At 64.9% G+C, this 115,343-nt stretch carries 99 protein-coding genes (1 of these 99 running past the window's edge); 60 read left to right on the forward strand and 39 right to left on the reverse strand.

Translation table 11 applies throughout. The features are described 5' to 3' along the window. Positions 1-178: 178 nt before the first annotated feature. Positions 179-2,869, reverse strand: a complete 2,691-nt coding sequence (aceE, locus tag ACS8YF_RS03460) for a pyruvate dehydrogenase (acetyl-transferring), homodimeric type (protein WP_440848827.1) — start codon at positions 2,867-2,869, stop codon at positions 179-181. A 142-nt stretch (positions 2,870-3,011) separates the two neighbouring features. Between aceE and ACS8YF_RS03465 the strand changes: the two genes are divergently transcribed. From ACS8YF_RS03465 to ACS8YF_RS03475, 3 genes are all read left to right on the forward strand, one after another. Then, positions 3,012-4,016 (forward strand): amidoligase family protein, encoded by a 1,005-nt coding sequence (locus ACS8YF_RS03465; protein ID WP_440848828.1) that lies wholly within the window; start codon positions 3,012-3,014, stop codon positions 4,014-4,016. Continuing rightward, positions 4,013-4,684 (forward strand): gamma-glutamyl-gamma-aminobutyrate hydrolase family protein, encoded by a 672-nt coding sequence (locus tag ACS8YF_RS03470; protein WP_440848829.1) that lies wholly within the window; start codon positions 4,013-4,015, stop codon positions 4,682-4,684. The genes ACS8YF_RS03465 and ACS8YF_RS03470 overlap by 4 nt, the downstream gene beginning before the upstream one ends. 492 nt (positions 4,685-5,176) lie before the next feature. Then, complete coding sequence (locus tag ACS8YF_RS03475) at positions 5,177-6,031, forward strand: glutaminyl-peptide cyclotransferase (RefSeq protein ID WP_440848830.1); 855 nt, start codon at positions 5,177-5,179, stop codon at positions 6,029-6,031. On the opposite strand, the gene ACS8YF_RS03480 is transcribed toward ACS8YF_RS03475, so the two are convergent. The 5 genes from ACS8YF_RS03480 to rpmH form a co-directional block, all read right to left on the reverse strand. After that, on the reverse strand, positions 5,989-7,572 hold the full coding sequence (locus ACS8YF_RS03480) for an FMN-binding glutamate synthase family protein (RefSeq protein WP_440848831.1): 1,584 nt from the start codon (positions 7,570-7,572) through the stop codon (positions 5,989-5,991). The genes ACS8YF_RS03475 and ACS8YF_RS03480 overlap by 43 nt on opposite strands. Positions 7,573-7,639: 67 nt before the next feature. Continuing rightward, a complete protein-coding gene (gene mnmE, locus ACS8YF_RS03485; RefSeq protein ID WP_440848832.1) occupies positions 7,640-9,001 on the reverse strand; it encodes a tRNA uridine-5-carboxymethylaminomethyl(34) synthesis GTPase MnmE in 1,362 nt (453 codons plus the stop codon). A gap of 94 nt (positions 9,002-9,095) precedes the next feature. Beyond that, positions 9,096-10,847 (reverse strand): membrane protein insertase YidC, encoded by a 1,752-nt coding sequence (gene yidC / locus ACS8YF_RS03490; RefSeq protein ID WP_440848833.1) that lies wholly within the window; start codon positions 10,845-10,847, stop codon positions 9,096-9,098. Positions 10,848-10,874: 27 nt separating this feature from the next. Further along, a complete protein-coding gene (gene rnpA, locus ACS8YF_RS03495; RefSeq protein WP_440848834.1) occupies positions 10,875-11,234 on the reverse strand; it encodes a ribonuclease P protein component in 360 nt (119 codons plus the stop codon). 3 nt (positions 11,235-11,237) lie between these two features. Beyond that, positions 11,238-11,372 (reverse strand): 50S ribosomal protein L34, encoded by a 135-nt coding sequence (rpmH, locus tag ACS8YF_RS03500; protein ID WP_037337617.1) that lies wholly within the window; start codon positions 11,370-11,372, stop codon positions 11,238-11,240. A gap of 176 nt (positions 11,373-11,548) precedes the next feature. Between rpmH and dnaA the strand changes: the two genes are divergently transcribed. The 4 genes from dnaA (at position 11,549) to gyrB (ending at position 17,790) form a co-directional block, all read left to right on the forward strand. Continuing rightward, on the forward strand, positions 11,549-12,868 hold the full coding sequence (gene dnaA, locus ACS8YF_RS03505) for a chromosomal replication initiator protein DnaA (RefSeq protein ID WP_440848950.1): 1,320 nt from the start codon (positions 11,549-11,551) through the stop codon (positions 12,866-12,868). Between the two features lie 254 nt (positions 12,869-13,122). Next, the gene (gene dnaN / locus ACS8YF_RS03510; RefSeq protein ID WP_440848835.1) at positions 13,123-14,223 is read left to right on the forward strand and encodes a DNA polymerase III subunit beta; all 1,101 of its coding nucleotides are present in this window, start codon (positions 13,123-13,125) and stop codon (positions 14,221-14,223) included. An 18-nt stretch (positions 14,224-14,241) separates the two neighbouring features. Further along, positions 14,242-15,321 (forward strand): DNA replication/repair protein RecF, encoded by a 1,080-nt coding sequence (gene recF, locus ACS8YF_RS03515; RefSeq protein WP_440848836.1) that lies wholly within the window; start codon positions 14,242-14,244, stop codon positions 15,319-15,321. A 48-nt stretch (positions 15,322-15,369) separates the two neighbouring features. Continuing rightward, entirely contained in the window at positions 15,370-17,790 is a 2,421-nt protein-coding gene (gene gyrB, locus ACS8YF_RS03520) for a DNA topoisomerase (ATP-hydrolyzing) subunit B (protein WP_440848837.1), read from the forward strand. Between the two features lie 204 nt (positions 17,791-17,994). Here the strand turns inward: gyrB and gmhB are convergent, their stop codons facing one another. The 3 genes from gmhB to glyQ are packed head-to-tail and all read right to left on the reverse strand — an operon-like array spanning position 17,995 to position 21,514. Further along, a complete protein-coding gene (gene gmhB / locus ACS8YF_RS03525; RefSeq protein ID WP_440848838.1) occupies positions 17,995-18,543 on the reverse strand; it encodes a D-glycero-beta-D-manno-heptose 1,7-bisphosphate 7-phosphatase in 549 nt (182 codons plus the stop codon). After that, on the reverse strand, positions 18,543-20,621 hold the full coding sequence (gene glyS, locus ACS8YF_RS03530; RefSeq protein WP_440848839.1) for a glycine--tRNA ligase subunit beta: 2,079 nt from the start codon (positions 20,619-20,621) through the stop codon (positions 18,543-18,545). The genes gmhB and glyS overlap by 1 nt, the downstream gene beginning before the upstream one ends. Further along, positions 20,618-21,514, reverse strand: a complete 897-nt coding sequence (glyQ, locus tag ACS8YF_RS03535; protein ID WP_440848840.1) for a glycine--tRNA ligase subunit alpha — start codon at positions 21,512-21,514, stop codon at positions 20,618-20,620. The genes glyS and glyQ overlap by 4 nt, the downstream gene beginning before the upstream one ends. Before the next feature lie 255 nt (positions 21,515-21,769). Here glyQ and glnA point away from each other — a divergent pair, with 255 nt between their 5' ends. The 8 genes from glnA (at position 21,770) to ACS8YF_RS03575 (ending at position 35,159) form a co-directional block, all read left to right on the forward strand. Continuing rightward, on the forward strand, positions 21,770-23,179 hold the full coding sequence (gene glnA / locus ACS8YF_RS03540; RefSeq protein ID WP_440848841.1) for a glutamate--ammonia ligase: 1,410 nt from the start codon (positions 21,770-21,772) through the stop codon (positions 23,177-23,179). 94 nt (positions 23,180-23,273) lie between these two features. Beyond that, on the forward strand, positions 23,274-23,858 hold the full coding sequence (locus ACS8YF_RS03545) for a DUF4124 domain-containing protein (protein ID WP_440848842.1): 585 nt from the start codon (positions 23,274-23,276) through the stop codon (positions 23,856-23,858). A gap of 72 nt (positions 23,859-23,930) precedes the next feature. Next, positions 23,931-25,007, forward strand: a complete 1,077-nt coding sequence (glnL, locus tag ACS8YF_RS03550; RefSeq protein WP_440848843.1) for a nitrogen regulation protein NR(II) — start codon at positions 23,931-23,933, stop codon at positions 25,005-25,007. Further along, a complete protein-coding gene (gene ntrC, locus ACS8YF_RS03555) occupies positions 25,000-26,487 on the forward strand; it encodes a nitrogen regulation protein NR(I) (RefSeq protein ID WP_440848844.1) in 1,488 nt (495 codons plus the stop codon). The genes glnL and ntrC overlap by 8 nt, the downstream gene beginning before the upstream one ends. 63 nt (positions 26,488-26,550) lie before the next feature. Further along, a complete protein-coding gene (locus tag ACS8YF_RS03560; protein WP_440848845.1) occupies positions 26,551-27,327 on the forward strand; it encodes an NRDE family protein in 777 nt (258 codons plus the stop codon). Beyond that, positions 27,324-29,258 carry an alpha/beta hydrolase family protein gene (locus ACS8YF_RS03565; protein WP_440848846.1) on the forward strand — a complete coding sequence of 645 codons (1,935 nt, stop codon included), beginning with the start codon at positions 27,324-27,326 and terminating at the stop codon, positions 29,256-29,258. Before ACS8YF_RS03560 ends, ACS8YF_RS03565 begins: the two co-directional genes overlap by 4 nt. Before the next feature lie 244 nt (positions 29,259-29,502). After that, on the forward strand, positions 29,503-31,296 hold the full coding sequence (locus ACS8YF_RS03570; protein WP_440848847.1) for an autotransporter assembly complex protein TamA: 1,794 nt from the start codon (positions 29,503-29,505) through the stop codon (positions 31,294-31,296). Next, entirely contained in the window at positions 31,293-35,159 is a 3,867-nt protein-coding gene (locus tag ACS8YF_RS03575; RefSeq protein ID WP_440848848.1) for a translocation/assembly module TamB domain-containing protein, read from the forward strand. The genes ACS8YF_RS03570 and ACS8YF_RS03575 overlap by 4 nt, the downstream gene beginning before the upstream one ends. Positions 35,160-35,363: 204 nt before the next feature. Here the strand turns inward: ACS8YF_RS03575 and ACS8YF_RS03580 are convergent, their stop codons facing one another. After that, positions 35,364-35,939 (reverse strand): DedA family protein, encoded by a 576-nt coding sequence (locus tag ACS8YF_RS03580; RefSeq protein ID WP_440848849.1) that lies wholly within the window; start codon positions 35,937-35,939, stop codon positions 35,364-35,366. Between the two features lie 21 nt (positions 35,940-35,960). After that, a complete protein-coding gene (locus ACS8YF_RS03585) occupies positions 35,961-36,620 on the reverse strand; it encodes an alpha/beta hydrolase (protein WP_440848850.1) in 660 nt (219 codons plus the stop codon). A gap of 170 nt (positions 36,621-36,790) precedes the next feature. Between ACS8YF_RS03585 and ACS8YF_RS03590 the strand changes: the two genes are divergently transcribed. The 5 genes from ACS8YF_RS03590 (at position 36,791) to polA (ending at position 43,657) form a co-directional block, all read left to right on the forward strand. Then, complete coding sequence (locus tag ACS8YF_RS03590) at positions 36,791-37,900, forward strand: S-(hydroxymethyl)glutathione dehydrogenase/class III alcohol dehydrogenase (protein WP_440848851.1); 1,110 nt, start codon at positions 36,791-36,793, stop codon at positions 37,898-37,900. A gap of 26 nt (positions 37,901-37,926) precedes the next feature. Beyond that, complete coding sequence (gene fghA / locus ACS8YF_RS03595) at positions 37,927-38,781, forward strand: S-formylglutathione hydrolase (protein WP_440848852.1); 855 nt, start codon at positions 37,927-37,929, stop codon at positions 38,779-38,781. Positions 38,782-38,826: 45 nt separating this feature from the next. Beyond that, positions 38,827-39,060 carry an LPS translocon maturation chaperone LptM gene (gene lptM / locus ACS8YF_RS03600; RefSeq protein ID WP_440848853.1) on the forward strand — a complete coding sequence of 78 codons (234 nt, stop codon included), beginning with the start codon at positions 38,827-38,829 and terminating at the stop codon, positions 39,058-39,060. After that, positions 39,061-40,326, forward strand: a complete 1,266-nt coding sequence (lysA, locus tag ACS8YF_RS03605; protein WP_440848854.1) for a diaminopimelate decarboxylase — start codon at positions 39,061-39,063, stop codon at positions 40,324-40,326. Positions 40,327-40,951: 625 nt separating this feature from the next. Then, a complete protein-coding gene (polA, locus tag ACS8YF_RS03610) occupies positions 40,952-43,657 on the forward strand; it encodes a DNA polymerase I (RefSeq protein ID WP_440848855.1) in 2,706 nt (901 codons plus the stop codon). A gap of 78 nt (positions 43,658-43,735) precedes the next feature. Here polA and ACS8YF_RS03615 read toward each other — a convergent pair whose 3' ends face one another. Continuing rightward, positions 43,736-44,050: a hypothetical protein gene (locus ACS8YF_RS03615; RefSeq protein WP_440848856.1), complete on the reverse strand. Its 315-nt coding sequence runs from the start codon at positions 44,048-44,050 to the stop codon at positions 43,736-43,738. Positions 44,051-44,882: 832 nt separating this feature from the next. Next, a complete protein-coding gene (gene yihA / locus ACS8YF_RS03620) occupies positions 44,883-45,500 on the reverse strand; it encodes a ribosome biogenesis GTP-binding protein YihA/YsxC (RefSeq protein ID WP_440848857.1) in 618 nt (205 codons plus the stop codon). A gap of 118 nt (positions 45,501-45,618) precedes the next feature. On the opposite strand from yihA, the gene ACS8YF_RS03625 reads away from it, so the two are divergent. From ACS8YF_RS03625 to mtnA, 4 genes are all read left to right on the forward strand, one after another. Continuing rightward, positions 45,619-46,272, forward strand: a complete 654-nt coding sequence (locus ACS8YF_RS03625; protein ID WP_440848858.1) for a thiol:disulfide interchange protein DsbA/DsbL — start codon at positions 45,619-45,621, stop codon at positions 46,270-46,272. Between the two features lie 127 nt (positions 46,273-46,399). Next, the gene (locus ACS8YF_RS03630; protein WP_440848859.1) at positions 46,400-47,857 is read left to right on the forward strand and encodes a mannose-1-phosphate guanylyltransferase/mannose-6-phosphate isomerase; all 1,458 of its coding nucleotides are present in this window, start codon (positions 46,400-46,402) and stop codon (positions 47,855-47,857) included. Positions 47,858-47,886: 29 nt separating this feature from the next. Further along, on the forward strand, positions 47,887-49,245 hold the full coding sequence (locus ACS8YF_RS03635) for a phosphomannomutase (protein ID WP_440848860.1): 1,359 nt from the start codon (positions 47,887-47,889) through the stop codon (positions 49,243-49,245). 12 nt (positions 49,246-49,257) lie between these two features. Then, the gene (gene mtnA, locus ACS8YF_RS03640; protein WP_440848861.1) at positions 49,258-50,310 is read left to right on the forward strand and encodes an S-methyl-5-thioribose-1-phosphate isomerase; all 1,053 of its coding nucleotides are present in this window, start codon (positions 49,258-49,260) and stop codon (positions 50,308-50,310) included. A 322-nt stretch (positions 50,311-50,632) separates the two neighbouring features. Here mtnA and mtnC read toward each other — a convergent pair whose 3' ends face one another. Both mtnC and ACS8YF_RS03650 read right to left on the reverse strand, forming a co-directional pair. Next, the gene (mtnC, locus tag ACS8YF_RS03645; protein WP_440848862.1) at positions 50,633-51,346 is read right to left on the reverse strand and encodes an acireductone synthase; all 714 of its coding nucleotides are present in this window, start codon (positions 51,344-51,346) and stop codon (positions 50,633-50,635) included. 78 nt (positions 51,347-51,424) lie between these two features. Then, entirely contained in the window at positions 51,425-52,039 is a 615-nt protein-coding gene (locus tag ACS8YF_RS03650; protein WP_440848863.1) for a glutathione S-transferase family protein, read from the reverse strand. A gap of 112 nt (positions 52,040-52,151) precedes the next feature. On the opposite strand from ACS8YF_RS03650, the gene ACS8YF_RS03655 reads away from it, so the two are divergent. Then, a complete protein-coding gene (locus ACS8YF_RS03655; RefSeq protein ID WP_440848864.1) occupies positions 52,152-52,985 on the forward strand; it encodes an SDR family oxidoreductase in 834 nt (277 codons plus the stop codon). After that, a complete protein-coding gene (locus ACS8YF_RS03660; RefSeq protein WP_440848865.1) occupies positions 52,982-54,040 on the forward strand; it encodes a saccharopine dehydrogenase family protein in 1,059 nt (352 codons plus the stop codon). Before ACS8YF_RS03655 ends, ACS8YF_RS03660 begins: the two co-directional genes overlap by 4 nt. Here ACS8YF_RS03660 and ACS8YF_RS03665 read toward each other — a convergent pair. The 3 genes from ACS8YF_RS03665 to ACS8YF_RS03675 form a co-directional block, all read right to left on the reverse strand. After that, positions 54,027-54,830: a zinc-dependent peptidase gene (locus tag ACS8YF_RS03665; protein ID WP_440848866.1), complete on the reverse strand. Its 804-nt coding sequence runs from the start codon at positions 54,828-54,830 to the stop codon at positions 54,027-54,029. The genes ACS8YF_RS03660 and ACS8YF_RS03665 overlap by 14 nt on opposite strands. 208 nt (positions 54,831-55,038) lie before the next feature. Further along, the gene (locus ACS8YF_RS03670; RefSeq protein WP_109993174.1) at positions 55,039-55,944 is read right to left on the reverse strand and encodes a 5'-nucleotidase; all 906 of its coding nucleotides are present in this window, start codon (positions 55,942-55,944) and stop codon (positions 55,039-55,041) included. A 210-nt stretch (positions 55,945-56,154) separates the two neighbouring features. Continuing rightward, positions 56,155-56,439, reverse strand: coding sequence for a ComEA family DNA-binding protein (locus tag ACS8YF_RS03675; protein ID WP_440848867.1), 285 nt, complete (start codon positions 56,437-56,439; stop codon positions 56,155-56,157). A gap of 296 nt (positions 56,440-56,735) precedes the next feature. Between ACS8YF_RS03675 and ACS8YF_RS03680 the strand changes: the two genes are divergently transcribed. The 4 genes from ACS8YF_RS03680 to ACS8YF_RS03695 all read left to right on the forward strand — a co-directional run bounded on the left by ACS8YF_RS03680 (position 56,736) and on the right by ACS8YF_RS03695 (position 61,566). After that, positions 56,736-57,524 carry an HAD-IIA family hydrolase gene (locus ACS8YF_RS03680; protein WP_440848951.1) on the forward strand — a complete coding sequence of 263 codons (789 nt, stop codon included), beginning with the start codon at positions 56,736-56,738 and terminating at the stop codon, positions 57,522-57,524. A 138-nt stretch (positions 57,525-57,662) separates the two neighbouring features. Then, positions 57,663-59,750, forward strand: a complete 2,088-nt coding sequence (locus ACS8YF_RS03685) for a M13 family metallopeptidase (protein ID WP_440848868.1) — start codon at positions 57,663-57,665, stop codon at positions 59,748-59,750. Between the two features lie 286 nt (positions 59,751-60,036). After that, positions 60,037-60,651 (forward strand): DedA family protein, encoded by a 615-nt coding sequence (locus ACS8YF_RS03690; protein WP_440848869.1) that lies wholly within the window; start codon positions 60,037-60,039, stop codon positions 60,649-60,651. A 144-nt stretch (positions 60,652-60,795) separates the two neighbouring features. Then, positions 60,796-61,566 carry an SDR family oxidoreductase gene (locus ACS8YF_RS03695; protein ID WP_440848870.1) on the forward strand — a complete coding sequence of 257 codons (771 nt, stop codon included), beginning with the start codon at positions 60,796-60,798 and terminating at the stop codon, positions 61,564-61,566. A 124-nt stretch (positions 61,567-61,690) separates the two neighbouring features. Here the strand turns inward: ACS8YF_RS03695 and ACS8YF_RS03700 are convergent, their stop codons facing one another. Further along, positions 61,691-61,858, reverse strand: coding sequence for a hypothetical protein (locus ACS8YF_RS03700; RefSeq protein WP_440848871.1), 168 nt, complete (start codon positions 61,856-61,858; stop codon positions 61,691-61,693). A 620-nt stretch (positions 61,859-62,478) separates the two neighbouring features. Between ACS8YF_RS03700 and ACS8YF_RS03705 the strand changes: the two genes are divergently transcribed. Then, positions 62,479-62,991: an N-acetyltransferase family protein gene (locus ACS8YF_RS03705; protein WP_440848872.1), complete on the forward strand. Its 513-nt coding sequence runs from the start codon at positions 62,479-62,481 to the stop codon at positions 62,989-62,991. Here the strand turns inward: ACS8YF_RS03705 and ACS8YF_RS03710 are convergent. Continuing rightward, positions 62,975-63,580, reverse strand: a complete 606-nt coding sequence (locus ACS8YF_RS03710) for a LysE family translocator (protein WP_440848873.1) — start codon at positions 63,578-63,580, stop codon at positions 62,975-62,977. The two genes, ACS8YF_RS03705 and ACS8YF_RS03710, sit on opposite strands and share 17 nt — an antisense overlap. Before the next feature lie 198 nt (positions 63,581-63,778). Here ACS8YF_RS03710 and ACS8YF_RS03715 point away from each other — a divergent pair, with 198 nt between their 5' ends. Then, positions 63,779-65,173 carry a PLP-dependent aminotransferase family protein gene (locus ACS8YF_RS03715; protein ID WP_440848874.1) on the forward strand — a complete coding sequence of 465 codons (1,395 nt, stop codon included), beginning with the start codon at positions 63,779-63,781 and terminating at the stop codon, positions 65,171-65,173. Between the two features lie 3 nt (positions 65,174-65,176). Here ACS8YF_RS03715 and ACS8YF_RS03720 read toward each other — a convergent pair whose 3' ends face one another. Together ACS8YF_RS03720 and ACS8YF_RS03725 are read right to left on the reverse strand one after the other, a co-directional pair. Continuing rightward, a complete protein-coding gene (locus ACS8YF_RS03720) occupies positions 65,177-65,698 on the reverse strand; it encodes a cupin domain-containing protein (protein WP_440848875.1) in 522 nt (173 codons plus the stop codon). 69 nt (positions 65,699-65,767) lie between these two features. Next, the gene (locus ACS8YF_RS03725) at positions 65,768-67,021 is read right to left on the reverse strand and encodes an NAD-dependent epimerase/dehydratase family protein (protein ID WP_440848876.1); all 1,254 of its coding nucleotides are present in this window, start codon (positions 67,019-67,021) and stop codon (positions 65,768-65,770) included. Positions 67,022-67,146: 125 nt separating this feature from the next. On the opposite strand from ACS8YF_RS03725, the gene ACS8YF_RS03730 reads away from it, so the two are divergent. The 3 genes from ACS8YF_RS03730 to ACS8YF_RS03740 all read left to right on the forward strand — a co-directional run bounded on the left by ACS8YF_RS03730 (position 67,147) and on the right by ACS8YF_RS03740 (position 69,647). After that, positions 67,147-67,608, forward strand: a complete 462-nt coding sequence (locus ACS8YF_RS03730) for a GtrA family protein (protein WP_440848877.1) — start codon at positions 67,147-67,149, stop codon at positions 67,606-67,608. Positions 67,609-67,677: 69 nt separating this feature from the next. Beyond that, positions 67,678-68,574, forward strand: a complete 897-nt coding sequence (locus ACS8YF_RS03735; protein WP_440848878.1) for a UDP-2,3-diacylglucosamine diphosphatase — start codon at positions 67,678-67,680, stop codon at positions 68,572-68,574. Next, positions 68,571-69,647 carry a glycosyltransferase family 4 protein gene (locus tag ACS8YF_RS03740; protein WP_440848879.1) on the forward strand — a complete coding sequence of 359 codons (1,077 nt, stop codon included), beginning with the start codon at positions 68,571-68,573 and terminating at the stop codon, positions 69,645-69,647. Before ACS8YF_RS03735 ends, ACS8YF_RS03740 begins: the two co-directional genes overlap by 4 nt. A gap of 12 nt (positions 69,648-69,659) precedes the next feature. On the opposite strand, the gene ACS8YF_RS03745 is transcribed toward ACS8YF_RS03740, so the two are convergent. From ACS8YF_RS03745 to ACS8YF_RS03770, 6 genes are all read right to left on the reverse strand, one after another. After that, positions 69,660-70,712 (reverse strand): Gfo/Idh/MocA family oxidoreductase, encoded by a 1,053-nt coding sequence (locus ACS8YF_RS03745; RefSeq protein WP_440848880.1) that lies wholly within the window; start codon positions 70,710-70,712, stop codon positions 69,660-69,662. A gap of 196 nt (positions 70,713-70,908) precedes the next feature. Further along, positions 70,909-72,291 (reverse strand): hypothetical protein, encoded by a 1,383-nt coding sequence (locus ACS8YF_RS03750; protein WP_440848881.1) that lies wholly within the window; start codon positions 72,289-72,291, stop codon positions 70,909-70,911. A 175-nt stretch (positions 72,292-72,466) separates the two neighbouring features. Continuing rightward, positions 72,467-74,392 (reverse strand): oligoendopeptidase F, encoded by a 1,926-nt coding sequence (pepF, locus tag ACS8YF_RS03755; protein WP_440848882.1) that lies wholly within the window; start codon positions 74,390-74,392, stop codon positions 72,467-72,469. A gap of 332 nt (positions 74,393-74,724) precedes the next feature. Then, positions 74,725-75,756, reverse strand: a complete 1,032-nt coding sequence (locus ACS8YF_RS03760; RefSeq protein WP_440848883.1) for an Lnb N-terminal periplasmic domain-containing protein — start codon at positions 75,754-75,756, stop codon at positions 74,725-74,727. A 185-nt stretch (positions 75,757-75,941) separates the two neighbouring features. Then, a complete protein-coding gene (locus tag ACS8YF_RS03765) occupies positions 75,942-77,558 on the reverse strand; it encodes a glucan biosynthesis protein (RefSeq protein ID WP_440848884.1) in 1,617 nt (538 codons plus the stop codon). A 70-nt stretch (positions 77,559-77,628) separates the two neighbouring features. After that, positions 77,629-78,126, reverse strand: a complete 498-nt coding sequence (locus ACS8YF_RS03770; protein WP_440848885.1) for an acyl-CoA thioesterase — start codon at positions 78,124-78,126, stop codon at positions 77,629-77,631. Between the two features lie 130 nt (positions 78,127-78,256). Here ACS8YF_RS03770 and ACS8YF_RS03775 point away from each other — a divergent pair, with 130 nt between their 5' ends. Next, positions 78,257-78,832: a glutathione S-transferase family protein gene (locus ACS8YF_RS03775; protein WP_440848886.1), complete on the forward strand. Its 576-nt coding sequence runs from the start codon at positions 78,257-78,259 to the stop codon at positions 78,830-78,832. Between the two features lie 8 nt (positions 78,833-78,840). Here the strand turns inward: ACS8YF_RS03775 and ACS8YF_RS03780 are convergent, their stop codons facing one another. After that, complete coding sequence (locus ACS8YF_RS03780; RefSeq protein WP_440848887.1) at positions 78,841-79,146, reverse strand: DUF3301 domain-containing protein; 306 nt, start codon at positions 79,144-79,146, stop codon at positions 78,841-78,843. Further along, positions 79,143-80,450, reverse strand: coding sequence for an alpha-hydroxy-acid oxidizing protein (locus ACS8YF_RS03785; RefSeq protein ID WP_440848888.1), 1,308 nt, complete (start codon positions 80,448-80,450; stop codon positions 79,143-79,145). The genes ACS8YF_RS03780 and ACS8YF_RS03785 overlap by 4 nt, the downstream gene beginning before the upstream one ends. Before the next feature lie 323 nt (positions 80,451-80,773). On the opposite strand from ACS8YF_RS03785, the gene ACS8YF_RS03790 reads away from it, so the two are divergent. The 11 genes from ACS8YF_RS03790 (at position 80,774) to ACS8YF_RS03840 (ending at position 93,643) form a co-directional block, all read left to right on the forward strand. Then, positions 80,774-82,069: an NAD(P)/FAD-dependent oxidoreductase gene (locus ACS8YF_RS03790; RefSeq protein WP_440848889.1), complete on the forward strand. Its 1,296-nt coding sequence runs from the start codon at positions 80,774-80,776 to the stop codon at positions 82,067-82,069. Positions 82,070-82,081: 12 nt separating this feature from the next. Continuing rightward, positions 82,082-83,206, forward strand: a complete 1,125-nt coding sequence (locus ACS8YF_RS03795; RefSeq protein WP_440848890.1) for an ABC transporter ATP-binding protein — start codon at positions 82,082-82,084, stop codon at positions 83,204-83,206. Then, positions 83,199-84,152, forward strand: coding sequence for an ABC transporter permease (locus ACS8YF_RS03800; protein ID WP_440848891.1), 954 nt, complete (start codon positions 83,199-83,201; stop codon positions 84,150-84,152). Before ACS8YF_RS03795 ends, ACS8YF_RS03800 begins: the two co-directional genes overlap by 8 nt. Continuing rightward, positions 84,149-84,964: an ABC transporter permease gene (locus tag ACS8YF_RS03805; protein ID WP_440848892.1), complete on the forward strand. Its 816-nt coding sequence runs from the start codon at positions 84,149-84,151 to the stop codon at positions 84,962-84,964. The genes ACS8YF_RS03800 and ACS8YF_RS03805 overlap by 4 nt, the downstream gene beginning before the upstream one ends. A gap of 27 nt (positions 84,965-84,991) precedes the next feature. Beyond that, complete coding sequence (locus ACS8YF_RS03810) at positions 84,992-86,068, forward strand: ABC transporter substrate-binding protein (RefSeq protein WP_440848893.1); 1,077 nt, start codon at positions 84,992-84,994, stop codon at positions 86,066-86,068. 10 nt (positions 86,069-86,078) lie between these two features. After that, a complete protein-coding gene (locus ACS8YF_RS03815; RefSeq protein ID WP_440848894.1) occupies positions 86,079-87,260 on the forward strand; it encodes a polyamine ABC transporter substrate-binding protein in 1,182 nt (393 codons plus the stop codon). Between the two features lie 52 nt (positions 87,261-87,312). Beyond that, positions 87,313-88,386 carry an ABC transporter substrate-binding protein gene (locus ACS8YF_RS03820; RefSeq protein ID WP_440848895.1) on the forward strand — a complete coding sequence of 358 codons (1,074 nt, stop codon included), beginning with the start codon at positions 87,313-87,315 and terminating at the stop codon, positions 88,384-88,386. 55 nt (positions 88,387-88,441) lie between these two features. Next, the gene (locus tag ACS8YF_RS03825) at positions 88,442-89,806 is read left to right on the forward strand and encodes a glutamine synthetase family protein (RefSeq protein WP_440848896.1); all 1,365 of its coding nucleotides are present in this window, start codon (positions 88,442-88,444) and stop codon (positions 89,804-89,806) included. An 88-nt stretch (positions 89,807-89,894) separates the two neighbouring features. Next, positions 89,895-90,926, forward strand: a complete 1,032-nt coding sequence (locus tag ACS8YF_RS03830; RefSeq protein ID WP_440848897.1) for a histone deacetylase family protein — start codon at positions 89,895-89,897, stop codon at positions 90,924-90,926. Next, a complete protein-coding gene (locus ACS8YF_RS03835) occupies positions 90,919-92,220 on the forward strand; it encodes an NAD(P)/FAD-dependent oxidoreductase (RefSeq protein ID WP_440848898.1) in 1,302 nt (433 codons plus the stop codon). The genes ACS8YF_RS03830 and ACS8YF_RS03835 overlap by 8 nt, the downstream gene beginning before the upstream one ends. A 10-nt stretch (positions 92,221-92,230) precedes the next feature. After that, positions 92,231-93,643, forward strand: a complete 1,413-nt coding sequence (locus ACS8YF_RS03840; RefSeq protein ID WP_440848899.1) for an NAD(P)/FAD-dependent oxidoreductase — start codon at positions 92,231-92,233, stop codon at positions 93,641-93,643. A 250-nt stretch (positions 93,644-93,893) separates the two neighbouring features. Here the strand turns inward: ACS8YF_RS03840 and ACS8YF_RS03845 are convergent, their stop codons facing one another. Both ACS8YF_RS03845 and ACS8YF_RS03850 read right to left on the reverse strand, forming a co-directional pair. Next, on the reverse strand, positions 93,894-95,015 hold the full coding sequence (locus ACS8YF_RS03845) for a diguanylate cyclase (RefSeq protein WP_440848900.1): 1,122 nt from the start codon (positions 95,013-95,015) through the stop codon (positions 93,894-93,896). A 183-nt stretch (positions 95,016-95,198) separates the two neighbouring features. Beyond that, positions 95,199-96,137: a sugar-binding transcriptional regulator gene (locus tag ACS8YF_RS03850; protein WP_440848901.1), complete on the reverse strand. Its 939-nt coding sequence runs from the start codon at positions 96,135-96,137 to the stop codon at positions 95,199-95,201. 205 nt (positions 96,138-96,342) lie between these two features. On the opposite strand from ACS8YF_RS03850, the gene ACS8YF_RS03855 reads away from it, so the two are divergent. From ACS8YF_RS03855 to ACS8YF_RS03875, 5 genes are all read left to right on the forward strand, one after another. Then, positions 96,343-97,860 carry a sugar ABC transporter ATP-binding protein gene (locus ACS8YF_RS03855; RefSeq protein WP_440848902.1) on the forward strand — a complete coding sequence of 506 codons (1,518 nt, stop codon included), beginning with the start codon at positions 96,343-96,345 and terminating at the stop codon, positions 97,858-97,860. A gap of 44 nt (positions 97,861-97,904) precedes the next feature. Beyond that, the gene (locus tag ACS8YF_RS03860; protein ID WP_440848903.1) at positions 97,905-98,915 is read left to right on the forward strand and encodes an ABC transporter permease; all 1,011 of its coding nucleotides are present in this window, start codon (positions 97,905-97,907) and stop codon (positions 98,913-98,915) included. A gap of 78 nt (positions 98,916-98,993) precedes the next feature. After that, complete coding sequence (locus tag ACS8YF_RS03865; RefSeq protein WP_440848904.1) at positions 98,994-100,022, forward strand: substrate-binding domain-containing protein; 1,029 nt, start codon at positions 98,994-98,996, stop codon at positions 100,020-100,022. 147 nt (positions 100,023-100,169) lie between these two features. Beyond that, on the forward strand, positions 100,170-100,943 hold the full coding sequence (locus ACS8YF_RS03870; protein ID WP_440848952.1) for an SDR family oxidoreductase: 774 nt from the start codon (positions 100,170-100,172) through the stop codon (positions 100,941-100,943). Between the two features lie 515 nt (positions 100,944-101,458). Further along, positions 101,459-103,255 (forward strand): monovalent cation:proton antiporter-2 (CPA2) family protein, encoded by a 1,797-nt coding sequence (locus tag ACS8YF_RS03875; RefSeq protein ID WP_440848953.1) that lies wholly within the window; start codon positions 101,459-101,461, stop codon positions 103,253-103,255. Between the two features lie 5 nt (positions 103,256-103,260). Here the strand turns inward: ACS8YF_RS03875 and ACS8YF_RS03880 are convergent, their stop codons facing one another. Further along, positions 103,261-104,142, reverse strand: a complete 882-nt coding sequence (locus ACS8YF_RS03880; protein WP_440848905.1) for a phosphatase PAP2 family protein — start codon at positions 104,140-104,142, stop codon at positions 103,261-103,263. A gap of 54 nt (positions 104,143-104,196) precedes the next feature. Then, positions 104,197-105,222, reverse strand: a complete 1,026-nt coding sequence (gene queA, locus ACS8YF_RS03885) for a tRNA preQ1(34) S-adenosylmethionine ribosyltransferase-isomerase QueA (protein ID WP_440848906.1) — start codon at positions 105,220-105,222, stop codon at positions 104,197-104,199. A gap of 104 nt (positions 105,223-105,326) precedes the next feature. Between queA and ACS8YF_RS03890 the strand changes: the two genes are divergently transcribed. The 3 genes from ACS8YF_RS03890 (at position 105,327) to mscL (ending at position 106,873) form a co-directional block, all read left to right on the forward strand. After that, positions 105,327-105,941, forward strand: a complete 615-nt coding sequence (locus tag ACS8YF_RS03890) for a glutathione S-transferase N-terminal domain-containing protein (RefSeq protein WP_440848907.1) — start codon at positions 105,327-105,329, stop codon at positions 105,939-105,941. A gap of 64 nt (positions 105,942-106,005) precedes the next feature. Further along, positions 106,006-106,392 (forward strand): hypothetical protein, encoded by a 387-nt coding sequence (locus ACS8YF_RS03895; protein WP_440848908.1) that lies wholly within the window; start codon positions 106,006-106,008, stop codon positions 106,390-106,392. Between the two features lie 58 nt (positions 106,393-106,450). After that, positions 106,451-106,873 carry a large-conductance mechanosensitive channel protein MscL gene (gene mscL, locus ACS8YF_RS03900; RefSeq protein WP_440848909.1) on the forward strand — a complete coding sequence of 141 codons (423 nt, stop codon included), beginning with the start codon at positions 106,451-106,453 and terminating at the stop codon, positions 106,871-106,873. 32 nt (positions 106,874-106,905) lie between these two features. Here mscL and ACS8YF_RS03905 read toward each other — a convergent pair whose 3' ends face one another. Then, entirely contained in the window at positions 106,906-107,355 is a 450-nt protein-coding gene (locus tag ACS8YF_RS03905; protein WP_440848910.1) for an SRPBCC family protein, read from the reverse strand. A gap of 426 nt (positions 107,356-107,781) precedes the next feature. Here ACS8YF_RS03905 and ACS8YF_RS03910 point away from each other — a divergent pair, with 426 nt between their 5' ends. Beyond that, positions 107,782-108,177 carry a hypothetical protein gene (locus ACS8YF_RS03910; protein WP_440848911.1) on the forward strand — a complete coding sequence of 132 codons (396 nt, stop codon included), beginning with the start codon at positions 107,782-107,784 and terminating at the stop codon, positions 108,175-108,177. Positions 108,178-108,241: 64 nt separating this feature from the next. Next, the gene (locus ACS8YF_RS03915; RefSeq protein ID WP_440848912.1) at positions 108,242-109,753 is read left to right on the forward strand and encodes a protein adenylyltransferase SelO; all 1,512 of its coding nucleotides are present in this window, start codon (positions 108,242-108,244) and stop codon (positions 109,751-109,753) included. 19 nt (positions 109,754-109,772) lie between these two features. On the opposite strand, the gene ACS8YF_RS03920 is transcribed toward ACS8YF_RS03915, so the two are convergent. Then, the gene (locus ACS8YF_RS03920) at positions 109,773-110,897 is read right to left on the reverse strand and encodes an enoyl-CoA hydratase/isomerase family protein (protein ID WP_440848913.1); all 1,125 of its coding nucleotides are present in this window, start codon (positions 110,895-110,897) and stop codon (positions 109,773-109,775) included. Positions 110,898-111,032: 135 nt separating this feature from the next. Here ACS8YF_RS03920 and ACS8YF_RS03925 point away from each other — a divergent pair, with 135 nt between their 5' ends. After that, on the forward strand, positions 111,033-111,287 hold the full coding sequence (locus tag ACS8YF_RS03925; protein ID WP_109993218.1) for an Lpp/OprI family alanine-zipper lipoprotein: 255 nt from the start codon (positions 111,033-111,035) through the stop codon (positions 111,285-111,287). Between the two features lie 102 nt (positions 111,288-111,389). On the opposite strand, the gene ACS8YF_RS03930 is transcribed toward ACS8YF_RS03925, so the two are convergent. The 3 genes from ACS8YF_RS03930 to ACS8YF_RS03940 all read right to left on the reverse strand — a co-directional run bounded on the left by ACS8YF_RS03930 (position 111,390) and on the right by ACS8YF_RS03940 (position 113,302). Next, a complete protein-coding gene (locus ACS8YF_RS03930; protein WP_440848914.1) occupies positions 111,390-112,367 on the reverse strand; it encodes a L,D-transpeptidase family protein in 978 nt (325 codons plus the stop codon). A gap of 66 nt (positions 112,368-112,433) precedes the next feature. Continuing rightward, positions 112,434-113,078, reverse strand: a complete 645-nt coding sequence (gene pdxH, locus ACS8YF_RS03935; RefSeq protein WP_440848915.1) for a pyridoxamine 5'-phosphate oxidase — start codon at positions 113,076-113,078, stop codon at positions 112,434-112,436. 14 nt (positions 113,079-113,092) lie between these two features. Beyond that, positions 113,093-113,302: a dodecin gene (locus tag ACS8YF_RS03940; protein WP_440848916.1), complete on the reverse strand. Its 210-nt coding sequence runs from the start codon at positions 113,300-113,302 to the stop codon at positions 113,093-113,095. Positions 113,303-113,561: 259 nt separating this feature from the next. Here ACS8YF_RS03940 and ACS8YF_RS03945 point away from each other — a divergent pair, with 259 nt between their 5' ends. Beyond that, positions 113,562-114,548 (forward strand): acrylyl-CoA reductase family protein, encoded by a 987-nt coding sequence (locus ACS8YF_RS03945; protein WP_440848917.1) that lies wholly within the window; start codon positions 113,562-113,564, stop codon positions 114,546-114,548. Between the two features lie 34 nt (positions 114,549-114,582). After that, on the forward strand, positions 114,583-115,343 hold the 5' portion of the coding sequence (prpC, locus tag ACS8YF_RS03950) for a bifunctional 2-methylcitrate synthase/citrate synthase (RefSeq protein WP_440848918.1). 370 nt of this gene lie beyond the right edge of the window; the window shows 761 of its 1,131 coding nt (coding positions 1-761); its start codon is at positions 114,583-114,585; the stop codon falls past the right edge of the window.

Below are 115,343 nucleotides of genomic sequence, written 5' to 3' on the forward strand. Positions count from 1 at the left end.
GCCCGCGGAGACCAGCACTTCGATGACTTCGACCGAGTCGAAATCGCCGATATCCGGGACCTTGATTTCCTGCGCCGCCATAAAGCGTTTCCTTGGCTGGACGAGTCGGATGTTTCATGTGAAACATCCGGTCGTCTTGTCTCGGTTGGTTCTTTCTACCCCTCGCGATACGCGCGGATCAATGCGTCAGCGGTTCCGGCTTTTCCGGATCGATACCGTACTTGTTGATGGCGTCGGCCACGACCTTGCGTTCCACCTTACCTTCGTCAGCCAGCGCCTTCAGCGCGCAGACCGTGATCCAGCGACGATCGACCTCGAAGAATTCGCGCAGCGCCTCGCGCGTATCCGAGCGGCCGAAGCCGTCGGTGCCGAGGGTGTGATAAGCCACCGGCATGTACGGCCGGATCATCTCCGGCAGGGCACGGACATAGTCGGTGGCCGCGATCGCCGGGCCCTTGGCGTCGGCGAACTTGCGGGCCACGAAGCTCTGCTTCGGCTCCTGTTCCGGATGCAGCATGTTCCAGCGCTCGACCGAGGCGCCTTCGCGCTTGAGCTCGGGGAAGCTCGGCGCGCTCCACACGGTGGCGCCGACGTCGTATTCCTCTTCCAGCATTTCGGCGGCGGCGATCGCTTCCCGAAGAATGGTGCCGCAGCCCAGCAGGTTGACCTGCTTGTCCTTGTCGGTGCCCGACTCGGAGAATTTGTACATGCCGGCGATGATGTCGTCTTCCACGCCTTCCGGCATCGCCGGGTGGCTGTAGTTCTCGTTCATCATCGTCAGGTAGTAGTAGACGTCGCGGCCTTCTTCGTACATTTCCACCAGACCCCGGTGGATGATCACCGCCATCTCGTAGGAGAAGGTCGGGTCGTAGGATTTGGCGTTGGGTACGCACTCGAACATGACGTGCGAATGGCCGTCCTGATGCTGCAGGCCTTCGCCGTTGATGGTGGTGCGTCCGGCGGTGCCGGCCATCATGAAGCCGCGGGCGCGCATGTCGCCGGCGGCCCAGCAGAAGTCGCCGACGCGCTGGAAACCGAACATCGAATAGAAGGCATAGAACGGGATCATCGTCTTGCCGTGATTCGAGTACGACGTGGCCGCCGCCATCCAGGACGAGATCGCGCCCGCCTCGGTGATGCCTTCTTCGAGGATCTGGCCGTCCTTGGCTTCCTTGTAGAAGGCAAGCTGATCGGAGTCTTCCGGCGTGAACAGCTGGCCGACCGGCGAGTAGATGCCGAGCGAGCGGAACATGCCTTCCATGCCGAAGGTCCGCGCTTCGTCCGGAATGATCGGGACGACGCGGTCCTTGATGTTCTTGTCGCGGGTCAGGATCTGCAGGATGCGCGTAAAGACCATGGTGGTGGCCATCTCGCGATCGCCCGAGCCCTGGAGCAGCTTGTCGAAGGCAGACAATTCGGGAATCTGGAGCTTGTCGCCCTCGGTGCGACGCTGCGGCAGGTAGCCGCCGAGTTCCTTGCGGCGCGCGTGGAGATACTTGATCTCCTCGGAGTCGTCGTCGGGCTTGTAGAAGGGCGCATCGGCGATCTTGTCGTCCGAGATCGGGATCTCGAAACGATCGCGGAACTCCTTGAGCGCCTCCTCGGCCATCTTCTTCTGCTGATGGGTAATGTTCTGGCCTTCGCCAGCCTCGCCCATGCCGTAGCCCTTGACCGTCTTGGCCAGGATGACCGTCGGCTTGCCGTTGTCCTGGTTCACCGCCTGGTGGTAGGCAGCATAAACCTTGTGCGGATCGTGGCCACCGCGGTTGAGCCGGCCGATGTCTTCGTCGGACATGGAGGCGACCATTTTCTTGGTCTCCTCGTACTTGCCGAAGAACTCATCGCGTGTGTACTTGCCGCCGCGGGCCTTGTAGGCCTGGTATTCGCCGTCGACCGTGTTGTTCATCAGCTCGACGAGCTTGCCTTCGTGGTCCTGGGCCAGCAGGCCGTCCCAGAGCGAGCCCCACAGGACCTTGATGACGTTCCAGCCGGCACCGCGGAAGAACCCTTCCAGTTCGTCGACGATCTTGGAGTCGCCGCGCACGGGGCCGTCGAGGCGCTGCAGGTTGCAGTTGACCACAAAGATAAGGTTGTCGAGGTTCTCGCGCGCCGCCATGCCAATGGCGCCCTTGGACTCGGGTTCGTCCATCTCGCCGTCGCCGCAGAAACACCAGACATGGCGGCCTTCGGTCTTCTCGATGCCGCGATGCTCCATGTAACGCATGAAGCGCGCCTGGTAGATCGCATTGATGGGACCGATACCCATCGACACCGTGGCAAACTGCCAGTAGTCCGGCATGAGCCAGGCGTGCGGATAGCTCGACAGCCCCTTGCCGGTGGATTCGGCGCGGAAGTTGTAGAGCTGGTCTTCGGTCAGCCGGCCTTCCAGGTACGAGCGCGCGTAGAAGCCCGGCGCGGAATGGCCCTGGAAGAAGACCAGGTCGCCGCCGTGTTCTTCGCTCGGGGCGTGGAAGAAGTGGTTGAAGCCCACTTCATACAGCGTGGCCGCCGAGGCGAAGCTGGCGATGTGGCCGCCCACGCCGGCGTGGTGCCGGTTGGCCTGGACCACCATGGCCATCGCGTTCCAGCGGATGTAGGAACGGATCCGCCACTCGATGGCCGGGTCGCCGGGCGAGGCGGCCTCCATGTGCGGCGGGATGGTGTTCACATACGCCGTGTTCGGCGAATAGGGGATCTGGGCACCGGAGCGGCGGGAGCGCTCGATGAGCATCTCCAGCAGAAAATGCGCGCGCTCGGGGCCTTCGTATTCTATGACCGCGTCAAGCGCATCGCGCCATTCCGCAGATTCCTGGGGATCGACGTCGGAGCCGTCATCCACATGCTCGGGGTGGGCGCTCGCTTGAGCCATACCATGCTCCTTCGACAAAGCATTTAAGTGGGTCTGTTGCGAGCAAATATTACGCCCGCACTCGGAATAGCGACAACTAGCCGTGCCGGACCGGGCTTGGCATATTCAACGCTGTATTGAATATGTTGCATCGCACGATCCCATGAGCCTGACTCTCGCCGATACGGCCAACACACCGTTGAAACAGCCTTCGCGGCGCCATACGCAAGCGCATGTCGGGCGCCGGATCGGCGTGGAACTTGAATTAACCGGCCTGGCGATCGAGCGCATGGCGATGCGAATACAGGCCGTGCTTGGCGGTCGAATCGTACCGCATAGCGCGTATGAATACACCGTGGCCGACACCGCGTTCGGCGATTTCACGGCCGAACTGGACTATGCCTACCTCAAGGCGCGTGGCCGTCAGGACGCCGGCTCGGGCTTCTGGGACGAGATCGCGCAGCTGTCCGACGACCTGCTGGGCGCGGTGGCCAAGCACGTAGTGCCCATGGAGATCGTGGCGCCGCCGATCGCGCTCGACCGGGTACACGAACTGCATCCGCTGATTGCGGATCTGCGCGCGGCCGGCGCGCGCGGCACGAACGTATCCGCGATCTATGCCTTCGGCCTGCACTTCAATATCGAAGTGCCGGACACCGATGCGGCGACGCTGCTGGACTACATGCGCGCGTTCGTCGTCGCCTTCGACTGGCTCAAAGGGGTCAGCGAGATCGATATCAGTCGGCGCGTGTTTCCCTACATCCAGCCCTACGATCGCGCCTATGCCCGGCGCATCTGTGACGCGGACTATGCGCCGGACCTCGCCACGCTGATCGATGATTATCTGGCTGTCAACGCCAGCCGCAACCGGGCGCTGGACATGCTGCCGCTGTTCGCCTGGCTGGACGCCGAGCGCGTGGATGCGGTGATCGGCGACGCGCTGGTCAAGGCCCGGCCGACGCTGCACTATCGGCTGCCGAACTGCGAGATCGAAAAGCCCGGCTGGGATCTGCATCCGGCGTGGAACCACTGGTGGGTGATCGAGGAACTGGCGGCCGATCGCGAGCGGCTCGGCGCAGTGTGCGCCGACTACTGCGCGACCCTGGATGCGCCGCTCGGCGATCCCTTCGGTCGCTGGCGCGAACAGTTCGAGCGCACCCTGCCATGAGCCGGCCGCGGATCGCCGTAACCGGCAAGGCCAGGCGATGGGCGCCGGGCTGGTGGTGTGCGGGCCTTGCGATCGTGCTGGCGGGCGGCCGGCCGGTGCGCGCCACGCCGAACCGCCCCTGGCCGGCCCGGATCGATGGCATCGTGATCGGCGGCGGTGACGATATCGCGACCGACTGGTACGCCGCGGCTGTCGAGACCGATCGGGGCACGGATCGAGTGCGCGATGCGTTCGAGCTGGAGGCGATCCGGAACGCGCGCGCCGCGTATCGACCGATTCTCGGCATCTGCCGCGGCGCACAGCTGCTCAACGTCGCCGCCGGCGGCAGCCTGCACGCCGATATCACCGCACGGCGCCGGGCCACCTCGGCGCGGGTGAACCCGCTGCCCTGCAAGCCGATCGCGATTCGCTCGGCCAGCCGTCTGGCGCGGGTGCTGGGGGTCTCAAGCCTGCGTGTGAACGGCCTGCATCATCAGGCCGTGGCCCGCCTCGGCCAGGGGCTTTTGATTGCCGCGCGCGACGCCGACGGCTTCGTGCAAGCGATCGAGGATCGTGCCGGCGCCCCCGTTCTGGGTGTTCAGTGGCACCCGGAATATCTGATTTATCGCCGGGCTTCGCGGCGGCTGTTCACCGCCCTCGTTACGGCAGCGCGCCAACGGCGTTCATGAAAAAGGCGCTTCGCGGATTACGGGGCCATTGCGTCCTGCGGGTCCCGAGCGTTCCAGCAGCTGTAGATATGGGTCAGCAGTGCACTGGGCTGGCAACGCCGAACAGGCGCGCGGAAAGCCCCGCCCCGGGCGTCTTCGCCGACCTCCGGTTTCGCGCTGCAGCGCGAGTCACTTCTCTTGCTTGCTCAAGACAAGTAACCCAGAGAAGAGCACCCGGCCACGGAACCGGCGATGATGTGTGAAAAGACGGGCGAACCCGATCGGGAAGATCACGCGAATCAGCACGCCCACTCCAGGCGCACCGTATCGCTAACACAGCAATAATCACCGGCATAGCGAATGCAAAACCCAGCGACAGGCCGGCGCCCAAAGCGGGCCAGACCAACGACGAGCACGGCCATATCGGTTCAGGCGCGGCTCGCCGGGTCGACCACGGCCGCCCCGGATGGCTCGCTCATGCGGTTTCATAACATCGGCGGACCGGCTTGTTCCATGGCCCAAGCTCCCGTCATAACGGGTTTTTCGAGGCGGACGCGACGGTCGACGGCGGCAATCGCCGCTGCGCTCCTGGCGTTGTTTTCGGCGGCCGGGCATGCGGGCCCGCCGCCGATCGAGACGGCGCGGCCGCTGGCGCGACTGCCGCATGATCCCTCCGCCTTCACGGAAGGCCTGCTGATCAGCCGCGGGGCACTCTACGAGAGCACGGGCGATTACGGCCATTCAGAGGTCCGTCGCGTGGATCTGGCCAGTGGCCGGATTCTCGCCCGGCACGCGCTTCCCGATCGATATTTCGGCGAAGGCCTGGCCAGGTTCGACGACCGGCTGTATCAGCTGACCTGGAAGTCCGGCACCGGCTTCATCTACGACGCGGACACGCTTCGCCCGATCGGGCGGTTTCGCTACGCCGGCCAGGGCTGGGGGCTGACGCGCTGCGGCGGGCAACTGGTGATGAGCAACGGCTCTGCCATACTGCGGTTCGTCGACCCTTCGGATTTCAGCGTCCGGCGCCGCCTGCTCGTGACCGAGCACGGCCGGCCGGTCATGCATCTCAACGAACTGGAGACGATCGACGGGCTGATCTGGGCCAACGTCTGGCTTACTGACGATATCGTGCGCATCGACCCGGTCGACGGGCATGTGGTCGACCGGATCGACGCATCGGCGCTTGCCGACGCCATGCCGGACTCGGCGGACGTGCTCAACGGCATTGCCTACGACGCCGGCCCGGACCGCGTCTATATCACCGGCAAGTACTGGCCCGTGCTGTTCCGGATCGCCCGACCGCCGGCGCCGGAGGCAGCGGATCAGAATGCATCGGCACGGGCGCGCTGCCAGTCGCGCCGGTAGGCGTCGGGAATCCGGTCGTTGAGGAAATCGCCCGGGGCGACCGTCGGATGCATCTGCTCGTAGGTCTCGGCCGGACCGTATCCCGGCCGGTGATAAACATGGATCGGCGCGAGCTCTGCCGGCGATGCAACCCCTAGCGCCCCGGTAATGTCCATGAACGACTTGATCGTCGCATCATGGAAGTTGCGCACCTGCAGCGACTTGCCCATCACATCCAGCGCCTTCGCGCGGCGCGGATCCTGGGTGGCGACGCCGGTCGGACAGGTATCGGTATGGCAGCGCCGCGACTGGATGCAGCCGGTCGAGAACATGAAGCCGCGCGCCGCATTGCACATGTCGGCACCGAGCGCGAGCTTGACCACCATGTCGTAGCCCATGGCCACCTTGCCGCTGGCGATGACGACGATGTCGTCGCGCAAGCCGATGCCGCGCAGGCAATTGTTCACAATCGGCAGCGCCTCGTTGATGTAGGTGCCGATGAAGTCCTCGAACTCGGTGGGCGCCGCGCCGGTCCCGCCCTCGGCGCCATCGACGGTGATGAAATCCGGCGTGATGCCGGTTTCGAGCATGGCCTTGCAGATGCCCATGAACTCGTGCTGATGACCCAGACACAGCTTGAAGCCCACCGGCTTGCCGTGGGTGAGCTCGCGCAGCGTCTGCATGAACTCGAGCAGGCCCCGGGGCGTGTCGAACTCGGGATGGGTGGCGGGCGACTGGCAGTCCTGGCCCTGCTCGATATCACGGACACGCGCGATCTCGGCGGTGACCTTCTTGCCCGGCAGCAAGCCGCCGTGAGCCGGCTTGGCGCCCTGCGAGATCTTGATCTCGATCATCTTGACCTGCTCGGTGTTCGCCTTCTCGGCGAACTCGTCGGCATTGAACGATCCGTCCTTGTGCCGGCAGCCGAAATAAGCCGAGGCGATCTCCCAGATCAGATCGCCCCCGTATTCGCGATGATAGTCACTGATCGCGCCCTCGCCGGTATCCTGGGCGAAATTGCCGAGCTTGGCGCCGCGGTTCATCGCGCCCACGGCGTTGCCCGACAGGGAACCAAAACTCATTGCCGAGATATTCAGGCGCGAGGAGCTGTAGGGCTGGGAACACTGGCTGTTGCCGATCGTGATACGCGCGTGCTCGTCGTCCAGCGTTTTGGGCGCCATCGAGTGCTGCGAGAACGAAAAGCCGGCATCCTCGAAGTCGCGCATGGTGCCGAAGGGCGAGGTATCGGGTTCGCCTCGCGCGCGCTTGTAGATGACTTCACGTTGCTCGCGATTGAATGGCCGTCCGCTGGTCTCGGATTCGAAGAAATACTGGCGCAGCTCGGGCCGCAGGAATTCCATCATGTAGCGCAGATGCCCGACGATCGGGAAATTGCGCAACACGTTGTGATCCGAGCGCAGATCCATGGCGCCGAGAATCGCCAGCGCCACCAGGATCGCCGCGATCCATAACCACGCCGGCGCGAAAATCGCGAGCACCGCGGTAACCGCTACGGTGAACAGCAGATAGATCAAATACAGAGCGCGGGGATGTCCTAGCATGGGCAAATAACGGCTGAGCTGAACGATTCACGCACTATGCACCCGCGCCGGGGGGCGCTAAAACCGTTTATTTACCGATGCAGAAGCTGGAGAAGATTTCGCCGAGCAGATCGTCGCTGCTGACCTGGCCGGTGATTTCGCCCAGCGCCGCCTGGGCCAGACGAAGCTCTTCGGCCAGCAAATCGCCCGCCACATCAACCACCAGCCGCTCGCGACCCACAGCCAGAGCCGCGGCGGCACGATCGAGCGCGGCCAGATGCCGGCGCCGGGCCACGAACGCCGGCTCGGCATCGCCTTCGATGCCGACCAGCGACTTCAGATGCGCCGCCAGCGCGTCGAAACCACGGCCATCGATCGCCGCCACGCGCACGCCCGCGCGATCGGCGATGTTCGCCGCCCCGGCCGGCGCGCCCGAACGATCTATCTTGTTGGCCACCACGGTCACGCCCATCTCGGCCGGGATCTCGTCGAGCAAGGCACGATCGGCGAGCGTCAGCCCGGCCTGATCGTCGATCACCAGCAGCACGCGATCCGCAGCCGCGATTTCCGCCCGCGCCCGGCGCACGCCCTCGGCCTCGACCGGATCGTCGGTCTCGCGCAGGCCGGCGGTGTCGACCAGGGTCAGCGGCAGGCCGTCGATCGAAAGCTGCTCGTGCAGCACGTCGCGCGTGGTGCCGGCGATTTCGGTCACGATGGCGGTTTCGCGCCGGGCGAGCCGGTTGAGCAGGCTCGACTTGCCCACGTTCGGCCGGCCGAGGATGACCAACCGCAACCCGTCGCGAAATCCCGCGCCCTGAACCGCCCGGGCGCGCAGGGCCGCGAGGTCGTCGGTGATCGCGGCCAGCCAGCGTTCGATCGCGCCGTCGCCGAGAAAATCGACGTCGTCCTCGTCCGGGAAGTCGATGGCCGCCTCGGTATAGACCCGCAGCCGGATGAGCGCCTCGACCAACGCCTCGATCTCGCGGGCGAAAGCGCCCTCCAGCGAACGAATCGCCGCGCGCGCCGAGACCCGGCTGCCGGCGGCGATGGCGTCCGCGATCGCCTCGGCCTGATCCAGGCTGAGCTTGTCGTTGAGAAAGGCGCGCTGGGAGAACTCGCCCGGGCCGGCGAGCCGCGCGCCCAGCGCCACCAGCCGGGCCAGCAATTCATCGACCAGAACCGGGCTGCCGTGGCCCTGCAGCTCGAGCACGTGTTCGCCGGTGAACGAGGCCGGAGCGGCGAAATACAGCGCCACGCCCTGATCAATGGTTTGTCCGGCGGCGTCCGTGAACCGCGCCAGAACGGCCCGGCGCGCTTCCGGCAGCCGGCCGATCAGGCAACGCGCGATTCGTGGCACATCGGGCCCGGAGACCCGCACCACCGCCACGCCGGCCTGGCCGACGGCGCTCGCCAGCGCGGCGATGGTGTCGTTGGTTGCGGCGCCGTTCATCTAGGGCGTGCGGCGACTCACGCCTTGCCGGGCACGATTCGCGGACGCCAACGCGATGCTCGCCCGAAACCTCAACACGCCCCAGACCCCGCGGTCAGCTCTTGCTGGGCGCGTCCCGATGCAGGCCCTCGGTATCCAGCTTGCGGTAGATGTACCACTGCTGAGCGATGGTCAGCAGGCTGTTGGTGCACCAGTACAGCACCAGGCCGGCCGGGAAGAAGCAGAAGAACACCGCCATGCCGATGGGCATGATCTGCATGATCCGCTGCTGCATCGGGTCCATCGCCACATTGGCGTTGAGCTTCTGCTGCGCGAACATCACCAGGCCGAAGATGATCGGCAGGATGAAGTAGGGGTCCGGCGCCGACAGATCGTGGATCCACAGCACGAACGGCGCGTGGCGCAGTTCCACCGACTCGCGCAGCACCCAGTACAGCGAGATGAACACCGGCATCTGCACCAGCAGCGGCCAACAGCCGGCCATCGGATTGAAGCCCTCTTTCTTGTAGAGCTCCATCATCCGTTTCTGCAGTTCCTGCTTGTCGTCGCCGTACTGCTCCTTGAGCTTTTGCATGCGCGGCTGGAACTTGCGCATGCGCGCCATGCCGCGGAACTGGATCTCGGAAAGCTTGTAGAACAGCGCCTTGATCAGGAAGGTCAACAGGATGATGGCTACGCCCCAGTTGCCGACGATCGAGTGCAGGTGATCCAGCACCCAGAAGATCGGACGCGCCAGCACCGAGAACCAGCCGTAGTCCACCGTCAGGCCCAGGCCGGGCGCGACTGCGTCGAGCTGGTCCTGGTATTTCGGGCCGACGAACAGCGTGGACTTGAACTCGCTCGCGCTGTGCGGCGCGACGCTGCGCTGCTGGCCAACGAAACCGGCGGCGTAACCACCGGAGGCGCCCTGCACGGACTTGGGCCGGGCAAACAGGCGAACCTTGGCATCGGACGGCGGAATGACCGCGCCGATGAAGTAGTGCTGAACCATCGCGATCCAGCCGCCCTGCTGATGCAGTGACAGCTTGTTCGATGCCAGATCGCCGCGGCCGCGCTGCTGGTAGGCAAAGTCGTTGCCGCTCTTGTGCTGATACCAGCCGACCCCGAAGAAGGCGTGCGAGAACGGCACGTCACCGGTGTTTTCATGCGGCGCGCGCCAGTAGCGCACGTACTGCGACAACTGCCAGGGCTTGGCCGACTTGTTCTCGACCTTGTGATCCAGCCCGATCTTGTAACTGCCGCGGTGGAAGACATAGATCTTGGTGACCTTGTGACCGTTATTGTCGGTCCAGGTCAGCGGCACGCGCAGCGTGTCCTGGCCCTTGGCCAGATGATATTCGTTCTTCGCCGATTGATAGGTCGTGTTGTGGTTCGGCGCGTCGCCGCCCTGCGAGATCAGCCCGCTCTGCTCGATGAAGAAATCCGGCAGCGAGTCGTTGATCAGACGCAGATTGGTATTCGGATGCTTGTCCGACAGCGGCACCCCCCGCAACGCCACCTGGCGCAGGTCGCCGCCGTGGGTATTGATGGTCACATCGAGCTTGTCGGTGACCACATGCACCTGCTGTCCGGAATCGGACACCGGGGTCGGCTCCGAACCCGGCGCGGCATGAGCAGGCCCCGGCGTGCCACTGCCGCCGTTGCTGGCCGTGCTCGAGCCCTGGCTGGACGGCGCACCGATATCCGGCACGTCGGCGCCATTATTGGCGTTGGCCCCGGTCTGCTGGCTGGTGTGTTGCGCGGTTTGGCCATGGCCGGCGGGCGCATAATCCGCCTGCCACGCCTGATACAAAAAGAAGCAGATGACGGCGGCCGCACACAGCAGCCCGAAGCGAATGTTGTCCATGCGAGGCGTGTATCCCTGACGTTGGCTCTATTGCGCGCTCCGCGCGAGCCGCTGCCAGATCCGGGTCAGCTGCGCGGTCAGCGATGCGTTGTCGATGGTCGCCGTGCGACTGCGGGCGAGCACGACAATATCAGTCGCCGGCAGATCGGGGCGCACATGACGGAAAGACTCGCGGACGACCCGTTTGACGCGATTGCGATCCACGGCACGGCGGATGCGCCGCTTGGCGAGTGCCAGCCCGAGCCGGGCATGCGCTTCGCCATTGTTTGCGGCGATCACCACGAAGCCGTCGCAGACGAACTTCTCGCCGCGCGCAAACACGGCCGTGTACTGCGACGGTCGAAGCAGGCGCAGCGCGCGGGGAAACGTCGCCTGCCGCGCGTCCACGAGTTACGGCGTCAGGCGCTTGCGCCCCTTGGCACGACGAGCGGCCAGAACGCGACGGCCGTTTTTGGTCGCCATACGGGCACGAAAACCGTGCGTACGCTTGCGACGCAGATTGCTGGGTTGAAAGGTGCGTTTCATAACGGACTCGGCTCGCGCCTGCGTCGGCGCATTGCAAGGAAAAGAGCGCGGGATTCTAGTCCCGTCCGCGCTCGCTTGCAAGGTGGCATAACACTGTGGATAAGTTGTGGTCAGTGGGTTATCTTGTCGGGCCGTCGAGCTCGGCGGGTTACGCCGTGTTTTGCCGCAATGGAGCGATCGAGTTGGCGAATACCCTCTGGCAGCGTTGTCTGAGCCACATCGAGACGCGACTTCCCGAAAAAGACGTCAATCTCTGGCTGCGCCCGCTCGAGGCTCATTTCGGCGATGACGGACTGGACCTCATGGCGCCCAATGAGGTCGTGCGGGATCAGGTCGAGCGCGAGCTGCGGGCCCCCATCGCCAATGCACTGAGCGAGCTTGGAGAGCAACCGCGCCGGATCCGGGTTCTGGTGGGCGGCGGCCGACGCAGCCACGCGGCGGAGGTCGATGAAGCGCCGACCCTGACCGATACCAAACGCCATAATCTCGATCCACGCTATACCTTCGAGTCGTTCGTTCAGGGCAAATCCAACCAGATCGCCCGGGCCGCGGCCGAACAGGCCGCCGAGCCGGAGAACATGGCCTACAACCCGCTGCTGATCTACGGCGGCGTGGGCTTGGGCAAGACGCACCTGATGCAGAGCGTCGGTCATCGGCTGCTGGCCAACAACCCGCGGGCCCGGATCGCGTACGTCCGCTCCGAGCATTTCGTCAACGAAATGATCACGGCGATCCGCCATAACCGGATGGATCAGTTCAAGGAGCACTACCGCACGCTCGAGGCACTGCTGATCGACGATATCCAGTTCTTCGCGAACAAGGACCGGTCGCAGGAGGAGTTCTTCCACACGTTCAACTCCCTGCTCGAGGCGAACCAGCGCATCGTGATCACCTGCGACCGGTTCCCCAAGGAAGTCGAAGGACTCGAGGATCGACTCAAGTCACGCTTTTCCTGGGGGCTGTCGGTTGCCGTCGAACCGCCCGAACTCGAGACCCGCGTTGCCATCCTGCTGTCCAAGGCCGAGGCGCACAACGTGGAACTGCCGCAGGAGGTCGCGTTCTTCATCGCCAAGCGTGTGCGTTCGAACGTGCGCGACCTGGAAGGTGCCCTGCATCGATTGAAGGCATCCGCCCAGATCACCGGGGCGCCGATCAGCGTCGACTTCGCCAAACAGGCCCTCTACGACATGCTCGCAGTGTACGACCGTCTGGTCACGCTGGAGAACATACAGAAAACCGTCGCCGAGTACTTCAAGATCCGGCTCGCAGATCTGCTGGGCAAGAAACGCACGCGGTCTATCGCACGCCCTCGCCAGCTCGCCATGGCACTGGCCAAGGAGCTTACCAATCACAGCCTCCCGGAAATCGGGCAAGGCTTCGGCGGACGCGATCATACGACGGTGCTTCACGCCTGTCGCAAGGTCAAGGAACTGCGCGAAACCGATACCCGGATGGATGAAGACTACGTCAACCTCAGCCGGATTCTCACCAGTTAGCTGTGCATAAGTGGTGCATAACCGCAGCCTCGGTTCGATTCGAACCCTGGCGCGTCAAACCACACACAATGAATCCACAGGCCAGCCACAACTTCACCACGCTATTCGCAACAGCATTTGAATCAAATTAACGCGTTGAAATATAAAGAAAAATAGAGTTATCAACAGAAAATTGCTGCAACTGTTGTGACTACTACTAACTTTTCTTTAAGTGCTTAAGACAACAAGGCGGAGACCGTTCGGAGACCCCAGCCATGCAGTTCTCAGTCCAACGCAGAGATATTCTGTCCGCGCTACAGACCGTCATCGGTGTGGTAGAACGAAGACAGACCATGCCGATCCTGTCGAACGTCCTGATACAGGGCGACAACAACCAGCTCAAGATCACGGCGACCGATCTCGAGCTGGAACTGGTTACCCAGTGCCCGGCGGTGATCGAGGAACCCGGTAAACTCGCGGTGCCCGCCCGAAAGTTGCTCGACATCTGCCGAGGGCTGCCGGAAGAGGCTGAAATCACCTGCCGGCAGGAGGCCAATCAAACGCGTATCCAGTCGGGACGATCACGTTTCACATTGTCCAGCCTGTCGGCACAGGATTGGCCGCATCTCGATGAAGTCGAATCCGGCCAGGCCATCAACCTGCCGGAAAGCATGCTCAAGCAGTTATTGGATCGCACCCATTTCGCGATGGCTCACCAGGACGTTCGTTACTATCTCAACGGTCTCCTGTTGGCACTTCGTCACGACCATGTGCGCTGTGTCGCTACCGACGGGCATCGACTGGCGATGAGCGAATCGCCCATCGATCTCGATATCGAGGAGGTCCAACAGGCAATCGTTCCACGCAAGGCCATCACCGAGCTGGTTCGACTACTGGGCCACAGTGAAGCCGAAATCACCTTGTGGTTGTCGAACAAACATCTGCGCCTGCAGCTGCCGGGTCTCAACTTCACCACCAAGCTGATCGACGGCCGGTTCCCCGACTACGAACGCGTCATCCCGGATAACCCCGAGCGCGAGATGCTCGCGAATCGGGATACTATCCGCCAGGCGCTGTCGCGTACCGCGATTCTGTCGAACGAGAAATTCGGCGGCGTGCGCCTGTCTCTGTCACAACACACGCTGAAGTTGCAGGCACAGAACGTCGAACGCGAAGAAGCCGAAGACGAGATCGAAGTCAGCTACGATCACGAGCCCATGGAAATCGGCTTCAACGTAAGCTATTTACTGGATGCGCTCGGGGCCATGCAGGCCGATGAATTCCGGTTGTCGTTGTCCGGACCGGACAGCAGCGGGCTGTTGCAGGCGGTTGGCGACGACCGGAGCCGGTACGTTGTCATGCCGATGCGGTTGTAGCGAGCGCGGGACTACCGTGTGCGGCTAGAGTCGCTCCATATCGAGAACTTCCGTTGTATCGAGCGCTGCGATATCGATGTATCGCCGGGGATCAATTGCATCGTCGGCGATAATGCCTCGGGAAAGACAAGCTTTCTGGAAGCCATCTATATACTCGGCCGCGGCGAATCGTTCCGCCAAGCGCGGCTCGGCCAGGCGGTTCGACACGACAGCGAGGCGCTGACCGTTCGTACGCGTCTGACCGACAGGCAGGGCAGTCGTCATCGAATTGGTTGTCATGCCTCGCGCTCAATGCACCGGATCAAACTCGACGATCAGGCGGAGACACGTCGCTTCGACCTAATCAACGTTCTGCCGTTGCAGCACATCGATCCCAATCTGCATCGCCTGCTCGAGCATGGCCCCAAATACCGGCGACACTTCCTCGACTGGGGCGTGTTTCACGTGGAACACGCTTTTTTCCCGGCGTGGCGGCGATACCGTCGGGCGCTGAAGCAGCGCAATCGCGCATTGCGGGCGCGTCAGCCGAAACACCAGGTAGTCGCCTGGGACCCCGAGCTGGTGCAGCAAGGGGAAATCATCGATGCCTGTCGACGACAGTATCTTGAGCATGTCAAGCAGCGCCTCCCCGAGACCACACGCAACTTATTCGGAAACCAGGACATTACGTTCGCCTACCATCCGGGCTGGCGTGGTGATCGCAGCTTTGGCAATGCTCTCATCGATAGCCTGGAACAGGACCTGCGTGCCGGGTTCACGCAACAGGGGCCGCATCGTGCCGACATTCGCATATCGATTGCCGCCATGAATGCGCGCGACTGGGTATCGCGCGGACAACAGAAACTGTTGACAGCAGGACTGTTGCTGGCCCAGGCGGATATTCTTCAGTCGACGCGCGGTATTGAACCCGTGCTCCTGCTCGACGACATGGCGGCAGAGCTGGGGGCACGCTATCGCGACGCCTTGGCCGCCGAAGTCGCGCGATTAGGCGTCCAATGTTTTGTCACATTCCTCAGTGCCGAGCTGATTCCGGAGACATTGCGACCCGCGCGAATGTTTCACGTGGAACACGGACACATCATGCCGCCGCCAGCATGACAGGCGTGCTAAAATCAAGTGTTTATTTCTAACCCTCGGGTTGATTCGATGGCTGATTCCAACGGCGATTACAACTCCAGCAGTATCAAGGTCCTGAAGGGGCTCGAAGCTGTGCGCAAACGTCCGGGCATGTACATCGGCGACACCGATGACGGCACCGGACTGCATCATATGGTGTTCGAAGTCGTCGACAATGCCATTGACGAGGCCCTCGCCGGCTACTGCAAGGAAATTCTGGTCACCATTCACCGGGACCAGAGCATTACGGTATCCGATGATGGACGCGGTATTCCCGTCGATATGCACGAGGGCGAGGGCAAGCCGGCCGCCGAAGTCATCATGACGGTACTGCACGCCGGTGGGAAGTTCGACGCGAATTCCTACAAGGTGTCAGGCGGTCTTCACGGTGTCGGCGTATCGGTGGTGAACGCGCTGTCGGACCAGCTCGAGCTCAATATCCACCGCGACGGGCATCGATATCGCCAGACTTACAGCATGGGCGAACCCATGGACGAGCTCGCAGCGCTCGGCGAGACCGATACCACCGGCACGTCGATCCATTTCCACCCGAGCCCGGAGGTGTTCACGAATATCACCTTCAACTACGACATTCTGGCCAAGCGGCTGCGGGAACTGTCGTTCCTGAACTCGGGTGTTCGCATCCGCCTGGTCGAGGAGGCCAGCGAACGCGATGTCGTATTCGAATATGAAGGTGGCATCCGCGCTTTCGTTCAAAACCTCAACGAGAACAAGACGCAGCTTCACGATACCGTGTTCTACTTCAGCACCGAGCGCGACGATATCGTGGTCGAAGTCGCGATGCAGTGGAACGACTCTTATCAGGAGAGCGTGTTCTGCTATACGAACAATATTCCCCAACGCGACGGCGGCACGCATCTCGCCGGCTTTCGTGGCGCGCTGACCCGTAGCCTCAATGGTTACATCGAGTCCGCCGGGCTGGCCAAGAAGGAAAAGGTTTCACCAACGGGCGATGACGCCCGCGAGGGGCTCACGGCGGTTATTTCGGTGAAGGTGCCCGATCCGAAGTTTTCCTCGCAAACGAAGGAAAAGCTGGTGTCGTCCGAGGTGCGGGCAGCGGTGGAATCATCGGTCAGCGAGCAGCTCAGTGACTTCCTTCTGGAGAATCCACGCGAAGCCAAGCTGATCGCGGCGAAGGTGGTCGATGCCGCCCGCGCGCGCGATGCCGCCCGCCGCGCGCGCGACATGACGCGCCGCAAGGGCGCTCTGGACATCGCCGGCCTGCCCGGGAAGCTGGCGGATTGCCAGGAGAAAGACCCCGCGGCATCCGAATTATTCCTGGTCGAGGGCGATTCGGCCGGCGGCTCGGCCAAACAGGGGCGGGATCGCCACAATCAGGCCATTCTGCCGCTCAAGGGCAAGATCCTGAACGTGGAAAAGGCGCGTTTCGACAAGATGCTGTCCTCGGCGGAAGTCGGCACGCTGATTACCGCGCTGGGCTGCGGCATCGGGCGTGACGAATACGACCCGAGCAAGCTGCGCTACCACCGCATCATCATCATGACCGATGCGGACGTCGACGGCTCGCATATTCGCACCTTGCTGCTGACGTTCTTCTACCGACAGATGTTCGAACTGATCGAGGCGGGCTATATCTATATCGCCCAGCCGCCGCTGTACAAGGTGAAGTCGGGCAAGCAGGAGTACTACGTCAAGGACGACAAGGAATTGTCGAATTATCTGCTGCGCCTGGCGCTCAACAAGGCCGAGTTCCGCGTGAGTGCGGACGCGCCGCCGATCGCCGAGGACGCACTGTCCGATCTGGCGCACCGTTACACCCGCATGCTGGAAGACATCGATCGGCTGACGCGCCGCTACGACCCGGCCACGCTCACGGAAATGACTTATCTGGAGCCCGTCACGCCGACGCTGTTCGCCGATGCGGCCTGGATGCAGGGCTGGGCGGATGCGCTCCAGGCGCGGCTCAACGCGCGCGGCGAGCCGCGGCATCGCTACGAGGTGCGGATTCAGCCAGCCGACGACGAACATCCCCTGCATCTGCAGGTCACGCGTTACAGCCATGGTATTCCGCATATTTTCGTCTGGCACGAGGACTTCTTTACCAGCCCGGAATACAAGCGGATCTCGGCACTCGGCCAGGAGCTGCTGCAGTTGCTGGGCGAAGGCGCCTATGTCACGCGCGGCGAACGCGAACAGACGGTGTCGACTTTCGACGAGGCCTATCGCTGGCTGCTGGAACAGGCCAAGCGGGGCCTGAACGTCCAGCGCTACAAGGGGCTCGGGGAGATGAACCCGGACCAGCTCTGGGAAACCACGATGGACCCGAACAGCCGGCGCCTGATGCAGGTCAAGATCGACGACGCCGTTGGCGCGGATCAGATCTTCACCACCCTGATGGGCGACCACGTGGAACCGCGGCGTGAGTTCATCGAACGCAACGCGCTGATGGTTTCGAACCTGGACGTCTGATACGCGGTGCTCGCTGCAGGGGGGGGGCTGTCCGCATTGAAAGCCCTCAGCTGCCGCTGAGGGCTTTTTTCATGGGCGGTGCCACCATGGGGGGCGAGCGGCTTGCCCGGCGGCGCGCGCGGGCCATGGCGCCTGTAGGCGGCGAATGCCGTCAGCTCCGGCCAGCACCGGTCACGCGCACTGGCGCCGGCGCGCTACGCGGGCTCAGCTGCGGGCGTGCGCCGCGAGCAGATGATCGACGACGGCCGACAGGTCGTCGCATATCGGGACGCCCCGCCAGCGCCCATCCATGTCGTCAATCGGTTTGCCGGTGCGCACGCCGTAGCCTGCGACGCCGGCGGCGCGCGCGGCTTCGATATCGGTGACACTGTCCCCGATCATCACGCAGTCGTGCGGTTTCAAGCTCCAGCGGCGCAGAATATCCTCGAGCAGCCCCGGCCTGGGCTTGCGGCACGAGCAGTCGTCGTCGGCGGTATGCGGACAAAAGAATATGCCATCCAGCGCGACACCGAGCTCGGCGAGATGCCGTGTCATCTTGTCGTGGATGGCGAACAGATCGTCGTAATCGAACAGGCCGCGACCGAGCCCGGATTGGTTGCTGGCCAGTACCACGCGCAGGCCGGCGTGCTTGAGCCGCGCGATAGCCTCGAGGCTGCCTGCGATCGGTTGCCATTCCGCGGGCGATTTGATGAACGCTTCGCTGTCGTGATTCACCACGCCGTCACGGTCGAGTATGGCCGTGGACACCGGCATTACGCCGATTCGACCGAAAGACAGGATAGATCGGCGATGCGGCGGCACAGGCGATCAATCTGCGCGAGTAACGCCAGACGGTTGCGCTGGAGCGCCGGGTCGTCGCTCATCACCATGACTTCGTTAAAGAAGGTGTCGAGTGGTTCGGCCAGCGGGGCCAGCGCGGACAACGCGCCGGTATAATCGCCTTCGCGGGCGGCGGCCTCGAGCGTGGCCGCGCACGCCGTCGCCCGATCATGCAGTGCCGTTTCCGCCGGTTCGACCATGGCGGCGGGGTCGGCCGTCGCGGCGATGTCGGCATCGGCGTTACGCCTGAGGATATTGCGGATGCGTTTGTGCGCACCGCCGACCACGGCGGCGGCGGGCAGCTGCGCGAAATCGCCGACAGCGCGCACGCGGCGATCGAAATCCTGCATGTCCCGGATATCGAGCGACACAATCGATTCGAAATGCGCGGCCGGCACGCCGTGGTCCACGTAGTAGCCACGTAGACGTTCCATGTGAAACATCCAGAGTGCCTCGCCCGTGTCCTCAGGCGGGTCCACCGGCTGCATGGCAATGGCGGTATCCAGTAAATGCCTGAGGTCGATGGCGATACCCGCTTCGATCAACGTCCGCAGCACCCCGAGCGCCGCGCGTCGAAGACCGAACGGGTCCTTGTCGCCGCTCGGGCGCTTATCGATGGCGAAGATGCCGGCCAGCGTGTCGAGACGGTCGGCGAGTGCAATACAGCGTCCGACCGGCGTTGCCGCAATCGCCGCGCCGGCACCGGCCGGCGCGTATTGCTCGGGCAGCGCGCGGGCCACGGCCTCGGACTCGCCCTCCAGCTCGGCATAATATGCGCCCATCACGCCCTGGAGTTCCGGGAACTCGTTGACCATTTCGGTGAGAAGATCGGTCTTGGCGAGTTCGGCTGCACGTGCGACATCGGCCGCCGCGGCGCCAACCGCGGGCGCCAGTTCCGCGGCCAGGCGGCCAAAGCGTTGGCTCTTGTCGGCCAGCGTACCGAGCGCCTGCTGGAAACTGACGCGTTCCAGCGCCGGGATACGTGCGGCCAGACCCTGACGGCGGTCCTGCTCCCAGAAGAACAGCGCGTCCGCCAGGCGGGGCCGGATCACGCGTTCGTTACCGGCGACAACCTGGGCCGGATCGCGGCTTTCGATATTGGCGACCGTGACGAAACCGGGCAGCAGCGCGCCGTCGTCGCCCTCGACCGGGAAGTAGCGCTGATGTCCTTCCAGCGTGGCCACGAGAACCTCGCGCGGCAGCTCGAGAAAACGCGCATCGAAGCGTCCGGCAATGCCGACCGGCCACTCGACCAGCGCGGTGACCTCGGCCACCAGCGCGTCGTCGACCAAAGCTTGGCCGCCCAGCGACCGAGCAGCGGCCACCACGCCCTCGAGCACCCGGGCCCGACGTTCGGCGATATCCACGATCACGCATCCGGGATCGCGTAGCCGCTCGACGTAGCTGGCTGCGTCCGCGATCTCGATGGTTTCGGGATAATGAAAACGATGGCCGCGGGTGTAACGGTCGGCGCTTTCGCCAAACACCACCAAGGGCAGGATAGCGCTGCCATGCAACGCCACGACCCAATGCACCGGGCGCACGAACGCCGCCTCGGAATCGCCCCAGCGCATGCGCTTGGGAATCGGCAGGGCGCGGAGCGCCGCGTCTACCGCGGGCGGCAGCAGTTCGCCGAGCGCGAGGCCCGGGGCGGTGCCGCGATAGACCAGGCGCCGCCCCTTGTCGCTGTCCTCGCTTTCGAGCGCGTCCAGGGTCGTTCCGACCGAGCGGGCGAAGCCTTCGCCGGCCTTCGTCGGATTGCCCTGGTCATCGTAGGCGATCGCCACGGTCGGTCCGAATTTCTCCACGCGCTCGGCCGCGCTGGCGTCAGCGGTATCGGCAATGATGACCGCCAGGCGCCGCGGCGTGGCCAGACAATGCACCGTGCCGTGCGCCAGGCCGGCCTGGTCCAATTGCGCCGCCAGACCGTCGGCCAATGCCTCGGCCAGCGGATGCATCGCTTTCGGCGGCAATTCCTCGACGCCGATTTCGATCAGAAGGTCTGCACTCATGCCGCGTCGTTATCCTTGTTGAGCATGGGGAAACCGAGTGCCTCGCGCGCCTCGTAATAAGCCTTGGCCACGGCCCGCGCCAGGGTGCGCACGCGCAGGATGTAGCGCTGGCGTTCCGTCACCGAAATGGCATGGCGCGCGTCCAGCAGGTTGAAGGTGTGCGAGCACTCGAGCATGCGTTCATACGCCGGCAGCGGAAGATTCGAGTTCACCAGGGCCAGACATTCTGCCTCGAGCTCGTCAAAGCGTCGGAAAAGCGCCGCCACCGGTGCATGCTCGAAATTGTAGGTCGATTGCTCGACTTCGTTCTGGTGAAACACATCGCCGTAATAGACCGTGCCATACGGCGACGCCGACCACACCAGATCGTAGACCGATTCCACGTTCTGGATGTACATCGCAATGCGCTCGAGGCCGTAGGTAATCTCGCCGGAGACGGGGCGGCAGTCCAGTCCGCCTACCTGCTGGAAATAAGTGAACTGGGTGATTTCCATTCCGTTCAGCCAGATTTCCCAGCCCAGCCCCCATGCGCCCAGGGTCGGCGATTCCCAGTTGTCCTCGACGAAGCGGACGTCATGGATCGACATGTCCAGGCCAAGGGCTTCGAGCGAGCCGAGATACTGGGCCTGGATATCCTTGGGCGACGGTTTCAGCAGCACCTGAAACTGATAATAGTGCTGCAGACGATTGGGGTTGTTGCCGTAGCGGCCGTCCGTGGGTCGCCTGGAGGGCTGGACGTACGCGGCACGCCAGGGCTCGGGGCCGATCGAACGCAGAAACGTGGCTGTGTGGAACGTGCCTGCGCCGACCGGCATGTCCAGCGGCTGCACGACGACGCAGCCGCGTTCGGCCCAGTATTGCTGCAGCGCGAAAATGAGCTGTTGGAAATCCATGCCAGTGCACCGTTTGATCAGGCCGCGATTGTACCGGAACGCCTGCAATCGCTGGGGCGTACGCTATGCACCATAACAGTGCACCAATATGGCGCGGCTCGTTTATGGTGCGCATTCGGCTCTGCTGCGGTGCATCAGGGGCGTCCGGGGGCCTTGAATCGGCGCAGGTGACGTGGCACGGAACCTGCCTTTATAGTGCGTCTGTTGTACTGGCGATTCCGGACAGCTGAGTTCCCATCCCAATGAGGAGTCATCATGGCGAGTAGCAAGGCGCTCGAACTGATCAAAAAGACCGAAGCGAAATTCGTGGACTTTCGTTTCTGTGACGCGCGTGGCAAAGAGCAGCACATGACCATGCCGGCGCATATCGTCGACGAAGAGTTCATGGAAGAAGGCAAGATGTTCGACGGCTCGTCGATCGATGGCTGGAAAGGCATCAACGAGTCCGACATGGTCATGATGCCGGATGACGATTCGGCCGTGCTGGACCCGTTCTTCGAAGAGCCGACCGTCAACATCCGCTGTGACGTGCTCGAACCCAACACCATGATGGGCTACGAGCGCGACCCGCGGACCGTCGCCAAGCGCGCGGAAGCGTATCTGGCCTCGACCGGTATCGCCGATACCGCCCTGTTCGGCCCGGAAGCCGAATTCTTCATCTTCGACTCGGTGCAATGGCACAACGAGATGCGCGGTGCCGGCTTTTCGGTCGACTCCGAGGAAGCCTGCTGGAACAGCGAAACCCGCTATCCGGAAGGCAACATGGGCCATCGTCCGGGCATCAAGGGCGGCTACGTGCCGGTTCCGCCGGTCGATTCCCAGCATGACATCCGCTCGGCCATGTGCCTTGCCATGGAGGAAATGGGGCTCACCGTTGAAGTGCATCACCACGAGGTGGGCACCGCCGGCCAGGGCGAGATCGGCATGTTGTTCAACACGCTGGTCAAGAAGGCCGACGAAACCCTGATCTACAAGTACTGCGTGGCCAATGTCGCCCATGCCTTTGGCAAGACCGCGACCTTCATGCCCAAGCCGCTGGTTGGCGATAATGGCTCCGGCATGCATGTGCATCAGTCGCTGACCAAGGATGGCAAGAACATCTTCTCGGGCGACGAGTACGGTGGCCTGTCCGAGGAAGCGCTGTACTACATCGGCGGCATCATCAAGCACGCCAAGGCCATCAACGCCTTCGCCAATGCCTCGACCAACAGCTACAAGCGCCTGGTCAAGGGCTTCGAGGCGCCGGTATTGCTGGCGTATTCCGCGCGCAATCGCTCGGCGTCGATCCGTATTCCCTGGGTCTCCAGCCCGAAGGCGCGTCGCATCGAGGTGCGCTTCCCGGACCCGACCGCCAACCCGTACTTTGCCTTCTCGGCCATGATGATGGCCGGCCTGGACGGCATCCAGAACAAGATCCATCCGGGCGAAGCCATGGACAAGGACTTGTACGACCTGCCGCCGGAAGAAGAGAAGAAGATTCCGACCGTGGCCCAGTCACTGGAAGAAGCGCTGCAGTCGCTGTCGGCCGATCGCGACTTCCTGAAGAAGGGCGACGTGTTCACCGACGACCTGATCGACGGCTATATCGATCTCAAGATGGAAGAAGTGCTGCGTCTGAAAATGAGCACCCATCCGGCCGAGTTCGATATGTACTATTCCTGCTAGGCCGCAGGACATACTCAGCGGCCGGTGGCGGTCGCTGCGGTCACGAACAGCGCATCCGTCACCACGGATGCGCTTTTTTTTTATGGAATACGCGATGCGGATACGACGACCAGGACGATGGGGCGCGCTCGCGGTCTGGATGGGGCTGGTGACGGCGCTGCCGGCGCAGGCCACGATCTATACCTGGACCGATGCGCAGGGCGTGCGCCACTACAGCGATATCGCGCGGCCGGGCGCCAGGACGGTGCAACTCAAACGGATGCCGAATGGCGGCGCGAGCGCAAGTTCGGCGTCCGCCGGGTCCGGCGCCACACCCGGCGGTGACGCCCGCGCCCTGAACCTGGTCTCGCCCGCTCAGGGGCAGGTCTTCACCAGCCGACAGGGCCAGGTGCCGGTTTCGGTGGTGGTGGGCAACAACGACCACAAGGCCGGGCTCGGCGATGGCGAATCGCTGCGCTACAAGCTCGACGGCAAGCCGGTCGGCTCGGGGCCGACCCGGCACACGCGCCTGACATTGTCGAATGTCGCGGCCGGGCCGCACACCTTCCGTGTCACCCTGCTCTACCGCGGCCATGCGGTCCAGCACAGCGATGCCGTCACGTTTCGCGTCGAGCGCAGCACGCACGCGCCGCCGCCGCAATCCACACCGGACACGGGCAATCGCCGACCGCCGTCCTAAGCTGCTGAATGATGTCGATGTTTGGCCGTTCGATGTATTCCACAGTGGCCCGAACCTTGCTAGACAGCTGCCATGCGTGCCGATCAATACAGCGAGCATCGTCCCGATACGATTCTCGACAATCTCAAGACCGCAGTCGTGTGTCTGGACGACCGGCTGCACGTCACTTATCTGAACACTGCCAGCGAAATGCTGTTCGGCGTGTCCGCCCGGCACTGCGATCAGGAGGCTTTCGACAAGGCGCTGCCCTATCTCGCCGACCATCGCAGCCGACTGACCGCGGCGCTGACCGAGGGGGCCGCCTACACCGAGCGCGAGCTGCACTTGCGTGCGGGCGGTGGCGATCCGCTGATCGTGGACTGCACGGTCACGCCGTTCACCGACCGCGCGGGCGAATCGGCCTTGCTGATGGAGTTTCTGTCCCTGGATCGCCAGTTGCGCATCTCGCGAGACGACCAGATGCGGATCCAGAATCTCGCCAATCGCGAAATGATTCGTGGCATGGCGCACGAGATCAAGAACCCGCTGGGCGGACTCCGCGGCGCCGCCCAGTTGCTCGAGCGCGAAATCGACGACGACGAGCTCAAGGAATACACCACCGTCATCATCCGCGAGGCGGATCGGCTGCAGAACCTGGTGGACGGTCTGCTCGGGCCGCGCCGGCCGCCGAACAAGCAGCCGCTCAATATCCACGAGCCCCTGGAGCATGTGCGCGCACTGATCGATACCGAGTTGCCGCCGGGGATTACGCTCGAGCGCGACTACGATCCGAGTATCCCGGAGGTCCGTGCCGACCGTGAGCAGCTCATCCAGACGTTCTTCAACCTGGTTGGCAACGCGGTCACGGCGCTCGGCCGCTCCGGCAATATCCTGCTGCGCACGCGCACCCAGCGGCTGTTCACCATCGGCGGCGTCAAGCACCGGCTGGTGACCCGGGTCGACGTGGTCGACAACGGGCCCGGTATTGCGCGCGATCTGCTGCCGCGCATCTTTCATCCGATGGTCAGCTCGCGCGCCGAGGGCTCCGGTATGGGGCTGCCGATCGCCCAGTATTTAATCCATCTACACGACGGTCTGATCGAGTGCGAAAGCCGCCCGGGCCAGACCGTCTTCAGCGTCTTTCTGCCCATGGAGGCCAGCGATGGCTGAACTCACTGCCTGGGTCGTCGATGATGACGAATCGATCCGCTGGGTGCTTGAGCGCGCGCTGAAGGCCGCCTCGATCGATGTGGTCTGTTTTCCCGGCGGCGCCGAGTTGCTCGACGCCATCGAAGACAACGTGCCGGACGTCCTGCTCACCGATATTCGCATGCCCGGCATTTCCGGACTGGATCTGCTGGAACGGGTGCATGCGGTGCAGCCGCAGCTGCCGGTCATCATCATCACCGCGCACTCGGATCTGGATTCGGCGGTGTCGTCCTACCGCGGCGGCGCGTTCGAATATCTGCCCAAACCCTTCGACCTGGACGAGGCGGTCGAACTGGTCCAGCGCGCCGCCATGCTCGCCGACGAGACCGGTGCCGCCGACAAGACGGGATCGCGCGCGCCGGCCGAGTCGACCATCATCGGCGAAGCGCCGGCCATGCAGGAGGTGTTTCGCGCCATCGGGCGCCTGTCGGCCTCCAATATCACGGTGTTGATCACCGGTGAATCCGGTACCGGCAAGGAGTTGGTCGCGCATGCCCTGCATGAACACAGCCCCCGGGCCGACCGGCCGTTCATCGCAGTCAATACGGCCGCGATTCCGAAGGAGTTGATGGAATCCGAGTTCTTCGGCCACGAGAAAGGTGCGTTCACCGGCGCCGCCAGTCAACGCCGCGGGCGTTTCGAGCAGGCCCATGGCGGCACGCTGTTTCTCGATGAAATCGGCGATATGCCGGCCGATCTGCAGACCCGCTTGCTGCGCGTGCTGCAGGATGGGCAGTTCTATCGGGTGGGCGGTCACGTCGGGGTCAAGGTCGATGTCCGCATCATTGCCGCGACCAATCAGAACCTCGAAGCCGAGGTCAAGCGCGGCCATTTCCGCGAGGATCTGTTTCATCGCCTGAACGTGATCCGGCTGCGCGTGCCGCCGTTGCGCGAGCGTCGCGAGGATATCCCCCTGCTGCTGAACTTCTTCCTTGGGCGTGCCGCGCGGGAACTCGACATGGAGGTCAAGACGCTGTCCCGCGGTGCCAGCGAATACCTGACCGGGCTCGACTGGGCCGGCAATGTGCGCGAACTGGAAAACCTCTGCCGCTGGCTGACCGTCATGGCGCCCGGCCGGGAAGTGGTGCTCGACGACCTGCCGATCGAATTGCGCCCGCGCGCCGACGCCGCGGAGACGCCGTCGGCCATGGGTTTCGGCGCCGAGAGCAGCGCCGCGCCCGCGCCCGACACCGCGCCCGGCCAGCCCGGGGTGCCAAGCGACTGGGACGCGCAACTGTCGAGCTGGGCCGACGAGCGCCTGGCGGCCGGCGCCGATCATCTGCTCGACGAAGCCATACCGCGGCTGGAGCGGGTCATGATTCGCGCAGCACTGGCCCATACCGACGGTCATCGCCAGGAAGCGGCCCGGTTGCTCGGCTGGGGCCGGAATACCCTGACCCGAAAGATCAAGGAATTGTCGCTGTCGGATGAGTCCGCCTGATCCGGTCGGGCATGCGGGCGTGATAGCGTCGTCGCCCTGTGAATCGATCAATGGCGAGGACCCATGTGTCTGATCGCTCTGGCCTGGCAGGTCGACCCGGCCTGCCCCTTGCTATTCGCGGCCAACCGGGACGAATTCTACGAGCGACCGACCGAGGCCGCCCACTGGTGGCAGACACCGCCGGACCTGCTCGCCGGGCGTGACCTGCGGGCCGGCGGCACCTGGTGTGGTGCGGACCGCCGCGGCCGTGTCGCGGCCGTGACCAACGTGCGCGAACCGGGCGCGCCTGTCGCCACCGACCTGCGGTCGCGCGGGTCACTGGTCGCCGATTATTTCGCTGCCGACATCGGCGCGCGCGACTGGGCCGGGCGGGTGGCCGAGATCGGCGCCGCGTATGGCCCTTTCAACCTGTTGGTGGCCGATCCGGCGCGGCTTTGCTTTGTGTCCAATCGCGACAGCGCCGGCGTGCGCGATCTGCCGCCGGGTATCTTCGCGGTCTCCAACGGCCACTGGGGCGAACGGTGGCCCAAGACCGAACGCGCGGAACAAGGCATGGTGCAGCGCCTCGCCGACGGCGACACGGGGGCCGAACCCCTGTTCGATCTGCTGGCCGATCGCACGGCCGCGGCCGAATCCGAGCTACCGGATACCGGCGTGCCGCGGGCGCAGGAACGATTCCTGTCGCCGCCCTTCATCGCCGGCGAACACTACGGCACGCGCGCTTCGACCGTAATCCAGCGCGACGCTGACGGTATGGTGCATTTTTACGAGCGTGGCTTTGCTCAGCAGGGCCAACCGGTGCACCGTATACATCAATCCTGGTCTGTTGGTTCCACATGAAACCGATTCGCCCCTATGGGAGTTGGCCGTCCTCGATCTCCGCGGCCCATGTCGCGGCTGCCGGCCGCAAGTTTGCCGATCTGAGCGTCGATCGCGGCGCCGCCGAAGGTCCGCGTCTGTACTGGCTGGAAAGCCGGCCCGAGGAAGCCGGCCGCAATACGATCATGACGTTATCCGAGCATGGCGCGGTCTCCTGTCTGGAGGCGCCGGCTTCGGCGCGTAGCTCGGTGTACGAGTACGGCGGCGGCGCGTTCGCCGTCCACGCCGGTTTCATATGGTTCGTCAATGCGGCCGACCAGGCGATCTGGATGCGGGACCCGGACGGGCATCTGTCGGCGATCACCGACCCCGAGGCCGAGATGCGCTTCGCCGATCTGCAGTACGACGCGCGATTCGGCCGCCTGATCGCCATCGCCGAGGATCTGGGCGAGTCGCTCGACGAACCGGTGGCCCGCGTCGTGAGTGTGCATCGCGATGGCCGTGTGCATACCCTCGCCTCGGGCCATGATTTCTATGCCAGCCCGCGTCTGGCGCCGGCTTGCGATCGTCTGGTGTGGCTGGCCTGGAATCACCCGAACATGCCCTGGGATGTCAGTGAGCTATGGCAGGCGTCGATCGATGATGACGGCCATGTCGGCGAGCCGCAGCCGTTGTGGCAACCGGACGACATTTCATTGTTCGGGCCGGTGTTCGATCCAGACGGTCGTCTGCATATCGTCGCCGACATTGACAACTGGTGGAATATTCATCGCGAGCGTGTCGGCGCCGCCGGTTTCGAGGCGCTGACGGCCGAACGCGGTGAGTTCGGTGTGCCGCAGTGGGTGTTTGGCCAGTCAACCTACGACTTCACCGACGATGGCCGCCTGTTCGCGTTGCTCACCCAGGCGGGCGTCTGGCATCTGGGCGAGGTCGATCGGGTGTCCGGCGCGTTCCATCGCCTGCGCCACGATAGCGATTTCTTCGAGCAGATCACCGCGCTGGGCGACCGGATCGCCGTGGTTGCGGCCAGCCCGTCGCGCGCCAAACATATTCGGCGGCTGGATTTCGAAGGCTCGGGCGAAGTGCTGCGCTCGGCTGACAGTCTGCCGGCCGACGCCGCCCTGTCACGACCGGAGCCGCTGAGTTGGCCCACCGGTGACGGCGATACCGCGCATGGGCTGTTTTATCCCCCGTCCAGCGAACGCTGGACGGCGCCGTCCGACGAGCGGCCACCGCTGATTCTGAAGTGCCACGGCGGCCCCACCGGCGCGACCGACACGGCGCTCGATGCACGGATCCAGTACTGGACATCGCGCGGCTATGCCGTGCTCGATGTCAATTACCGCGGCAGCACGGGATACGGGCGCGATTATCGAATGGCGCTCGATGGCGTCTGGGGCGTGGCCGACGTCGAGGATTGCCAGACCGGCGCCGCCCATCTGGCCGAGGCCGATCGCATCGATCCCGAGCGCGTCGTCATTTCCGGCTCGAGTGCCGGCGGTTATACCGTGCTGTCGGTGCTGGCCTTCACCGACCTGGCGGCCGCGGGCGCCAGCTACTATGGCATCGGCGATCTCAAGCGGCTGCTGGCCTCCACGCACAAGTTCGAATCGCGTTATCTGGAACGCCTGATCGGCCGCGACGAACAGACATTGATTGCGCGTTCGCCGCTGTATCATGCCGATCAGCTGGACTGCCCGGTGCTGTTCCTGCAGGGCGGCCAGGACAAGGTCGTTCCGCCGGATCAGGCGGAATCCATGGTCGCGGCGCTTTCCGAGCGCGGCGTGCCGGTCGCCTATGTGCGTTTTGAATCCGAACGCCACGGTTTTCGTAATGCCGATAACGTGATGACCGCGATCGAAGCCGAGCGCAGTTTCTACAGCCGGGTGCTGCGGATCTCGGACGTCGAGGATCTCGAGCCGTTGGCGATCGAGAATTTCGACGACCTGTGACGCCCCCGGGTACGGCGGCCGGTGATTGGCGGTGGCCACAACCGGGGTCGACGGTATCGCTATGGGGCTGGCTTCTGCGGTAGGCTTGATTGCGCACAAGCGGTTTTTCGCTCCTGGGCTATTGTTTGTTAGTTGTTGATTACAGCGGGTTTGTTGCGCATGCAGCGGCCGGTCATGAAGCTATGCAGTCATTGTGAAGTACGGTTCCCCGCGTTGGTATACTGGAACAGTAATTTTTATTACCGTGATCGGGGTCACCGGGATGGCGCTCGTGCCCCGGGCGCTGGCCGACGATGTGGACGTCAAGATCAAGGGGATCGGCGATCCGCTTGAGAGCAATGTGCGCAAGTCGCTGTCGGTGGCCGGCAAGCACAAACAGCCCTGGTCGCCCGATCAGATTAAACGCCTGTATCGACTGGCACCGAAAGAGATCAAGCAGGCACTCCAGCCGTACGGGTATTTCAATCCCCGGATCAGCGAGCGGCTGAAGCAGCCCGGCGGTGATTCCAAGACCTGGAAGGCGAAATTCGAGATCAAGCACGGGCCGGCGACCCGGATCACCAAGCTGAATATCGACGTGCGGGGGCCCGGTCGTGGATTGGATGCGGTCAAAAAGGCCCTGCATTCGACCCAGCTGGCCCAAGGCAAGCGTCTGGTCGAATCCCAGTACTCGGACACCAAGAGCGCGCTCTACAATGCGGCCTACAACGCCGGCTATCTGGACGCGAAGTTCAGCCAGTCGGCGATCCGGGTCAACCCGAAGAACAACACCGCCGAGATCGATCTCGTGCTCGATACCGGCGAACGGTATTACTTCGGCCCGGTCACCTTCGACCAGCACTTGCTCAACGACAAGTTTCTGCATCGCTATGTGCCTTTCAAACCGGGCCAGCCCTACGACGCCGAGCAGTTGATCAACCTGCAACTGGCGCTTTCGAATACCGACTACTTCAGCCAGATCGAGATCCAGGCCCCGCGGGACCAGGCCACGCGTACGCCGGCGCTGCATCGTTGGTTCTATGATCTGATCTACCCGCCACGGCATCCGCCGGAACCGATCGGCGAGTTGCGTGTCCCGGTGACGGTCAAGGCCAAACCGAGCAAGGGGCAAAGCTACAAGATCTCCGCTGGCTACGGCACCGATACCGGCCCGCGGCTTGGCCTCGGTGTGAAGTTCCCGCACATAAACCGGTATGGCCACCAGTTCCGGACCAACCTGCGTCTGTCGCAGGTTCAGCGCACCCTGCAGTCGGCCTACGACATCCCGATTGGTGATGTAACGACCGACAAGCTCAGCTTCACCGGCACGATCAGCAACCAGGATTTCGGCGACGTCACGTCAACGATCTACGGTGTGGGTGTCACGCGCGATACCAGTTGGTCCCTTGGCCGCAAGCGCGCTTATGTCAAGATCGAGCGCGAGAACTACAGTCTGGGGCAAGGCAACCGTCAGAGTACGCTGCTCTACCCGGGCTACAACATCACATTGAAGAAAGCTGACAATATGATGTTCACGCGCAAGGGGGTCAGCCTGTCGCTGGATGTGCATGGCGCCAGCAGTGCCCTGTTGTCGACCGCGAGTTTTGTATCAGCCGATTTCACCGGCCATGCGGTGCTGCCGATGACGGCCACCACGCGGCTTGTGCTGCGCACCGAGTTGGGTGCCATCGAGACCAACAATTTCAATAATGTGCCGCCTTCCCAGCGCTTCTTCGCCGGCGGCTCCGGTAGCGTGCGCGGCTATGCCTATCAGTCGATCAGTCCGACCAACAGTAAAAACCACGATATCGGCGGGCGCTATCTGGCCTCCGGCAGCATCGAGGGGGACTGGTTCTTCTACAAGAAATTCGGTGTGGCGGCTTTCTTTGATGCGGGCGATGTCGAGAACAGCATCAGCAACTTCTCGTTCAGGAAAGGTGTCGGTATCGGTTTCCGCTGGGGGTCGCCGGTGGGCATGGTGCGGCTTGATGTGGCCCATCCATTGAATCACTCGAGCAGCAGCGTTCGCGTCGATTTCAGCCTCGGGCCCGATCTGTGAGTGAGTCGCAAGACAGCGCCGAACAGACGCGCCAACCGGAACCGAACAGGCCGCGCCGCCGGCGTTCGCGTGTCTGGCGCGTGCTCAAGTGGGCGCTGCTGGTGCTGCTCGTCCTGGTTCTGGTTCTGGCGGGCCTGGTCTGCTGGGTCGGCGGTACGCGCAGCGGCACCGAATTCGCCTGGCATCAGGCCGAACGGTTCATGCCTGCCGATATCCATATCGCCTCGGTCAAGGGCCGGCTGATCGGGCCGCTGCACATCAAGGGCGTCGATTACGATACCGATGCCATGAAAGTGCATATCGGCTCGATCGATTTCGATATGGACTTCTCGGCCATCTGGCACCGGACCGTCCATATCAAGCATCTGGACGTGCATAACGTCGATTACACCGTCACCAAGGCGACGCCGAAACAATCCAGGCAAACGAGCCAGCCGTTCTCCATGCCGAAGCGGATCCATCTGCCCGTCACGGTGATCGTGGATCGGGTGGCGGTGACCCACGTCACGGCCATCACCGCGCCCAAGGCCAAACCGGTGAAGGTCGATCGCCTGCAATTAACCGGTGCTCGCCTTGCCAGGGCCCAGTGGCGCATCAAGTCCTTGACCGGGCATGGCCCGATGTTCGACCTCGACGCGCATGCTGCGGTTACGCCCAACAGCGGCTACAACACCAAGCTGCACGCCAGGGTGGATGTGCGCCTGCCCCACTATGCGCCGCTGTCGGCCACCGCCGAAATCACCGGCAAACTCGATGACCTGAAGCTGGCCGCCAACGTCGCCGCGCCTTACAACCTCAAGCTCAACGGCCACGTCACTGACGCCCTGTCCAGACCGACCATCGACGCCGAGCTCCAGGCTCATGGCGTGAAGACCCAAGCGATCAGCAAGACACTGCCACAGATCGCCGCCGACGCCGACATCAAGGCCAAGGGCCCGGTCGACGATCTCGGGGTGCAGCTGTCGGGCCACGTCGACAGCGCCGACTATGGCAAGGCAACGCTGGACGGCGGCCTGCACTACACGCCCAAGGCTGTCGACATCCACGGTCTCAAGATCGGCGTGCCGGCCACCCACGGCCAGCTCACGGCCAACGGGACGATCGCCATGGCCAGCGGCAACAAGATGGATCTGACCGTGAACTGGTCGAATCTGGCCTGGCCGTTGTCAGCCAAGCCAGCGTACAAGTCCGGCCACGGGAAGGTCCGGCTGACCGGCAGTCTCGACCACTACGACCTGAATACCAACCTGGTCTGGCAGGTGATCGGGCAGACCCGGGGCAAGCTTGCCGCCCAGGGTTCCGGCAGCATGAAAGCGTTCGATTTGAAGTCGCTGGATATTTCTGGTGGGCCCGGGCATATCACCGGCCACGCCCGGACGCAGTGGTCGCCCAAGCTCGACGTGAGTGCCCACTTGCAAGGCCGCCATATCAATCCGGGCGCGATCGTGGCCAACGTCCCGGGCGACTTCAATCTCAATCTCGACGTCACCGCCACCCGGGTCGGCCAGCAGATCCATGCGGATCTGAAATCGCTGACCGCTCATGGCAGCCTGCGTCACCAGCCGCTGGACCTGAAGGCCAAAGCCCGGTATCTGGGGAATCACGTCCACGTCGATATGCTGCATCTGGTCTCCGGCGCGGCCAAGGCCGACGTCAACGGCACCTTCGGCTGGACGCCCAACGCCAAGCTGGACGGGCAGTGGTCGGTTCACTCGACCGATCTGTCGACGATCATGCCGGGGCTGGCCGGCAGTCTGCAGACCGACGGGCACGTGTCCGGTCGCTTCAAGGCACCGGACATCACCGCCAAGCTCACCGCGCGCCATCTCAATGCCTACGGCGACAAGGTGGCATCCGCCGACATGAATGCCAGAGTCGATTGGTCGGGGGCGACGCAGTCCAGGCTCGATCTGGCCGTGCACGGGATCGACGCCTCCGGCCAGAAGATCCGCAAGGTCGCGCTGAATCTCGATGGCACGCCGGCCAAGCATCGTTTGTCGTTGAAGCTGGACAGCGACACGGCCAAGGCCGACCTGGCGCTGACGGGTTCACTGAACAAGAAAAGCTACCGCGAGCAGTTCACGCTGCGCCACCTGACCGCCGGTTACGGCAAGCTTGCGCCCTGGTCGCTGGCCTCGCCGGCTTCGGGGGCCGTTTCGGCCAAGGCCCAGTCGATCGACAACGCCTGCCTGACCTCGGGTAGTGCCCGCCTGTGCCTGACCGGCAGTCACGACGCCAAGCGCAGCAAGGGCCACGTCAAACTCTCCGATTTCAACTACGACTATGCCAAGCACTTCTTCCCCGCGGGTCTGAAGGTCACCGGGTCGGTCTCGGGCCAGGTCGACGCCAAGCTGCCTACGGGCGGTACGCCCCAGGTCAACGCCAATCTGCAGACCTCGGCAGGGACGGTCAGCATGGCCAACGCCCAGGCCGAGCGGGTCAAGGTGCTCGACATGCAGCCCGGCCATATCAAGGCGAAGATGGCCAACAACGGGCTGGACGCCGACATCGACCTGCCGCTGGCCGGCAGCGACGGCATTCGTGCGCAGGCCCATGTCGCCCCCGGATCCGGCAGCCTGATACAGCATCCGTTGCATGGCCAACTGCATATCGGCCTTGCATCGATGGATTTCCTCACCAAGCTTTCGTCCCAGGTGGATACCTTCGACGGCCATTTCGCCGGCGACATGCGGCTTGGCGGGACGCTCGCCAAACCGACCGTGCGCGGCCGTATGGGGCTGGATGCATCCAGGGTCGTTCTCGTTACGCCCGGGCTGACGCTGACCGACGTGAGTCTGGCGGCCCAGGGCCGGGGGAACGCCATCGACATCACCGCGGCGGCCAAGTCCGGTGGCGGCACGCTCAACGTCAATGGCAAAATGCCGCTGGCCGATCGCGGGCAGACCGTCAATCTGGCGATCAAGGGCGATCATTTCCAGATTGTCCACATCCCCGATGTGACGGCGTATGTCAGCCCGGATCTCAAGGTCGCCGTCACCCCCGCGCGCGTGAACGTCAGCGGCAGTGTGACCATTCCCCAGGCCGCGATTACGCCGAAGAACCTGCCGGCCTCGGGGGTGACCACGCCGTCGTCCGATCAGGTCATCGTCACCCACAAGGCGCCGGCCACCCAGGCCGCGGCACGCGCCATTCATGCCGACGTGAACGTTATCCTCGGCAAGAAAGTACATATCGATGGTTTTGGCCTGAAGGCCGATCTGGGGGGCAACCTACGCGTGGTCCAACAGCCCGGCAACGAGCCGACCGGTACCGGGGCGATCCAGATCACCAAGGGCTCCTACCAGGCCTACGGCCAGAATCTGGATATCCAGAAGGGCAAGATCGTGTTCGCCGGCGGCCCGGTCAGCGAGCCCGGCGTCGATATCAAGGCCGCCCGCTACCCGACCAAGGACGTGACGGTGGGCGTGCACGTGCATGGCAGCATCAAGAACCCGAAGCTCGAACTCTTCTCTGATCCATCGATGACCCAGTCGGAACAGCTGTCCTGGCTGTTGCTCGGCCGGCCACTGAACGCCACCAATGGGCAGCAGTCGAGTCTGGTCGCCCGGGCCGCGCTGGCGCTGGGCTCCTCTCGCGGCAACAAGGTATTGCAGAGCATCGGCAACAAGCTGGGGCTGGACAATGTCGGTATCGGCGCCGGCGCCGGCAAGAGCAGCAGCGAAGCCGCGTTTACGGTCGGCAAGTACCTGTCGCCGAAATTGTATATCGGCTACGGCCTCGGCCTGTTCGACCAGGTCTCCACGGTCACCATGCGTTATACCCTGTCGTCGCACTGGACACTCGAGACCTCATCGAGCAGCCAGGCCACCGGCGGCGATATCATCTGGACATTCGACCACTAAGAGCCGATCGAAACAGGCTCTTATTAATCCGGCATCAAAACAGCTGAATTCATCAGCTGTTTTCAACCCCTTCAAAAATAAAAGCCGGCGCCTGTCGGTTTTTATTTTCAAAGGCTTCGCGGCCAATGGCCGCGCCGAGCATGCGGTCGCATACTCGCGCTATTAACCCGAAGAACCATCTATTTTGTGCCGGGTTAATAGTGTTCAGTCCCGGTTTTCGCGCGACCGACGCCGCAGGTAGTAGATCAGCCAGGCAATGCCGGCCAGCACGAGTACCAGCGCGAGCAGCGCCTGCTCGACATTCTGGATATGGCTGACCGCCTGGCCGATGGCGTCGGCCAGGTAGTGCGCGATCACGGTGACCGTGGTCGACCAGATCAGCGTGCCGATGAAATCGTAGAACAGGAAACGCCATGGTGAGACGCCGAGAGAGCCAAGCACGAACGGCGTGAGCGAGCGCATCGCCCAGAGAAAGCGAAAGCCGATCATGACGACCGCGCCGTAGCGCTCCAGCAGGGCTTCGATCTGGGTCGCGCGCGCATGCCATTTCGGACGCTTGGCCAGCGCCGGTCGACCCATCTTGTGGCCGATGTGAAACCAGATATTGTCGCCCAGGAGGGTGCCGATCGTCGCGGCAAGCCAGACGCCGTGACCGGTCAGTACGCCGTTGTTCGCTGCCAGCATGCCCAATAGAATCGAGGCCTCGCCCTCGAAAAAGCAGCCGGCCGCGACCGCGAAATAGCCGTATTGCGCGATCAGGTGCCACAGCGTATGGATCATGAGTTCGTTTGCCCTGTTGCCTTATGCCAGGCGTTCGCGCAGCCAGCGGCCAATGGTCGCGACTTCGGGCAGGCAGACCTGGTGTGCCATGGGGTATTCGTGCCAATCCACCGCATAGCCGGCTTCGGCGAGCCGATCCCGGCTGTCGCGCCCCAGCGTGATGGGCACGACGGGATCTTCGCTGCCATGGGCCATGAAGATGGTCACGCCTCGATTGGCATCGTTGGCTTCGGCGGCCAGCGCGTCATGCAGCGGCAGATAAGTTGAAAGCGCCATGATACCGGCCAGTAGCGCGCCGTGGCGCAGCCCGGTATGCAGCGCCACCGCCCCGCCCTGGGAAAAGCCCGCGAGCACGATGCGGTGAGCGGGGATGCCGGCCTCGATCTCATGCGAGATCAGCGCTTCAATTGCGACCGCGCTGGCCTCGATCCCTTCGCGATCCTGCTTGTCGGCGATATCCACGCCCTTGATGTCGTACCACGCCGGCATGCGCATGCCGCCGTTCACGGTGACCGGTTTTTGCGGTGCGTTGGGAAACACGAAACGAATCGCGTGGTGCTCGCCAAGCCCCAGTTCGGGGATGATGGGCACGAAGTCATTGCCGTCGGCGCCCAGGCCGTGCAGCCAGATGACACTGGCCGTTGCCGCGGCCGGCGGCTGGATTTCAACGCAGTCGAGCATGATCATGTCCGTCGGGGGGTACCGATGGCGAAGTCTGGACAGCCCCTGAGCGACATGCAAGATCGGGAACGTGACGAAAGCAATGCGCGGCCTTCGACGCATGGGCCAGTTGCGATAGTATCGGGCGCAGTCATGTACACAACAACGACCCCGAGTCGTTTGGAGTTCCGATGAAATCACGCGCAGCGATCGCCTGGGAAGCCGGCAAGCCGCTATCGGTCGAGGAGATCGACGTCGCCGACCCGAAGGCCGGCGAAGTGCGGGTGCGCATCGTGGCCACCGGCGTTTGTCATACCGATGCCTACACGCTGTCGGGCAAGGATCCGGAAGGGTTTTTCCCGCGCATTCTGGGCCATGAGGGCGGCGGCATCGTCGAGGACGTCGGCGCTGGCGTGACCTCGGTGGCGCCGGGCGATCACGTGATCCCGCTGTACACGGCCGAATGCGGCGAGTGCAAGTTCTGCAAGTCGGGCAAGACCAACCTCTGCGGCGCGGTGCGCGAGACCCAGGGCCAGGGCGTGATGCCGGATGGCACCACCCGTTTTTCCCGGAACGGCCGGGATCTGTACCACTACATGGGTACGTCCACGTTCTCGGAATACACCGTCGTGCCCGAGGTATCGCTCGCCAGGATCAGCCCGGACGCCCCGCTGGACAAGGTCTGCCTGCTCGGCTGCGGCATCACCACCGGAATCGGCGCGGTCTACAACACGGCCAAGGTCGAGCCGGGTTCGACGGTGGCCGTGTTCGGTCTCGGCGCGATCGGGCTGTCGGTGATCCAGGGCGCCAAGATGATCGGCGCCGAGCGCATCATCGCCATCGACCTGAACCCGAGCAAGTTCGAGTTCGCCGGCCAGCTCGGCGCCACCGACTTCGTCAATCCGAAGGATTACGACGATCCGATCCAGCAGGTCATCATCGACATGACCGACGGCGGCGTGGACTACTCCTTCGAGTGCATCGGCAACACCGACGTCATGCGCGCCGCGCTCGAGTGTTGCCACAAGGGCTGGGGCGAATCGACCATCATCGGCGTGGCGGGTGCCGGCGAGACCATCGAGACGCGGCCGTTCCAGCTGGTGACCGGGCGCGTCTGGCGCGGTTCCGCCTTCGGCGGCGTGAAGGGCCGCACCGAGCTGCCGGATTATGTCGGCCGCTATATGTCGGGCGATATCAACATCGACGATTTCGTTACCCACGATCTCAAGTTCGAGCAGATCAACGAAGCCTTCGACCTGCTGCACGAAGGCAAGGCCATTCGTTCCGTGCTGCATTTCTGAACAACGCGAGCCTCCGGGAGGTCCGCATGGACGTAAAACAGATCGACGAACACAAATCCTTTGGCGGCTGGCAGCGGCGCTATACCCATGTGTCCAGGGTCTGCGGCTGTGACATGACGTTTGCGCTGTATCTGCCGCCGGCCGCCGAGCATGGGCGCGTGCCGCTGGTCTACTGGCTGTCGGGGCTGACCTGCACCGACGAGAACTTCGTCAACAAGGCCGGCGCACAGGCCGTGGCCGCCGAACTCGGCATCGCCATCGTCGCGCCCGATACCAGCCCGCGCGGCGACGACGTGGCCGACGATGATGCCTACGATCTCGGCCAGGGCGCCGGTTTTTACGTCAACGCCCGCCAATCGCCCTGGTCGCGCCATTATCGGATGTACGACTATGTCGTCACCGAGCTGCCCGACCTGCTCGCCGAGCGCTTCGGGGAGCAGCTCGATCTGTCGCGCGAGGCGATCGCCGGTCATTCCATGGGCGGCCACGGCGCGCTGGTGATCGGGCTGCGCAATCCGGATCGCTTTGCAGCCATATCCGCCTTCTCGGCGATCTGCAATCCGGTCGACGTGCCCTGGGGCGAGAAAGCCTTCTCGACCTATCTCGGCGATGACCGCAAGGCCTGGACCGCGTATGACGCCAGCCTGTTGCTGGCGCATGCCGATCACGCCGCGGCCCTGCCGCCGGTGTTGCTGGAGCAGGGGCTGGCCGATGGGTTTCTCGATGAACAACTCAAGCCCGAAGCATTGGAGGCGGCGGCCGATAAAGCCGGCGCCTCGGTGGAAGTGCGGCGCCGCGACGGCTACGACCACAGTTATTTCTTCATCGCCACCTTCATCGGCGAGCACCTGCGTTTTCTTGCACGCCACATGGGCGTCTAGGAAAGCCCTAGACTGTCAGGCTGAAACCGGAATACGAGTGTGCGCATGAAGCCCGTCATCCTGGCCCTGTTCATCGCCCCGGCGGCCGGCCTCTTGCTGGCCGGCTGCGGCCAGAAGGGCTCGCTGTATCTGCCGGGCCACAATCCGAACCCGCCCAAGCCGCTGATCAAGCCGGCGGCACCGGCTCAATCCGGGCAATCTTCCGACGGCGGGGCAAACAAGACGTCCACCGCACCGGCCGTGTCGAGCAAGCCCAACACAAACCGCAGCGAGCCGTAGATGGATCATTTCGAGTATCGAGACGGCGCGCTTTACGCCGAAAACGTGCCGGTAGCCGATATCGTGCAACGTTTCGGCACGCCCACTTATGTCTATAGCGCCGCGACCCTGTCGCGTCATTATCGCGTGTTCGACGACGCGCTCGCGGGCATCGATCACGACATCTGTTTCGCGGTGAAGGCCAACGGCAACATCGGCGTGCTGGGTGTGCTGGCGGATCTGGGCAGCGGTTTCGATATCGTGTCGGTCGGTGAATTGGAGCGCGTGATCACCGCCGGCGGCGATCCGGCGCGCGTCGTTTTCTCGGGCGTGGGCAAGCGCGTCGACGAGATCGAGCGTGCGCTGGAAGTCGGCATCGCCTGTTTCAATGTCGAATCCGAAGCCGAGTTGGCGTGTATCGATGCCGTGGCTCAGCGCATGGGGCTTGTGGCGCCGATTTCCCTGCGCGTGAACCCGGATGTGGATGCCCAGACGCATCCCTACATCTCCACCGGGCTGAAGGAAAACAAGTTCGGCATCGCCATCGACCGGGCGGAAGCGCTGTATGCCGACGCCGCCGGCCGGGCCGGCCTGGCGCCGATCGGCGTGGATTGTCATATCGGCTCGCAGCTGACCACGCTCTCGCCGTTTCGCGACGCGGTCGGTCGCGTCCTCGATCTGATCGATCGCCTGGCCGGGCGTGGTATCGAACTCTCGCATATCGATGTCGGCGGCGGGCTGGGCGTATGCTATCGCGACGAGACGCCGCCGACCCCGGCGGAATACGCCAGCGCCATCGCGGACATGCTGGGCGATCGCCCCTTGAAGCTGATTCTGGAACCGGGTCGCGTGCTGGTCGCCAACGCGGGCATCCTGGTCACGCGGGTGGAACTGCTCAAGCCCGGGCCGGCCGAGGGCGACAAGCATTTTGCCGTGGTCGACGCCGCCATGAACGATCTGATCCGGCCGGCGCTCTACGACGGTTGGCATCGCGTCGTGCCGTTGCAAATGAATAAGCACGGCGGCCAGACGCGCAGCTGGGATATCGTGGGCCCGATCTGCGAAACCGGAGATTTCCTGGCCCAGGGGCGTGAACTTCCCCTGGCGGCGGGCGATTTGCTGGCGGTGCGCACGGCCGGTGCCTACGGCTTCACCATGGCCTCGAACTACAACGCCCGCCCGCGTGCCGCCGAAGTCATGGTCGTGGACGATGCGATGCACGAAGTCCGCGCCCGCGAAACGCTGGCCGATCTCATGCGCGGCGAGCGACGGCTGCCGTTTTCCTGAGTCGTTTCTGCTTCTCTGGGCGCATCATCAGGATATTTTGTCAGCGGATTCAAGTAGATGGCGGTCGGCTGATGCGTCGTTGCAGTCTTCGTGGCGCCGCGATTTCTAGCGTTGCCGATTCCGGGTGAAACAACGCGAAACGGTTCGACTGTCGGCATTAAGCGTCCTTGGAACAACACGCCCATCGCCGATGGCGCCCCAGGCGGTTATGGCATCCAAACCATAACCGCCATCTGCGTGAATCTGCGCTGATCTGCGGATAAATTTGACGAACAAAGCCGCCGCAATAGGCCGACCACCGTCGTAGGTCTTCAGGCCGCTGCTTTCGCAATACGAACGGCGGTACTGAAAGCCGTGGCGCTCCGAAGGTCGCCACAACTCTTCCAGTCGCCCGCCATCGGTGCAATCGGTGAAATCTGTGGATAACCCTTCAGGAACGAAGCCACCCAACCGGCCCGGGCCCGGATAGCGCCACGCACTACGACGACACGCCAACCGCCCGCCATCCGCGTGAATTTGCGGACAGGTTTTTGCAAGGAACGATGCCGTGCAAATGGACCCGAAGGCGCCGCGCTCTTAAAGTGTCGGTCGCACTCTTCGTATCGTGTTCCGCACGCGCCTTGTCATGTCCGAATCCAACGCCCGTGGCCCGCTGATCCTCATCGACGGCTCGTCCTGGCTGTATCGCGCCTTTCACGTGCTCCCGCCGCTGACCAACGCCGAAGGCCAGCCGACCGGCGCGATCTATGGCATGACCAATATGCTGCGCAAGTTCCTGCGCGAATACGATTCGGATCGCATCGTCGTGGTCTTCGACCCGCGCGGGCCAACCTTCCGCAACGAGCTGTTTGCCGACTACAAGGCCAACCGGCCGCCGGTACCGCCGGATCTGGCCGACCAGTTCGAGGGCATTCGCGACGTCATTCACGCCATGGGCCTGCCGATCGTGCAGATGGACGGCGTGGAGGCCGACGACGTGATTGGCACGCTGGCGGTGCGCGAGCCGGGCCCAGTGGTGATCGTGACCGGCGACAAGGACATGGCCCAGCTCGTCAACGAGCGGGTCGTGTTGCTCGACACCATGCAGGACAAGCGCACGGACGTAGCGCGCGTACACGACAAGTTCGGCGTGGGGCCGGAGCTGATCACCGATTACCTGGCGCTGGTCGGCGATACCTCCGACAACATTCCGGGGATCGACAAGGTTGGCCCCAAGACCGCCGCCAAGTGGCTGATCAAGTACGGTAATCTCGCCGGCGTGATCGAGCATGCCGACGATATCGGCGGCAAGGTGGCCGAGAATCTGCGCGCCCGGCTCGATCAACTGCCGCTCTATCAGGATCTGGCGACGATCCGTACCGAACTGGATCTGGCCGGCATCGCCGATGAGCTGACCCGGCGTGAGCCGGATACCGAAGCCCTTGCCGCGTTGTTCCGCCGCTACGAGTTCAACAAGTTCCTGGAGGAACTGGATGCACCGGCCGAAGCAGCCAACGGTGGCGATGCGCCGGGCGCGCCGGTCGATACGCACTACCACACCGTGCTGGATAGCGAGGCGCTCGAGGCCATGATGGCCAAGCTCGAAGCCGCCGAGCTGATCTGTGTGGATACCGAGACCGACGCCCTGTCGGCGATGCAGTCGAATCTGGTCGGGCTGTCGTTCGCGGTGACGCCCGGCGAGGCCTGGTATGTGCCGGTCGGCCATAATTATCTGGGCGCGCCGGACCAGCTGCCGATGGATAGCGTGCTCGATCGCGTGCGCGGCGTGCTGGAGAATCCGGCCATCAGCAAGCTCGGCCAGCACATCAAGTACGACCTGAACGTACTCGCGCGCTACAACGTGCACCTCGCCGGCGCCAATCAGGACACCATGCTCGAATCCTATGTACTGGATTCCACCGCCACGCGCCACGACATGGATTCGCTGGCCCAGAAGTATCTGGCGCGCACGACGACCAAGTTCGAGGAGGTGGCGGGCAAGGGCGCCAAGCAGGTCGGCTTCAACCAGGTCGCCCTGGATGTGGCCACGCCGTATGCCGCCGAGGACGCCGATGTCACGTTGCAGCTGCACCAGCTGCTGCATGCGCGTCTGGGCCAGACCGGCCGCCTGCTCGAACTGTATGAAACGGTCGAGATGCCGCTCATGCCGGTGCTCGCCGGCGTCGAGTCCAACGGGGTGCTGGTCGACGACCAGTTGTTGAAGCGCGTATCCGGCGAAATGGCCGAACGCATGATCGAGATCGAGCAGCAGGCGTTTGCGGCGGCGGGCGGCGAGTTCAACCTGGGCTCGCCCGCCCAGCTCAAGGAAATTCTGTTCGACCGGCTGGAACTGCCGGTGATCCGCAAGACACCCAAGGGCGCGCCGTCGACCGCCGAAGACGTACTGCGCGAACTGGCTGACAAGCACGCGCTGCCGGCGCATATCGTGGCCTGGCGTGAATTGTCCAAGCTGCGCTCGACCTACGCCGACAAGCTGCCGACGCTGATCAACCCGGCCACCGGGCGAATCCATACCAGCTACCATCAGGCGGTGACCGCCACCGGGCGGCTGTCGTCATCCGATCCCAACCTGCAGAACATCCCCATCCGGACCGAAGCCGGACGCCGTATCCGCGAAGCCTTTATCGCTCCGCCCGGCTACAAGATCCTGGCGGTCGACTATTCCCAGATCGAACTGCGCATCATGGCGCATCTGTCGGGTGATCCCGGGCTGCTTGCAGCCTTCAACGAACAGCGCGATGTGCACGCGGCAACGGCCAGCGAAGTGTTCGATACGCCGCTTGAGCAAGTGAGCGTCAACCAACGGCGTGCGGCCAAGGCGATCAATTTCGGCCTCATGTACGGCATGTCCGCCTATGGTCTGGCCAAACAACTCGAACTGTCGCGTGAGGATGCGGGCGCCTATATCGATCGTTTTTTCGAACGTTTTGCCGGCGTGCATCGCTACATGGAACAAACGCGTGCCGCGGCCAGGGCCGATGGCTACGTCGAAACGCTGTTCGGGCGTCGTCTTTATCTGCCCGAGATCAATGCGCGCAACGGCACCCGCCGCCAGGGGGCGGAGCGGGCCGCGATCAACGCCCCGCTACAGGGCACAGCCGCCGATCTGATCAAAAAAGCGATGATCGAGGTCGATGCCTGGCGCCGAGAAACCGGCGAGGATGCGCGCATGATCATGCAGGTACACGACGAACTGGTCTTCGAGGTGCCGGCTGCCGAGGGCGAGCGGCTGGGTAAGGCCATCGCCAACCGTATGAGCGCGGTCGCCGAGCTCGATGTGCCATTAATCGCCGAAGTCGGCATTGCGGACAACTGGCAGCAGGCGCACTGAAAAGTGCCGGTGAACCGGCGGAACAATGCGGCGCGTTTTATACCGCGCTTCGCCAGCCTGCAAAAAATCGAATCGAGATTATCGAGCGATTACAGGCGCTTGGAATTTTTTTAAAAATTTTTTGGCCACGGGCTGGAACTTGCCGGGCGGGGGCAGGGTCTTATTTCCTGCAAGCACATTGTTGCTTGCCCGCTTTTCTCCCTGAGCGGTAACCCCCAATCCGGTTTCCCCCAAGAACCGGAATGCTTGCCCCGACGGTGATTCCCCCTGCCGTCGGGGCTTCTTTTTGTTCCGTATTCTCGCGTCGGTCGCTGCGATGCCCGCATCGAACGGTTTACGCGGCGAGGCTTTGAAAAAATCCGGATTTATTTTGAAACTTTCTGGCCCGTCCACAGTCTCAGTTCATGTAAGCGAAACGCTTACCCGCTTTTCTCCCTGAGCGGTAACATCCGGTTCCCCCCAAGACCGGATCCGCCCCGACGGTTTCCCCCGACCGTCGGGGCTTTTTTTTGGCGCGTCCCGGCGCGTCGAATTTTTTGCGAAGCGGACGGAACTTCTACGCAGCCTAGGCGTCTACAGTCCTGCAGGCCAAGCCGAGGCTGGACCTGCCCGCTTTTCTCCCTGAGCGGTAACATCCGGTTCCCCCCCAGGACCGGATCCGCCCCGACGGTTTCCCCCGACCGTCGGGGCATTTTTTTGAGCGTGTTCCGGCGCGCCGAAAATTTTTTGCGAAGCGGCCGGAACTTCTGCGCAGCTCCGGCGTCTATAGTCTTGCAGGCCAAGCCGAGGCTGGACCTGCCCGCTTTTCTCCCTGAGCGGTAACATCCGGTTCCCCCCCCCAAGACCGGATCCGCCCCGACGGTTTCCCCCGACCGTCGGGGCATTTTTTTGAGCGTGTTGCGGCGCGTCGAAATTATTGCGAAGCGGCCGGAACTTCTGTGCGGCCCCGGCGTCTACAGTGCGGTAGGCCAAGCATAGGCTAGACCTGCCCCGCTTTTCTCCCTGAGCGGTAACATCCGTTCCCTTCCCCGGAGGCCGGATTGATCGCCCTGGCGACGCTCCCCGCGTCGCCAGGGTTTTTTTTTATACCCTGGGCGTAACCCGTACTGCTTTTATCGCACAAGATGATCGTCGAGGTCGACGCCTGACGCGGTTTAGCCGACAAGTGGTCGTTATGGCTCGATGAACGTACTGATCGACAACGGATTTCGGTCTGCGTGGCGGCTCAGTCGGCATGCTCGCCGGGCACGTCATCGGGCACGAGCAGGGCAATCGCCTTGCGGGCTTCGTCGATGCCGATGCGTTTGCTCGAGGAGAACAACTGGGCGGTGGCACCATCGACCGCCGCACGGGTCCGACGGAGGATGTTGTGTTGATCGTTGCGTGAGAGCTTGTCGGCCTTGGTCAGCACCAGGTGGAACGCCAGACCGTAGGCCGCGCCCCATTCGATGAGTTGGCGATCGAAGTCCAGCAGCGGACGGCGCGCGTCCATGATCAGCACCACGCCGCTCAAGGTTTCGCGTTCGGCCAGATAGCCCTCGATCAGAGCCCCCCATTCAGCCTTGATCGCCGGCGGCACCCGAGCGAAGCCGTAGCCCGGCAGATCGGCGAAGCGCAGGCGCTCGTTCTCGAAGAAATTGATCGCCTGGGTCCGTCCCGGCGTCTTGCTGGTTCGCGCCAGATTGCCCTGTTCGCAGAGCGCGTTGAGCGCACTGGACTTGCCGGCGTTGGAGCGCCCGGCGAAAGCGATTTCGCAGCGATCCGCCGGTGGCAACGCCGACAATTTGGGCGCCGACAGCAAAAAACGCATGGTTCGAAAGTCGCGGGCGGTGAGTTCGGGCATCGATTCAATCAGGCTGGTAGTGTGACGGCGCACGGCCATTGTAAGTGCTGGCGTACACCGGCGTCGGCCACGCCGCGAATTCGGCCCATTGTTGGCCGTTCATCACGGGAAAAGAACCATGTTGAATCGATCGATCGCCCTGTGGGTCCTTGTCGGCCTCACCATCTGCGTGCCGGCGTCGGCACAAAGCCTGATTTCGCGCTATGTGGCCGGCGAGGATTACAAGGTCGCACATTCCGCCGGCCCGGCGAACGGTCACGGCCCGGTCCGGGTGACCGAGTTCTTTCTCTACAGTTGCCCGCACTGTTTTCACTTCGAGCCCGAGCTCAACGCCTGGCGCAAGCAGCATCCGACGATCGATTTCAGCCGCGTGCCGGTATTGTTCGGCCCCGGATCGCAGCCGTATGCGCGGCTTTACTACACCGAGGTGAAGCTCGGCGTGGTCGGTCGGTTGCACGACCCGATCTTTAACGCGATTCACGAAGACGGCGAGCCGCTGTCGAGCGAGGGCCAGATGCGCCGGTTCATGGTGGCGCATGGTGTCGACGGGCAACGCTTCGACAAGATCTACCACAGCGCGGCGGTCGACCGGAAGGTGCAGGCCATTACGGCCCGCATGCAGCGTTATCCGGTGATGGCGGTGCCGAGCATCAGCGTCGCCGGGCGCTACTGGACGAGCGGGCGCCTGGCCGGGAGCAATCAGCGCATGCTCAAGGTGGTGGATTATCTGATCGCCCGCTCGCGCCATGCGGGTGCCAACGCCAGCGGTTGACTCGTTTGCCGCGCCTCGCATGGCGCATTGCCCGGCCGCGTTTGTATCATAGCGGCGCATCGCCGGACGGTCGCGCCCGCGACTGCTCGACTCGTTCAGACGCTCGAACCGTATCCAAGGGGGCCTCATGCTCATTCCCGTACTACTGGCCGGCGGCACCGGCACGCGATTGTGGCCGGCTTCGCGCCAGAGCCGGCCCAAGCAGTTCCTGCCGCTGGCCGGCGGCGAGACCAGTCTTCTGTCGGCCACGATCGAGCGCCTGCGCACGCTGGACGATCTCGGCGATGCCCTGGCCATCGGCAGCGAAGCGCATCGTTTCGTGATCGCCGAACAGATGCACGCCGCCGGACATCACGGCCGCATCATCCTGGAGCCGGCACCGCGCAACACCGCGGCGGCGGTGGCGGCCGCCGCCTTCGAAGCCCGCGCACGGCATGGCGAGGATGTCGAACTGCTGGTGCTGCCCACCGATCATGCGGTAGCCGATCAGGCCGCGTTTGTCGCCACCATCGAGCGCGCCCGCGCGGCCACCGGGGCCGGGCGTCTGGCGTTGTTCGGGGTCGCGCCGGATCGCCCGGAAACCGGCTATGGCTATATTCGCGCGGGGGCACGGGTTTCCGATGGCGTGCGCGTGGTCGATGCGTTTGTGGAAAAGCCGGATGTGGCAACCGCCGGGCGGTTTCTCGCCGCGGGCGATCATTACTGGAACAGCGGCATGTTCATGTTCCGGGCGAGCGATTATCTGGAACTGCTCGCCGAACATGCGCGCGATATTTTCGACGGGGTCGCGGCGGCCTATGAGAAGGCGACCACGGATATCGATTTCCTGCGCCTGGACAAGGCCAGCTTCGAAGCCGTGCGCGCCGATTCGATCGACTACGCGGTGATGGAAAAGACCGATCGCGCGGTGATGGCCGAACTGGATGCCGCCTGGTCGGATCTGGGCAGCTGGACCACGGTCGCCCGCGCCGTCGGGCTGGATGCGCGTGGCAACAGCGCGACCGGCGACGTCTGGCTCGAGGACAGCGACGACTGCGTGGTGCGCAGCGAAGGCCGGCTGGTAGCCGCGCTCGGCACGCGCGACCAGATCATCATCGAAACCGCCGACGCTGTACTGGTTGCCGATCGCTCACGCGAGCAGGACATCAAGGCCCTGGTGGCCAAGCTGGCTGCCGCCGGCCGCAGCGAGGCCACCGCGCATCGCAAGTCATATCGGCCGTGGGGGTCCTACCAGCAGATCGCGGCCGGGCCCCGTTTCCAGGTCAAGCATATCCGCGTGACGCCGGGCGGACGCCTGTCGCTGCAGTCCCATCATCACCGCGCCGAGCACTGGATCGTGGTGCGTGGCACCGCCAGGGTCACCTGCGACGAGCGCGAGATGCTGCTCACGGAAAACCAGTCGACCTATATCCCGCTGGGCGCCGTTCATCGACTGGAAAACCCGGGCAAGGTAGAACTGGACCTGATCGAAGTACAATCGGGGAGCTATCTGGGCGAGGACGACATCGTGCGTTACGACGATGTGTACGGGCGGCCCGAGCTGGAAGAACACGATACCGGCGCGGCTCCGGGCACAGGGGCCTGAACCGTCCCGACACTGAAGGAGCATCACCGATGGGCCAGTATTATCCGTTTTTCAAGGCGTACGACGTCCGGGCGCGGGTGCCCGATGAACTCGACGCTGCCATGGCGCGCCGCATCGGCCTGGCGTTCGTCGCCGAACTGGACGCGAAGACGGTGGTGGTGGGCCGCGACATGCGTCTGTCCAGCCCCGAACTGGCCGATGCCCTGATCGACGGCCTGACCGCGGCCGGCGCCAATGTGCTCGATATCGGGCTGTGCGGCACCGAGGAAGTCTATTACGGCGTGTTCTCGCAGGGCGCGGACGGCGGTGTCATGGTCACTGCCAGCCACAACCCGAAGGATTACAACGGCCTGAAGTTCGTGCGCGAACAGGCCAAGCCGATCTCGGCGGACACGGGCCTGGCCGACATCGAGCGCCGCGTGCACGACGACGATGTCACGCCGGCCGCCACACCCGGCGAGCGGCGCACGCTGGATCAGCGCGACGATTATGTTGCCTTCCTGCTGGCCCAGATCAAGCCCGAGAATTTCAAGCCGCTCAAGATCGTGGTCAACCCGGGCAACGGCTGTGCCGGTCTCGTGGTGGAAAAACTTGCCGACAAACTACCGTTCGAGTTCGTGCGCATGCAGTTCGAGCCCGACGGCGAACTGCCCAACGGCGTGCCCAACCCGCTGTTGGTCGAAAACCGCGAGGCGACCTCCCGGGTGGTCCGCGAAGCGGGTGCGGATTTCGGCGTGGCCTGGGACGGCGACTTCGATCGCTGTTTTTTCTTCGATGAGAACGGCGAGTTCATCGAGGGCTACTACGTGGTGGGCCTGATCGCCAAGATGCTGCTCAAGATGAATCCGGGCGAGGCCATTGTTCACGACCCGCGCCTGATCTGGAACACGCTCGCCCAGGTCGAGGAAGCGGGCGGACGCGCGGTCGAATCCAAATCCGGGCATTCGTTCATGAAGCAGGTCATGCGCGAGAACGATGCGCTGTACGGCGGTGAGATGAGCGCGCACCATTATTTCCGCGAGTTCTCCTATGCCGACAACGGTCACCTGCCGTGGCTGGTGATCGCGCAACTGGTCTCGGAGACCGGCAAGGGCCTATCGACCCTGGTCGAAGAACGCATTGCCGCGTTCCCGGCCTCCGGCGAGATCAATCGCAAGGTCGAGGACGCCGACGCGGTGATGGCCGCGATGGAAGCCCATTACGCCGATTCGGCCCAGAGCGTGGAACACGTCGACGGCCTGTCGATGGATTTCGGCGACTGGCGCTTCAACCTGCGCAAGTCGAACACCGAGCCGGTGATCCGGCTCAATGTCGAAACCCGCGGCGACAAGCCGCTGTTGCGGGACAAGACCGACGAACTGCTCGCGCGCGTCGGCGGCACGGCGTGACCGGGGTCGACCATGCGTAATCGACGCGGACTGGGGCTGGCCGTTACTGGCGGGCAGCTGGCATTGCTGGATCAATCGCAACTGCCGCACGAAGAGCGTTGGCTCGCCATCGACACGGTCGCGGCCATGGTCGAGGCGATCCAGGCGTTACGGGTGCGCGGCGCGCCGCTGATCGCGATCGCCGCGGCCCTGATGGTGGCGGTACGCGCCGAGGCCGGCGATGATCGCGACACCTTGCTCGAAGCGATCGAAATCCTGGGCTCGGCCCGGCCCACCGCGGTCAATCTGTCCAATGCCATGACCGAGCTGCGCCGGGCCATGACCGGCTCGGACTGGCGCGCGGCGCTGGTGGCGACCGCCGACGATCTGGCCGACGGCGATGTGGCCTTGTGCAACGCCATGGGCGAAAACGGCGCGGCGTTGATCGCGCCCGGCGAACGCATTCTGACCCACTGCAATACCGGGGGGCTGGCCACCATCGGCATCGGCACGGCGCTGGGTGTGCTCCGCCGTGCCCACGAACAGGGCAAGGCGATCGCGGTATGGGTGGATGAGACGCGCCCCCTGCTCCAGGGCGGCCGCCTGACGGCGTGGGAGCTGGGCGCGCTGGGCGTGCCCTATACGTTGATCACCGACAACATGGCCGCGGCCCTCATGGCGCGCGGCCAGGTCGATCGCGTCATCGTCGGCGCCGATCGCATCGCGGCCAATGGCGATGTCGCCAACAAGATCGGTACCTATGGCCTGGCCGTGGCCGCGCACCATCATGGCATTCCGTTTGCCGTGGCCGCGCCCTACACCACCCTCGATCCGGCCTGCGCCTCGGGCGGGGATATCGAGATCGAGCAGCGGGCGGCCGCCGAGGTGCGCGGCGTGGCCGGGCCGGCCGGCGATCTGTGCTGGGCGCCGGTCGAGGCGCCCGTGGCCAATCCGGCCTTCGACGTTACCCCGGCGGCGCTGATCACACACTGGATTCTGGATGCGGGTGTGTTCGCTCGCGAGCAGGTCTCAGACGGCGCGCTGGCGGCTGGCGGGGCGGCTTTCGGCGGATCGCGGGCTTATTAACCCGGCACAAAAATAGATGATTCTTCGGCTTACTAGCGCGCGTATGCGACCGCATGCTCGCCGCGGCCATTGGCCGCGAAGCCTTTGAAAATAAAAGACGGACAGGCGCCGGCTTTTATTTTTGAAGGCGTTGAAAACAGCGGATGAAGTCGGCTGTTTTGATGCCGGATTAATAGCCGGCTGCATCTGTGCCCATCGCCGGCGATGTGGCCGATCCCGCGGCCATCCAACGGCAGGCACAGGCAGTGCGAATATCGGCGCCCGCGCCCGTGTATCGCAGGATGAAGCGCCGCCCATTCACGTGCCGATGGGTCGCAACGCCCTACAACAGTTCGATCTCCGAGAACGAGGCCACGCTCGGGTGCGCCTGGCTGGCCTCGGCCTTCTCGCGGGTGTCGTCGTCGCGGGCGATCCAGCAGGTCTGCAGGCCGGCCTGTTTGGCGGCATCGAGTTCGCTGCCGGTATCCGAGATGAACAACAGCGCCGCCGGGTTTTCGCCGAGCGCCTGCGCGATCGCGGTGTAGCTGTCGGCATTCTTCTTGGCGCCCACGCGCCGGTCGAAGAAGCCGGAAAACAGCCCGGAGATATCGCCGGCGTCGCTATAGGCGAATAGCAGGCGCTGCGCCTCGGCGGGGGCGGCCGAGTAGGTGAGCAGGGTGCGATGGTCGTCGGCCCAGGATTGCAACGTGGCCACGGCATCGTCGTAGACGTGGCCGGTCAGTTCGAAGGCCTGGTAGGCATCCCGCCAGAGCAGATGACAGAGTGCCGCTACCGGGCCGGAATCGCGTTCGACCAGGCCGAATTCGGCCAGTTCGATCAGCCGCGGGACATCCACCTCGGGTTCGCCGGCCGCCTGGGCCAGCGCTTCGAGCGTTTCGGCCACGTCCGGGCGCTCGGCATGGCGCTCGATCCAGGGCCCGAGATGCGCCTCGGCGTAGGGAATGAGCACGTCGCGGGTGAACGCCGCATCGCTGACGGTGCCTTCGATATCCACGATGATGGCGACGACTTCCGGGCTGAGTTCTTCCAGGCGCACGACCGGTTCCGGCGAAGGGGCGAGGCCGGCATGCTATCCCGCGTGGCCGGCCCCGCCAAGCGATCGCCTGGCGCGGCGTTATGCTTTCGCGCTGGGACGGGCCGAAACACGGTCGTGCCAGGCCGCCAGATGCGGCCGATCGCCCACGCGCACGTCGATGACACGGGCGAAATCGATCGCCGCCAGCGCGGTGATATCGGCCACTGTGTAGTCGTCGCCGGCAACATGTGGCTGCGTAGCCAGGTGCTGGTCGAGAAAATCGAACATCCGCAGCGCGGCCTGGGCGCGATCGGCGCCGTAATCGGGAAAAACCGCCTCGCGATCGGAGAAATGGCCGGTCGTATGCCGGAAAGCCATCGCCACCGGCAACAGCAGATGCAATTCCATGCGCCGGTTCCACATCTCGATCATGGCCTGCGATTCGGCCGAGTCGCCCATCAACGGCGGCTCCGGATGGGTGATCTCGAAGTAACGACAGATCGCCATCGATTCCGACAGGCACTGGCCATCGTCGAATTCGAGCACCGGCACGCCGCCCATCGGGTTCTTGGCCTTGAAATGCGCCGACAGGTTATCGCCGGCCGCCAGGTCGAGTTGTTCGATCTCGAACTCTGCCAGGTCGATGTTCTTCTCCGCCAGAAAGATACGCAGCCGGCGCGGATTGGGGGCCTGACGTGTTTCATAGAGCTTCATGGGCTTGTCCTCGTATGTTGCGAATGCGCTGTCCGCCGACCATGCCCCGCCGACAAGACATTGGCAATACGTTGGCGTATGCTCGAAATTTTGACAACAACGCGTGTCAGATATGAGTGACGATCCGATCCAGCACAAGCGCATGGCGATAACGGGGGCGGGCAGCGGCCTCGGTCGTGCGCTGGCACTGCGTTATGCGCGGGCCGGCTGGCGCGTGGCGGTGACCGACATCCAGACCGGGCGTGCGCGCCGTGTCGCCGGCGAGGTCAACGATGCCGGCGGCCAGGCCATGGCCCAGACCCTGGATACACGGCGCGACGCCGATTTCGCGCAACTCATGGCACGGCTCGACACCGAATGGGGCGGAGTGGATGTGTTCGTCAACAACGCGGGCGTGGCCGCGTCCGGCACGGTCGCCGATACGCCGCAGGCGGACTGGGACTGGATCGTCGATATCAACCTGATGGGGGTGGTGCGCGGTTGCCGGGCGGCGCTCCCGGCGCTTCGCGCCTCACGTGGGCATATCGTGAATACGGCGTCGTTTGCCGCCATCGCCAACGCACCGGGCATGGCGTCCTACAATGTGACCAAGGCGGGCGTGTTGTCGTTGTCGGAAACCCTGCGTGCCGAGGAACGCGGTCACGGCGTGGGCGTGACCGTGGCCTGTCCGGCGTTCTTTGCCACCAACCTGATGGAGTCGTTTCGCAGCACCACGCCCGGGCGCGACGCGCTGGTGGCGAAACTCATGGCCCGCTCCGGCGTGACCGCCGACGACGTGGCCGATCAGATCTTCGACGCTGTGGCCAGGCGGCGTTTCCTGGTGCTGACGCATCGCGACACGCGATGGCAATATCGATTGAAGCGGCTGCAGCCGGAATGGTTCTTCCGCGCTGTGGAGAAAATGGCGCGCTCGATGCTCAAACCACATAGCGGAGAAGCAACATGAGTCACGATCGTATCCTCATCTACGGTGCCTATGGCTACACCGGCGAATTGATCGCCCGGCAGGCTGTATCCGAAGGGCTGTCGCCGGTACTGTCGGGCCGCAATGCGGCCAGGGTCGCGGCGCTGGCGCAATCGCTCGGGCTCGACGCCCGCCCGTTCGATCTCGAGGGCGATACCGTGGCCGGTCAGCTCGCCGACATCAATGTCGTGCTGCATTGCGCCGGGCCGTTCGTCGATACGGCGCCGGCGATGGTCGCGGCCTGTATCGCGACCGGCACCCACTACCTCGACATCACCGGCGAGATCGAGGTGTTCGAGCATGTCTTCGGCCGCGATGCCGATGCGCGCGAAACCGGCGCGGTATTGTGTCCGGGCGCCGGCTTCGATGTGGTGCCGACCGATTGTCTCGCCGCCGCCCTTGCCGAGTCGTTGCCCGACGCCACCGAACTCGCGCTCGGTTTCGAGTCACGCTCGGGCCTGTCGCCGGGCACTGCGAAGACAAGCGTCGAAGGGTTGGCCGGCGGTGGCCGCGTGCGTCGCAACGGCCGGATCGTGAAGGTGGCGCTCGCGGCCGATGTACGCGAGATCGACTTCGGGGACGGGCCCAAGCACGCCATGACCATCCCCTGGGGCGATGTATCCACCGCTTATTATTCGACGCGTATCCCGAGCATCGCGGTGTATATGCCGATGTCGCCCGGCCGTATTCGGCAGGTCAGGTGGCTGAACTGGGCGCGCCCGTTACTCGGGCTGTCGCCGGTGAAGAATTTTCTCAAGGCGCGGGCCGGCCGCGTGCACGGTCCGGATGCCGCGACCCGGGCGCGGCATGGCACCCGGGTCTGGGGCGAAGTGCGTAATGCAAGCGGCGAGGTTCGCGTGGGCCGGCTACAGGTGGCCAATGGTTACGATGTCACCGTCCACGCGAGTCTGGCGCTGGCGCGCCGATTGCTGACCGACGCGCCGGAGGGCGGTGCCTATACGCCTTCCAAGCTCGCGGGCTCGGCTTTCGTGGAAACCCTGCCGGGCAGCGGGCGGATCGCCATCACGAACGAATAACCGGCGTGCGGTGCCCCGCCGGACGGCGGGGCGCTGTCTCGATATCGAAATAGGCCGCCAGTACGGCATACAGATCGGGATGGGCGCCGGCCAGGGCCTCGCCGCGCTGGAAGAAGGCCTCCACGGCCTGGGCGAAGAACGCATCCAGCGCGATGTCCTCGTCCAGCGGCAGCAGATTGGAGCCGGTCTCGCGCAGGCGCCGCCATTGCTGTGCCAGTGCATCGCCCCAGGTCAGTCCGCCGGCGACCACGGTGGTGGGGACGGCGAAATCATGCAGCCGTGCGATTTGACGCACGATGGGATTTTGCGGCCCGCCATTCAGGGCAGCGACCACCGCCGGCCACGACACATGCAGCCTCAGCGTTCGCCAGCTGTCGCCCGTCGCCATTTCGCCGAGATCTTCCAGCAGGCCGTTTGTCGGTGGCCCCGACCATTCGCTGTCGATATCGTCATGCACGACGATCTCGGTGGGCAAACGCGTCTGGCTGGGCTGGGCGCCGAGACAGAGCATGCCCACCTGGCCGGCCAGCGCCAGCCGCTGGTCGGCGCTCAGTGTGCGCCCCGAGTCGGCGATCAGGTCGATATCGCGCAGCACACGCGCGGTGCGACGCTGCAGGCGGACCAGGCGCCGGGCGTCGAGGCGGCGGGTCCAGGGCATCAATCGGCCCAGGCGGCGCCGCTCGGCCGCCGATAGCGCCGGATGCCGGCGCGCCCAGCCCGGGCCGAGAATCAACAGCGCCGCGCCGGCCAGTGCGCCGGCCGCCACCAGCAGGCTCGTGAACAGGTTCATGCCATCGCCCCGGCCACAGCGGCGATCATCACGTCTGTACGAAGAGGCTGTGGCCGATACACGAGCGAGAAATACGGGGCTTGCGAGATGATTCTACAAAACATCTTGGCCACCGTGATATGCAAGGGTTGTCTCGTCCATCGATGCATGGGCGTGACCGGACAACGGCGCCTGTTGCCGTTCCACGCGCCGGCGCGTGGACGGGTGTCTAACCCGTGGCCGACGGCTCGTTGGCCACGCCGTGCGGTACGTGGCCGGCTGCCATCAGGCCGGAGGCCGGGCCGATGTGGGTGGCCTGATCGTCGAAGAAGATGTCGGCGCCGAAGGCCTGCAGGAACTGGGCCTTGGCCATCCCGCCCAGAAACAGCGCCTCATCGATGCGGATATGCCAGGCGCGCAGGGTGCGAATCACGCGCTCGTGCGCCGGGGCGCTGCGCGAAGTCACCAGGGCGGTGCGGATCGGGCAATCATCGGGATCGAATTCGCTCTGAATATGCGTCAGCGCTTCGAGAAAAGCCTTGAACGGCCCGCCCGGCAGCGGGCGGGCGGCGGCCGCGGATTCGGCCTCGGTGAAGGCGGCCAGTCCGTGTTGCTTGAAGATGCGCTCGGCTTCGTCGGAGAACAGCACGGCATCGCCGTCGAAGGCGATCTTGAGCACGCCTTCGCCAGCGGCACGGGAATGGCCCGGCACGATCGTGGCCGCCGCGCACCCGGCCGCCAGGGCAGCCCGTACGTCGTCCGGGTCGGCGGATAGAAAAAGATCGGCACCGAAGGCCGAGACGTAACGCCAGGGCGAGTCGCCGCTGGTAAAGGCCGCCCGGCTGATCGGCAGATCGTGATGGGCGATGGAATTGAACACCCGCAGGCCGGTATCCGCACTGTTGCGCGACAGCAGGATCACCTCCACGCGCTCACGGTCGGCATCGTTGAGCGCCAACAGCTTGCGCACCAGCCCGAAGGCGACGCCGGGCTCGAGCACATCTTCCTCGTGCTCGATCTGGTAGCTGCAATACGCCTCTCGGCCCTCGGTCTCGAAGACGGCATGGCTGGCTTCCAGGTCGAACAGGGCCCGCGAGGAAATGCCGATGACGAGTTTGCCGGATCGGGTAGGCATGTCGTCCAGTCTAGTGCCTGTGGCCGTTTTGCACGAGACCGCGCCGAACGGCGCCTCAGAGCTCAGTCGCCGGCCGAGGCGCGGCCGCCCCCGGGGCGCTTGCCTGCCGCGATCTGTCGGGTGGCAACAAACTTGCGCTGGCGACCTTGGAGCCCAAGTTCGCGGCCGAAGAGGATCGGCGCGGCCTGGCCGGCCGATCCTCTTGCCGGCTCAGCTGCCGGTATCGGCGCTGGCCGATTCATCGTTGACGGTTGCCTCCGAGCGCAGGCTTTCGATGGTTTTGGCGCCGATGCCATTGACACGACTCAGCTGGCCGAGGCTGTCGTAATCGCCATTGGCCTGGCGATCCTTGACAATGGCCTGGGCCTTGACGCTGCCGATGCCGTCGAGTGTCTGCAGTTGATCGACCGTGGCGGTATTGACGTTGACCACCGCCAGCGCCGTGGTGGCGTAGAGCAGCGAACCGGCGATCGCGGCAAAAATGAATTTCCTCATCATTCCTCCTGAACGGTGTTGGTTACGCGGGATACTGGAAACTAGGCGCATTGGCACGAGGCGCGCAAGCCCATGCCACCCAATGGCTGTGGCATCGTGAGAATAAATGTTTGATTCGCCGTATAATTCGATTTTTGGTAAAACTTTTTACCGCCTGCTGTTGCGTGGACTTGAGCGCAGCTGGCCAGGAGCGACAGGTTGCGGCACCGAGTCGGTATGATCAGATCGGCATGATTGAACCAATGACGAGGACGGGCTTCGTGACAAAGCGCAAGATCGATTGCTGGCTGACCGATATGGACGGCGTGCTCGTGCACGAGAACAAGGCGCTGCCGGGCGCCGCCGACCTGATCAACCAGTGGCGGGCCAGTGACATCCGGTTTCTGGTGTTGACCAACAACTCCATCTATACCCCGCGCGACCTGGCGGCTCGATTGGCGCGCAACGGCATCGAGGTGCCGGAGGACCAGATCTGGACCTCGGCAATGGCCACGGCCGCGTTTCTGGCCGGGCAGGCGCCCCAGGGCTCGGCCTTCATCATCGGTGAGGCCGGTTTGACCACCGCGATGCACGAAGCCGGTTTCGTCATGACGGATACCAGCCCGGATTTCGTGGTCCTCGGTGAAACCCGCACCTATTCATTCGAGGCGATTACGAAAGCGATCCGCTTGATCAACAACGGCGCGCGCTTCATCGCCACCAATCCGGACGTGACCGGGCCGAGCGCGGAGGGTGTGCTGCCCGCGACCGGCGCGGTCGCGGCGTTGATCACCGCTGCCACCACGCGCGAGCCCTACTACGTCGGCAAGCCCAATCCGATGATGTTCCGTTCGGCAATGAACAAGCTCGGCGCGCATTCCGAGCGCACCGGCATGATCGGCGATCGCATGGATACCGATGTCGTCGCCGGCATCGAGGCCGGGCTGCATACGATCCTGGTGCTGTCGGGCATTGCCAGCCGCGACGATGTCGATCGCTATCCGTTCCGGCCCGCGGCCATTCTCGACTCCGTTCAGGATCTGCTCGAGGAGCACAGCGCCCGCCACGACGACAGCGCCGAAACGGGCGGCAGGAACGCACCGTGACGGCCGCGATCGTGTCAATATGAGACCGGTCGAACCCGGTTCTCTGGCGGCACCCCGAAACCGCAACGGGCCGTGGACCGGCGCGTGCCGATGGCGTTTGCGGTTCGCGGTGGCCCGCAGCCAACGACAAGGATGATCATGATCCGACGACTGGCTTTCACGCCCGCGGCGATCACGCTCGGGCTGATGATGACCCAGGCCAGCACGGCCGAGGCTTCCGATCCCGACGCCGCGGGTATGCGGCTGTCCGCCGCTCAGCGAATCTTCGATACCGGCAATCTCGACACCCGCGTGAGCGCTTGTCAGGACCTCGACACGTTCGTGAACGCGACGTGGGTAGCCGCGAATCCGATCCCGGACGATCACACCCGCTGGGGGTCGTTCAACATGCTGGCCGAGAAGAGCCTCGACGATCAGCACCGCATCGTCGAACAGGCCGCGGCCCGGGCCGACAAGGCCCCGCCCGGCTCGATCGAGGCCAGGATCGGACATCTCTATCAGTCCGGCATGAATACCCGCGCCATCGACAACGCCGGCTACCAGCCGATCGAGGCGCGCCTGAAGCGGATCGCGGCCATCGACAGTCGCCCGGCGCTCAGCCGCTATCTCAGCCGGGCGTTCGCCGCGGGCCAGGGCCAGGTGTTCGAACTCGGTGCCAGCCCCGATTACCGGAACGCGACCCGGATCATCGCCTATGTCGATCAGGCGGGGCTCGGTCTGCCGACGCCGAGGTACTACACCGACAAGGCCTACGCCGATCAGCGCGCCGCCTATGTCGATTACATGACCACGCTGTTCAGGCGGGTCGGGGAATCCGACGATCGCGCCGCCGCGGATGCCCGCGAGGCCATGGCCCTGGAAACCGATCTGGCCCGGCACTCGTTGTCGCGCGTGGCGATGCGCGATCCGCAGAACCAGTATCATTTCGTAACGCTGGCCGAGGCCAACCGGACCACGCCGAATTTCGACTGGAAGGCCTTCTTCGCCGCGCAGGGGGCTGACATCAAGCGGGGCTTTTCCCTGTCGCAGCCCCGCTTCTTCAAGCAATTCGACAAGCTGCTCGGCAATGCGCCGCTCGATCGATGGCGCGCCTATCTGCGCTTCCATGTGATCGACGATGCCGCGCCCCTGCTGTCGCGGCCCTTCAACGACGCCCACTTCGCGTTCTACGGCAGCACGCTCAATGGCCAGCCCGAGCAGCAGGCGCGCTGGAAGCAGACGCTGGCCGCGGTCAATCAGGCCATGGGCCCGGCGCTGGGTCAGCTGTATGTCGCCCGATACTTCCCGCCGCAAGCCAAGGCGCGCGCCCGGCAGATGGTGCACAACATCCGCGCGGCGCTGAAAACACGCATCCGGAACAACGACTGGATGAGCGACACAACCCGGCAGAAAGCCCTCGACAAGTGGTCGAAATTCCTGCCCAAGATCGGCTATCCCGAGCACTGGCGTTCCTGGCAGGGGCTGTCGATCTCGGCCGACGATTTTTACGGCAACATGGCACGCGCGGCCAAGTTCAACCACGACTACGAAATGGCCTATGTCGGCGGCCCGCGGGATCGCCAGCGCTGGGGCATGACGCCGCAGACGGTCAATGCCTACTACAACCCCACCGACAACACCATCAACTTCCCGGCCGCCATTCTGCAGCCGCCGTTCTTCTATGCCCACGGCGACGACGCGGTCAACTATGGCGGCATCGGTGCCGTGATCGGACACGAGTCGAGCCACGGCTATGACGATCAGGGCCGTCAGTTCGACGGCGACGGCAACCAGGTCAACTGGTGGACCGAGGCCGATCGCAAGGCCTTCGAAGCCCGCGCGCAAAAGCTGGTGGATCAATTCAACCAGTACACGCCCATTCCGGACAAGCCTGAACTGCACGTCAACGGCCAGCTCACCCTGGGCGAGAACATCGCCGACCTGGTTGGGCTGACGCTGGCCTACGATGCCCTGCAGAGCGCGCTGGCCCATCACCCGAACCAGGCGCGCATGAAGATCCACGGGTATACCCAGGCACAACGCTTTTTCATGTCCTGGGCCCGGGTCTGGCGCGGTCACAGCCGGCCGAAGGCGCTTGAGGTGCAGCTCAACTCGGACCCGCATTCGCCGATGCGCTATCGTGCGATCGGGGCGCCGTCGAACATGCCGGCCTTCGCCCGCGCCTTCGATTGCAAGCCGGGCGACCGCATGGTCCGGCCGAAGGATCAACGCGTCGAGATCTGGTAAACGGCGCTGGGCGCGGAGCCGGGCCGGGGGCGTCGATCGTGGCGTTGATTCGAAGGCGCTCGCCGCCAGCGCGTTCAGCGGGTGGCACGCAGGACAGCATGGCGGGATAATCGGTGCGTGACGCCGTCCGGCGGCACGGGCGGCGACCCGATGCAACCGTGGTCGGCCCGTATCACGGCACGAACCCGCGGCGGGATACACTCGGCGCCCGTTCACGACGGACATCCTGGCGGGTGCCCGGCATTGATCGCGATGGCCGCGCCCGCCGCTTACGTTAGTCTCAGGCATGCTCGATATTACTCAGATCATCTCGGACTACGGCCCGTGGGCCATTTTCCTGCTCGTGCTGATCGAGGACTTCGGCATTCCCGTGCCCGGCGAAACCGCGCTCATCTCCGCCGCCCTGCTGGCGTCCCAGGGCAAGTTGCCGATCGAGCTGCTGCTGCCCGCCGCCTGGCTGGGCGCGGTGATCGGCGATAACATCGGCTATGCGATCGGTCGCTTCGGCGGGCGGCGGGTCGTGTTGCGCCATGGCGCCCGCGTCGGCATCACGGAGGCCAGGCTGGCCCGCATCGAGCGGTTCTTCCAGCGCCGGGGCGGCGCCATCGTGATCGTGGCCCGTTTCTTTGTCGGCCTGCGCCAGCTCAACGGCATCGTGGCCGGCATCGGCTGCATGGCCGCGCCGCGTTTCGCCCTCTACAACGCCATCGGGGCCGCGCTTTGGGTCGGCGCCTGGGGCTTCGGCACCTACTGGTTCGGCAAGCATTTCGAGCAGGCACTGGCGCATTTCGGGCCGATCGGCCTGTATTCCGCGGCCGGTGTCACCACCGTCGTCGTGTTGATCTACCTGTTCTGGCGGTTCGTCTATCGCAGCCGTCCCCAGGGCTCGAACAATTCATGAGGCGGGCGCGATGCCGCCCGCCCGCGCTGTCTACGACCAAAAATCAACAGGCATGGGACCGGTTCCGGGATAGGATGCGGCGCGTTGCACCGCCGTCGCGCGCCGGCTCGATGGCCCGCTTTTCTTCATCTTCGAGGGGCTTCAATGCGCGATACATTGTTCGATGTGGTCGGCAAGCTGGCGTTGATCACCGGCTCCTCACGCGGACTCGGCGCCGAACTGGCACGCGGCCTGGCCGACCGCGGCGCGCGCGTGATCCTGCACGGGCGCGATCCACACAAGCTGGCCGCCGCCGCCGAGCGGCTCGCCGGTGAGACCGGTGCGGACGTGGCCCACGTGGCCTTCGATGTCACCGATGCGAGCGCCGTGAAACAGGCGATCGTCGAGGTGATCACCGCCCATGGCCTGCCCAATATTCTGGTCAACAACGCCGGCCTGCAGAAACGCGCGCCCTTCGCCGAGTTCGAGCCGGCCGACTGGGATGCAGTCGTGGCGACCAATCTGTCGAGCGCGTTCTATGTGGCCCACGCCCTGGCCGGGCCGATGAGCGAACGCGGCTCGGGCAAGATCGTGAATCTCGGGTCGGTGCAATCGAAGCTGGCGCGCGAGACGATCGCGCCCTATTCGGCCTCAAAGGGTGGCGTGGCCATGCTCACCCAGGGCATGGCGGCGGATCTGGCCCGCTACAACATCCAGGTCAACTGCATCTCGCCGGGCTACTTCCAGACCGACATGAACACCGCGCTCTGGCAGGACGCCGACTTCGATGCCTGGATCAGGAAACGCACCCCGGCCGCGCGCTGGGGTCGGCTCGACGAACTGATTGGCACGCTGGTCTATTTGTGTTCAAACGCCTCGGACTTCGTATCCGGGCAGAACATCTTCGTCGACGGCGGCATGACCTCGGTGGTTTGATGCCGTGCGGCGGCGCCCGGGCCCGGGGATCCCGCCGCGACGACACGCGCTTACCGCCCGCAGACAAAAAAATACCCGGCGCCGGGGCCGGGTATCTTCACACGCCTTCGGCCGATGCAGCCGCTTAGCGGATGGTATGCGTGCCTGCCGCCGTCTGCGCCGCGACCGGCGTCTGATGGGGGGTGCTCGGCATCTGGGCCAGTTCGGCGGCCAGGATCGGCATCATCATGGAGGCGGCAACCAGGCCGGTGACCACAAGGCTGTTCACGATGTTCACCTTGAAGTTGTTCATCATCAATGCTCCTCAATAACCAGAAGAATGTTCGGTGAGCCAGCGGTTGAGCGGGCCCACGGCGATCTTCGGCATCCGCATTGACGTGAACCGCTTCCCTCGGTGTCACGTTGCCGATGCCGATCAACGAATAGGAATAAGCAAGTATTGCCTCTTTGGGACAAGCCCGATGCGACGGTAACGATGGGGTTTGCCCTGTGGCCGGCGAAAAACGCCTTGAACCATCGATATTTTCCGTCGACGCGGGCGATTCTACGCCTAAAGTCGAATTTGACAACCCTTGTTTGAAAAAAATTTCCTGTGTCATTTTAGCGTGATACGTCGATCGTAAAATCAATGAGTTGCGATATTCTGCGGTCGCGCCCGAAATGCCTTGCGTGCCGGGACGGCGGGCTGTGGCGCCTTCGGGGCGCCGTTGGCGATCATTGACGTGATTCAGGCCGATCGTAGCCTGCGATGACCAGGATTGCTTTAATGAAAGGGTCGTTAATCTCCGGGGCGGCCCCTGGGCCCCGGCTATCGACAGCAACCCGGGTTCAGAGCCTGCCTGCCCGCCGATTGATTCGAATCTTCGCTATGCTGGCGCGACTCGCTCCCGTTTCTTCACGAGTGGATTCGTCATGTCGTCGATACGCCTTGCCAGGACGGCCGACTGGCCGGCGCTCTGGCGCCTCCTGTCGCCGGTCTTCGCGGCCGGCCGAACCTATGCTTATCCGCGGGATATCGCCGAGGCCGACGCCCGGGCGGCGTGGATGGACAAACCCGCGGCGACATTCGCCGGCGAGGCGGACGACGGCACGATTGTGGCCACTTACTATCTGGTGGCGAATCAGCCCGGCCAGGGCGCCCACGTGGCCAATTGTGGCTATGTCGTGGCCGAAGCCGCGCGCGGGGCCGGATGGGCGAGTGCGATGTGCGAGCACTCGCAACGCGAGGCGGTCGCGCGCGGCTTTCGGGCCATGCAGTACAACTTCGTCGCCGAGACCAACGCCGGCGCTGTGCGGCTGTGGCAAAAGCACGGCTTCGAGGTCGTCGGCCGCCTGCCGGGCGCCTTCTGTCATCCCGAGGCCGGCGATGTCGATGCGCTGGTCATGTACAAGCAGCTCGCGCCGCCGCTCAATCGACGACGATGAACCCGACACAGGCGGCGGTCAGCATGCCCATCACGATGTTGAAGGCCCGCCAGGCGCGGGCTGTCCTGAGTGTGCGGCCGATCACGCTGCCGAACGCCGCCCAGAACGACAGGCAGGGCAGGCCCACGACGAGCATGATCGCGGTCAGCACGAGGGCGTTGAGGAATAGCGGCCCCTGCCCCGGCAGAAACGAGGCGGTCAGCGTCAACCCCATCACCCAGACCTTGGGGTTGGCGAACTGGAAGGCCGCGGCCTCGAGGAACGACAGGGGCCGGGCATCACCGGCCACATCCAGATTCGGCGGCGGTGCGCTGGCAATACGCCAGGCGAGGTACAGCAGATAAGCCGCACCCAATGCACGCAGGGCGTACTGCAGCAGATCATGGCGCTGGAACAATGCGCCGAGCCCGAACGCCACCCCCATGTAGAGCACAGCGCTGCCGCCGAGGATGCCGGCGATATGCGTCAGCGTGCGGCGATAGCCATAGCGGGCGCCCGAAGCCGTCAACATGACGTTGTTCGGCCCGGGTGTGCCCACCGTGGCCAGTGCGAACAGGGCCACCGGAATCATGGCCGTGGGCGTGATCATGACCCGCTCCGGTGGGCGACCGAGGGCGGCGCGACGCCAACGCGGTGGCGCCGCGCCGACGCCCGATAAGCGGAAGATCGGAGGCGAGGCGGGGTATTCATGATATTGTATGGGTTCATTTTGGTGTTTTGGCAAAGGCGCCGGTGAAAATTGAAGGTTACGCCGCGATTGGAGGGCGTCAATGATTTTATTGTCACCATGACAATCTGGGTGCCGACGCTGTCGGGCGAGGGGCCGCGTTATCGTCAGTTGGCCACGGCGATCGGCCGGGCGATCGAATCGCGCGAGCTCGGCCCGGGCACCCGGCTGCCGCCGCAGCGGCGGCTGGCGCATGCGCTCGGCGTCACCGTGGGTACCATCACGCGCGCCTATGGTGAGGCCGAGCGCCAGGGCTGGGTGGAAGCGCGCGTCGGCAGCGGGACTTACGTGCGCGGCGGCCGCGAATCGCGGCGGTTTTCGCATGTCAGCGTCACACGCGAGGACGACGGCTGGATCGATCTGTCGCTCGCGATGCCGCCGGGTGATGGCGAACGCGATGCCGGCCTGAAGCGCGCCCTCGCCGGCATTCAGGCCGATCCGACCGCACTGGCCCATGCGCTGGATTACCAGCCGGAAGGCGGGCTGGATGCGCATCGGAACATCTATGCGCGCTGGATGACCGAACTCGGGCTGCCGGTCGACGCCGATGAGTTGATTATCGACCAGGGCGGCATGAACGGCATCTTCATCGTCCTGTGCACGCTGGCGGGGCCGGGCCGGCGCGTGGCAGCCGAGCGTTTGACCTATCCCGGTCTGATCAGTGTGGCCGGGCAGCTGGGCCAGCGCCTGGTCGCGCTCGATCACGACGAAGACGGCCTGGCCGTGGATACGCTTGCCGCCCGGCACGATCAACAATCATTCGATGTGCTCTACGTCATGCCGGAACACCAGAATCCAACCACGGCGCGGCTCGGCGAAGCACGCCGCGCGGCACTGGCCGCTTTCGCGCGCGAACGCGATGTCTGGATCGTGGAGGATGGCGTCCAGCATCTGCCGGCAGCCGAGCGCGGTACGCCGCTGTACCGGCTGGCCCCCGAGCGTACGGTCTATCTGTTCTCGGTCTCCAAGATTCTTTCGGGCGGCCTGCGTTCGGGCGCCATGCGGGTGCCGGCGGCGATCCGCGAGCGCGTTTCGGCCGCCGTGCGCAACATCAGCTGGATGCCGCCGCCACTGATCGCTTCGGTGGTCGGCCACTGGATCGCCTCCGGCGATGCCGATCGCGTGCGGGCCCGGCAGTTCGATGAACTGGCCGCGCGCGCGGCGATGACGCGCGCCGCACTATCCGGCTTCCATCTGCGCCTGCGCGCCGGCGGTTTCTATGCCTGGCTGGAATTGCCGCCCGGGCAGCGCGCCGCGCGCGTGGTCGAGCGGCTGGCCGCCGAGCGCATCAAGGTCAATCCGGCGGAAGCGTTCTGTGTCGGCAGCGAGGCCGCGCCGCAGGCCATCCGCATCTGTTTCAGCGCCGCACGCGATCGCGCCGCGCTGGCCGATGCCCTGGCGCGCATACGCAGGGTTGTCGCATCGCCCGAACTCCAGGCCTGGCAGACGATCTAGGCCCTAGCCGGCCCAGAGTCGGGTCAGTGCGCCGTCGCCGCCGGTGACGGGATCGGTCGCCGGCGTCGGCACTTCGGCGATACGCGCGACCGCGCGCGCGTGGTCGGTTTCGCCCGGCCGGCACAGGTCCCAGTCGCCATGGCCGGCGGGATAGGCCGCGGTCAACGCGAAATCACCGCTGGCCGCGACCCGGCAATGGCCGGTGCCGGCCGGCAGGATTAGCACATCCCCGGCCGCGAGACGGACCGGCCGCCCGTCTTCACCGCCGAGCACGAGTTCCGCCTCGCCGGCGTAGACAGCGAGGGCCTCGTGCGCGTTGGAGTGAAAATGATGATAGCCGAATACGCCGCCGCGCCATTGCGGCGGCCAGCCATGGGCCTCGAAGGCCGCTTCGAACGCGGCCGCGAGTGCCTCATCGTCGTCGCCGGGCATCGAGCCGCGATGGATCAGTACCGGGTGGCGACTGTTCGGCGTGCGGCCGTCGTCGTCGAAGGCCAGTGTTTCGGGCTCCAGACGCAGGGTCATGGCAGATCCGGATGATGATGGCTGATGACCACAGCGTAGAGGCTGATTCGCCGGGATGCGATCCGGGATCTATACCGGGGTCGACGCCGCCGGCGGCGCGGTGGTCACTGTTGTGGTCGGCTCGGTTCTGCGGTCGGCGCGCCAGGCCGAGCGGCAGACGATACGCCGCGTATCCGCGCGATGGGCGAAGCGCGCGGCGATGTCGGTAACTTCGGTGAACAGGCCGGTATCGAGCGTAGTCGGGCGCAGGCCGAGCTGGATCAGCGTGTCGTTGGCGACGTGCAGATCGTTCTCCGCCGCCTCGACGCGTGGATTGGGCAGGTAGTCGATGGGGGCACCGGTGAGCGCGGCGACGCGATCGGCGAGATCGCGCACCCGATGGGTTTCGGTCATCTGGTTGAGGATGCGCACGCGCTCGCCTGCGGCCGGCGGATTGCCGATCGCCAGTTCGATGCAGCGGACCGTGTCCTGGATATGGATGAAGGCGCGGGTCTGGCCGCCGGTCCCGTGCACGGTCAGCGGGTACCCGATCGCGGCCTGCATCAGAAAACGATTGAGCACGGTGCCGTAGTCGCCGTCGTAGTCGAAGCGGTTGATCAGGCGCTCGTCGCGCGCAGTCTGCTCGGTCTGGGTGCCCCAGACGATGCCCTGATGCAGATCGGTGACGCGGATGCCGTCGTTGCGATTGTAGAAGGCGAAGGTGAGCTGATCCTGGGTCTTGGTCAGGTGATAGACGCTGCCGGGGTGGGCCGGGTAGAGAATCTCGTCGGTGGCCATGGCGCCGGCTTCGGTTTCGACGTGCACCTTGAGATATCCTTCGGGGATCTTCATGCCGGCGCTGCCGTAGCCGTACACGCCCATGGTGCCCAGATGCACCACGTGGGCATCGATGCCGGATTCGACCAGGGCGGCCAGCAGGCTGTGCGTGGCGCCGACGTTGTTGTCCACCGTATAGCGCTTGTGGGCCGCCGATTTCATGGAATACGGCGCGGCCCGCTGCTCGGCGAAGTGCACGATCGCGTCGGGTTCGAAGTCCAGCAGCAGATTGACCATGCGCTGATAATTGCGGGCGACATCGAAGCGATGAAATCCGATCTCGCGCCCGCTGACCTCGGCCCAGGCGGCCAGGCGCTCACTCATCGGGCGGATGGGTGTGAGCGATTCCACCTCGAGTTCCACGTCGATCATGCGGCGCGAGAGGTTGTCGACGATGGTCACGTCGTAGCCGGCGTCGGACAGATGCAGCGCTGTCGGCCAGCCGCAAAAGCCATCGCCGCCGAGAATCAGGATGCGACGGGCGCTGTTTCGTGATGCGATCGACATGGTCGGTCCTCCTTGGAGCGGATGTCACCGAGGCTCGCGCGTTCACATGACCGGAGCATGACAGTCATCGCGTTGTCGTGTGGATCTGCTATGTCTGGAGGATGCTTGACCGGGAACTGTCATGGATGCGACAGGCACGACCGCTGCGTGGCGGGCTGCCCGTGATCATGGAAACGCGCGTGCTGCGGCGCTGGCTTTCCTTTGCCCTGGCCGGTCTTACCGCATTCGGCGTGGACATGAGCGTTCTGGGCATGCTGGTGCACGGGCTAGGTATGGCGCCGCTGCGGGCGCGGCTGATATCGATTCCGCTGGCGGCCAGTACCGCCTGGTTGATCAATCGTCGCTTCACCTTCGTCAGCGGCGACGATCGGGCGCGTTGGCGTCAGTGGCTGCGCTATCTGGCCGTCAACACGGTCAATGTAATTGTCAATTACGGCTGTTATCTCGGCCTGGTTTCGGCCACCGCCATCGGCGCGGCCCATCCGTTGCTCAGCGTGGTGCCGGGCGCGCTGGTCGGGTTGTGGGGCAATTATCTGCTGGCCGGTCGTTGGGTGTTTCGCGACCCGAATCTGTCATCCGGCCGTTAAATAAACGACACATGGCGGTCATACGCGGTGTTGACAATATGCTCACAGGTTCTGCGTGGAGGCACAGCCATGTCGTTTGACGACGTCCTCGACCCCCGCCCGGTACGTCACGACGACCGATCCACTCGCATCTACGCCCCCAGCGGTGGGCCGTCGCCCGCGACGCCCCGGGGCTTTCATTGTTACCGCAGCGTCTGGATCTCGGATTTTCATCTGGGTACGCGCGGGTGCCGCGCCGAGCGGCTGCTCGATTTCCTGGCCACCGTGCGCTGCGACACCCTGTATCTGGTGGGCGACATCATCGATGCCTGGGCGCTCAAGAATGCCTGGTATTGGCCGGCCAGCCACAGTGCCGTAATCCAGGCGGTGCTGGCCCTGCACCGCGATCACGGCACCCGCATCGTCTATGTGCCCGGCAATCACGACGAAATGCTGCGCGATTACCTGCCACTGGATCTGGCCGGCATCGAGATCTGCAACGAGTGTGTGCACGAGACCGCCGACGGGCGCCAGTATCTGGTGATCCACGGCGACGCCTTCGATGCGGTCTGCACCGAGGCGCGCTGGCTCGCGGTGCTCGGCGATTATGCCTACCGCGGCGTGATCGTCGGCAACAGCTGGTTCAACGCCATGCGTCGCCGGCTCGGTTATCCCTACTGGTCGCTGTCGGCATTTTTGAAATACCAGGTCAAGAACGCGGTGGCCTTCATCGGCCGCTTCGAGGAGGCGCTGGCCGACGAAGCCCGGCGACGCGATCTGGACGGCATCATCTGTGGCCATATCCACACCCCGTCGCGGCGTACGGTCAACGGCGTCGATTACTGCAACGATGGCGACTGGGTGGAATCCTGTACCGCACTGACCGAGGACTTCGCCGGACGTATGGAACTACTTTACTGGGGACGCGGGACCGACGATGAAATGCCCGCCGAGCGCGAGAGCCGTCGCCGGGCGGCCTCCGCATGAAGATTGCACTCGTTAGCGATGCCTGGCATCCGCAGATCAACGGCGTGGTTCGCACCTTGTCCACGGTGCTCGACGAGCTGACGCGGCTCGGCCACGAAGTCACGCTGATCACACCGGATCGCTTCATGAGCCTACCGTGTCCCGGCGAACCGGAAATCCGGCTGGCGTTGGCGACGGCCACCCAGGTCGGGCGCCGGCTGGCCGAGGCGCGGCCGGAGTCGATTCATATCGCCACCGAGGGCCCGCTCGGCCAGGCTGCTCGGCGCTACTGTCGACGTCAAGGGCTGGTCTTCACCTCCTCGTATCACACGCATTTCCCGCAGTATCTGGAAATGCGCATGGGCGTGCCGCGCCGGCTGACCTTTGCTTTCATGCGCCGTTTCCATGCGGCGGCGAAACAGGTTCTGGTAACCACTGATACGCTCGCCGATGAACTGGCCACGCATGGCATCACCCATACCGTGCTCTGGCCGCGCGGGGTCGATGCCCGGGCCTTCGCGCCGCGCGACGACGCCATGGCCGTCGACGGGCCGAAACCGGTCATGGTCTACGTCGGGCGCGTGGCGGTGGAAAAGAACATCGGCGACTTCCTCGATCTGGACGTGCCGGGCACCAAGGTCGTGGTCGGCGACGGGCCGCAACTCGCCGAGCTCAAGCGACGCTATCCGGATGTTGTTTTCGCCGGTTGGCAGACCGGCGAGGATCTGGCGCGCTGGTACGCGGCCGGCGATGTGTTCGTGTTCGCCAGTCGCACCGACACCTATGGCCTGGTGCTACTCGAGGCATTGGCCAGCGGCCTGCCGGTGGCGGCCTATCCGGTACCCGGCCCGGCCGACGTGCTCGGCCACGCGCCGCACGTCGCCTGTCTCGACGATGATCTGGCCACGGCCGTGCGCGGCGCGCTGACCCTGTCGCCCGAAGACGCCCGCGCGTTCGCGCTGGACTACTCGTGGGCCGCCTGCGCCCAGCGCTTCGTGGATCATGTCGAGCGCCTCGACCCGGCGGCTTGGGATGCCCCGCCGTCGTTGGCGGCGCGGCTGAGCGCGCCGGTCGCGCGGTTCATCGGCCGATGACGATGAGACGGTTTACGGGCTGACCACGCGGCGTTCGGCCGCGGCGGTACGCGCGGCTTCGATCACGCGCAGCCCGGCCACGGCGTCGCCGGGATCCACCGGCATCGCGCTTTGTTCGCGAAGCGCGGCGGCGAACCGGCGATAGAAGGCGGGGTAATCGCCGGGATGGCTGGGGATCGTCGCGAACTGTGCACCGGCACCGAGGCGCCCCCAAGCGTGTTCCGGCTCCGTGCCCCAACCGTCATGGCCGGGTACCGCGCCGTCACGCAGCCGCTCCTCCTGCGGATCGAGCCCGTATTTCACGAAGCCCGCTCTGTCGCCGAGCACGCGTAAACGCGGGCCGAGGTCGGGCGCGACACTGCTCATCCACAGATGCGAGCGCACGCCTGAACTGTGCGTCAGCGCCACGAAGGAATCGTCGTCCACGGCCGAATCGGCATAACCGGCATCGAGCTCGGCATAAACCTCGCGGGCCGGGCCGAACAGGGTCAGGGCCTGGTCGATCAGGTGGCTGCCCAGGTCGAACAGGATGCCACCGGCCGCATCGGGCGCGGCGTCGCGTTTCCAGCCGGGCTTGGGTTCCGGCCGCCAGCGCTCGAAACGCGATTCGAAGCGCCGTACCGTGCCCAGCCGGCCGGCCTCGATCAGTGCCCGCAGGGTCAGGAAATCGGCGTCCCAGCGCCGGTTCTGGAACACGGTCAGCGCCACGCCGCGGTCGCGTGCCGCCGCGATCAGGGTTTCGGCCTGATCGGCCGAAGCCGCCAGCGGCTTGTCCACGACCACGGCCAGGCCGGCCGCGATCGCGGTCCGCGCATGTGGCGCATGCCAGGCGTTCGGACTGGCTACCACGACTGCATCGAATGCGCTGGCCCGGGTCCAGAGTGTTTCGGTATCGGCGATCACTTGCGCGCCGGGATATCGGTCGCCAATCTCGGCGGCGCGCTTGGCGTTGCCGGTGACGATGGCGGCCAGCTCGAGATCCGGGGTGCTGTGGATCAGCGGCGCATGGAAGATGCGGCCGGCGGTGCCGTAGCCGATGATGGCGATGCGGAGGCGGTCGGGCATGGTCGGTATCGGTGTAGGACGATGCTTGGCCTGCGATGCTGACGCAAAGCCGCGTTCACCGCCAGCCGGCGGCCGATCGGCGGCGCATGAAAAAAGCCGGCTGTCTCGTGACGGCCGGCTTCGATTTGCGGCTCAACCCGAAGGGGCCAAGCGCTGTTTTGCCGCAAGACGGCGCCTGGCGCAACGATAGCAGCCCCTAGTTCTTGAGCACGTCGCCGCTGAAGTAGAGTCCCATCTGCAGGTTGTAGCGGGTGTTCCAGCTGCCGTCGCTCGGTCCGTCGAACGTCATGGCCGCGTTCTTGCCGGTCAGCACATCCGCCCAGACCTGCAGGATGCCGAACGAGAAGTCCGCGCCGACCGCATTGAACTGGATGTCGCCGGTCGGATTCGGCGCGTTGCCGGGCAGGGCGCTGTTGAACCGACCGTTGCCGCCGGTCATCAGGTAGGCGTAGTTGTCGTACAGCTGGATCGAATGCAGCGCGCCCCAGCCGATCTTGAAGGTTCGCGCCACATTCGCTGCGAAGATCTGGCCGGAGGCCGGCATCTGGTAGGCGAAGCCGTAGTTCTCCATCGTGATGGCGTCGGTCGGCAACGCATTGTCGTTATAGAAGCGTCCGGCCGGAATGTTGTAACGATAATCGACATACTGGCCCTGCAGCGTCCACGGGCCGAGCGCGGCGTCCACCGCCGCGGTGGCCGCCCAGCGTGTGCCGTAATGGGGTGCGTTTTTCCCCACTTGCAGCTCGCCGCCGCGTACCGCCGCCGAAACCTGCACGCTGTGATCCGTGCCCTGATTGAAGGTATAGGCCGCGCGCGCATTGCCGCCGTTGACCTGCTGATAGCCATCGAACGGATTGGAACCGTACAGGCTGCGCTGCCCCAGGTCGTCGTTCTTGAAGGCGTCGACGTCGAGGCGCCACGGGCCGTTTTCGTACTTATAGCCCAGCCCGGCGGCCTGGTTATCCGTGAAGCCGGCGAAGTAGGTCAGGTTGCCCCAGAATGTCTGGTAGCCGAACTTGAGGTTGCCGAAGGGCACATAGAACATGCCGCCCTTGATCTGGCTGTGCTTGCCGAAGTCGTAGGCGGCCCAGCCATAGCGCAGATAACTTGAATCGGCGAAGGCGGTCGGCGACCAGCGATACTCGGCGCCGTACGACAGCTTGCCGTCCGTGCCGTGGACGTTGAAGGCCGCGATGCCGGCAATGGCATCACCGCTTTTGTGGTGGTTCTTCATGTCCGGCTTGAGCTTGTAGCCCGCCGTGAATGCGCCACCCAGCGTCAATGTCTGCTTGGGCTTGTTCGCCTGGACGGTGCTCGGTGCGCTGGCCTGGTCGCTGGTCGAAGCGTTGTCGGTCGAGGGCTCGGCCGGCATTTTCTGTTGTTTTTGCTTGAGCGTGGCGAGCTGCGCCTTGAGTGCCTGGAGTTGTTGCTGCATCGCCTGCAGGCGATGGGCCTTGGCGATGTCGCCGCTGTTCTGGGCCATAGCCTGGCCGGACCAGAGCGCGCCGGCGCCGATCAGCGCAACAGCAAGACGTCGATTGGATACACGATCCACATATCCCCCTTGATTTTCAATCATATCCCCTGGAGCCGCTCGACTTGAAAAGGAGCAGCAGAACGAAGCGTCGCGCGTGCGACCGACCGCCCTGTCGACGGTCGCGGCATACACTTCGTGATCATAATCGTAGCACGGAAGGCGCCACCGCGCTGGCTTGCCCACACGGAAGCGCGGCCAGGCGCGGCCCGCAGCCGGGTCAGCCCGCGGCCTTCTCGCGGTTGCCGGGCTGCTTGTCGAGGATGGCGTTGGCCTGGTCCATCAGGTCGTTCATGTAGGCCATGAGCGCCCGGTATGGTGCGGCCGTCGCCAGGTCCACGCCGGCGTCCCTGAGAATCGTGTAGCCGCTGTCGGCGCCGCCCTCGGACAGCGCGTGCAGATAAGCCTTTCGGACTTGCGTGTCGCCATGCTCGATATGGCTGGCGAAATAATGCGCCGCGGTGATCGAGGTGGCGTACTGATAAACATAGAAGTCGTAATAGAAGTGGGGGATATAGGCCCACTCGATGTCGTCTTCGGGCTCGATCCGGGTGATGCCGTCCTTGGTGCCGTAGTACTTGTCGAGAATATCGCCGTACATCTGGGTCAAGCGGGCGCCGGACAGCGGTTCACCCTTCTGTATGGCCTGATGGATAGCGAGCTCGAATTCGGCGAACTGGGCCTGGCGGAAGAAGGTCCCGCGCAGCTGCTCGAGCGCCTGGCCGATGTAGAACAGCTTGGCCTCGTCGGTCTTCGCATGCGCGATCATGTACTGGACGAGCAGCTGTTCGTTGGTGGTCGAAGCGACCTCGGCGGTGAAGATCGGATAATCCGCGGTCGCGAACGGCTGGTGCTCGTGCGCCAGCATGGTGTGGACACCGTGGCCCCATTCATGGGCGTAGGTCGACACGCTCTCGTAGTCGTCGTTGAAGTTAAGCAACACATACGGATGCACGTCGTAGGCCGCGCCGTTCATGTAGGCGCCGGCGCTTTTGCCCGGGCGCGGATAGACACTGGTCCAGGGCGAGCGGGTTGCCTTATCGAGCAGCTGTTCGTAGTGCGCGCCTAGCGGGCGGGTGGCACGGCGCACCAGCGACCGGGCCTCGTCGATGGTAAAGAAACGGTCGGAATGCACCAGCGGCGGGTAGATGTCGTAGTAGTGCAGCTGCTTCACGCCGAGCATGCGAGCTCGCAGCTTGAGGTAGCGGTGCAGCGTGTCGAGATTGTCGTTCACCGACGCCACGAGCTGGTGATAAACGCGCGTGGGGATGTCGTTGTCGGCGGTGGCGGCCGCGAGCGCGCTGTCGTAGTGATGCAGGCGCGCGTCGATCACGTGCCGGAGCACGGTCTGGCCGAGAAGCGAGCCGAAGGTGCCTTCGTACTGTTTGTATTTAGACCAGAACGCCGCGAACACCCGTTTGCGGACCTCGCGGTCCGGATTGCTGCGCCATTTGGTATAGCCGGCCTGATCGATTGTGCGTTCCTTGCCGTCGATCTTGATCCTGGGCCATTGCATATCGGCGTTCGATAACAGCGAAAAGGTATCGCTCTGGCCGTTGACCGGGCTCAGCGCGGCCAGTGCCGATTCGGTCTGGCGCGACAGGGTGTGCGGCGCCGCCTTCATGACCTGCGTGAGCATGTATTGATAGTCTGCGAGCGCTTTCTCCTGGCTCCAGGACTCGAGCTTGTCCTGATTCATCGCCACCAGCTCGGGCCGGACGTAGCCGGTTGCCTCGCCGAATTGCGCGGCCAGGCGGTCGGCCTTGTTGCGGCGCTCCTGGGCGGTGCTGTCTCGCAGGTCCTGATCTGCGGCCAGGCCGGCATAGACCGACAGGCGCGCGATCGATTTCTGTACGTCGGAGATCGTGTCCAGCGCGTTGGCCAGAGCGTCCGGGCTGTCGGTCAGGTGGCCCGAAAAGCGCGGCAGCGTGTCGATGCGCTGTTGGGTCTGGTCATAGGTGCTCTGCCAGGCCGCGGGCGAAGCGTACAGATCGTCCAGATTCCACGCGGTGGGCGTCTGGCTCGGCGGATGGTCGGTCTGGGCGGTCCGGCTCCCTCCCGAGCCGGTATCGGCAGCCAGGGCCGGCGCGAGGCCGGCGGCGAATAGCACGGTCAAAACCGCGGCAGGAATAGCGATGCGAGACATCGTTGGCCCCCGAGAATCAATAATAAGGCGCAGATCAAACACGGTCGGTTCGCAGGCAAAAAGCAAGCCGGATGGGCCAGGCGCAAATGCGCGGTTCGACAATTACATTATCAACCCGGCACAAAAATGGATGATTTTTCGGATTAATAGCGCCCGTATGCGACCGCATGCTCGCCGCGGCCATTGCCCGCGAAGCCCTTGAAGATAAAAGACGGACAGGCGCCGGCTTTTATTTTTGAAGGCGTTGAAAACAGCTGATGAAGTCAGCTGTTTTGATCCCGGATTAATAGGACCAATTGTCGTTTGATGCGAGTTCGCGCGGCGCGCCCGGGCTATGGGGGCGGCGTCGGTGCGCCTTCGGGCGCCGGCAGCCCCCGCCGGATCGCATCGGAGAAATCGGGGCTGGCATGGCCGTCGCTATCGGAGGCGATGGCGGCCGCGTTGATACAGCCGCGACGCCGCAGTTCCGCCAGGGGCAGGCGTGTATCCAGCGCGCCGAGATCGTAGAGGTATTCGTGCAGATGGCCCGAGGCCAGCAGGCGCCAGTTCCAGGGCAGTCCGGGCACGATCGCCTTGACCATGTCGTAGACCAGTGTCGTGCAGTTGGACGTGAGCGTGTGGTAGAACCGCGGCCGGTATTCCAGGGTGTCGGCAGTATCCAGATAAGCCTCGAACAGCGCACGAATGGCGTGCCGGGGCATTGCCACGCGATACAGATAAACGTCTTCGCGGCGCGCGGTGGTGCGGGTGCGCACGATATCGCGCTCGTCGGCGGCCACCAGGGCCAGTTCGCATTGCCGGAACAGGCCCCCGATCGCTGAAAAATCCTCGCCGGCCAGGCGTCGGACCTCGACCGAAAACACCAGGTGCCGGCCGTCGGCGAAGGCAAAGGACACCAGCGTATGGGCGATGGTCGGTCCCATCCAGTACGAGGCCACCAGATCCACGGCGATGAGCTGGTCGAGATCGTAGTCGCGGATTTCCCAGCGCGGAGTGTAGTCGTCGCGCGTGCGCCAGTCGAAGTTGCGGACGTTGTGCAGGCGCACCTGTGGGCCGTGACGTTCCACGTGGAGCACGCGCGCCACATCGTCGGCCCAGGGGCGGTCCGAGCGCGGACGGATCTGCGCCCACCACAGCGCAAACGCCAGTCCGGCGAGTGCGAAGATGGCCGGACCGAGCCGGTCGGCGGCGATTAGCCCGGCGAGGCCGCCCAGCGCCGCGGCCCACCAGGCCGCGATCAAGGCGATGCGCAGCGCGCGCGGGTTGGGGCCGCGAAACCAGAGCGCGCCGGTGCCGTAGCCCGCCACCAGCAGGACGAGCAGCCCGGCGACGACGCGGGCCGCGATCAATAACGCGGCAGTCATCGGCGGGGCACGCGACGCAAAGCGGGAAGCACGCAGAACGCGTCCGCCATCATGTTGTGCCCGCCCCTAGGTGTCCAATCCAGCGTTGTAGCCCGCTTGTGCAGAGTGACTGCACGGCGCGCACTACGCCTCGTCTCGCCGCAAAACAGCGCTTGGCGCGGACTCGCACGAAACGGCAACAGGCCCTAATAATGACGATCCTGCGGCGCCGGCGGCACCCACTGGTACAGCCAGGTTTCGGTCAGCGTCTGACTGCCGTTGACCAGATAGGCCCGGAGCGTGACCGGGGTGGTGGCGTCGCTCGTGGGCATCCAGTCGAATACGGCCCGATAGCCGTTGATCGGCTTCATGACGTGGGTCGAGGTATAACTGATCTTGCCGTTGGAGGCCGATACATTGACCGTCACATTGGCGTCGTCCGGCAGCTTGTCCAGCGGCGAGCCGACGAAGTCCACGGCAAAGCGGCGGGCGTACCGGTCGGGCGACCTGTTGCCCGGAATCCAGCCTTCCTGGACATTGCCCATGCCCGACCAGGTCTTGTCCACAATGGCCAGGGAGGGCGATACGGGCGGTTCGGGCCACCAGTACAGCGTGTAGTCATAGTGCAGATGCCGGCCGGCGGTGACGGGTTTTTCCGGAATCCAGAACGCCACGATGTTGTCCACGGTTTCGCCGACCGTGGGCATTTCCATGAGCGCGATCTGGCCCTTGCCCCATTTGTTCGTGGGTTTGAGCCACAGGCTCGGCCGGCGGTTATACCAGGTGACCGGGTCGCGATAATCGTTGAAATCGTGATCGCGCTGGACCAGGCCGAAACCGCGCGGATTTTCGTCCATGAAGGTGTTGAACTGGATCGTCGGCGGGTTGTAGAGGGGGCGGCAGATCCATTCACCGTTGCCGCGCCACATCGACAGCCGGTCCGAGTCGTGCATGAGCGGATAGATCGTATCGCGGGCGGTTTCCTGGGCGGTGCCCTTGAGATACATGCTGGTCATCGGCGCGATACCCAGGCGCTTGATCGCCTTGCGCGTATAGACATGTGCCGAAATATCCATGATCACGCCCTGGGCGTTGCCGGCGTCTATGTTGAAGCGATAGGCCCCGGTCGCGCTCGGTGAATCCAGCAGGGCATAGACGGTCACCTGTTCGGAGCCATCCTTGGGCCGTTGGAACCAGAACTGGGTGAAATCCGGAAATTCCTCGCCACCGGGCTCGTCGGTATCGATTGCCAGTCCGCGCGCCGACAAGCCGTACTGCTTGTCCTTGTCGATCGCGCGAAAATAACTCGCGCCCAGAAACGACGCCACCTCGTTTACGTACGCGCCCCACGGTTTGACCGCCAGCCGCCAGCCGGCGAATCCCAGGTTATGGCCTTCCAGCTGGGTCGGATCCACGCCGCTGTGATCGTAGTTGAACAATTCCGGCTTGAAGGGAATGCGATGCGCCCTGCCGGTATCCGGGTCGATGTCGTGCATGCGCACCGGCGTACTGAAATGCATGCCGACATGGAAGAAATGCACCCGCAGGGCGACCTTGGGATCCGACGACCACAGCGCGTCGTGCCAGTCGTACACGATCTTTTGATACTTCAATGGCGCCAGGCTGGCGAGCGTGTCGGGCAGTGTTTCCGCTGGCGACTGATAGGCCGAGCGCGACATCTTCTGCGCCTTGCTCTTGAGCCAGTGGAAGGAAAATGGCTGGCCCGGACCGCTCTCAATCGGTGATTTGGCAAAGGCCGGGATCGCCGGCAGCCCGAGCGATGTCAGCGCCAGAGACGCCTTGAGCAGGGTGCGTCGTTGCATGGGCTCGCCTTATGAATGCTTCCCGGAACAGACAGATCGCCGCGTCGTGGGTTCCCCTGGCGGTTTCGAATCAGTCGTCGTGCGCATGGGCTTCCATCTCGTCCAGGAAATCGGCCGCTTCGTCCTGCATGCGCTGGCGCAGGTCGATCATCTTGCGGGCATAGTCGTTGAGCCGGCGGGCCTGCGGCGTATCCGGGGTGAAGGTCGGCACCTTCGTCGGCCGGCCTTCACCGTCAACTGCGACGAACACCAGAATGCAGTGCGTGGTAAAGCGGGCATCGTCGGATTTCGGGTCGCGTGCATAGACGCTCACCGAAATATGCATGCTGGTGTTGCCGGTATGCATCAACTCGGCCTTGAGCTCGACCAGATCGCCGACCCGGATCGGCTTGAGGAACCGAATGCCGCCGACATAGGCCGTGACGCAGTAGCTGTGCGACCAGTTTGCGGCGCAGGTATAACCGGCATGGTCGATCCATTTCATGACACTGCCGCCGAAGACATTGCCGCCGAAATTCACATCGGAAGGCTCGGCGAGAAAGCGTAGCGTGATTTCGTGGGTTGACATCGAATGCGGGCTTGGAGAATTCGGGTTGAGTTTAATCGCCTGCCGCGGGCAACGCGACTCGCCCGGGCCAGGCGAGTGACCCGGCCCGGGCGGGGGTACACTGGTGCGACGATTTGCCACCGCGATGTCCATGCAACTGTTCGGATCCGTCACTTCCCCCTATGTGCGTCGCACCCGGCTGCTGCTGGTCGACGTCGACTACGAATTTCGCGATCTGGCGATCTACGGCGCCGACCAGGCCGAGCTGGCGCGCCATAATCCGACACTGAAGATTCCGACGCTGATCGATGGCGAGACGACGTTGTTCGACTCGCGGGTCATCCAGCGTTATCTGGCGGCGCAGCGGGGGCAGGCCCCGCTAAGCTGGCGCCAGGAGAATCAACTGACCGTGATCGACGGCGCCAACGACGCCTTCGTGGCCTTGCTCCTGGCCGCGCGTTCCGGACTCGATCCAAGCCAGGATGCGATGATCTACAACCGGCACCGGGAGCGTATCCGGACCTGCCTCGACTGGCTGGAGACGGCGGCCGCCGACGGTGCGTTCGATCATTGGCGCTATCCGGCGATCTGTGTGTACTGCATGCTCGACTGGGTGGTCTTCCGCGAACTCCATGATATGTCCGGCCACCGCGCGCTGGCCGCGGTGTGCGAGCGTCATGGCGGGCAACCGGGCGTTGCCGCGACCGATCCGCGCCAGGCCGTCTGAGCGTCCATTCATAACGGGCGCGGGCCCATGTAGACATGTCGGACCTGCTGGCCGAACATCTCGACCGTGCCCGAATAGCGACGGTCACCGCGGCGATAGAACTCGAAGCCGTAGCGGCGGGTCAGACGCCAGCTGCCCTGGCTGTCGCGGGTCAGGCCGATACGCTTGAAGGCCAGTTCGTCGATGAAGGTCACCTCCGCTTCGGCGCAGGCGTTCTGGGCTGCGCGCCGGGCCGTCGCGCGCGCGCCCATCTGGCGCCACCATACCAGCGCGACGATCGCCAGCCCGATCAGCCACGGCGCCAGATCGATCATGCCTGCCTCGGCGTCTGCAGCGTGACCGCGCCCGAGCGGATATCGTCCACCGAGCGCGCGCCGGACAGGGCCATGGTGAGCTCGAAATCGGCCGCGGTGTTGGCGATCCACTCCGCGACTCCGCCCGTGCCCGCCAGTGCCAGCGCATAGGCATACGGCCGGCCGATCGCAACCGCGTCCGCGCCCAGCGCCAGGGCCTTGACGATGTCGGCGCCGGTGCGCACGCCCGAATCCAGCACCAGCGTCAGATCGGGCGCGGCGCCGCGGATGGCGGCCAGCGCGTCCAGGCTGGCGATGGCGCCATCGACCTGCCGGCCGCCGTGATTGGACACGATCAGGCCATCGATGCCGGCCTCGACAGCCCGGCGTGCATCGTCGGTCGAGAGTATGCCCTTGAGCAGAATCGGCAAGCGGGTGTGTTCGCGCAGCCAGGCCAGGTCGGACCAGCTCAGGTCCGGGCGTGAGTAGGTGGCCACGAACTGGCGTACCGCGGCCAGGCCGCGGCCGCTGCGCAACGCGCGCCAGGTCGAGCCCGGATAATGCCGCGCGCTGGCCAGGACATTGGCCAGCAGTCTCGGCGTGATCGGCGGCTGATCGGTATCGGCGGCTGATTCGGCCAGCATGGCCTGGAACACCGGGTCGTGGGTGTACTGGGCCAGGCCCTGCCCGCGCAGGAACGGCAGGTGGCCGAGATCGAGATCGCGCGGGCGCCAACCCAGCAGCGGCGTATCCAGCGTGACCACCAGTGCTTCGCAGCCACAGGCCTCGGCGCGGCCGATCAGCGATTCGGCCAACGCATCGGATTTCGGCCAGTACAGCTGGAACCAGCGCGGCGCGCCGGGGGCGGTCGCGTCCATGGCCGTGGCACAGGCTTCCATCGGCCGGCTGGCCTGACTCGACAGGATCGCCGGGATACCGGCGGCGGCTGCCGCGCGCGCCGCGCCCACATCGGCGTCGCGGTGCGCCAGTTCCAGCGCGCCGATCGGTGCCAGCATGAACGGATGCGGGTAACGTCGGCCGAATAATGAAACCCCGGTGTCGCGGCACGAGATGTCGGTGAGCATGCGCGGTACGATCCGCCACGCGTCGAACGCGCTCCGGTTCGCCGCCACGGTGGTTTCCGCTGAAGCGCCGCCAGCGATATAGGCGTACGCGGCCCGCGCCATGCGCCGCCCGGCCGCAGCGGCGAGCGCGCCCGGCTCGACCGGAATCGCCGGCCGGCGCCCGGCGAGGCCTGCGGAATAAATCGCTTGTTGGCGATTATTCGTGCCGGTGCGGGCTGTCAATTGGTCGTAGGCGGCCATGCGTCAACTCGTGTCGTTTCCTGCTTCAGCATAGAGTGAGCCGCTGCGGGCGCCAACGGCCATTTGGCGCGGCCTATGACCTTTTTGTGATCACAAAACGACGCTGAATGCGCTATAACTGTGCAAATCTTGCCTGGTGAGCGCTCTTCTGGAGCCGAATCGGCCGGCGCGAGGCCTTGTGAGACTTGGCCCAGGGCTTGCTGATGCATCCTGGGCGGGCCGTCTTCTGTCGATTGCAGCGATGTTTGCACCGCGATCGCGCGATTCGACAGACGGGCATCAATTGCGGCATGTTTGGATTGTGATCACAAATAAAGATCTCCATGAGCGACTACGTTGACAGCTACTATCGCGACAGCCGGCGTATCACGCTGGCGTCGCCCCCGACGTCGTTGACCGGCTCGCGCCGTGTCGACGTGGCCGTCGTGGGCGGGGGCGTGACGGGCTGTTCGGCGGCGCTCCATCTGGCCGAGCGGGGTTATTCGGTCGCGCTGGTCGAGGCCAACCGTATCGGCTGGGGGGCGTCGGGCCGCTCCGGTGGCCAGATTCTGACTGGCTTCGGTACCGGCATGTCGACATTCGCCAATGCGCTGGGGGCCGACGATGCCCGCCGGGTGTTCGAGATGTCGCGCGAGGCGGTCAGGCTGACGGTCGATCGTATCCGGCGCCACGACATTGACTGCGATCTGCGCGATGGCGCGGTCTATGCCGCGCTCAAGCCGCGTCACATGAAGGGCTTCGCGGCTGAACAGAAGCACATGCGGCAGGTCTACGACTATGACGGCCTGACCCTGCTCGATCGCGATGCGCTCAACGCGCACGTACGTTGCCCGTCTTACATCGGCGGGCTGTACGACGCCGAATCCTGGCACCTGCATCCGTTGAATTATGTGCTGGGCCTGGCGCGCGCGGCCCAGCAGGCCGGTGTGACGCTCTACGAGCAATCGCCGGTCGAGCGCATCGTGCATGGCAGGACGCCGATCGTGCATACGCCCGAGGGCGCGCTGACCGCCGGCCATGTGGTGCTGGGCGGCAACGCCTATCTGGCGGCCGATGTCGCGCCCGAGCTGTCGGGCCATCTGATGCCGGTGGGCAACTACATCATCGCGACCGAGCCGTTGTTCCCGGCCCAGGTGGCCGAGACGCTGCCGGGCGACGACGCGGTTTCGGATGCCAATTTCGTGCTCGATTACTACCAATTGTCCGCGGCGCCCGCGGATGGCCCGCGCATGCTCTACGGCGGTCAGGTCAGTTACGGCAAGAAGCCGCCCAAGCGGCTCAATGAGCGCATGCAGACCAAGCTCGGCCGTCTGTTTCCGGCGCTGCAGAATATTGGCATCGACTACAGCTGGGGCGGATTGGTCGGCGTCACCCGCAATCGCGCCCCGCATTTCGGACGCATCGGCGACAACGTGTTCTATGCGCAAGGCTATTCCGGCCATGGCATGGCGCTTGCGGGATTGGCGGGGCAGCTGATCGGCGAGGCCGTGGCCGGGCAGTCCGAGCGTTTTGATCTCTATACCCGACTCACGCATCGCCGGTTTCCGGGAGGCGAGCGTCTGCGTACGCCGCTGCTGGTGCTGGCCACCAATTTCTACCGTATGCGGGATCTACTCTAAATGAGGGCGGATATGACAGGGCAGTCGACAGCTGCGGCACCGGCAATCTCCGAGCCGACGACCCAGCAGAACCCGGCCACCGATCGCAGTGGCTCATCGATCGAGTTGCACGGTCTGACCAAGCAGTTCGCGGCGGATTCGATCGCGCTGCGCGGGATCAATCTCAAGATCAGCGGCGGTGAGTTCTTCACGCTGCTCGGACCATCCGGCTGTGGCAAGACGACGTTGCTTCGCATCATCGCGGGGCTGGAGAGCGCCACCGACGGCGAGGTCGAGATCGGGGGCGCCTCGGTCACCGACGTGCCGGCACACAAGCGCAACGTGAATACGGTGTTTCAGTCCTACGCGCTGTTCAATCACCTCAATGTGCGCGAGAACATCGGCTTCGGGCTGAAGATGCGGGGCATGGACAAGGCCGAGATCAAAAAGCGCGTAGCCGAAACCGCCGAGTTCATCAAGATCGGCGAGCTTCTGGGTCGCCGGGTCGATCAGCTGTCGGGCGGCCAGCGCCAGCGCATCGCACTCGCCCGCGCGCTGGTCAACGAGCCCGATGTGCTGCTGCTCGACGAGCCGTTGTCGGCGCTGGACGCCGGCCTGCGCGGCGAACTGCAGCTCGAGCTGATGCGGATCCAGCGGCGGCTGGGCATGACCTTCGTGTTCGTGACCCACGATCAGCAGGAAGCGATGGTGATGAGTGACCGGGTGGCGGTGCTCAACGATGGTCACATCCAGCAGGTCGGGCCGCCGCAGACGCTCTACGAACACCCGGAAAACCTGTTCGTGGCCCGTTTCATGGGTCACCAGAATCTGTTCGAGATTCGCCAACAGGATGAATCCGGGCTGGATGTATGCTTCGGCCGCCTGGTGGGCGACTTCGCGCGCGGCAGTCACGTCCTGATTCGACCGGAGACCATGCGGGTGGAGCGCGCCGAACAGGCGTCGTCCGAGGCCAACGTGTTTTTCGCCGAGGTGGCCGAACGGGTCTACCGCGGCCATGTGGCCGAATACTGTCTCACCGTGGCCGAGGGCACCGAGCTTGTCGTGACCTGCAACAACATCGGCGAGCCGATGTTCGACGTCGGCACGCGCGTGGCGGTGTCGGTGCAGACCTCGGGGGTGGTCACCTTCCATGCCTAGAACGAAAGACACACGGACCCTGGGCGCGTTCGCGACCCGGGGCAGCGAATCGCCCAAACGCCGCGAGCCGCGTCATACCGGCCACCTGATCGCGGTCGTCTCGCCCGGCGTGATCTGGATCGTCGTTTTTCTGGTGCTGCCCAGCGCCTATCTGATGACGATCGCGTTCATGACCAATGGCACCTACGGCCTGCCACGAATGCCGCTGACCCTGGAAGCCTTCAAGGAGTTGGCGGGCTTCGGTTTCCTGGGTTGGTCGCCGGGCAACCTCTATACCCTGATCCGTTCGATCTGGCAGACCGTGCTGTCGACCGGACTGGTGATCGCCATGGCCTATCCGGTGGCCTATTACATCACCCGCGCGCCGGCCCGGATGCGCCCGCTCATGTTGCTGACGGTGGTCGTGCCGTCCTGGACCAATCAGGTCATCCGCGCGATCGGCTGGATGAACATCCTCTCGCCGGGGTCGCCGGTGAGCAACCTGGCGGCGTCCCTGGGGCTGATCTCGCCGCAGATGGGGCTGTTTCCGTCCAAGTTCGCGGTCGTGATCGGCCTGGTTTACAACTTCCTGCCGTTCATGGTGCTGCCGCTGTACGCGGTGTTCGAGAAACTCGACTATGCGCAGATCGACGCCGCACGCGATCTGCGCGCGGGGCCGATCCGGACCTTCATCCACGCCGTGCTGCCGCAGACACTGCCCGGGCTGCTGGCCGGCACCGTGCTGGTCTCGATTCCGGCGTTCGGCATGTACGTCATCCCCGAACTGCTCGGCGGCGGCAAGTCAATGATGCTCGGCAACCTGGTGGCCCGGCAGTTCGCGGCAGCCTCGAACTGGCCGCTGGGCGCGGCGGGTGCGTTGATCATGATCATCGCCACGCTGGTCGGCCTGCTGGTGCTGCGTCGCATGGGCAAGAAACTCGGCGGTGATTCGCAGGTGGTGCTATGAGTGCGCGCGGATTCAATCGCGGGCTGCAGGCCTTCTGGTACGTGATGCTGTTCTTTCTTTACGCACCACTGGCCGTGGTCGCCCTGTATTCGTTCAACAGCATCAACTCGTCCGCGGTGTTCGCGGGGATATCGCTGCGCTGGTACGCCGCGTTGTTCTCCGATGAAACGATTCTCAATGCCTTCTACAACAGCCTGACACTGGCCATCACCTCCTCGACCATCGCCACGGTGATCGGCACGCTGCTGGGTTATGGCATGTACACCTATCGCCATCGCCGGCTGGGCTGGCTGATCTGGCTGGTCTATCTGCCGATCGTGATGCCCGACATCGTCTACGGCATTTCGCAGATGAGCTTCTTTACCTCCATCAGCAACGCCACCGGCCTGTTCAACCTGGGGCTGGGCACGATGGTGATCGCTCATGTGAGTTTCCAGGTGCCGTTCGTGGCGCTGCTGATCTACTCCCGGCTGGTCGGCCTCGACTCGATGCTGTTCGAGGCCTGCCACGATCTGTACGCCAACGGCTGGCAGCGGGCCTGGTACTTCATTCTGCCGACGCTGCGCCCGGCGATCGTGTCGGCCTTCTTCCTGGCCTTCACGCTTTCGATCGACGATTTCGTGATCAGTTTCTTCACCTCCGGGCCGGAAAGCACCACGCTGCCGATCTTCATCTGGAGTGCGATCAAGAAGGGCGTGACGCCGGAGGTCAACGCCATTGCCACGTTGATGATCGGTGCGGTGTTCGCAGCGGCCGCGATCGCGCTGGCTTTTCAGTACGTACGGCTGGCGCGGCCGCGGGTCAGTGACTAGTTTTCAACCAGGGGATGGGGGCATGTCATGAAAAAACGGCGTCACGGGATCGGGCTGGCCGCTGGGCTGGTCCTGGGGTTGGCGTTGGCCACCGCGGCGAGCGCCGAACCGGCGAAGACGTTGTATCTGTACAACTGGTCGCAGTACATGAGCCCGAAGATCCTCACGGCCTTCGAGCAGCAGTATCACGTCAGGATCGTGCGCAACTTCTATCACTCCAATCCGGAGTTGTTCGCCAAGCTGCGGGCCGGCGGCGACTCGCAGTACGACGTGGTCTTCCCGTCCAATTACTACGTGCCGCGGCTGATCGCGACCGGGTTGATCCAGCCGCTCGACAAGAGGCTGATTCCGAACTACGACAACTTGATGCCGCGGTTCAGAAAGCCACCCTACGATCCCGAGGGCAAGTACGTCGCTGCCTATCAATGGGGCGACACGGGCGTCGTCTACAACACAAAGAAGCTGGGTAAACAGCCGGCCAGCTGGTCGATCCTGTTCGATGCCAAGCACAATCCGCAGTATCCCTTCGCGATGATGACCGATGCCCAGGTCATGCTGGGCGCGGCCTGCGCCTACCAGGGCCACGGTTATGCCTGCCGCGGCGACGACGACTGGAAGCAGGCGGCGCAACTGGTGCTCAAGACCAAGCAGCGCCCCAATTTCAACGGTTTTCGTGACGGCGTGCCGGTGCTCCAGCAACTCGCCCGGGGCACGGTGGATGCGGCGCTCACCTATAACGGTGATTATGTCTCGGCGAAACACGACAATCCGCAGGGGCTGAAAAACACCACGTTCGTGGTACCCGCCGAAGGCGCCGAGCTGTGGGTGGATAACATGGCGATTCCGGCGCGTGCACCGCATCCGAAACTCGCCAACGAGTTCATCAACTTCGTGCTGGATGCCAGGCGCGGGGCGCAGCTTTCGAATTTCAATTACTACGCCAGCCCGAACCGGGCCTCCAAGCCGTATCTGGATGCCGCACTGTCGAAGCCGCCGATCATGCCCACGCCCGCCGAGATGAAGGTGCTCAGGTTCACGCCGTCGATCCGCGGCCATGATCTGCAATTCGTCCAACAGCTATGGACCGAGATCCGGTCACGCTAGGGGCGATGCCATGCCATATACGATCAGCAGGCCGCAGCTGAACCACACAGCCGCCGAAGTGGTAGCCGACATGAATGAATCCAGGACCCTGCGCGTGTCTGCGCTGGCCGCCAGCGTTGGCCGGCGCGGCCTCAAACGACTGGCCCCGGTACTGCTGCTGGCCCTGGCCGGTCTGGGTAGCGCCCAGGCTGCGCCTTACGGCGACAAGCTGGTGTTGTTCAACTGGTCCGATTACATCAGCCCGACGCTGATCCAGGCATTCGAGGCCAGGTACCACGTCAAGGTGGTGCAGAATTTCTACGAATCCAATCCGGAAATGTTCGCCAAGCTGCGCGCCGGGGGCGATGCCCAATACGACGTGATCGTGGCTTCGAACTACTATGTTCCGCGATTGATCGCGAGCGGCCTGATCCAGCCGCTCGACAAGGCCGAGATCCCGAACTTCGACAATTTGATGCCGCGTTTCCGCAAGCCGGCCTACGACCCGACGGGCCGGTACACGGCGGCTTACCAGTGGGGGGATACCGGCATTGTCTATAACACCGCAAAACTGGGAAATCTGCCGCCGAGCTGGTCGATCCTGTTCGATCCGGCGGCGAACTCGAAGTATCCGTTTGCCATGGGTACCGATGCCCAGGTCATGACCGGAGCGGCTTGCGCCTATCAGGGCCATGGCTATGCCTGCACCGGCCGCGACAACTGGAAGCAGGCCGCGAAGCTGTTGCTGAAAACCAAGAGACGCCCGAATTTTTCCGGTTTCGTGGATGGCACGCCGGTATTGCGCCAGCTCGCGCGCGGCAGCGTGGCCGCGGGGGTGAGCTTCAACGGCGATTACCTCCAGGACAGGGCGAACAATCCGCGGTCCTACAAGCACCTGAAGTTTGTCGTGCCCAAGGAGGGCGCCGAGCTCTGGGTCGATACCATGGCGATCCCGGACAAGGCGCCGCACGCCAAACTCGCCAACAAGTTCATCAACTTCATACTCGATGGTCGGAACGGCGCGACGCTGTCGAACTTCACCTGGTATGCCAGCCCGAACAAGGCGGCCCAGCCTTACCTGAAGCCGGCGCTCAAGCGCCCGCCGAGCCAGCCGACCGCCACCCAGATGAAGCGTCTGCACTACACGCCCGCGCTCAAGGGCGATTCGCTACAGTTCGTCCAGCAACTCTGGAGCGAGGTTCAATCGCGCTAGTTCACTACCCTGATCCGAAACACCCGCCAACAAGCAGCACGAGGACCCGATGATGAGAAAACTCCGACCCCTGACCCGACTGATTGCGGCCGCCGCCGTCGCCGCCTTCGCGCTGCCGGCGTTCGCCGCCAACAGCGACACGTTGTACATCTTCAACTGGTCGCAGTACATGAATCCGAAGATCATCAAGCAATTCGAGGCGAAGTATCACGTCAAGGTGGTACAAAGCTATTACAACTCGCAGCCCGAGATGTTCGCCAAGCTGCGCGCCGGCGGTGACTCGCAGTACGACATCGTGGTGCCGTCGAACTACTACGTGCCGCGCCTGATTCATACCGGGTTGATCCAGCCGCTGGACAAGAAGCTGATCCCGAATTACGACAATCTGATGTCGCGGTTCAAGGACACCAGTTACGATCCCAAGGGCAAGTACACCGCGGCTTACCAGTGGGGCGACACCGGTATTGCCTACAACGTGAAGACGCTCGGCCAGCAGCCGGCCAGCTGGTCGATCCTGTTCGATCCGAAAGCGAATTCTAAATACCCGTTCGAGATCGGGACCGACGCCCAGGTGATGTTCGGCTCGGCCTGCGCCTATCTCGGCTACCCGTACGATTGCCAGGGCCGCGACAAGTGGACCAAGGCGGCCAAACTCATCCTGAAAACCAAGAAGCGCTCCAACTTCAGTGGCTTCCAGGATGCCACGCCGACCCTCAAGCAGCTCGCGCGCGGCAACGTGGCCGCCGGCATGGCCTATAACGGCGACTATGCCTTCGACAAGAGCCAGAACCCGAAAGGCTTCAAGAACATCAAGTTCGTGGTGCCCAAGGAAGGGGCCGAGCTCTGGGTGGACAACATGGCGATTCCGGCCCACGCACCGCATCCGAAACTGGCCAACGAGTTCATCAACTTCATCCTCAAGGCCAAGATCGGCGCCGAGCTGTCGAACTGGAATGCCTATGCCAGCCCGAACAAGGCGTCCAAGCCTTATCTCGACAAGTCGCTGACCGAGCCGCCGGTCATGCCGACCGATGCGCAGATGAAGCGTCTGCATTTCACGCCGGCGATCGAAGGCGACAACCTGCAGTTTGTCCAGCAGCTGTGGACGGAAGTGCAGTCGCGGTAGGTCTGGTCCCGGGCCGGCGTCGCGCCGGCCCGGATTCTGCAAACCCGGGAGATTTATGAGCGAGGATACGAGCGATCCGCAGATCCGCGAATGGTTCAACACCAATCGCATCAGCGAGGTCGAATGCCTGGTGCCGGACATCACCGGCGAGGCCAAGGGCAAGATCATGCCGGCGGCCCGCTATCTCAACGGCGAGCGTCCGCGCTTGCCCGATTCCATCTTCATCCAGACCGCGACCGGCGATTATCCGGAAGACGACGAGGAAATCGTCGATCCGGCCGAGCTGGACATGCAGCTCGACGCTGATCTGTCGACCTGTCGCCTGGTGCCCTGGGCACGCGAGCCGACGGCGCAGATCATCCACGAATGCAGCTATCTCAACGGCGAGCCGGTGCTGGTCAGCCCGCGCTACGTGCTGCGCCGGGTGCTTGCGCTGTACGAAAAGCTCGGCCTGCGGCCGGTGATCGCGCCGGAAATGGAGTTCTATCTCGTCCAGCGCAACACCGATGCCGATTACCCCCTGCAGCCGCCGGCCGGCCGCTCGGGCCGGCGCGAGATATCGCGTCGCGCCTACAGCATCGACGCGGTCAACGAGTTCGATCCGCTGTTCGAGGACATGTACGACTACTGCGAGGCCGAGTCGCTCGACATCGACACCCTGATCCACGAAGAAGGATCGGGCCAGATGGAGATCAATTTCGAGCATGGCGATCCGCTCGATCTGGCCGACCAGGCGTTCCTGTTCAAGCGCACCCTGCGCGAGGTGGCACTGGCGCACGGCATGTACGGCACGTTCATGGCCAAGCCGATGGCGGACGAACCCGGCAGCTCGATGCATATTCATCAGAGCCTGGTCGACGTGGCCAGCGGCGAGAACGCGTTCGCCGATGAAGCCGGCGAGCCGACCGCGCTGTTCTATCAATTCATTGCCGGCATGCAGACTTATCTGCCGCCCGCGCTGGCGCTGCTGGCGCCGAACGTGAACAGCTATCGGCGCCTGATGCCGGATCTGTCCAATGGCTCGGCGCCGATCAACACCGAATGGGGCTACGACAACCGCACCGTCGGTCTGCGCGTGCCGCATTCGGGGCGTCGCGGCAAGCGCGTGGAAAACCGTATCGCCGGAGCCGACGTGAATCCGTATCTCGCCATCGCCGCGTCACTGGCCTGTGGTTATCTCGGCATTCGCGACAAGCTCGAGCCGCGTGCGCCGGTGGCCGATTCGGCCCATGCCAGGGGCCATCGCCTGCCGTCCGACATGGGCCGGGCGCTGGAAGCCCTGGCCGACTGCATGCCGCTCAAGACGTTGCTCGGCGAGCGCTTCATCGATACCTATCTGGCGGTCAAGCGCACCGAGGAGATCGCGCATTTCAAGGTGATCAGTTCCTGGGAGCGGGAGTACCTGCTGCTGCGCGTCTGACGCGCCCGGCGGCCCGCGGCGGTGTCACGGGCCGGGTCACGAATCCACGGCGGCCATCCGGCCGCCGATTTCAATGGAGCCCTGCGGCATGCTGACGTTTCATGACAATCGTACGCAGAATCGGCGTTCGGCCACCGAACTGGCCGGCGGGCGGCTGATCGCGCCGCTGGAATGCCCCGAGCGGGTCGACATGATCGCCGAGCGCATCCGAACGGTCGGACTCGGCGCGATCCGCGGCGCCACCATGCACGGCCTGGAGCCAATCGCGGCGGTGCACGATCCGGCGTACATCGATTTCCTTGAAAATGCCTGGGCCGACTGGCGGGCCGCCGGCCATACCGGCGAGGCCATCGCCTCGGTCTGGCCGACGCGCCGCACCCGGGCCGATTTCGTGCCCCGCCACATCGACGGCAGGCTCGGCTATTACGCGCTGGCGGCCGAGACCGCGATCGAGGCCGGCACCTGGGAAGCGGCCCGGGCGAGCGTGGATATCGCGCTGACCGCCCTCGATCATGTGCAGGCTACCGGCGAGGCCGCCTTCGGGCTTTGCCGGCCGCCGGGCCATCATGCCGCATTCGATCAATACGGCGGCTACTGTTTTTTCAACAATGCCGCTATCGCCGCCCAGGCGGCACGCGAGGCGGGTGCGGCGCGCGTGGCGATCCTGGATGTCGACTACCACCACGGCAACGGCACCCAGCAGATTCTCTACGACCGCGACGATGTGCTGTTTGTGTCGCTGCACTGCGACCCGCTGGATGAATTCCCGCATTATCTCGGCTGCGCCGACGAACTGGGGGTGGATGCCGGCGAAGGCTACAATCGCAACCATACGCTGCCGCCCGGCGCGGACTACGCGGCCTGGCTGGCCGAGCTCGAGGCCGCCATGAGCGGGATCGACGAATACGACCCCGATCTGGTCATCGTGTCACTGGGCGTGGATACCTTCGCAGGCGATCCCATCGGCCGCTTCAAACTCGGTTCCGACGATTTCACCGACTACGGTCGCCGTCTGGCCGGCATGAACCGGCCCACGCTGTTTCTGATGGAAGGCGGGTATGCGGTGGCGGAAATTGGCGTCAACGTCGTCAATGTATTGTCCGGCTTCGACCATGCCTGAGCGGGCAGGGGCGTACCCCACGTCCTATTACGCCGCCTCGATCACCGAGCCGGGCGAGTATCCGGCACTGGCCGGGGACCTGCGCGTGGATGTGGCCATTGTCGGCGGTGGTTTCACCGGCGTGGCGACCGCGCTCGAACTGGCCGAGCGCGGCCACTCGGTGGCACTGGTCGAGGCCAACCGCATCGGCTGGGGCGCATCCGGACGCAACGGCGGCCAGGTCACCGGCAGCCTGTCGGGCGAGGCCGGGCTGAAGAAACACCTGCGCGATGTGCCGGGCGGCGACGTCGAGGCCTTCGTCTGGGATCTGCGCTGGCGCGGCCAGCGCCTCATCGAGGAACGCGTCCAATTTTACGGTATCACCTGCGATCTCAAGCACGGGCATCTGCAGGCGGCCTGGCAGCCGGGGCACGTGGCGGCGCTCAAGGCCGACCTCGAAGCCGCCCGCGCCCGTGGCATGGGCGATCGGGTGCGCTGGATCGAAAAAGACGAATTGCGCGGGCTGCTCGATACGCCGCTCTACCACGGCGCGCTGCGCAACGACGCGAATCTGCATCTGCACCCGCTGAATCTCGTGCGCGGCGAGGCCCGGGCCGCCGCCGATCAGGGCGTGTCCCTCTTCGAGGGCTCGCCGGTGGCCGACATCCAGCACGGTGCGCCCGCGCGCGTGGTGACCGCGCAGGGGTCGATCACGGCGGATACCGTCGTGCTGGCCGGCGGTGCCTATCACAAGCTGGCGCGCCGCGATCTGGCCGGCAAGCTGTTCCCGGCCGCGCTCGGCATCGTCACCACCGCGCCGCTCGGCGAGACCGCACATCGGATCAATCCCGAGGATCTGGCGGTCTACGACACCCGATTCGTACTCGATTACTACCGGCTGACCGCCGACGGTCGGCTGTTGTTCGGCGGCGGCGCCAACTACTCTGGCCGCGAGTCCGAGGATATCGCCGCTTATCTGCGGCCACGGCTGGAAGCGACCTTCCCGGCGCTTGAGGGCGTGGCCATCGATTATCAATGGCAGGGCATGGCCGGCATCGTGCCCAATCGCATGCCCATGCTCGGTCGCACGGGGCCGGGCGACAATGTGTATTACGCGCAGGGCTATTCCGGCCACGGCGTGGCCACGTCGCATATCGTCGGCCGCGTGCTGGCCGATGCGATTGATGGCCAGGCCGCCGGGTTCGATGCCTTTGCCGGCCTGCCGCACGGCCGGGTGCCGTTCGGCGAGCGCTTCGGCAACACGCTGCTGGCGCTCGGCATGACCTGGTATCGGCTGCTCGAAACCATTCGTTGAGACGCGTTTCATGACCGTCCCGGATGCCGCCTCCAACTACTGGGTCGACAGTGTCGGCGATGCCGCATCGCGGCCGCCGGCGGCGGACCGTCACGAAGCCGATGTCGTCATCGTCGGCGCCGGCTTCACCGGGCTGTGGACCGCTTATTACCTGTCCGGGATCCGGCCGCAGCTCGACATTGTCGTGCTGGAGGCCGAAACCGTCGGCCACGGGGCCTCGGGCCGCAACGGCGGCTGGGTGATCGGCAATCTGGCCGGCCTGGAACGCCTGGTCGGCGATCTGGACCTATCGGCGCGGCGAGCCATTTGTGCCCAACTGGCCGACAACGTCGATCAGATCGGGCGCGTGACCGAGCGCGAGGCGATCGCGGCCGATTTCCACAAGGGCGGCACCCTGGACGCCGCCGCGCGCTATACCCAGCAGGTTGCGATCCAGCAAGCGCATCGCACATCGCTGATAGAACTCGGCCACGCGCCCGAGGATTGTCTCTGGCTCGACGGTCCGGCGCTGGCCGCGCGTGCAGCGTTTCGCCGCGGTTATGGCGCGTTGTTCTTTCGCCACACCGCGAGCGTGCACCCGATGAAACTGGTGCAGGGGCTGGCCCGGGCCGCGGAACGACGCGGCGTGACGATCCACGAACACAGCCGCGTGCGTTATCTGGCGCCGCATCACGTCATCACCGCCAACGGCGCCCAGTTCAACGCGCGCCATATCGTCCAGGCCACGGAAGGCTACAGTGGCGGGCTGGCCGGGCTCGGGCGCCGCGTATTGTCGGTGCGCAGTCTGGTGATCGCCACCGAGCCGCTGTCCGACGAAGTCTGGGCGCGGGTCGGGCTGGCCGGCCGACCGACCTTCTGCGATGCCAGCCGCATGATCAACTATGGTCATCGCAGTCGTGACGGCCGGCTCGTGTTCGGGGCCCGCGGGGCCTATCCGCTGGGCGGCGCGCCGAAACAGGATCACGCGATTTCGTCGGCCGATATCGAGCTGCGCCGGCGCCTGTTGCTCGATCTGTTTCCCGGCCTGCCCGCCGATCTGGCCGTCACCCACGGCTGGGGCGGCTCGCTCGGCTTGTCGCGGCGTTTTCGCCCACACGCGATCGTGGATTCGAAGACCGGCCTGGCCACCGCCGGCGGCTATGCCGGGGAAGGCGTGGCGGCCTCGCATCTCATGGGCCGGACCACGGCCGAATTGATCGCGGGCCAGGATACGCCGCGCACGCGCGCGCCCTGGGCGCATCGCGACGTTGCGGCCGATGCCCTGCTGCGGTGTTGGGAGCCTGAGCCGGTGCGCTGGTTGGCGGCCCGGACCATTTCGGCATCGTATGCAACCGAGGAGTCGTTGCTGCGCTGCGGCTGCGACAACGCGCTCGCACGCGCGGTCATGCGCGCCAACGACCGATTCGCCGCGTTCATCGAGTAGCAGGCCGGGCCCGGCGATACGACGTCCCCTTGGCAGACGGACGGACGGCCGAATCGAATCGGCCATCCGCCATCGGGTTACCGCGGTTTCGGCAAGAGGTAGGTCGCGACCGGGTCGCAAACCTTGGGCATGAACATTTTTCGCCGATACGGCCGCACGATGGCCCGGGAAATACACCGTCTTCTGTCGTCGCACAGACGCAACATAATGTTGTTGGCACATGGCGATATTGCTGCGTTATGCATCCGATTTATCGCGTGTCCGTCGGCATTATCGCCATGGGTTGGCCGTCGTCGAACAGCGAGCGGTTGCGTCCGCCCGACTTGGCGGCATAAAGAGCCGTGTCCGAGCGCGCCAGCCATTCATCGACGGAAAAAGTTTCGGCGGAATCGAGCGCGGCGCCGCCACTGAAACAGACGGGCCCGTGACGTAGCGGCCGTTTCAGACACTGCTCGCGCAGCCGACTGTCCAGCGCCACGATATCGTCGCGTGTGGCGTACGGAATGAACAGATTGAATTCCTCGCCACCGCAGCGTCCGGCCACGCCTGCATAGTCCGCGACCGTCTCGTCCAGAAGCTGCGAGAAATGGCACAGGACCTCGTCGCCATAAGCATGGCCGTAGGTGTCGTTGACCTGCTTGAAATGATCCAGATCGTAGGTGAGCAGGATCGCTCTACTGTCCAGTGGGCGTTCGAGCTCGTACTGGTTGAGTATGCCGTGGAAGGCGCCGTGGTTGAGCAGCCCGGTGAGACTGTCACGCCGCGCCGTATCGCGGGCATCGCGGTGTTCATTCTCGAAACGCCGGAGATAGCCGCCCATAAGGACTACCAGCAGCGCGACCGAAAAAGTGTAGGACACGCCCAGGTCGAGCAGGCGCTGTTGCGGGTCGGCGTAGGTCGGAACCCAGGTCGGATGGCGATAGCCTGTAATCAGCAGCACGGTGGGTACGACAACGAAACTGGCGATCAGGGCGGCGCGTTGCCAGGGGCGCAGTACGATCGCGCCCAGCGCATAGGCCGCGAGCAAGAGAAACAACAACAGGGTCGGGCCGTCGGCGCCCTCGTTGTCGAACCAGCTCAACGGCAGCACGACGAACAGCATCAGCAGGCAGAACAGCGCCGCCATGCCGTGCGGGCGCAGCGATCGCCGCGCCTGGAACCAGAGTGCGTGCACCGCCAGCCCGATGCTCAACAGCACCGCGACGTAAAGCGTGCCGGTGATGCCGACCGCCGCATCGAACACCGCGCTGAAATAACAGCCCCAGGGCGCGATGAACAGAAACGTCAAGTGCATGCGCTGCTCGGGTGTTTCCGCCGCACCGAACATCACTGCGGTAAGCCATTTCAGGCTTTTCTGTCTTGTCGAAGTCATGCGTTCGGTTCGGTCGGTGGTTCGCGCCGGCTACGCGGCGGATCGGCCGCGTGCGTATCACGATTCCGGCACGCGGGCGGCATTCAGCGCCAGGCCCGCGTTGGTGGGGTGTGGGTTCCCCAAGCATCGATGATGCGAGCGTTAGCCGCATCATGCCATGGGGTGTAACAACAATGGCCGGGGTCAGTCGGCGGCGAGCAGCCGGCGGGCGAGGCTGTCGTCGGTGACCAGTGTCTTGCCGATGCCGGCGCGAAAGACCGCCAGCAGTGCATCCGCCTTTTCCGCACCGCCCACCGCGAGAATGAGGTTGGGGATGCGCAACAGGTCCGGGTAGCCGAGCGCGAGCGTCCGATCATCCAGCAGGGTCACCAGCGAGCCGTCGGCGCGCATGAACGTCCCCAGCACTTCGGCGATCACGCCGGCCTCGCTGAGTTGCTGGCGGTCGGCGGCACTCAGGCTCTGCATCATCTGCGACGCCGGTGGATCCCAGCTGCCGACAGCTATCGCCGCGACCGAGATCGAGCCGAACAAGCGAAACGCGGCTTCCACGCTCGGTTCCTTGCGCAGCCCGTCGGCGGTGGTCTTGTCGCCCACCACCAGTGGCACGAAAATGGGATACGCATCGCCGCCGCCGATTTCACTCACCCGGCGCACGACGTCCAGCGAATTCTCGCTGGACGAGCCGACGATGCCGCCCATCTGCACCACGCTGCAGCGCGCCAGCCGTTCGATCTGCAGCGCCATGGCGCTGGTCGTGCGCCCCCAGCCGATGCCCAGCACATCGTCGGGCGAAACCAGCTCGCCGAGCAGGTTCGCGGCCGCCGCGCCCACGCGTTGGCGGATCGCGGCCGGTTCCCGGTCGTGCTCGGACGAGCGGACCACGATCACCTGCTTGAGGTTGAATTTCCGCTGGATGTCGCGGGCCAGATGCGTGTCGTAGGCCAGCGGCGCCTTGATGGTGAAGCGCACGATCCCCTCCGAGACCGCGAGATTGAGCAGGCGCGCGACCTTGAAGCGCGACAGACCGAGATCTTCGGCGATGACGGTCTTTGGCGCACCGTCGATATAGAACCGCTGCGCGACGGTCGCAGCCAGGACGCCGGTGTCGGGATCGATGGACATGGCGGTAAGGATAGCGCCTGCGACCAATAGGGCATAGCGCTCATATGAGCATTGTGTTGCTATTATGAGCAGAAAAGAAATCAGGCCGTTGCGAATTCGTGATCGGCGCCTCGCGGTTCTATCGACCGCGCGGCCGGCACGGCGAAAAAGAGGGCCGGCCCGGCCGGCAAAGCGAATGGAGGAACACGCCACACGCGTGACAACGATGACCGCGAACATTCTCGAATGCGTGGGGATCGGCAAGCGTTTCGGCACCACGGCGGTGCTCGACCGCATCGATCTCGCATTGCAGGCCGGTCGCGTGACCGCTCTGATGGGCGAGAACGGCGCCGGCAAGTCGACGCTGCTCAACATCATCGCGGGGTTGATCGCCCCGTCGTCGGGTGAGCTGCGGGTCGATGGCGAAGCCGTGCGCGAATTCACCCCCAGCGCCGGCCAGGCCCGCGGCATTCAGATCGTGACCCAGGAATTGTCGCTGGTGCCGCATCTGACAGTGGCCGACAACATCTTCCTCGGCCGCGAACTCACCGCGGGCTCGAAGCGCATCGGCTATCTACAGGCGCGCCGCATGTTCGACCAGGCGCAGGCCGCGATCGATGCCTTCGGTGTGCCGATCGACGCCCGCGACCGGGTCGAGCAGATCAGCCTGTCCTATGCCCAGATCGTGGAGATCATCCGTGCCTACCATCGCCGGCCGCGCATTCTGCTGCTCGACGAGCCGACCTCGTCGCTGACCAGCAACGAGACCCGGCATCTGTTCGAGATTGTCGACACCCTGCGCGCGGGCGGCACCACGGTTGTGTTCACCACCCACAAGATGGACGAGGTGGAACAGATGGCCGACGACATCACGGTGCTGCGCGATGGTGAAATCACACTCACCGCCACGGCCCGTGACCTGTCCACGGCCGAAGTGGTCGACGCCATGGTCGGCCGCAAGCTGGCCGAGCAGCGGCTGGTATTGCCCGCGATCGAACAGGCCACCCCGGCGCTGGCGGTCGCCGGCTATGCCACGCGCCGGCCGGACGGCGGCGCCGAGCAGACCTTCGATTTCGCGATCCGCCCGGGCGAGATCGTCGGCCTGGCGGGCATTGCCGGTGCCGGGCGCACCGCGTTTCTCAAGTCCGTCTACGGGCTGCATCCGGCCCGGCGCGGCCAGGTTCGTCTGGGCGGCGCGGACTATGCCGAGCGTTCGCCCTCGCGTTCGCTGGCCCGCGGCCTGATCTATATCCCCGAAAGCCGCAAGGAGTCGGGCTTGGTGATGTCGCAGGGCATCGCGGCCAATGCGATTCTGGCCAATCTCGGCCGTTTCTCCGGGCTGGCCGGCTGGCTCAAGACCGCTCGCGAGCACGATCTGACCCGCGCAGCGCTGGAAGCGCTGCGCACCAAGTACGAATCCACGCGTTCGTCGGTGGCCCAGCTGTCCGGGGGCAATCAGCAGAAAGCGCTGGTCGCGCGCTGCCTGATCGCCGACGAGCCGAAGGTACTGCTGCTGGACGAGCCCACGCGCGGCATCGACGTCGGCGCCAAGGCCGATATCTACGAAATCATCGTCGAGCTGGCGCGCCAGGGCGTGGCGATCGTGGTGTCGTCCTCCGAATTGCCGGAGCTGATGACGCTGTCGCATCGCATCGCCGTGTTCAAGGACGGTTTCATCGCCAGAACCTTCGAGCGCGCCGATTTCCGGGAGGCCGATATCGTCCGGACGGCGATCGGCGCGTAACGGCGGCGACCACGATCCCACGATTCAGAAAGAGGATGACCCACGTGAGCACAGCCCCAACGCCATCCACCCCCGACGCCACAGCGGCGCCCGCGCGCCGGCACGCGCTGTTCAATCGTCAGCGACTGGCCTCGCTGGTGGTATGGGTCGCCTTCGCCTGCTATGTGATCCCGCTGACGATCGCGCAGCCGCAGTTCATCTCCTTCTACAACATCATCTCCATCCTGATGCTGATCTCGGTCTATGCCCTGATCGGCTTCGGCGAAGGTGTGGTCGTGCTCTCGGGCGGCATCGATCTGTCGGTGGGCAGCATCGTGGGCCTGGCCGGGGTGGTGGCGGCCGTGATCCTGACCGGTCATTCCGGCGTCGGCTGGTGTCTGGTCGCGATCGCGGGCGGGGTGTTCGCCGGCGTGCTGATCGGGGCCTTCAACGGGATCGCGGTGGCCCTGCTCAATATCCCGTCGTTCGTGGCGACCCTCGGCACGCTGTCGATCGCGCTCGGCATCGGCTATGTCTTCAGCGCCGGCCAGCAGATCTCGATCGACAACGATCCGTTTCTCAATATCTCGATCAACGCGTATCTCGGGATCCCCATCCCGATCTACATCATGTTCATCGTATTCCTGCTGCTGTGGCTGGTACTGGCCAAGACCCGCTTCGGCCGCTACATCTACGCCGTGGGCGGCAACATCCAGGCGGCTTTCGTCGCCGGCCTGCCGATCCGGCGCGTGCTGATCTCGGCGTTCGTGATCTCCGGTGGATTGTCCGGGCTGGCCGGCGTGTTGCTGGCCGCCCAGATCACCGCCGGCATCGCCTCGACCGGCTCCGGCTACGAGCTGACCGCGATTGCCGCCCCCGTGATCGGCGGCATCAGCCTGGCCGGCGGGCGCGGCTCGATCGCCGGCGCGCTGTTCGGCGTGATCCTGCTCGGCACCATCGACAACGGCCTGACGATTCTCAATGTCTCGCCGTTCTATCAACACATCATCCGCGGTTTCATCATCATCCTGGCGGTCTTTCTGGACACCATCGCCAGCCGGCGAAAGCTGGTCTGAGCGGCCGGGATGGCATCGATTACAACAAACCACAGCCGTTGTGGCTGTGATCTCGAGCGAGAAAACAGGAGGACCCTCATGAAATCATCATTCCTTAAGCGGGCCGCGGCCGCGCTATTGACGCTGGGCTGCGTGGCAATGGCCGCGCCGAGCCTGGCCGCGCAGGACAAGCCGATCACGGTCGGCTTCACTGTCTATGGCATGTCGGGCTGGGTTTCGTCGGGCAAGGAAGGCGTCGAAGCGGTGGCCAAGGCCGACAACGTCGATCTGCGCTGGGCCAGCGCCGATGGCTCGGTCGCCAGCCAGGTGGCCCAGATCAAGCAGTTCATCGGGCAGCATGTGGACGCGATCGTGATCGATCCGGTCGACTCCTCCGCGCTCGGCCCGCAGATCAAGGAGGCCAAGTCGAAGGGCATCAAGGTGATCGGCACCAACGTGAAGATCTTCCCGCCCGGCGAACAGTACCTGACCTCCTATGTCGGTCCGGACGATGTGCTGGCCGGCGAGAACGAGACCAAGGCGCTGGTCAAAAAGATCGGCGGCAAGGGCAACGTGGTGATCCTCAAGGGCCCGCTGGGCCAGTCGGCGACCATCGACCGCACCCAGGGCATCGAGAACGTGCTCAAGCAGCATTCAGGCATCAAGGTGCTGGCCCAGCGTCCGGGCGACTGGAAGCGCGAGAAGGGCTACAACATCACCGCCTCCTGGCTGTCGCGATATGGCACCCAAATCGACGGCATCATCTCGGAGAATGACGACATGGCGGTGGGCGCGATCCGGGCCATGCGCCAGCGCCGGATCACCAACGTGCCGGTGGTCGGCGTGGACGGCATCGAGGCCGGTCTGAAGAATGTGGCCTCGGGGCGTCAGCTGGTGACCAACCTGCAGAACGCGCCGCTGCAGCTCGGCATGGCCCTGCAGGTCGCGGTCAATGCGGTGCGGGGTCAGTCGGTGCCCGACAAGATCATGATCCACATGCCGGTCGTGACCCAGGACAACGCCGACCAGTACATGAAGCAGATGTACGACAACCGCCAGCAGTTCATTGACGGCCTGCCCGAGTTGATCAACAAGAACCTGGCCTCCGGCCACTACGGCCACCAGTAAACGCCTCGGCGGCGCCGTGGCTGTCGTTTCCCAGCGGAAGCGCCGGCCGCGGTTGCCGCCCGCCACATCGATCGCTCGTTCACCGGGTTCGCCCCGGTGCGGGCTCGGCCGTGCCTGGGCCGGCGATGGGGCAATTCTGACGCGGTGATTCCCATGGAATATCAAGGCTATGACAAGAACTTTGCGCTCGCGGGCCGGATCGCGCTGATCACCGGGGGCGCGGCCGGCATCGGGCGGGCCATCGCCGAGCTTTATGTCGAGAAAGGCGCCCGCGTGGCGCTGGTCGATCGCAGCGAACAGGTTGCAGCCACGGCCCGCGCGATCGGCACCGACGAGTCGGCGATCGGCATCCAGGCGGATGTGACCGACAGCGCCGATGTCCGGGCCGCGGTCGATCGTGTGATCGCCGAATACGGCCGCATCGACGTGCTGGTCAACAATGCCGGTGTGGTGGCGCTGGACTGGGCCGAGGATCTCAGCGAGGCGGATTGGGATCTCACGCTGAACGTCAACCTTAAAGGCGTGTTCCTGATGTGCCAGACCGTGGGCCGGCATATGCTCGAAGCCGGCGGCGGGCGCATCATCAATATGGCTTCACAGGCGGCCGAGGTCGCGCTCGACAAGCATCTGGCCTACTGCACCAGCAAGGCCGGCGTGGTCGGCCTGACCAAGGTCCTGGCCTCCGAGTGGGGCCCGCGCGGCATTCGCGTCAACGCGATCTCGCCGACCGTGGCGCTGACCGATCTGGGCCGCCGCGCCTGGGCCGGCGAGGTCGGCGAGCGCATGAAGGAGAAGATTCCGGCGCGGCGCTTCGTCTACCCGGAAGAGATCGCCGGCTGTGCGCTGTATCTGGCCAGCGACGCCGCCGACATGATCAATGGCGCCAATCTGGTGATCGACGGCGGCTACAGCATCCAGTAAAGACCGCCGCGGGGCGCGCTATTAACCCGGCACAAAAATAGATGATTTCTCGGGTTGATAGCGCGAGTATGCGACCGCATGCTTGCCGCGGCCATCGGCCGCTAAGCCTTTAAAAATAAAACACGGACAGGCGCCGGCTTTTATTTTTGAAGGCGTTGAAAACAGCGGATCAAGTCAGCTGTTTTGATGCCGGATTAATAACCCTGGCGTCGCGTGAAGCGGCAACAGGCCCCAGGTGATGAAGGGCGGCCCGAGCCGGACGGTACCGCCGTCGCGGCGCCCACTCCCCGGGCGGCGTTTGGCCCCGAACCCCCGCATGCTTCGATATCGGCGGCGACGCCATGACACCGTCACCGGTGTGCGGTATGAATGCGTGTTGGCGGGCCGCACCTGGCCCGGGCCTTGCTGTGATTTGACGCGGAGTGGGCGTGCGGCGCCGCCGCTCCGGGGGCTCGTGGCCAACCGCGGCAGGCTCTAAGCTAGTCGCAGCCTATTCAGGAGTAATCGTTTTGAGCGTGTCGCTGGTCGAAGTGGTGGTGTTTCTCGCGGCGGCGGTCATCGCGGTGCCGATCGCCCAGAAATTGCGCCTGGGGTCGGTGCTCGGTTATCTGCTCGCCGGGGTGGTGATCGGGCCGTGGGGCCTGGGCCTGATCGACCAGGTCGACGAGGTACTGCATCTGGCTGAGTTCGGCGTGGTCTTCCTGTTATTCATCATCGGCCTGGAGATGCAGCCTCGCCGTCTGTGGGCTTTGCGCAAGACCATTCTCGGCCTCGGCGGACTGCAGGTGCTGGCCAGCGGTGTCGTGCTGTCGCTGGGCGCGACCTGGATCATGCACCTGCCGCCCGCGCCCGCTGTGGTGGCCGGCTTCTCGCTGGCATTGTCGTCGACCGCGTTTGCGCTGCAGATGCTCGGCGAACGCGGTGAACTGACCTCGCGCCACGGTCGCTCGGCTTTCGCCATCCTGTTGTTCCAGGATCTGGCGGTGATTCCGATTCTGGCACTGCTGCCGTTGTTGTCGGTCGGCCATGCCGAGGTCACGCTGCTCGGCGGCATCGAAAAGACGGCCAAGGTGGCGGCGGTGATCGCCGGGCTGGTGGTCGGCGGTCACTATGTTCTCAAGCCGGCGCTGCGCGTGGTGGCGGCCACGCGCATGCAGGAAATCTTCATCGCCATGACGCTGCTGATCGTGGTCGGCACCGCCGCGATCATGGAAGCCACCGGTATTTCGGTGGCGCTCGGGGCGTTCGTGGCCGGCGTGCTGCTGGCCGACTCGGAGTATCGGCACGAGCTCGAGGCCAACGTCGATCCGTTCAAGGATCTGCTGCTCGGCCTGTTCTTCATCGCGGTGGGCATGTCGATCAATCTCGGTCTGTTCGCCTCGCAGCCGGTTTATCTGATCGAGCTCACGCTGGGCCTGGTGGCGATCAAGGGGTTGATCCTGGCGGTCCTGGCGCGTCGGCACGGACTGTCCTGGGCCGCCTCGCGCAATCTGGCGGCCTATCTTGGCCAGGGCGGTGAATTCGCCTTCGTGATTCTGTCGACGGCGGTGGCCGGGCATCTGTTCGTGCAGGCCGAAGCCGATGTGCTGGTAGCGACGGTGACGTTGTCCATGGTGCTCACGCCATTCGCGGTGCAGGGCGTGGCCTGGTTCAATGCCCGGCGCGCGCCGGCCGCCGGCACGCCCGACTACGAAATGCCCGCCGAATCGGAGCATCCGGTGATCATCGCGGGCTTCGGCCGCGTGGGTGGCATCGTCGCGCGCATGCTGCGGGCCAAGCGGATCGGCTTCGTCGCGCTCGAGGCCAATCCGGCCCAGGTGGACTTCGTGCGCCGCTTCGGCGCCAAGGTCTATTACGGCGATGCGTCCCGGGTCGACATGCTGCGCGCCGCACGCGCGGAGGAGGCGCGTGTACTGGTGCTGGCCATTGCCGATGTCGAAGTCTCGCTGCGGACCGTGCACATGGTGCAGACCCATTTTCCGAATCTGACCATCGTCGCGCGGGCCCGCGACCGTCAGCATGCCTATCGGTTGATGGATCTGGGCGTGACCGTGTTCGAGCGCGATACGTTTCTCTCCAGCATCGCGCTGGCCGGCGACACCATGCGCGCGCTCGGCCTGCCGCGGGCGGAAGTCGAGCGTGTGCAGAAGACATTCAAGGCCCACGACGAGGCACGTCTGGCCGAGCATTACGAGGTAGCCAACGATCAGGAACGGCTGGAAAAACGCGTGCGTGAAGCCGCGGTCGAACTGGAGGCGTTGTTCGAGCGCGACGAGCTGGAGGCTGCCGGCGAACAGTCCGGCGGCCGCTGAATGCATCAGCGCCGGGCGGCGCGATCGTTCAGGTATTCGGTGAGCGCGAAACCGGCCAGCAACCAGAAGCCGCCGACCAGCAGCCCGGCGGCCACATCGCTGGCGAAATGCACCGACAGCAGGAGCCGGCTGAACGCGATCAGCAGGATCAGTGCCCCGCATCCGTAGGCCAGCTCGAAACGCAGTCGCGCGCTCGCCATATTGCGTGCGATCGCATAGGCGATGAAGCCGTAGATCGCCATCGCGCCGGTGGCGTGGCCGCTGGGGAACGAGGGCGTGACCGCGCTGGCAAAAGTCAGGAATTCCGGCCGCGGGCGATCGATGGCGTATTTGCCGGCATAGGTCAGTGTCTGCGAGCCGAGTACGGTCAGCAGCAGGCCCGGAATATAGGTCGGGCGGCGGTAGGCCCAGAGAAAGGCGGTGACCACCAGCACCACCGCCACCAGTGTGGTGACGTCGGCCAGATGGGTGATGGCGGCGAATACATGCAGCAGATCGGGGTGACGCAGCGGCGCCAGGGCCGCGTTCACCCGGGCATCGAACTGCACGATCCGCTCGCGCTGGATGACGTCTTCGGCCAGATCGCCGCCGAGTGCGACCAGAGTGCCGGCCGCGACGACGATCAGTGTCAACGGCAGCCCGGTGAAGCGATCGGTGGCGAAGCGCCTGGCGACCCAGGCGCGGGGACGCGGAAAACGGCGGCCGACCGCGTCGAGTCCGGGCCGGCGGCGCACCAGCGCGTCCCCGGTGCGGATGGCGATACGGCGCGTGGCCGGCGTGGCGCGCCGGATCGCCCACCGGATCAGCCCGGAGATCAGCCGGCCGGCGAGCAGCAACACTGCCAGCATGCCGATCAGCAGCCAGAACGGCAATGTATGGTGCGCCACCGGCGACCCCTCCGGGTTCGATATCCGATCAACCTGCGAGTATACGGATCACGTTCAGGCGAGAAACATGGCGTCGCCATAGCTGAGAAAGCGATAGCCGGCCTCGATCGCGTGGGCATAGGCGGCCAGCACGTTGTCGCGGCCGGCAAACGCCGATACCAGCATCAACAGGCTCGACTGCGGTTCGTGGAAGTTGGTGAAGATGGCGTCCACCGCGTGGAAGTCGTCACCGGGCTTCAGGAACAGCTGCGTTTCGCCCGTGTACGGGCCGAGCCGGCCGTTGTGGGCGCGGGCCGCGGTCTCCAGGCTGCGCACGGCGGTGGTGCCGACCGCGATCACGCGCCCGCCGGCCGCCCGCGCCGCCGCGGCCTGATCGCACAAGGCCTGGCCGACCTGCAGACGCTCGGCGTGCAACCGCTGCGCGCGCACATCGCCTTCGCGCAGGCGCTGGTAGGTACCCGAGCCCACATGCAGCGTGACGGTGCCGAAGTCCACACCGCGCTCGGCCAGTGCCTCGAGCAGCACATGGTCGAAATGCAAGCCTGCCGTGGGCGCGGCCACGGCGCCGTCATGACGGGCCCAGACCGTCTGATAGCGTTCGCGATCGGCGATTTCGTCCGGCCGCCGGATGTAGGGCGGCAGGGGCATGTGGCCATGCGCATCGAGCAGGTCGTGCACCGACGATGCCGGGTCCGTCAGTACGAGTGTGTACAGCTCGCCGTGCCGGGCGGCCACGGTCAGGCGAGTTGCGCCGATGATGATTTCGGCGTCGATGCGCGGGGGCTTGTTCGCCCGGATCTTGGCAGTCAGGCGCGCGCTGTCGAGGATACGTTCGAGCATGACTTCCACTGCGCCGCCCGTGGCCTTGTGACCGTGCATGCGCGCGGCCAGTACCCGCGTGTCGTTGAATACCAGCAGGTCGTTGCGGCCGAGCAGTTCGGGCAGATCCACGACCCGGCGGTCGGCCCATGTTCCGTCGCGCCGGTCGAGGCGGAGCAGACGGGAGGCCCGGCGCTCGGTCAGCGGTGCCTGGGCGATCGACGCCTCGGGCAGTATGTAATCGAAATCGCGCTTGTCCATGATCGTTGTCCGGCAGTGGCGCGGCGATTGTGGCGGGGCGGCGCCCGGCGAACAAGCCGCCGGGGCGCCCGGCGTGCGCCGCGCCATGCGGTATGATCCAAGGCATGCTGTATCTGTACGAGTACGAAGGTTGCCCGTTCTGCGGCCGGGTACGCGAAGCGTTGATGGAGCGCGTGCTCGATGCCGTGGTATTTCCCTGTCCGCGCGGCGGGCGACGGTTTCGTCCGCAGGCCGAAGCGGTGGGCGGGCGCCAGCAGTTTCCCCTGCTGGTCGATGACGACACCGACACGGTGTTGTACGAATCCGGCGACATCATCCGCTATTTCGATCGGCGGGATGCACGCCGCGCGCCGCCCGAGGCCGCCGGGGCGCTGGGCACGGCGGCCGGTGCGCGGGTTCGCGACCTGTACGGCATGCGGGTCGCCGACGACCGCGGCCGGCTGCCGCCGGCATGGCTGTTCGAGCTGTTCAGCGACGAACGCGATCGGCATGCCCGGGCCGTGCGCGGCCTACTGGCGGCGCTGGAGTTGCCGTATGTCCTGCGCAGCCCCGAGGCGCTGGCCGACGCGCCGGCGCCAGCGGCGTGGATCCGCCGCGCCGCGCCCGATTGTGTCGACGGCGCGCACCCGCCAGTGCCGTCGATGATCGATCCCAATACCGAACACGCCCTGTTCAAGCCGGCCGCCATCGCCAAGCATCTGAAAACGCATTACGCCTGATCGCCTCGTCCGAACGCTGTCGTTGCTGGATCTTGTTGCCATGTGGAATCTTTGTGCACTGATTATGACGGCAACGGCCGTACTCGGCCTGTCCGGCTGCGCCAGCCGCAACCCGGTGCTCTACGCCCACGGCGGGGGCATGCCGCCGGGCGGCGAGCAGGCCGTGGCGGCCTGTACGCAACAGGCGCGGGACGCCGGCCTGGATTATTCCAAGGGCCACGTCGGGCGCAGCGCGGTCGAACACGGCGCCATGGGCGGGGCCGGGGGCGCGGCCGCCGGTGCGATCTACGGCAACGCGGCGCGCGGGGCGGCGGCCGGCGCGGCGGGTGGCGTCGCCGTCGGGCTGGTACGCGACGTATTCCACCACGATGGCGGTCCGGCGCCTGCCTATCGCGCCTACGTCGATCGTTGCCTGCGGGAGCGCGGTTACCAGCCGGTCGGCTGGCACTGACCCCGCGGGCGCGCGAACGGCGCTACACTCAGCCGGTTATCCCGGCAGGACAGCCAGCATGAGCTTCTGGAGCGAGTTCAAGAGTTTCGCGGTGCGCGGCAACGTGATCGACCTGGCGGTCGGCGTGGTCGTCGGCGGGGCCTTCGGCAAGATCGTGACGTCGCTGGTCAACGATATCGTCACGCCGCCCCTGGGTATGCTGATCGGCGGTGTGGATTTCGCCAATCTCAGGGTCACGCTGCGACAGGCGGCGGGCCACAACCCGGCGGTGACGGTCAACTACGGCAGCTTCATCCAGACGATAATCAATTTCGTGATCGTCGCCTTCGCGATCTTCGTCGTGGTGCGCCTGCTCAACAAGCTCAAGCGCCAGGAAGCCGAGGCGCCCAGCCTGCCGCCCGCGCCCTCGCGCGAGGAAGTGTTGCTGACCGAGATCCGCGACGCGCTGCGGGAGCGCAACGGGACCGGCCGGGCGGATTAGCCACCGCTCGGGCGGGCCTATTGCAACAGATCTCAGCCACGCAGCCGGCGCGCCCAGACTTCCAGCGCGCCGCGATAAGCCAGACGCATCTGGGTAGCGAACACCGCGGCGGTAAGGTCGGCGGCCAGGGGCGTGGTGCCGCGCAGGCGCGAGGTCCAGTGCACGCGGGTCCGGTTGCCGTCGGTGCCCAGCGACTGCAGCATGATGCGCGCGCCGATATGATCGATCGGCAGTGGGCATTCGATGATGCGGTAGCCCAGCGACTCGCCCGGTTCGTATTCGGTGATGCGTTCGATAAAGCGCATCCCGGGAAGTTGAATCACTCGTTCCGCGCCGACGCCGCCACGCTCGGTCTCGCCGGGCGTGCGCAGCCAGGCGGCGCGCACTCCGGGCAGGCTGGCATAGCCGGCATGATCGGCGACGACGTCGAAGATCGTGGCCGCATCGGCGTCGAAATCACGGCAGACGTGTAGCGTTTGCATGGTTCGATTCGCGTTAAAAGAGGCGCATCCTAGCGCGTTTGGGCCCGGGCTGTCGTCACTTGGCGTGACCGGAGGCCCAGATCGCGCCATCCGGCGTTGCAGGGCTTGAGCGCAGAATGACTGCGGCCGGTGTCCTGCGCCTTGGCCGACACGATAGGGGGCCAAGCGCAGTTTTGCGGCAAGACGAGGCGTCGCAAACGCAGCGTAGTCGTTCTACGTGACAGACCACCAACGCTGGATTGCCGTCGTGTCGTTAATCTTTGGGCGCTTGTCCCTTCGGGTCGGGCCGCCCATAAAATCAACCAGGGCGCCGATACGGCGTTGCGCGTCTTGTCTCGACGGATTTGCGGTCTCCAACGCGGCACGTGTACGAAACGGCCACAGGCCCTAGACTTGACACAGAACCCAACTCCGCCGGGAAAGACCATGAACCGGGGCACCATAACCGTATTGACCGCGGCCATGCTGACGTTGCTGTTGACGGCCTGCATGAACCACCCACCGCCACCGCGTCATCCGGGACCGTACAAGGATCCGGTGGATGCCTTCGATGCCACCAACGCGCCGTATGACCCGAGCGCGCCGACGGGCGCCGGTCAGCCGTTATCGGACGACATCGCGCATCTGCGCGACGCGCGGGCGGCCTACGAGCACAGCCAGACCGTCCAGGCGGCGCGGCTGCGGGACCAGCAGGAAAAATGCCGCAAACAGCCCAACGCCAAACTGGTACGCATCCATGACGGCACCGGCGATCCCGGTGCCGTGTATTGCCAGACGCCGCCGGCCGGCGCCGGTTCCGGCAGCGATGGCAAGAACCATTGAGGGGCCGTGGCGATGTCGGCGGCCACCACTTGTGTGATGGTGGCGTCGCCGCAAGGGTCGAAACATGAGCACAGTCCCCGATACAACCGACATCTGGGCGCTGGATTGGCGTAATCACGGCGCGGCCATGGGCGAGCCGTGGTACACGCGCCAGCAGCCCACCGCAATCGACGCACCGTATCCGGTGGTGTTCAACGACGATGTGGCAGCGCTGCTCGATATCGATGGTCAGCGCGCACGCCGGGAAGGCTATGCCGAGGTGCTGTCGGGCAACCGCGTGCCGGCGGGTGCGGCGCCGGTGTCGCATCGCTACGGCGGCCACCAGTTCGGCGTCTGGGCGGGCCAGCTCGGCGATGGCCGGGCGATCACGCTGGGCGATGTCGTCAACGGCCGTGGCCAGCGTTACGACATCCAGCTCAAGGGCGCTGGCAGAACGCCGTATTCCCGCTTCGCCGACGGCCGCGCCGTGCTGCGTTCGACCGTGCGGGAATATCTGGGCAGCGAGGCCCTGGCCGGGCTGGGCATTCCCACCACGCGCGCGCTGGCCATCGTCGGTAGCGATGCACCAGTCTATCGGGAAACGGTCGAGACCTCGGCGATACTCACCCGGGTCGCGCCCTCGCTGGTGCGCTTCGGCAGCTTCGAGATGCTGTTCTACAACCGCCAGTTCGACCAACTCGCGCCGTTGGCCGATCATGTTATCGCCAGTCACCACGCCCGGGTCGCCGCCATCGACGGCGATGCCGAGCGTTACCGGGCCTGGGTGGCGGAGGTGATCGGCGTGACCGCGGAGCTGGTGGCCGATTGGCAGGCCGTGGGTTTCTGCCATGGCGTGCTCAACACCGACAACATGTCGGTGCTGGGCCTGACCCTGGACTACGGTCCGTTCGGTTTCATGGACAGCTTCGATCCGCAGTGGATCTGCAACCATACCGACGAAGCCGGCCGTTATGCCTACAACCAGCAGCCGGCGGTGGGGCTGTGGAATCTTGGCCGGTTCGTTCAGGCCATACTGCCGCTGTTGGCCGACGAGCCGGAAGCCGCGGTGGAAATCGGCCAGCAACTGCTCGCGGATTATCGCGGGCTTTATGACCAGGCGTATCAAGCACGCATGCGCGCCAAGCTGGGGCTGCTCGATGGCGCGGAGGGCGACGCCGAGTTGATCGAACAGCTGCTCAGGATCATGGCCGTCGACGGTGCGGACTTTACGCGCACATTTCGTGCGCTGGGCCATGTCTCGGCCGACCCGAAGGCCACGGGCGCCCCGTTCGTCGATGAATTCGTCGAGCGCGACGCGGCACTGTCCTGGCTGGCCGACTGGCGGACGCGGCTCGGCGCCACCGACGCCGACGACGCACAGCGGGCCGAGCGCATGCGGCTGGTCAATCCGAAGTATGTGTTGCGCAACTACCTGGCCCAGGACGCCATCGAGCGTGCCCGGCAGGGCGACTACGGTGAAATCGAGCGCCTGCACGCGATTCTGCGCCGCCCCTTCGATGAACAGCCCGAGCACGCCGACTACGCGCGCCTGCCGCCGGACTGGGCGCGCGGTCTGGTGTTGAGCTGTTCGTCGTAGTCGCGGCGCGCGACATCATTCAGAGCGCCGCCGGTACCAGCGCCGCCAACGGGTGAGCGCCGGTCCAGGCCGGCTGGAAATGCGCGTCGACGTAATCGGGCGGCACGTCGGCCACGCTCGCATATCGCCAGCGGGGCTGGCGATCCTTGTCCACCAGCAGCGCCCGGACGCCTTCCGGTAGATCCGGGCGCGCGCAGCATTGCAGCGCCATGGCCAGTTCCGTGCGCGCGACCTCGGCCAGCGACAGGAAGCAGCCGATCTCGAGCTGGCGGTGAACGAGATGGGCCGTTACCGGGCAGCCGGCGGCGATATTGGCCCCGGCTTCGGCCAGCCAGGGGTCCTCGGCTGCGGCCAGTGCCGACAGGCGCGCCACGATCGTGACCAGGTCGGAGCCGGTGGCGGCCGTGCGCAGGGTATCCAGATGCGTGACCAGACGGGCATCGCCAGCGGTCGCGGCCGGCCGATTCCCTTCGGCGCGCCCGAGCACATCGGCCACCGTCGCCTGCGGATCCGACCAGTCCTCGACCGCGGTCAGCGCATCGACCACGTCGCGCTTGGCCGCATGCGCGATCGCGTGATCCGCCAGCCCCGCGAACAGACTGTCGGCGGCGTTGAGCGTGGCGCCGGTCAGCGCAATGAAGCGGGCGAGATAACGCGGCAGGCGATTGAAGAACCAGGTCGCCGCGCAGTCGGGGAACAGACCGATCTTGATTTCGGGCATCGCCAGGCGCGAGGTTTCGGTGACCACCCGGTGGCTCGCGCCGGAGAACACGCCCATGCCGCCGCCCATGACGATACCGTGCCCCCACGCGATGCACGGCGTTTTCAGGCGGTGCAGATCGTGGCAGAGCTGGTATTCATGCGTGAAGAAGCGGCGCGGATAGTCCGGATCGGCGTCGCCGATGGCCGAGCGGTACAGGTTCACGACGTCGCCACCGGCGCAGAAAGACTTGTCCGAATCGGCATCGATCAGAATCGCGACCACATCCTCGCGGGCCTCCCAGCGTTTGACTGCGGCCTGGATGGCCTCGACCATGTCCAGACGCAACGCATTGAGTGCCGCCGGGTTATCCAGTGTGAGATGGCCGAGCCGGGTGTCGTTGTTCAGTTTAATTTCAGTTTCGTGTACCCGACGGTCGCTCATGCGTGTGCTCCTCGGTTCAAAAGACATGGGCCGGAAGGCCTGATCGTATCAACAACGAAACGAAGTTATGCTAGATTTAATTAGCACGGTCGGGGGTTTCCGGTCGGGGCAAAGCAATAATCAGGAGTTGCTATTATGATCAAGACGGTTTTGAAGACGGCCTTTGCTGTCGGCATCGTTGCGGCCGCCGCGGGTTGTGCCAGCCAGAATGGCGCGCTGAAATCGCAGGTAGATCAGGCCACGCGCAAGGCTGAATCGGCTCAGTCGACCGCCAATGAGGCTCAGCAGACGGCCAACCAGGCCCTGCAGACGGCCAACCAGGCGAAGTCGATGGCGCAGTCGAACTCGCAGCGTATGGAGCGTATGTTCAAGACTTCTCAGCAGAAGTAAGCGCGCTCGTCAGCGGGTTCGACCCGCTTGGGAAAAGCCCTGCCTTTTGGCGGGGCTTTTTTTGTGGCTATCGCGCGCGGCGGAGCCCCTGTCCAGGCGCGATCAACTCGAGGCGGCATCGGCATGGGCCGTGGTATTCGGATCGTGCTTGTGCGGATCGGTACCGATCGCCTCCGGTATGCTATTGGCGTCGTGCACGACCTTCTCGGCCTTGTTCCAGTTCACGGGGGCATTGGGCTCGTTCTTGGTCGCGGCGATGAGCGCCTGAACCCAGGGCGTATAGGATTGCACTGGCTTGCCGCCTTCCGGGTTCGGCGGTTGCACTTCCATCATCAGCGTAGCGCCCTTCCAGCCGACCTTGTAGGGCTCGCTGACGATATTGACCGGTGTGCCCTTGGCCACCATCGAAAACAGGGCGGCGATATCCTCGGGAAATAGCCGGATACAGCCGTGTGACACGTGCATGCCGATGCCGGCCGGCTTGTTGGTGCCATGAATCAGATACGAGGGCAGGCCCAGGCGCAGCGCGTACTGGCCCAGCGGGTTGTTCGGGCCGGCGGGCACGACGTCGGGGAGCGGGTCGCCTTTCTTGGCGTGTTCGGCCTTGATCGATGGCGGTGGCGTCCAGGTTGGATGCGGGATTTTTTGCGCCACGTGGGTATGGGTTACCGGCGTGGCCCACCCCTGGCGACCGATGCCCACCGGGAAGGTGAAGACCTTGCCGGCATACCGGCTGCCCTTGGGCGGGAAGTAGTAGATCCGCATCTCCGGCCGATTGATGACGATGCCGCGGCGCGGCACGTTGGGCAGCACATACTCGGTGGGGATCACCAGCGGCGTGCCGTCGCCCGGCAGCCAGGGGTCGACGTTCGGGTTGGCCTCGCGCAGGTCGCGGTAGCCGACGTCGTATTTGCGCGCCAGCTTCACGAACGTGTCGGATTTCTTGGTCTTTATGTGCTGAATGTGGCCGACCACATCCGATCCGGGCGGCGGCATGTCGTACATCGCTGCCAGCGCCGGCGCCGTGGTGAATACGAACAACAGGCAGGCCAGCCGGGCAACCAAACGCAACGGACTCATTTCATCTCCAAACGGCAACGGCGGCCCGGGTTGGCCGCGCGGCGGGGCGCATCGGGGGGTGGGCGATCAGGGCGCGAGGCGTTCGAGGCGCCATCCGGCCTGTGCGTCCCGGATATAGCGTAGTCGATCGTGCAGACGGCTGCGCCGGGCCTGCCAGAACTCGATCGCTTCGGGCGCCACGAGATAGCCGCCCCAGTGGCCGGGGCGCGGCACCTCGCGATCATGGAATCGGGCTTCGGCCTCGGCCAGACGTTGTTCCAGCTCGGCACGCCCGGCCAGCGGCCGGCTCTGCGGGGAGGCATGCGCGCCGAGCCGGCTGCCACGCGAGCGACGCTCGAAATAGGCATCGGATACGGCGGGGTCGAGCCGGGTGACCGGGCCGGTCACCCGAACCTGGCGCTCGATCGGTTCCCACCAGAACACCAGGGCGGCCTGCGGGTTTGCGGCCAGCGCGGCGCCCTTGCGGCTCTCGTAATTGGTGTAGAAACGAAAGCCGGTGTCGTCGAAGCCTTTCAGAAGCACGATCCGCGCCGACGGCGTGCCATCCGGGTCGACCGTGGCCAGGGTCATCGCGGTGGGCTCGCGCAGGCCGCATCCGGCCGCTGCCTGGTACCAGTCGGCAAAAAGCGCGAGCGGATCGGGCGGCGCATTGGCCTCGATCAGATCGGCACGGTCCAGATCACCCTGCCAGGGACTGGGCTGGTCGCTCATCGGCATGGCCTCGATCAGTTATCGAGGGTGAACCCGATCTTCACGGTCACCTGCCAGTGCGCGATTTCGTCGCCATCGATGTGGCCGCGGGTATCGACCACCTGGAACCAGCGCATGTGCTTGATGGTCTTGGCCGCTGCGGCGACGGCCTTGCGCACGGCATCTTCCTGGCTGGTCTCGGAGGAGCCGGTCAGTTCGATGGATTTGTAAACGTTGTCGCTCATCGCAGATCAGCGGTGGTTGGATGATGCGGCAAGCCTACGCCGAGCCTGATTCGCGCTCAAGCCTGCCCGCGCGGGCCCGGCCGGTGTCGGCCCCGGGCGGCGTGGCAATGCGCGGCGTGCCGGGCTGCGTCGCAGGGCCGAGAGCTCCGGTACGGCCGTGTGCCGCCGCACCGGAGCCCGTCCGGGACAGCGGCGCAACAGATCGCCGGCCTGCTGTGTTAAAAAAGTGGTGTTTTCACTTGCACATCGGGAGCCCGCCGTGAGAGCGCTGCGGATCATTGACACCGACGACGGCCCACGCGGCCGGATCACCGAGATGGACCCGGCCGAACTGACCGCCGGGGCGGTGGTGATCGAGGCCCGTTATTCGAGTTTGAACTACAAGGATGCGCTGGCGATCACCGGCGCCGGCCGGATCGCACGCAAGCGGCCGCTGAATGCCGGTATCGACGTGGCCGGCGTGGTCCGCGCCAGCGAGGACGAGCGCTTTGCGCCGGGGGACGCGGTGCTGGTGACCGGCTGGCAGTTGTCCGAAACGCGCGACGGCGGTCTGGCCGAGACCGTGCGCGTACCGGCGGACTGCGTGACCGCGCTGCCGGACGGCCTGACGCTGTGGCAGGCGATGGCGCTGGGCACGGCCGGGTTCACCGCAGGCCTTGCGGTAGCGCGGCTGCAGGATAATTTCCAGATGCCGACGGCCGGCCCGATTCTGGTCACCGGCGCTTCCGGCGGTGTCGGCATGTTCGCCATCCAGATGCTGGCCCAGGCCGGATTCTCGCCGGTCGCCGTGACGCGCCGGGTCGAAACCCAGGGCCCGGCGTTGCGCGACCTGGGGGCCCGCGACGTGATCGCGCCGGCCGATCTGGACCTCGGCGGCAAGCCGCTGGGCAAGGAGCGCTATGGCGGCGCGATCGATACGCTGGGCGGTCCGGTGCTCGCCGACATGCTCGGCCAGATCGTCCAGTTCGGTAACGTGGCGGCGATCGGTCTGGCCGCCGGCCCCGGGCTGGAGATGACGGTTCTGCCTTTCATTCTGCGCGGTGTGTCATTGCTCGGCATCAATTCCGTGGAATGCCCGGCATCGCGCCGCGATGCCGTCTGGGGCGAGCTGGCCGGCGCGCTCAAGCCGGCACAGCTCGATCGCATCGCCCATGAGACGATCGGGCTGGACGATGTCCATGCCGTCTGCGATGCGATCATCGCGGGCGAGCATAGTGGTCGCACCGTGGTCGACGTCACGCGCTGATTCACGATATACACGAAACACGAGGAGATTTCTCATGGCCGAGAGCCAGAATACTGCGGGGCTGGCAGGCGTAACCGCCGGCAAGACGGCGATCTGTACGGTCGGCAAGGCCGGCGTCGGACTCACCTATCGCGGCTATGCCATCGATGACCTGGCCCGCCGCGCCGAGTTCGAGGAAGTGGCGTATCTGCTGCTGTACGGGGCGCTGCCGACGCGGTCGCAGCTGGCGGACTACAAGCGGCGTTTGGCGGCGCGGCGCGGCCTGCCCGACGCGGTGAAGACCGCGCTGGAAGTGCTGCCGGCCGACACCCATCCGATGGATGTGATGCGTACCGGCGCCTCGGTGCTCGGCACCATCGAACAGGAAAACGACCCCGAGGCCCAGCAGCACGATGTGGCCGATCGCCTGCTCGCGGCGTTTCCGTCGATCCTGTTGTACTGGTACCACTTCACGCATTCCGGCGAGCGCATCGAGGTCGAGACCGACGACGACAAGATCGGTGCCCACTTCCTGCACCTGCTGCACGGGGTGCGCCCGGACGAGGAAGCCGTCAAGGCGATGTCGACCTCGCTGATCCTTTACGCCGAGCATGAATTCAATGCCTCGACCTTCACCGCGCGGGTGATCACGGCGACATTGTCGGATTTCTACTCGGCCGTGGTCGGCGCGATCGGCGCCCTGCGCGGGCCGCTGCACGGGGGGGCGAATGAAAAGGCCATGGCGCTGATCGAGTCGTTTTCCGATCCGGACGACGCCGAGGCCGGCCTGCGCCGCATGCTGGCGAACAAGGAAAA

Source organism: Salinisphaera sp. SWV1 (assembly GCF_052044155.1).
Lineage (GTDB): Bacteria > Pseudomonadota > Gammaproteobacteria > Nevskiales > Salinisphaeraceae > Salinisphaera.

Excerpts from the sequence above, each read along its gene's own strand:
- polA (WP_440848855.1), top strand. The coding sequence starts at position 40,952 with ATGTCCGAATCCAACGCCCGTGGCCCGCTGATCCTCATCGACGGCTCG.
- ACS8YF_RS03650 (WP_440848863.1), bottom strand. The coding sequence starts at position 52,039 with ATGAAGCTCTATGAAACACGTCAGGCCCCCAATCCGCGCCGGCTGCGT.
- glyQ (WP_440848840.1), bottom strand. The coding sequence starts at position 21,514 with ATGGATTTCCAACAGCTCATTTTCGCGCTGCAGCAATACTGGGCCGAA.
- ACS8YF_RS03720 (WP_440848875.1), bottom strand. The coding sequence starts at position 65,698 with ATGACCCTGCGTCTGGAGCCCGAAACACTGGCCTTCGACGACGACGGC.
- ACS8YF_RS03730 (WP_440848877.1), top strand. The coding sequence starts at position 67,147 with ATGCGACAGGCACGACCGCTGCGTGGCGGGCTGCCCGTGATCATGGAA.
- ACS8YF_RS03690 (WP_440848869.1), top strand. The coding sequence starts at position 60,037 with ATGCTCGATATTACTCAGATCATCTCGGACTACGGCCCGTGGGCCATT.
- ACS8YF_RS03685 (WP_440848868.1), top strand. The coding sequence starts at position 57,663 with ATGATCCGACGACTGGCTTTCACGCCCGCGGCGATCACGCTCGGGCTG.
- ACS8YF_RS03580 (WP_440848849.1), bottom strand. The coding sequence starts at position 35,939 with ATGATCCATACGCTGTGGCACCTGATCGCGCAATACGGCTATTTCGCG.
- ACS8YF_RS03465 (WP_440848828.1), top strand. The coding sequence starts at position 3,012 with ATGAGCCTGACTCTCGCCGATACGGCCAACACACCGTTGAAACAGCCT.
- glnA (WP_440848841.1), top strand. The coding sequence starts at position 21,770 with ATGGCGAGTAGCAAGGCGCTCGAACTGATCAAAAAGACCGAAGCGAAA.
- ACS8YF_RS03585 (WP_440848850.1), bottom strand. The coding sequence starts at position 36,620 with ATGCTCGACTGCGTTGAAATCCAGCCGCCGGCCGCGGCAACGGCCAGT.
- ACS8YF_RS03765 (WP_440848884.1), bottom strand. The coding sequence starts at position 77,558 with ATGCAACGACGCACCCTGCTCAAGGCGTCTCTGGCGCTGACATCGCTC.
- ACS8YF_RS03895 (WP_440848908.1), top strand. The coding sequence starts at position 106,006 with ATGACGGCAACGGCCGTACTCGGCCTGTCCGGCTGCGCCAGCCGCAAC.
- mscL (WP_440848909.1), top strand. The coding sequence starts at position 106,451 with ATGAGCTTCTGGAGCGAGTTCAAGAGTTTCGCGGTGCGCGGCAACGTG.
- ACS8YF_RS03680 (WP_440848951.1), top strand. The coding sequence starts at position 56,736 with ATGGACGGCGTGCTCGTGCACGAGAACAAGGCGCTGCCGGGCGCCGCC.
- ACS8YF_RS03855 (WP_440848902.1), top strand. The coding sequence starts at position 96,343 with ATGACCGCGAACATTCTCGAATGCGTGGGGATCGGCAAGCGTTTCGGC.
- ACS8YF_RS03810 (WP_440848893.1), top strand. The coding sequence starts at position 84,992 with ATGAAAAAACGGCGTCACGGGATCGGGCTGGCCGCTGGGCTGGTCCTG.
- ACS8YF_RS03815 (WP_440848894.1), top strand. The coding sequence starts at position 86,079 with ATGCCATATACGATCAGCAGGCCGCAGCTGAACCACACAGCCGCCGAA.
- ACS8YF_RS03850 (WP_440848901.1), bottom strand. The coding sequence starts at position 96,137 with ATGTCCATCGATCCCGACACCGGCGTCCTGGCTGCGACCGTCGCGCAG.
- ACS8YF_RS03760 (WP_440848883.1), bottom strand. The coding sequence starts at position 75,756 with ATGACTGCCGCGTTATTGATCGCGGCCCGCGTCGTCGCCGGGCTGCTC.
- ACS8YF_RS03725 (WP_440848876.1), bottom strand. The coding sequence starts at position 67,021 with ATGTCGATCGCATCACGAAACAGCGCCCGTCGCATCCTGATTCTCGGC.
- ACS8YF_RS03700 (WP_440848871.1), bottom strand. The coding sequence starts at position 61,858 with ATGAACAACTTCAAGGTGAACATCGTGAACAGCCTTGTGGTCACCGGC.
- mnmE (WP_440848832.1), bottom strand. The coding sequence starts at position 9,001 with ATGAACGGCGCCGCAACCAACGACACCATCGCCGCGCTGGCGAGCGCC.
- ACS8YF_RS03805 (WP_440848892.1), top strand. The coding sequence starts at position 84,149 with ATGAGTGCGCGCGGATTCAATCGCGGGCTGCAGGCCTTCTGGTACGTG.
- ACS8YF_RS03890 (WP_440848907.1), top strand. The coding sequence starts at position 105,327 with ATGCTGTATCTGTACGAGTACGAAGGTTGCCCGTTCTGCGGCCGGGTA.
- glnL (WP_440848843.1), top strand. The coding sequence starts at position 23,931 with ATGCGTGCCGATCAATACAGCGAGCATCGTCCCGATACGATTCTCGAC.
- ACS8YF_RS03710 (WP_440848873.1), bottom strand. The coding sequence starts at position 63,580 with ATGATCACGCCCACGGCCATGATTCCGGTGGCCCTGTTCGCACTGGCC.
- ACS8YF_RS03655 (WP_440848864.1), top strand. The coding sequence starts at position 52,152 with ATGAGTGACGATCCGATCCAGCACAAGCGCATGGCGATAACGGGGGCG.
- ACS8YF_RS03865 (WP_440848904.1), top strand. The coding sequence starts at position 98,994 with ATGAAATCATCATTCCTTAAGCGGGCCGCGGCCGCGCTATTGACGCTG.
- pdxH (WP_440848915.1), bottom strand. The coding sequence starts at position 113,078 with ATGAGCGACCAGCCCAGTCCCTGGCAGGGTGATCTGGACCGTGCCGAT.
- ACS8YF_RS03560 (WP_440848845.1), top strand. The coding sequence starts at position 26,551 with ATGTGTCTGATCGCTCTGGCCTGGCAGGTCGACCCGGCCTGCCCCTTG.
- fghA (WP_440848852.1), top strand. The coding sequence starts at position 37,927 with ATGGACGTAAAACAGATCGACGAACACAAATCCTTTGGCGGCTGGCAG.
- ACS8YF_RS03920 (WP_440848913.1), bottom strand. The coding sequence starts at position 110,897 with ATGAGCGACCGTCGGGTACACGAAACTGAAATTAAACTGAACAACGAC.
- ACS8YF_RS03910 (WP_440848911.1), top strand. The coding sequence starts at position 107,782 with ATGAACCGGGGCACCATAACCGTATTGACCGCGGCCATGCTGACGTTG.
- ACS8YF_RS03480 (WP_440848831.1), bottom strand. The coding sequence starts at position 7,572 with ATGCTAGGACATCCCCGCGCTCTGTATTTGATCTATCTGCTGTTCACC.
- glyS (WP_440848839.1), bottom strand. The coding sequence starts at position 20,621 with ATGAGTGCAGACCTTCTGATCGAAATCGGCGTCGAGGAATTGCCGCCG.
- ACS8YF_RS03660 (WP_440848865.1), top strand. The coding sequence starts at position 52,982 with ATGAGTCACGATCGTATCCTCATCTACGGTGCCTATGGCTACACCGGC.
- ACS8YF_RS03775 (WP_440848886.1), top strand. The coding sequence starts at position 78,257 with ATGCAACTGTTCGGATCCGTCACTTCCCCCTATGTGCGTCGCACCCGG.
- ACS8YF_RS03820 (WP_440848895.1), top strand. The coding sequence starts at position 87,313 with ATGAGAAAACTCCGACCCCTGACCCGACTGATTGCGGCCGCCGCCGTC.
- yihA (WP_440848857.1), bottom strand. The coding sequence starts at position 45,500 with ATGCCCGAACTCACCGCCCGCGACTTTCGAACCATGCGTTTTTTGCTG.
- ACS8YF_RS03825 (WP_440848896.1), top strand. The coding sequence starts at position 88,442 with ATGAGCGAGGATACGAGCGATCCGCAGATCCGCGAATGGTTCAACACC.
- ACS8YF_RS03930 (WP_440848914.1), bottom strand. The coding sequence starts at position 112,367 with ATGAGTCCGTTGCGTTTGGTTGCCCGGCTGGCCTGCCTGTTGTTCGTA.
- ACS8YF_RS03800 (WP_440848891.1), top strand. The coding sequence starts at position 83,199 with ATGCCTAGAACGAAAGACACACGGACCCTGGGCGCGTTCGCGACCCGG.
- ACS8YF_RS03625 (WP_440848858.1), top strand. The coding sequence starts at position 45,619 with ATGTTGAATCGATCGATCGCCCTGTGGGTCCTTGTCGGCCTCACCATC.
- ntrC (WP_440848844.1), top strand. The coding sequence starts at position 25,000 with ATGGCTGAACTCACTGCCTGGGTCGTCGATGATGACGAATCGATCCGC.
- ACS8YF_RS03770 (WP_440848885.1), bottom strand. The coding sequence starts at position 78,126 with ATGTCAACCCACGAAATCACGCTACGCTTTCTCGCCGAGCCTTCCGAT.
- ACS8YF_RS03695 (WP_440848870.1), top strand. The coding sequence starts at position 60,796 with ATGCGCGATACATTGTTCGATGTGGTCGGCAAGCTGGCGTTGATCACC.
- rpmH (WP_037337617.1), bottom strand. The coding sequence starts at position 11,372 with ATGAAACGCACCTTTCAACCCAGCAATCTGCGTCGCAAGCGTACGCAC.
- ACS8YF_RS03470 (WP_440848829.1), top strand. The coding sequence starts at position 4,013 with ATGAGCCGGCCGCGGATCGCCGTAACCGGCAAGGCCAGGCGATGGGCG.
- ACS8YF_RS03925 (WP_109993218.1), top strand. The coding sequence starts at position 111,033 with ATGATCAAGACGGTTTTGAAGACGGCCTTTGCTGTCGGCATCGTTGCG.
- gmhB (WP_440848838.1), bottom strand. The coding sequence starts at position 18,543 with ATGCCGGTGTCCACGGCCATACTCGACCGTGACGGCGTGGTGAATCAC.
- ACS8YF_RS03940 (WP_440848916.1), bottom strand. The coding sequence starts at position 113,302 with ATGAGCGACAACGTTTACAAATCCATCGAACTGACCGGCTCCTCCGAG.
- ACS8YF_RS03735 (WP_440848878.1), top strand. The coding sequence starts at position 67,678 with ATGTCGTTTGACGACGTCCTCGACCCCCGCCCGGTACGTCACGACGAC.
- ACS8YF_RS03475 (WP_440848830.1), top strand. The coding sequence starts at position 5,177 with ATGGCCCAAGCTCCCGTCATAACGGGTTTTTCGAGGCGGACGCGACGG.
- ACS8YF_RS03705 (WP_440848872.1), top strand. The coding sequence starts at position 62,479 with ATGTCGTCGATACGCCTTGCCAGGACGGCCGACTGGCCGGCGCTCTGG.
- ACS8YF_RS03840 (WP_440848899.1), top strand. The coding sequence starts at position 92,231 with ATGACCGTCCCGGATGCCGCCTCCAACTACTGGGTCGACAGTGTCGGC.
- ACS8YF_RS03790 (WP_440848889.1), top strand. The coding sequence starts at position 80,774 with ATGAGCGACTACGTTGACAGCTACTATCGCGACAGCCGGCGTATCACG.
- lptM (WP_440848853.1), top strand. The coding sequence starts at position 38,827 with ATGAAGCCCGTCATCCTGGCCCTGTTCATCGCCCCGGCGGCCGGCCTC.
- ACS8YF_RS03565 (WP_440848846.1), top strand. The coding sequence starts at position 27,324 with ATGAAACCGATTCGCCCCTATGGGAGTTGGCCGTCCTCGATCTCCGCG.
- ACS8YF_RS03845 (WP_440848900.1), bottom strand. The coding sequence starts at position 95,015 with ATGACTTCGACAAGACAGAAAAGCCTGAAATGGCTTACCGCAGTGATG.
- ACS8YF_RS03750 (WP_440848881.1), bottom strand. The coding sequence starts at position 72,291 with ATGATTGAAAATCAAGGGGGATATGTGGATCGTGTATCCAATCGACGT.
- queA (WP_440848906.1), bottom strand. The coding sequence starts at position 105,222 with ATGGACAAGCGCGATTTCGATTACATACTGCCCGAGGCGTCGATCGCC.
- pepF (WP_440848882.1), bottom strand. The coding sequence starts at position 74,392 with ATGTCTCGCATCGCTATTCCTGCCGCGGTTTTGACCGTGCTATTCGCC.
- ACS8YF_RS03830 (WP_440848897.1), top strand. The coding sequence starts at position 89,895 with ATGCTGACGTTTCATGACAATCGTACGCAGAATCGGCGTTCGGCCACC.
- ACS8YF_RS03780 (WP_440848887.1), bottom strand. The coding sequence starts at position 79,146 with ATGATCGATCTGGCGCCGTGGCTGATCGGGCTGGCGATCGTCGCGCTG.
- ACS8YF_RS03905 (WP_440848910.1), bottom strand. The coding sequence starts at position 107,355 with ATGCAAACGCTACACGTCTGCCGTGATTTCGACGCCGATGCGGCCACG.
- ACS8YF_RS03740 (WP_440848879.1), top strand. The coding sequence starts at position 68,571 with ATGAAGATTGCACTCGTTAGCGATGCCTGGCATCCGCAGATCAACGGC.
- yidC (WP_440848833.1), bottom strand. The coding sequence starts at position 10,847 with ATGGACAACATTCGCTTCGGGCTGCTGTGTGCGGCCGCCGTCATCTGC.
- ACS8YF_RS03545 (WP_440848842.1), top strand. The coding sequence starts at position 23,274 with ATGCGGATACGACGACCAGGACGATGGGGCGCGCTCGCGGTCTGGATG.
- ACS8YF_RS03670 (WP_109993174.1), bottom strand. The coding sequence starts at position 55,944 with ATGCCTACCCGATCCGGCAAACTCGTCATCGGCATTTCCTCGCGGGCC.
- ACS8YF_RS03675 (WP_440848867.1), bottom strand. The coding sequence starts at position 56,439 with ATGAGGAAATTCATTTTTGCCGCGATCGCCGGTTCGCTGCTCTACGCC.
- ACS8YF_RS03835 (WP_440848898.1), top strand. The coding sequence starts at position 90,919 with ATGCCTGAGCGGGCAGGGGCGTACCCCACGTCCTATTACGCCGCCTCG.
- lysA (WP_440848854.1), top strand. The coding sequence starts at position 39,061 with ATGGATCATTTCGAGTATCGAGACGGCGCGCTTTACGCCGAAAACGTG.
- ACS8YF_RS03590 (WP_440848851.1), top strand. The coding sequence starts at position 36,791 with ATGAAATCACGCGCAGCGATCGCCTGGGAAGCCGGCAAGCCGCTATCG.
- ACS8YF_RS03795 (WP_440848890.1), top strand. The coding sequence starts at position 82,082 with ATGACAGGGCAGTCGACAGCTGCGGCACCGGCAATCTCCGAGCCGACG.
- ACS8YF_RS03745 (WP_440848880.1), bottom strand. The coding sequence starts at position 70,712 with ATGCCCGACCGCCTCCGCATCGCCATCATCGGCTACGGCACCGCCGGC.
- ACS8YF_RS03665 (WP_440848866.1), bottom strand. The coding sequence starts at position 54,830 with ATGAACCTGTTCACGAGCCTGCTGGTGGCGGCCGGCGCACTGGCCGGC.
- aceE (WP_440848827.1), bottom strand. The coding sequence starts at position 2,869 with ATGGCTCAAGCGAGCGCCCACCCCGAGCATGTGGATGACGGCTCCGAC.
- ACS8YF_RS03915 (WP_440848912.1), top strand. The coding sequence starts at position 108,242 with ATGAGCACAGTCCCCGATACAACCGACATCTGGGCGCTGGATTGGCGT.
- ACS8YF_RS03785 (WP_440848888.1), bottom strand. The coding sequence starts at position 80,450 with ATGGCCGCCTACGACCAATTGACAGCCCGCACCGGCACGAATAATCGC.
- gyrB (WP_440848837.1), top strand. The coding sequence starts at position 15,370 with ATGGCTGATTCCAACGGCGATTACAACTCCAGCAGTATCAAGGTCCTG.
- mtnA (WP_440848861.1), top strand. The coding sequence starts at position 49,258 with ATGCGTAATCGACGCGGACTGGGGCTGGCCGTTACTGGCGGGCAGCTG.
- ACS8YF_RS03715 (WP_440848874.1), top strand. The coding sequence starts at position 63,779 with ATGACAATCTGGGTGCCGACGCTGTCGGGCGAGGGGCCGCGTTATCGT.
- ACS8YF_RS03635 (WP_440848860.1), top strand. The coding sequence starts at position 47,887 with ATGGGCCAGTATTATCCGTTTTTCAAGGCGTACGACGTCCGGGCGCGG.
- dnaN (WP_440848835.1), top strand. The coding sequence starts at position 13,123 with ATGCAGTTCTCAGTCCAACGCAGAGATATTCTGTCCGCGCTACAGACC.
- ACS8YF_RS03630 (WP_440848859.1), top strand. The coding sequence starts at position 46,400 with ATGCTCATTCCCGTACTACTGGCCGGCGGCACCGGCACGCGATTGTGG.